112 protein-coding genes and 1 pseudogene (2 of these 113 only partly in view) are annotated in these 110,161 nt (G+C 61.6%); 51 read left to right on the plus strand and 62 right to left on the minus strand.

Annotated features, from left to right (window positions below):
- Positions 1-244, minus strand: the start of a protein-coding gene (locus tag KQ933_RS09310; protein WP_216758500.1) for a YdcF family protein. The gene continues 542 nt to the left of window position 1, outside the view; the window shows 244 of its 786 coding nt (coding positions 1-244); the start codon lies at positions 242-244; its stop codon lies off the left edge, out of view.
- A 292-nt stretch (positions 245-536) separates the two neighbouring features.
- Between KQ933_RS09310 and KQ933_RS09315 the strand changes: the two genes are divergently transcribed.
- From KQ933_RS09315 to KQ933_RS09325, 3 genes are read left to right on the plus strand one after another with little or no spacing between them, the layout of a single operon-like run.
- Positions 537-1,472 carry a glycine betaine ABC transporter substrate-binding protein gene (locus KQ933_RS09315; RefSeq protein WP_216758862.1) on the plus strand — a complete coding sequence of 312 codons (936 nt, stop codon included), beginning with the start codon at positions 537-539 and terminating at the stop codon, positions 1,470-1,472.
- Positions 1,469-2,128 carry a L,D-transpeptidase gene (locus tag KQ933_RS09320; RefSeq protein WP_216758501.1) on the plus strand — a complete coding sequence of 220 codons (660 nt, stop codon included), beginning with the start codon at positions 1,469-1,471 and terminating at the stop codon, positions 2,126-2,128. The genes KQ933_RS09315 and KQ933_RS09320 overlap by 4 nt, the downstream gene beginning before the upstream one ends.
- Positions 2,129-2,148: 20 nt before the next feature.
- Positions 2,149-2,457, plus strand: a complete 309-nt coding sequence (locus tag KQ933_RS09325) for a hypothetical protein (protein WP_367882514.1) — start codon at positions 2,149-2,151, stop codon at positions 2,455-2,457.
- 110 nt (positions 2,458-2,567) lie between these two features.
- Here the strand turns inward: KQ933_RS09325 and KQ933_RS09330 are convergent, their stop codons facing one another.
- A complete protein-coding gene (locus KQ933_RS09330) occupies positions 2,568-3,731 on the minus strand; it encodes a M20 aminoacylase family protein (protein ID WP_216758503.1) in 1,164 nt (387 codons plus the stop codon).
- Between the two features lie 340 nt (positions 3,732-4,071).
- Between KQ933_RS09330 and KQ933_RS09335 the strand changes: the two genes are divergently transcribed.
- Complete coding sequence (locus KQ933_RS09335; RefSeq protein ID WP_253958299.1) at positions 4,072-4,419, plus strand: hypothetical protein; 348 nt, start codon at positions 4,072-4,074, stop codon at positions 4,417-4,419.
- A 96-nt stretch (positions 4,420-4,515) separates the two neighbouring features.
- On the opposite strand, the gene KQ933_RS09340 is transcribed toward KQ933_RS09335, so the two are convergent.
- On the minus strand, positions 4,516-5,091 hold the full coding sequence (locus KQ933_RS09340) for a DUF308 domain-containing protein (protein ID WP_216758505.1): 576 nt from the start codon (positions 5,089-5,091) through the stop codon (positions 4,516-4,518).
- A gap of 158 nt (positions 5,092-5,249) precedes the next feature.
- Between KQ933_RS09340 and KQ933_RS09345 the strand changes: the two genes are divergently transcribed.
- The gene (locus KQ933_RS09345; protein WP_216758506.1) at positions 5,250-5,822 is read left to right on the plus strand and encodes a TetR/AcrR family transcriptional regulator; all 573 of its coding nucleotides are present in this window, start codon (positions 5,250-5,252) and stop codon (positions 5,820-5,822) included.
- A gap of 50 nt (positions 5,823-5,872) precedes the next feature.
- Here KQ933_RS09345 and KQ933_RS09350 read toward each other — a convergent pair whose 3' ends face one another.
- The gene (locus tag KQ933_RS09350) at positions 5,873-8,257 is read right to left on the minus strand and encodes an arylsulfatase (RefSeq protein WP_216758507.1); all 2,385 of its coding nucleotides are present in this window, start codon (positions 8,255-8,257) and stop codon (positions 5,873-5,875) included.
- Positions 8,258-8,675: 418 nt separating this feature from the next.
- A complete protein-coding gene (locus tag KQ933_RS09355) occupies positions 8,676-10,436 on the minus strand; it encodes an adenylate/guanylate cyclase domain-containing protein (protein WP_216758508.1) in 1,761 nt (586 codons plus the stop codon).
- A gap of 224 nt (positions 10,437-10,660) precedes the next feature.
- Here KQ933_RS09355 and KQ933_RS09360 point away from each other — a divergent pair, with 224 nt between their 5' ends.
- The gene (locus tag KQ933_RS09360; protein WP_216758509.1) at positions 10,661-11,071 is read left to right on the plus strand and encodes a hypothetical protein; all 411 of its coding nucleotides are present in this window, start codon (positions 10,661-10,663) and stop codon (positions 11,069-11,071) included.
- A gap of 287 nt (positions 11,072-11,358) precedes the next feature.
- Positions 11,359-13,179 carry a heavy metal translocating P-type ATPase gene (locus KQ933_RS09365; RefSeq protein WP_253958324.1) on the plus strand — a complete coding sequence of 607 codons (1,821 nt, stop codon included), beginning with the start codon at positions 11,359-11,361 and terminating at the stop codon, positions 13,177-13,179.
- A 10-nt stretch (positions 13,180-13,189) separates the two neighbouring features.
- On the opposite strand, the gene KQ933_RS09370 is transcribed toward KQ933_RS09365, so the two are convergent.
- Together KQ933_RS09370 and KQ933_RS09375 are read right to left on the minus strand one after the other, a co-directional pair.
- Positions 13,190-13,663, minus strand: a complete 474-nt coding sequence (locus KQ933_RS09370; protein WP_216758511.1) for a nucleoside deaminase — start codon at positions 13,661-13,663, stop codon at positions 13,190-13,192.
- A 188-nt stretch (positions 13,664-13,851) separates the two neighbouring features.
- Positions 13,852-14,685 (minus strand): universal stress protein, encoded by an 834-nt coding sequence (locus tag KQ933_RS09375; protein ID WP_216758512.1) that lies wholly within the window; start codon positions 14,683-14,685, stop codon positions 13,852-13,854.
- A gap of 398 nt (positions 14,686-15,083) precedes the next feature.
- On the opposite strand from KQ933_RS09375, the gene KQ933_RS09380 reads away from it, so the two are divergent.
- The 4 genes from KQ933_RS09380 to fabI are packed head-to-tail and all read left to right on the plus strand — an operon-like array spanning position 15,084 to position 20,300.
- Positions 15,084-17,282 (plus strand): DUF3141 domain-containing protein, encoded by a 2,199-nt coding sequence (locus KQ933_RS09380; protein ID WP_253958325.1) that lies wholly within the window; start codon positions 15,084-15,086, stop codon positions 17,280-17,282.
- A gap of 57 nt (positions 17,283-17,339) precedes the next feature.
- A complete protein-coding gene (locus tag KQ933_RS09385) occupies positions 17,340-18,305 on the plus strand; it encodes a phosphate acetyltransferase (protein ID WP_216758513.1) in 966 nt (321 codons plus the stop codon).
- 4 nt (positions 18,306-18,309) lie between these two features.
- Positions 18,310-19,482, plus strand: coding sequence for an acetate/propionate family kinase (locus tag KQ933_RS09390; RefSeq protein ID WP_216758514.1), 1,173 nt, complete (start codon positions 18,310-18,312; stop codon positions 19,480-19,482).
- Positions 19,483-19,517: 35 nt separating this feature from the next.
- Positions 19,518-20,300, plus strand: coding sequence for an enoyl-ACP reductase FabI (gene fabI, locus KQ933_RS09395; protein ID WP_216758864.1), 783 nt, complete (start codon positions 19,518-19,520; stop codon positions 20,298-20,300).
- Positions 20,301-20,336: 36 nt separating this feature from the next.
- On the opposite strand, the gene KQ933_RS09400 is transcribed toward fabI, so the two are convergent.
- Both KQ933_RS09400 and KQ933_RS09405 read right to left on the minus strand, forming a co-directional pair.
- Entirely contained in the window at positions 20,337-20,792 is a 456-nt protein-coding gene (locus KQ933_RS09400) for a hypothetical protein (protein ID WP_216758515.1), read from the minus strand.
- A gap of 29 nt (positions 20,793-20,821) precedes the next feature.
- A complete protein-coding gene (locus tag KQ933_RS09405; protein ID WP_253958300.1) occupies positions 20,822-21,658 on the minus strand; it encodes an AraC family transcriptional regulator in 837 nt (278 codons plus the stop codon).
- Between the two features lie 347 nt (positions 21,659-22,005).
- On the opposite strand from KQ933_RS09405, the gene KQ933_RS09410 reads away from it, so the two are divergent.
- Entirely contained in the window at positions 22,006-24,453 is a 2,448-nt protein-coding gene (locus KQ933_RS09410) for an autotransporter domain-containing protein (protein ID WP_216758517.1), read from the plus strand.
- Between the two features lie 40 nt (positions 24,454-24,493).
- Here KQ933_RS09410 and KQ933_RS09415 read toward each other — a convergent pair whose 3' ends face one another.
- Both KQ933_RS09415 and KQ933_RS09420 read right to left on the minus strand, forming a co-directional pair.
- The gene (locus KQ933_RS09415; RefSeq protein ID WP_216758518.1) at positions 24,494-24,682 is read right to left on the minus strand and encodes a hypothetical protein; all 189 of its coding nucleotides are present in this window, start codon (positions 24,680-24,682) and stop codon (positions 24,494-24,496) included.
- 153 nt (positions 24,683-24,835) lie between these two features.
- Entirely contained in the window at positions 24,836-26,839 is a 2,004-nt protein-coding gene (locus KQ933_RS09420; RefSeq protein WP_216758519.1) for an ABC transporter ATP-binding protein/permease, read from the minus strand.
- Between the two features lie 12 nt (positions 26,840-26,851).
- Here KQ933_RS09420 and KQ933_RS09425 point away from each other — a divergent pair.
- Positions 26,852-26,977 (plus strand): annotated as a pseudogene (locus tag KQ933_RS09425) (DUF2200 family protein); the annotation flags it as partial.
- 111 nt (positions 26,978-27,088) lie between these two features.
- Here the strand turns inward: KQ933_RS09425 and KQ933_RS09430 are convergent.
- Complete coding sequence (locus tag KQ933_RS09430; RefSeq protein ID WP_216758520.1) at positions 27,089-27,694, minus strand: TetR/AcrR family transcriptional regulator; 606 nt, start codon at positions 27,692-27,694, stop codon at positions 27,089-27,091.
- A 61-nt stretch (positions 27,695-27,755) separates the two neighbouring features.
- Between KQ933_RS09430 and KQ933_RS09435 the strand changes: the two genes are divergently transcribed.
- Complete coding sequence (locus KQ933_RS09435; RefSeq protein WP_216758521.1) at positions 27,756-28,625, plus strand: DMT family transporter; 870 nt, start codon at positions 27,756-27,758, stop codon at positions 28,623-28,625.
- Between the two features lie 98 nt (positions 28,626-28,723).
- Here the strand turns inward: KQ933_RS09435 and KQ933_RS33810 are convergent, their stop codons facing one another.
- On the minus strand, positions 28,724-28,885 hold the full coding sequence (locus KQ933_RS33810) for a transposase (RefSeq protein ID WP_216758522.1): 162 nt from the start codon (positions 28,883-28,885) through the stop codon (positions 28,724-28,726).
- A gap of 394 nt (positions 28,886-29,279) precedes the next feature.
- On the opposite strand from KQ933_RS33810, the gene KQ933_RS09445 reads away from it, so the two are divergent.
- From KQ933_RS09445 to KQ933_RS09460, 4 genes are all read left to right on the plus strand, one after another.
- Entirely contained in the window at positions 29,280-30,035 is a 756-nt protein-coding gene (locus KQ933_RS09445) for an SDR family oxidoreductase (protein ID WP_216758523.1), read from the plus strand.
- A 69-nt stretch (positions 30,036-30,104) separates the two neighbouring features.
- The gene (locus KQ933_RS09450) at positions 30,105-30,506 is read left to right on the plus strand and encodes a cupin domain-containing protein (RefSeq protein WP_183804214.1); all 402 of its coding nucleotides are present in this window, start codon (positions 30,105-30,107) and stop codon (positions 30,504-30,506) included.
- 170 nt (positions 30,507-30,676) lie between these two features.
- Positions 30,677-31,261, plus strand: coding sequence for a TetR/AcrR family transcriptional regulator (locus KQ933_RS09455; RefSeq protein WP_216758524.1), 585 nt, complete (start codon positions 30,677-30,679; stop codon positions 31,259-31,261).
- 26 nt (positions 31,262-31,287) lie between these two features.
- Positions 31,288-32,322, plus strand: a complete 1,035-nt coding sequence (locus KQ933_RS09460; RefSeq protein WP_216758525.1) for an NAD(P)-dependent oxidoreductase — start codon at positions 31,288-31,290, stop codon at positions 32,320-32,322.
- Between the two features lie 52 nt (positions 32,323-32,374).
- Here KQ933_RS09460 and KQ933_RS09465 read toward each other — a convergent pair whose 3' ends face one another.
- On the minus strand, positions 32,375-32,992 hold the full coding sequence (locus tag KQ933_RS09465; protein WP_216758526.1) for a TetR/AcrR family transcriptional regulator: 618 nt from the start codon (positions 32,990-32,992) through the stop codon (positions 32,375-32,377).
- 103 nt (positions 32,993-33,095) lie between these two features.
- Here KQ933_RS09465 and KQ933_RS09470 point away from each other — a divergent pair, with 103 nt between their 5' ends.
- Genes KQ933_RS09470 through KQ933_RS09480 form a run of 3 tightly spaced genes read left to right on the plus strand, consistent with a single transcriptional unit; the run spans position 33,096 to position 38,293 of the window.
- Positions 33,096-34,172 carry an efflux RND transporter periplasmic adaptor subunit gene (locus tag KQ933_RS09470; protein ID WP_216758527.1) on the plus strand — a complete coding sequence of 359 codons (1,077 nt, stop codon included), beginning with the start codon at positions 33,096-33,098 and terminating at the stop codon, positions 34,170-34,172.
- Complete coding sequence (locus KQ933_RS09475; protein WP_216758528.1) at positions 34,169-35,239, plus strand: efflux RND transporter periplasmic adaptor subunit; 1,071 nt, start codon at positions 34,169-34,171, stop codon at positions 35,237-35,239. Before KQ933_RS09470 ends, KQ933_RS09475 begins: the two co-directional genes overlap by 4 nt.
- Before the next feature lie 12 nt (positions 35,240-35,251).
- Positions 35,252-38,293: an efflux RND transporter permease subunit gene (locus tag KQ933_RS09480; RefSeq protein WP_216758529.1), complete on the plus strand. Its 3,042-nt coding sequence runs from the start codon at positions 35,252-35,254 to the stop codon at positions 38,291-38,293.
- Positions 38,294-38,370: 77 nt separating this feature from the next.
- Here the strand turns inward: KQ933_RS09480 and KQ933_RS09485 are convergent, their stop codons facing one another.
- Genes KQ933_RS09485 through KQ933_RS09495 form a run of 3 tightly spaced genes read right to left on the minus strand, consistent with a single transcriptional unit; the run spans position 38,371 to position 40,560 of the window.
- A complete protein-coding gene (locus KQ933_RS09485; protein ID WP_216758530.1) occupies positions 38,371-39,273 on the minus strand; it encodes a dihydrodipicolinate synthase family protein in 903 nt (300 codons plus the stop codon).
- A gap of 13 nt (positions 39,274-39,286) precedes the next feature.
- A complete protein-coding gene (locus KQ933_RS09490) occupies positions 39,287-39,922 on the minus strand; it encodes a LysE family translocator (RefSeq protein WP_216758531.1) in 636 nt (211 codons plus the stop codon).
- A gap of 29 nt (positions 39,923-39,951) precedes the next feature.
- Positions 39,952-40,560 carry a LysE/ArgO family amino acid transporter gene (locus KQ933_RS09495; RefSeq protein ID WP_216758532.1) on the minus strand — a complete coding sequence of 203 codons (609 nt, stop codon included), beginning with the start codon at positions 40,558-40,560 and terminating at the stop codon, positions 39,952-39,954.
- A gap of 100 nt (positions 40,561-40,660) precedes the next feature.
- On the opposite strand from KQ933_RS09495, the gene KQ933_RS09500 reads away from it, so the two are divergent.
- From KQ933_RS09500 to KQ933_RS09515, 4 genes are all read left to right on the plus strand, one after another.
- Positions 40,661-41,557 carry a LysR family transcriptional regulator ArgP gene (locus tag KQ933_RS09500; protein ID WP_216758533.1) on the plus strand — a complete coding sequence of 299 codons (897 nt, stop codon included), beginning with the start codon at positions 40,661-40,663 and terminating at the stop codon, positions 41,555-41,557.
- Between the two features lie 191 nt (positions 41,558-41,748).
- Positions 41,749-43,569: an adenylate/guanylate cyclase domain-containing protein gene (locus KQ933_RS09505; RefSeq protein WP_253958301.1), complete on the plus strand. Its 1,821-nt coding sequence runs from the start codon at positions 41,749-41,751 to the stop codon at positions 43,567-43,569.
- Between the two features lie 285 nt (positions 43,570-43,854).
- Positions 43,855-44,271 carry an Imm8 family immunity protein gene (locus KQ933_RS09510; RefSeq protein WP_216758534.1) on the plus strand — a complete coding sequence of 139 codons (417 nt, stop codon included), beginning with the start codon at positions 43,855-43,857 and terminating at the stop codon, positions 44,269-44,271.
- 204 nt (positions 44,272-44,475) lie between these two features.
- Positions 44,476-45,282 carry a metallophosphoesterase gene (locus KQ933_RS09515; RefSeq protein ID WP_216758535.1) on the plus strand — a complete coding sequence of 269 codons (807 nt, stop codon included), beginning with the start codon at positions 44,476-44,478 and terminating at the stop codon, positions 45,280-45,282.
- A 130-nt stretch (positions 45,283-45,412) separates the two neighbouring features.
- Here KQ933_RS09515 and KQ933_RS09520 read toward each other — a convergent pair whose 3' ends face one another.
- The 4 genes from KQ933_RS09520 to KQ933_RS09535 form a co-directional block, all read right to left on the minus strand.
- Positions 45,413-47,122, minus strand: coding sequence for an arylsulfatase (locus KQ933_RS09520; RefSeq protein WP_216758536.1), 1,710 nt, complete (start codon positions 47,120-47,122; stop codon positions 45,413-45,415).
- A 374-nt stretch (positions 47,123-47,496) separates the two neighbouring features.
- A complete protein-coding gene (locus KQ933_RS09525) occupies positions 47,497-48,402 on the minus strand; it encodes a helix-turn-helix domain-containing protein (protein ID WP_216758537.1) in 906 nt (301 codons plus the stop codon).
- A gap of 60 nt (positions 48,403-48,462) precedes the next feature.
- Entirely contained in the window at positions 48,463-48,858 is a 396-nt protein-coding gene (locus KQ933_RS09530) for a hypothetical protein (protein ID WP_216758538.1), read from the minus strand.
- A gap of 253 nt (positions 48,859-49,111) precedes the next feature.
- A complete protein-coding gene (locus KQ933_RS09535; RefSeq protein ID WP_253958302.1) occupies positions 49,112-49,993 on the minus strand; it encodes an alpha/beta fold hydrolase in 882 nt (293 codons plus the stop codon).
- Between the two features lie 89 nt (positions 49,994-50,082).
- On the opposite strand from KQ933_RS09535, the gene KQ933_RS09540 reads away from it, so the two are divergent.
- Positions 50,083-50,679, plus strand: coding sequence for a TetR/AcrR family transcriptional regulator (locus KQ933_RS09540; protein ID WP_216758540.1), 597 nt, complete (start codon positions 50,083-50,085; stop codon positions 50,677-50,679).
- A gap of 12 nt (positions 50,680-50,691) precedes the next feature.
- Here KQ933_RS09540 and KQ933_RS09545 read toward each other — a convergent pair whose 3' ends face one another.
- Together KQ933_RS09545 and KQ933_RS09550 are read right to left on the minus strand one after the other, a co-directional pair.
- On the minus strand, positions 50,692-50,859 hold the full coding sequence (locus KQ933_RS09545; protein ID WP_216758541.1) for a hypothetical protein: 168 nt from the start codon (positions 50,857-50,859) through the stop codon (positions 50,692-50,694).
- 58 nt (positions 50,860-50,917) lie between these two features.
- Positions 50,918-52,156, minus strand: a complete 1,239-nt coding sequence (locus tag KQ933_RS09550; protein WP_216758542.1) for an alpha-D-ribose 1-methylphosphonate 5-triphosphate diphosphatase — start codon at positions 52,154-52,156, stop codon at positions 50,918-50,920.
- 198 nt (positions 52,157-52,354) lie between these two features.
- Here KQ933_RS09550 and KQ933_RS09555 point away from each other — a divergent pair, with 198 nt between their 5' ends.
- A complete protein-coding gene (locus KQ933_RS09555; protein ID WP_216758543.1) occupies positions 52,355-53,521 on the plus strand; it encodes an MFS transporter in 1,167 nt (388 codons plus the stop codon).
- A 301-nt stretch (positions 53,522-53,822) separates the two neighbouring features.
- Here KQ933_RS09555 and KQ933_RS09560 read toward each other — a convergent pair whose 3' ends face one another.
- The 4 genes from KQ933_RS09560 to KQ933_RS09575 form a co-directional block, all read right to left on the minus strand.
- The gene (locus KQ933_RS09560; RefSeq protein WP_216758544.1) at positions 53,823-55,466 is read right to left on the minus strand and encodes a DUF262 domain-containing protein; all 1,644 of its coding nucleotides are present in this window, start codon (positions 55,464-55,466) and stop codon (positions 53,823-53,825) included.
- Positions 55,467-55,608: 142 nt separating this feature from the next.
- On the minus strand, positions 55,609-57,375 hold the full coding sequence (arsA, locus tag KQ933_RS09565) for an arsenical pump-driving ATPase (protein WP_216758545.1): 1,767 nt from the start codon (positions 57,373-57,375) through the stop codon (positions 55,609-55,611).
- Between the two features lie 335 nt (positions 57,376-57,710).
- A complete protein-coding gene (locus KQ933_RS09570) occupies positions 57,711-58,241 on the minus strand; it encodes an AAA family ATPase (RefSeq protein WP_216758546.1) in 531 nt (176 codons plus the stop codon).
- 51 nt (positions 58,242-58,292) lie between these two features.
- Entirely contained in the window at positions 58,293-58,535 is a 243-nt protein-coding gene (locus KQ933_RS09575; protein WP_216758547.1) for an AbrB/MazE/SpoVT family DNA-binding domain-containing protein, read from the minus strand.
- A 413-nt stretch (positions 58,536-58,948) separates the two neighbouring features.
- Between KQ933_RS09575 and KQ933_RS09580 the strand changes: the two genes are divergently transcribed.
- Positions 58,949-61,552, plus strand: a complete 2,604-nt coding sequence (locus tag KQ933_RS09580; RefSeq protein WP_253958303.1) for an autotransporter outer membrane beta-barrel domain-containing protein — start codon at positions 58,949-58,951, stop codon at positions 61,550-61,552.
- A 78-nt stretch (positions 61,553-61,630) separates the two neighbouring features.
- Here the strand turns inward: KQ933_RS09580 and arsK are convergent, their stop codons facing one another.
- The 7 genes from arsK to KQ933_RS09615 are packed head-to-tail and all read right to left on the minus strand — an operon-like array spanning position 61,631 to position 65,958.
- Positions 61,631-62,806 (minus strand): arsenite efflux MFS transporter ArsK, encoded by a 1,176-nt coding sequence (gene arsK, locus KQ933_RS09585; RefSeq protein ID WP_216758548.1) that lies wholly within the window; start codon positions 62,804-62,806, stop codon positions 61,631-61,633.
- Entirely contained in the window at positions 62,803-63,528 is a 726-nt protein-coding gene (arsH, locus tag KQ933_RS09590; RefSeq protein ID WP_216758549.1) for an arsenical resistance protein ArsH, read from the minus strand. Before arsH ends, arsK begins: the two co-directional genes overlap by 4 nt.
- Positions 63,503-63,931: an arsenate reductase (glutaredoxin) gene (arsC, locus tag KQ933_RS09595; RefSeq protein WP_216758550.1), complete on the minus strand. Its 429-nt coding sequence runs from the start codon at positions 63,929-63,931 to the stop codon at positions 63,503-63,505. The genes arsH and arsC overlap by 26 nt, the downstream gene beginning before the upstream one ends.
- Positions 63,928-64,635: an MIP/aquaporin family protein gene (locus KQ933_RS09600; RefSeq protein ID WP_216758551.1), complete on the minus strand. Its 708-nt coding sequence runs from the start codon at positions 64,633-64,635 to the stop codon at positions 63,928-63,930. The genes arsC and KQ933_RS09600 overlap by 4 nt, the downstream gene beginning before the upstream one ends.
- Positions 64,632-65,075, minus strand: a complete 444-nt coding sequence (gene arsN2, locus KQ933_RS09605) for an arsenic resistance N-acetyltransferase ArsN2 (protein ID WP_216758552.1) — start codon at positions 65,073-65,075, stop codon at positions 64,632-64,634. The genes KQ933_RS09600 and arsN2 overlap by 4 nt, the downstream gene beginning before the upstream one ends.
- Positions 65,075-65,605, minus strand: coding sequence for an arsenate reductase ArsC (locus tag KQ933_RS09610; protein WP_216758553.1), 531 nt, complete (start codon positions 65,603-65,605; stop codon positions 65,075-65,077). Before KQ933_RS09610 ends, arsN2 begins: the two co-directional genes overlap by 1 nt.
- Positions 65,602-65,958, minus strand: a complete 357-nt coding sequence (locus tag KQ933_RS09615) for a helix-turn-helix transcriptional regulator (protein ID WP_216758554.1) — start codon at positions 65,956-65,958, stop codon at positions 65,602-65,604. Before KQ933_RS09615 ends, KQ933_RS09610 begins: the two co-directional genes overlap by 4 nt.
- A gap of 42 nt (positions 65,959-66,000) precedes the next feature.
- On the opposite strand from KQ933_RS09615, the gene KQ933_RS09620 reads away from it, so the two are divergent.
- Complete coding sequence (locus tag KQ933_RS09620) at positions 66,001-66,525, plus strand: DUF6428 family protein (RefSeq protein WP_216758555.1); 525 nt, start codon at positions 66,001-66,003, stop codon at positions 66,523-66,525.
- 195 nt (positions 66,526-66,720) lie between these two features.
- Here the strand turns inward: KQ933_RS09620 and KQ933_RS09625 are convergent, their stop codons facing one another.
- The 3 genes from KQ933_RS09625 to KQ933_RS09635 form a co-directional block, all read right to left on the minus strand.
- Positions 66,721-67,116: a type II toxin-antitoxin system VapC family toxin gene (locus tag KQ933_RS09625; RefSeq protein ID WP_216758556.1), complete on the minus strand. Its 396-nt coding sequence runs from the start codon at positions 67,114-67,116 to the stop codon at positions 66,721-66,723.
- A complete protein-coding gene (locus tag KQ933_RS09630; RefSeq protein ID WP_216758557.1) occupies positions 67,113-67,367 on the minus strand; it encodes a type II toxin-antitoxin system VapB family antitoxin in 255 nt (84 codons plus the stop codon). Before KQ933_RS09630 ends, KQ933_RS09625 begins: the two co-directional genes overlap by 4 nt.
- A 200-nt stretch (positions 67,368-67,567) precedes the next feature.
- Positions 67,568-69,067 carry a PLP-dependent aminotransferase family protein gene (locus KQ933_RS09635; protein ID WP_216758558.1) on the minus strand — a complete coding sequence of 500 codons (1,500 nt, stop codon included), beginning with the start codon at positions 69,065-69,067 and terminating at the stop codon, positions 67,568-67,570.
- 133 nt (positions 69,068-69,200) lie between these two features.
- Here KQ933_RS09635 and KQ933_RS09640 point away from each other — a divergent pair, with 133 nt between their 5' ends.
- Both KQ933_RS09640 and KQ933_RS09645 read left to right on the plus strand, forming a co-directional pair.
- Entirely contained in the window at positions 69,201-69,821 is a 621-nt protein-coding gene (locus tag KQ933_RS09640; protein ID WP_216758559.1) for a C39 family peptidase, read from the plus strand.
- 16 nt (positions 69,822-69,837) lie between these two features.
- The gene (locus KQ933_RS09645) at positions 69,838-70,905 is read left to right on the plus strand and encodes a D-alanine--D-alanine ligase family protein (protein WP_216758560.1); all 1,068 of its coding nucleotides are present in this window, start codon (positions 69,838-69,840) and stop codon (positions 70,903-70,905) included.
- 126 nt (positions 70,906-71,031) lie between these two features.
- Here KQ933_RS09645 and KQ933_RS09655 read toward each other — a convergent pair whose 3' ends face one another.
- Positions 71,032-71,241, minus strand: a complete 210-nt coding sequence (locus KQ933_RS09655; protein ID WP_216758562.1) for a hypothetical protein — start codon at positions 71,239-71,241, stop codon at positions 71,032-71,034.
- Positions 71,242-71,435: 194 nt separating this feature from the next.
- Between KQ933_RS09655 and KQ933_RS09660 the strand changes: the two genes are divergently transcribed.
- Positions 71,436-71,819, plus strand: a complete 384-nt coding sequence (locus KQ933_RS09660; RefSeq protein WP_216758563.1) for a VOC family protein — start codon at positions 71,436-71,438, stop codon at positions 71,817-71,819.
- A 15-nt stretch (positions 71,820-71,834) separates the two neighbouring features.
- Here the strand turns inward: KQ933_RS09660 and KQ933_RS09665 are convergent, their stop codons facing one another.
- From KQ933_RS09665 to KQ933_RS09685, 5 genes are all read right to left on the minus strand, one after another.
- On the minus strand, positions 71,835-73,670 hold the full coding sequence (locus KQ933_RS09665) for a methyl-accepting chemotaxis protein (RefSeq protein WP_216758564.1): 1,836 nt from the start codon (positions 73,668-73,670) through the stop codon (positions 71,835-71,837).
- Between the two features lie 271 nt (positions 73,671-73,941).
- Positions 73,942-75,171, minus strand: a complete 1,230-nt coding sequence (locus KQ933_RS09670; protein ID WP_216758565.1) for an MFS transporter — start codon at positions 75,169-75,171, stop codon at positions 73,942-73,944.
- A gap of 152 nt (positions 75,172-75,323) precedes the next feature.
- On the minus strand, positions 75,324-76,082 hold the full coding sequence (locus KQ933_RS09675; protein WP_253958304.1) for an alpha/beta hydrolase: 759 nt from the start codon (positions 76,080-76,082) through the stop codon (positions 75,324-75,326).
- A gap of 18 nt (positions 76,083-76,100) precedes the next feature.
- Positions 76,101-76,397 (minus strand): putative quinol monooxygenase, encoded by a 297-nt coding sequence (locus KQ933_RS09680; RefSeq protein WP_216758566.1) that lies wholly within the window; start codon positions 76,395-76,397, stop codon positions 76,101-76,103.
- An 89-nt stretch (positions 76,398-76,486) separates the two neighbouring features.
- A complete protein-coding gene (locus KQ933_RS09685) occupies positions 76,487-77,161 on the minus strand; it encodes a type 1 glutamine amidotransferase domain-containing protein (RefSeq protein WP_216758567.1) in 675 nt (224 codons plus the stop codon).
- A gap of 569 nt (positions 77,162-77,730) precedes the next feature.
- Between KQ933_RS09685 and KQ933_RS09690 the strand changes: the two genes are divergently transcribed.
- On the plus strand, positions 77,731-80,592 hold the full coding sequence (locus KQ933_RS09690) for a winged helix-turn-helix domain-containing protein (protein WP_216758568.1): 2,862 nt from the start codon (positions 77,731-77,733) through the stop codon (positions 80,590-80,592).
- A 27-nt stretch (positions 80,593-80,619) separates the two neighbouring features.
- Here KQ933_RS09690 and KQ933_RS09695 read toward each other — a convergent pair whose 3' ends face one another.
- Positions 80,620-80,964, minus strand: a complete 345-nt coding sequence (locus tag KQ933_RS09695) for a helix-turn-helix domain-containing protein (RefSeq protein WP_216758569.1) — start codon at positions 80,962-80,964, stop codon at positions 80,620-80,622.
- A 106-nt stretch (positions 80,965-81,070) separates the two neighbouring features.
- On the opposite strand from KQ933_RS09695, the gene KQ933_RS09700 reads away from it, so the two are divergent.
- Positions 81,071-81,817: a glucose 1-dehydrogenase gene (locus KQ933_RS09700; protein ID WP_216758570.1), complete on the plus strand. Its 747-nt coding sequence runs from the start codon at positions 81,071-81,073 to the stop codon at positions 81,815-81,817.
- Between the two features lie 287 nt (positions 81,818-82,104).
- Here the strand turns inward: KQ933_RS09700 and KQ933_RS09705 are convergent, their stop codons facing one another.
- From KQ933_RS09705 to KQ933_RS09715, 3 genes are all read right to left on the minus strand, one after another.
- The gene (locus tag KQ933_RS09705; protein ID WP_216758571.1) at positions 82,105-82,596 is read right to left on the minus strand and encodes an SRPBCC family protein; all 492 of its coding nucleotides are present in this window, start codon (positions 82,594-82,596) and stop codon (positions 82,105-82,107) included.
- Positions 82,586-82,939, minus strand: a complete 354-nt coding sequence (locus tag KQ933_RS09710) for a helix-turn-helix transcriptional regulator (protein WP_216758572.1) — start codon at positions 82,937-82,939, stop codon at positions 82,586-82,588. Before KQ933_RS09710 ends, KQ933_RS09705 begins: the two co-directional genes overlap by 11 nt.
- A gap of 64 nt (positions 82,940-83,003) precedes the next feature.
- Positions 83,004-83,561 (minus strand): NUDIX hydrolase, encoded by a 558-nt coding sequence (locus KQ933_RS09715; protein ID WP_216758573.1) that lies wholly within the window; start codon positions 83,559-83,561, stop codon positions 83,004-83,006.
- Between the two features lie 148 nt (positions 83,562-83,709).
- On the opposite strand from KQ933_RS09715, the gene KQ933_RS09720 reads away from it, so the two are divergent.
- On the plus strand, positions 83,710-84,474 hold the full coding sequence (locus KQ933_RS09720; protein WP_216758574.1) for a S9 family peptidase: 765 nt from the start codon (positions 83,710-83,712) through the stop codon (positions 84,472-84,474).
- A gap of 208 nt (positions 84,475-84,682) precedes the next feature.
- Here the strand turns inward: KQ933_RS09720 and KQ933_RS09725 are convergent, their stop codons facing one another.
- A complete protein-coding gene (locus KQ933_RS09725; RefSeq protein WP_216758575.1) occupies positions 84,683-85,156 on the minus strand; it encodes a DUF4168 domain-containing protein in 474 nt (157 codons plus the stop codon).
- A gap of 748 nt (positions 85,157-85,904) precedes the next feature.
- On the opposite strand from KQ933_RS09725, the gene KQ933_RS09730 reads away from it, so the two are divergent.
- Positions 85,905-86,105, plus strand: a complete 201-nt coding sequence (locus KQ933_RS09730) for a hypothetical protein (protein ID WP_216758576.1) — start codon at positions 85,905-85,907, stop codon at positions 86,103-86,105.
- Between the two features lie 139 nt (positions 86,106-86,244).
- Here KQ933_RS09730 and KQ933_RS09735 read toward each other — a convergent pair whose 3' ends face one another.
- The gene (locus KQ933_RS09735) at positions 86,245-86,721 is read right to left on the minus strand and encodes an Lrp/AsnC family transcriptional regulator (RefSeq protein WP_216758577.1); all 477 of its coding nucleotides are present in this window, start codon (positions 86,719-86,721) and stop codon (positions 86,245-86,247) included.
- A 103-nt stretch (positions 86,722-86,824) separates the two neighbouring features.
- Between KQ933_RS09735 and KQ933_RS09740 the strand changes: the two genes are divergently transcribed.
- Both KQ933_RS09740 and KQ933_RS09745 read left to right on the plus strand, forming a co-directional pair.
- A complete protein-coding gene (locus tag KQ933_RS09740) occupies positions 86,825-87,358 on the plus strand; it encodes an alpha/beta hydrolase (RefSeq protein ID WP_216758578.1) in 534 nt (177 codons plus the stop codon).
- 76 nt (positions 87,359-87,434) lie between these two features.
- Positions 87,435-88,295 (plus strand): transglutaminase-like domain-containing protein, encoded by an 861-nt coding sequence (locus KQ933_RS09745; protein ID WP_216758579.1) that lies wholly within the window; start codon positions 87,435-87,437, stop codon positions 88,293-88,295.
- Between the two features lie 144 nt (positions 88,296-88,439).
- On the opposite strand, the gene KQ933_RS09750 is transcribed toward KQ933_RS09745, so the two are convergent.
- Positions 88,440-89,411, minus strand: a complete 972-nt coding sequence (locus KQ933_RS09750; RefSeq protein ID WP_216758580.1) for a quinone oxidoreductase — start codon at positions 89,409-89,411, stop codon at positions 88,440-88,442.
- An 85-nt stretch (positions 89,412-89,496) separates the two neighbouring features.
- Here KQ933_RS09750 and KQ933_RS09755 point away from each other — a divergent pair, with 85 nt between their 5' ends.
- Complete coding sequence (locus KQ933_RS09755; RefSeq protein WP_216758581.1) at positions 89,497-90,351, plus strand: LysR family transcriptional regulator; 855 nt, start codon at positions 89,497-89,499, stop codon at positions 90,349-90,351.
- Positions 90,352-90,473: 122 nt separating this feature from the next.
- On the opposite strand, the gene KQ933_RS09760 is transcribed toward KQ933_RS09755, so the two are convergent.
- Positions 90,474-92,048 (minus strand): carboxylesterase/lipase family protein, encoded by a 1,575-nt coding sequence (locus KQ933_RS09760; protein WP_216758582.1) that lies wholly within the window; start codon positions 92,046-92,048, stop codon positions 90,474-90,476.
- A 173-nt stretch (positions 92,049-92,221) separates the two neighbouring features.
- Entirely contained in the window at positions 92,222-92,563 is a 342-nt protein-coding gene (locus KQ933_RS09765; RefSeq protein ID WP_216758583.1) for a hypothetical protein, read from the minus strand.
- A 236-nt stretch (positions 92,564-92,799) separates the two neighbouring features.
- On the opposite strand from KQ933_RS09765, the gene KQ933_RS09770 reads away from it, so the two are divergent.
- The 3 genes from KQ933_RS09770 (at position 92,800) to KQ933_RS09780 (ending at position 94,937) form a co-directional block, all read left to right on the plus strand.
- The gene (locus KQ933_RS09770) at positions 92,800-92,997 is read left to right on the plus strand and encodes a hypothetical protein (protein ID WP_216758584.1); all 198 of its coding nucleotides are present in this window, start codon (positions 92,800-92,802) and stop codon (positions 92,995-92,997) included.
- A gap of 247 nt (positions 92,998-93,244) precedes the next feature.
- The gene (locus tag KQ933_RS09775) at positions 93,245-94,048 is read left to right on the plus strand and encodes an RDD family protein (protein WP_216758585.1); all 804 of its coding nucleotides are present in this window, start codon (positions 93,245-93,247) and stop codon (positions 94,046-94,048) included.
- A 232-nt stretch (positions 94,049-94,280) separates the two neighbouring features.
- Positions 94,281-94,937: a glutathione S-transferase family protein gene (locus KQ933_RS09780; protein ID WP_216758586.1), complete on the plus strand. Its 657-nt coding sequence runs from the start codon at positions 94,281-94,283 to the stop codon at positions 94,935-94,937.
- 85 nt (positions 94,938-95,022) lie between these two features.
- Here the strand turns inward: KQ933_RS09780 and KQ933_RS09785 are convergent, their stop codons facing one another.
- Positions 95,023-95,496 carry a hypothetical protein gene (locus KQ933_RS09785; RefSeq protein WP_216758587.1) on the minus strand — a complete coding sequence of 158 codons (474 nt, stop codon included), beginning with the start codon at positions 95,494-95,496 and terminating at the stop codon, positions 95,023-95,025.
- A gap of 357 nt (positions 95,497-95,853) precedes the next feature.
- Between KQ933_RS09785 and gltS the strand changes: the two genes are divergently transcribed.
- Complete coding sequence (gltS, locus tag KQ933_RS09790) at positions 95,854-97,059, plus strand: sodium/glutamate symporter (protein ID WP_216758588.1); 1,206 nt, start codon at positions 95,854-95,856, stop codon at positions 97,057-97,059.
- 122 nt (positions 97,060-97,181) lie between these two features.
- Here the strand turns inward: gltS and KQ933_RS09795 are convergent, their stop codons facing one another.
- Positions 97,182-97,910, minus strand: coding sequence for an SDR family oxidoreductase (locus tag KQ933_RS09795; RefSeq protein ID WP_216758589.1), 729 nt, complete (start codon positions 97,908-97,910; stop codon positions 97,182-97,184).
- Positions 97,911-97,999: 89 nt separating this feature from the next.
- Between KQ933_RS09795 and KQ933_RS09800 the strand changes: the two genes are divergently transcribed.
- Positions 98,000-98,383, plus strand: a complete 384-nt coding sequence (locus KQ933_RS09800; RefSeq protein WP_216758590.1) for a helix-turn-helix domain-containing protein — start codon at positions 98,000-98,002, stop codon at positions 98,381-98,383.
- 36 nt (positions 98,384-98,419) lie between these two features.
- On the opposite strand, the gene KQ933_RS09805 is transcribed toward KQ933_RS09800, so the two are convergent.
- Positions 98,420-99,313 carry a LysR family transcriptional regulator gene (locus KQ933_RS09805; RefSeq protein WP_216758591.1) on the minus strand — a complete coding sequence of 298 codons (894 nt, stop codon included), beginning with the start codon at positions 99,311-99,313 and terminating at the stop codon, positions 98,420-98,422.
- A gap of 175 nt (positions 99,314-99,488) precedes the next feature.
- Here KQ933_RS09805 and KQ933_RS09810 point away from each other — a divergent pair, with 175 nt between their 5' ends.
- Positions 99,489-100,136 carry a hydrolase gene (locus KQ933_RS09810; RefSeq protein ID WP_216758592.1) on the plus strand — a complete coding sequence of 216 codons (648 nt, stop codon included), beginning with the start codon at positions 99,489-99,491 and terminating at the stop codon, positions 100,134-100,136.
- A gap of 176 nt (positions 100,137-100,312) precedes the next feature.
- Here KQ933_RS09810 and KQ933_RS09815 read toward each other — a convergent pair whose 3' ends face one another.
- A complete protein-coding gene (locus tag KQ933_RS09815) occupies positions 100,313-100,768 on the minus strand; it encodes a helix-turn-helix domain-containing protein (protein WP_216758593.1) in 456 nt (151 codons plus the stop codon).
- A 111-nt stretch (positions 100,769-100,879) separates the two neighbouring features.
- Here KQ933_RS09815 and KQ933_RS09820 point away from each other — a divergent pair, with 111 nt between their 5' ends.
- On the plus strand, positions 100,880-101,602 hold the full coding sequence (locus KQ933_RS09820; protein ID WP_216758594.1) for a hypothetical protein: 723 nt from the start codon (positions 100,880-100,882) through the stop codon (positions 101,600-101,602).
- A gap of 13 nt (positions 101,603-101,615) precedes the next feature.
- Here KQ933_RS09820 and KQ933_RS09825 read toward each other — a convergent pair whose 3' ends face one another.
- Together KQ933_RS09825 and KQ933_RS09830 are read right to left on the minus strand one after the other, a co-directional pair.
- Positions 101,616-103,388 (minus strand): PAS domain S-box protein, encoded by a 1,773-nt coding sequence (locus KQ933_RS09825; protein ID WP_216758595.1) that lies wholly within the window; start codon positions 103,386-103,388, stop codon positions 101,616-101,618.
- A gap of 368 nt (positions 103,389-103,756) precedes the next feature.
- On the minus strand, positions 103,757-104,161 hold the full coding sequence (locus tag KQ933_RS09830) for a PAS domain-containing protein (protein ID WP_216758596.1): 405 nt from the start codon (positions 104,159-104,161) through the stop codon (positions 103,757-103,759).
- 270 nt (positions 104,162-104,431) lie between these two features.
- Between KQ933_RS09830 and KQ933_RS09835 the strand changes: the two genes are divergently transcribed.
- Complete coding sequence (locus KQ933_RS09835) at positions 104,432-104,812, plus strand: pentapeptide repeat-containing protein (RefSeq protein ID WP_216758597.1); 381 nt, start codon at positions 104,432-104,434, stop codon at positions 104,810-104,812.
- 57 nt (positions 104,813-104,869) lie between these two features.
- Here KQ933_RS09835 and KQ933_RS09840 read toward each other — a convergent pair whose 3' ends face one another.
- Positions 104,870-105,454, minus strand: coding sequence for a glutathione binding-like protein (locus tag KQ933_RS09840; protein WP_216758598.1), 585 nt, complete (start codon positions 105,452-105,454; stop codon positions 104,870-104,872).
- Between the two features lie 115 nt (positions 105,455-105,569).
- Here KQ933_RS09840 and KQ933_RS09845 point away from each other — a divergent pair, with 115 nt between their 5' ends.
- Positions 105,570-105,938 carry a helix-turn-helix domain-containing protein gene (locus KQ933_RS09845; RefSeq protein WP_216758599.1) on the plus strand — a complete coding sequence of 123 codons (369 nt, stop codon included), beginning with the start codon at positions 105,570-105,572 and terminating at the stop codon, positions 105,936-105,938.
- A 94-nt stretch (positions 105,939-106,032) separates the two neighbouring features.
- Positions 106,033-106,917, plus strand: coding sequence for a GyrI-like domain-containing protein (locus KQ933_RS09850; protein ID WP_216758600.1), 885 nt, complete (start codon positions 106,033-106,035; stop codon positions 106,915-106,917).
- An 87-nt stretch (positions 106,918-107,004) separates the two neighbouring features.
- Here the strand turns inward: KQ933_RS09850 and KQ933_RS09855 are convergent, their stop codons facing one another.
- Positions 107,005-108,207, minus strand: a complete 1,203-nt coding sequence (locus KQ933_RS09855) for an MFS transporter (RefSeq protein ID WP_216758601.1) — start codon at positions 108,205-108,207, stop codon at positions 107,005-107,007.
- Positions 108,208-108,400: 193 nt separating this feature from the next.
- On the opposite strand from KQ933_RS09855, the gene KQ933_RS09860 reads away from it, so the two are divergent.
- Positions 108,401-108,592 carry a DUF6494 family protein gene (locus KQ933_RS09860; RefSeq protein ID WP_183824247.1) on the plus strand — a complete coding sequence of 64 codons (192 nt, stop codon included), beginning with the start codon at positions 108,401-108,403 and terminating at the stop codon, positions 108,590-108,592.
- Between the two features lie 51 nt (positions 108,593-108,643).
- Here KQ933_RS09860 and KQ933_RS09865 read toward each other — a convergent pair whose 3' ends face one another.
- Entirely contained in the window at positions 108,644-109,141 is a 498-nt protein-coding gene (locus KQ933_RS09865; protein WP_216758602.1) for a BA14K family protein, read from the minus strand.
- Between the two features lie 161 nt (positions 109,142-109,302).
- Positions 109,303-109,764 (minus strand): EF-hand domain-containing protein, encoded by a 462-nt coding sequence (locus KQ933_RS09870; protein ID WP_216758603.1) that lies wholly within the window; start codon positions 109,762-109,764, stop codon positions 109,303-109,305.
- Between the two features lie 258 nt (positions 109,765-110,022).
- On the opposite strand from KQ933_RS09870, the gene KQ933_RS09875 reads away from it, so the two are divergent.
- Positions 110,023-110,161, plus strand: partial view of a class I SAM-dependent methyltransferase gene (locus KQ933_RS09875; protein WP_216758868.1) — the beginning only. 923 nt of this gene lie beyond the right edge of the window; the window shows 139 of its 1,062 coding nt (coding positions 1-139); its start codon is at positions 110,023-110,025; the stop codon falls past the right edge of the window.

Raw genomic sequence — 110,161 nt, forward strand, 5'->3', positions numbered from 1 at the left:
CGATGACACAGGCGGCATCGGCGGGTGCAGCCGGCCGCGGAAAGCGGTCTTCGAGCTCCTGCACGATCAGCGCGCCCGATGTGGTGTAGAAGCTCACGAAAACGAGCGCGAGCGAAACCAGCCCGGCGGCGATGGCGAGCCGGCGGAAGGAGAAGAGCATCAGGAGCACGCTGAGCGCCATCAGAAGGAAGCAGATCGTCACCGGCTGGGAAACGATCCAGAAAATCTTTGCGAAGAAAAACATGGGCGTGCTGGGGTCCTGCTGAAATGCGGCCACGAAACCTTATTCGCGGATTCGGGGCAAGTCGCAACTTGGGGCGAGACGCGAGTAGCGGAGGGTGTGCCACGGCGAAGCGCCAGCCGGCACACTCCCATTACACCTCGCCCTACGAATTTACGCCGGAGTTTACGGTAACGTACTTCCCCGCCATGCGCGTGATGTGCTTAGCACTTCAACCAGCTGGGGAGCGGGAGGAGTTTCTGTGAGACATCGTCAGGAAGAGAATCCGCAGCGACATCGGCTTCATGCCGCGGCCATGCTTGCCGCGATGACCTTTATCCTGTCGGGCGCCGCACATGGCGTCCAGGCCGCCGATCTTGTCATCGCCGTACCGAACTGGCCGTCCGGCCAGGCAACCGCCAATATCCTCAAGGTCGCGATCGGCAAGACATTCGGCCTCGAGGCCGATCTGCGCGAAATGGGAGAACTCAATGCCTTCGCCGCGCTCGAAACCGGCGAACTCGATATCCATCCGGAGGTCTGGCGGCCGAACCTCGATGCGGCGATCGAAAAATATGTCGATGCGAAGAAGGCGGTGGTGCTGGCAAAACGCGCCGTTCCCGCCTGGCAGGGCCTGTGTGCCACCGAAGACGCGGAAAAGGCCGGCATCAAAAGCATCAAGGACCTGTCCGACCCGCAAAAAGGCGCACTGCTCGACACCGATGGCGATGGCCGCGGCGAGCTCTGGATCGGCGCTGCCACCTGGACCTCGGCGAGCATCGAGCGCATCCGCGCCTTGAGCTATGGCTACTCCAAAAATCTGGCCCTCGTGGAGACGGAAGAGGATGTCGGCATGGCCGCCGTCGATGCGGCCGTCGCCACCAGCCGGCCGATGGTCTTTGCCTGCTACGCGCCGCACAATGTCTTCGAACTGCACAAGGTGACGCGCCTGGAGGAGCCGGCCTACGATCCCGCACAATGGAAGATCGCGCCCGGCAGCGATCCCCTCTGGATCGAGCATTCGAAGGCGGATACCGCCTGGCCGCCCTCCGAATTCCACATCGGCTGGTCGGCCTCCTTCGGTCAGAAACATGCTGACGTCGCCGCCTTTCTGGAGAAGGTCGACCTGACGCCCGAGGAAGTGACCATGATGACCTACGCGCTGCAGGTGGAGCGCCAGCCGCCGGCAGACTATGCGGAAAAATGGGTGGCCGAGAATGCCGCCCGCGTTAAGGGGTGGGCAAAGCCATGAGCCGGACCTTGCAGAAAGCTGCGCTGGCCACGCTGGCGCTTACCCTCGCCGCCTATGTCGCCCTTGCGGCCGGCACGCAGATCTACGATCCGAAGACCAGGAAGTGGGTCGATTACGACAAGAACACGGCGCGTAAATATTTCGCCCGCAACAAGCAGGTTCCGGATGCCTTCCGCCGGCAGGTCGTGACCTTCCGCACGGCGGAAGAGCCGGGCACGATCATCATCGACGGCAACCAGCATTTCCTCTATCTGGTGCAGCCTGGCGGCCAGGCGATCCGCTACGGTATCGGGGTCGGGCGCGAAGGTTTCGGCTGGGCCGGCATCGTGCGCGTGGGGCGCACGGCCGAATGGCCGACCTGGACACCGCCCGCCGAGATGGTGGCCCGCGACCCGAATGCCGCCAAATGGGCGGCCGGACAGCCCGGCGGCCCCGACAACCCGCTCGGCGCCCGCGCGCTCTATCTCTATGCCGGCGATGCCGACACGATCTACCGCATCCATGGCACGCCGGAATCCTGGTCGATCGGCCTCGACGTGTCGTCGGGCTGCATTCGCATGAACAACGACGACATCATCGATCTGCACTCGCGCATAAAGGTCGGCGCGAAGGTCATTGTCCTGATGCAGGGCGCGGCCCTCTATAAGGGCGTCTGAAACGGGGGAAAGATATGCACATGTCCTTGAAGAGCCGGCCGCATCCGGCCCTGCTCCTTTGCTCGATCGCGGCACTCGCGGCCTGCCAGTCGGCTCCGCCGCCCGACCAGATGTCGCGCACGGCGGTCGAGACAGCCCCCGCCGACCTGCAGCTGCTCTGCGCCGATGCCGCCGCCAAACAGGCCGGCCTCGACAGGGCGAAAATCCTGCCGACAGGCTCCCGCCCGGTCGAAGCCGGCGGCTTCAGCGTCGATCTCGATGCCTCCGGCCGCAAGTTCGCCTGCGTCATCGACAGGACCGGCGTGGTGAAGAGCGTTCAGGCGGTGTGAATGCTGCAGTCTGCTCGCCCGTGTGGCACTCCCTCTTTCCCCAACCCTCCTCGCAAGGGGGAGGGGTTTGGGGCGCCGTCTTTCATCAGGACCGAACCAGCCGCAATCCCCTACCGTCCTCCAAGCTCCTGCCCGACCAGCGACAGCCAATAGCGCACCCCATGCGCAATCGCCTTGTCGTTGAAATCATAGGCCGGATGGTGCAGACCCGCGCTGTCCCCATTGCCGATCAGGATCATCGCGCCGGGGCGCTTTTCCAGCATGTAGGAGAAATCCTCCGCCCCCATCGACGGCTCGTAAGCCGCGTCCACCCGCCCCTCGCCCACAACCTTTGCAGCCGCCGCAACGATCGCCGACGTCCTGCCGGCATCGTTGACCGTGACCGGATAGCCCGGCCGCCAGTCGATCTCGGCTTCCGTCTCGAAGAGCTTCGCCGTGCCATGCACGATCTCGCGGAACCGCTGCTCGACGGCCTTCCGCGTTTCCGGCTGCATGGTGCGGATCGTTCCGCCGAGGCGCACGGAGGCGGGGATGACGTTCAGCGCCTTGTCGTTGCCGGCTTCCGAGAAGGTGACGGAGACGACGACCGGGTCGAAGGGATCGGTAAATCGCGAGGCGATCGATTGCAGCGCCGTGACCATATGGGCGCTGACGAGAAGCGGATCGCGCGTCATGTTCGGCGAGGCCGCATGCCCGCCCTTGCCGTTGATGGTGATGACGAAACGGTCGGCACCCGCCATGAAGGGGCCTGCGCGCGTGGCAAAGGAGCCGATCGCAAGGCCCGGCTCGTTATGCATGCCATAGACCTCGTCGATGCCGAAACGCTCCAGCAGCCCCTCCTCGATCATCACCCGCGCGCCGCCGCCGCCCTCCTCCGCCGGCTGGAAGATCAGCACGACCTTGCCGGAAAAATCCCTGTCTTCGACGAGGCACCTGGCGGTGGCAAGCAGCATGGCGGTGTGTCCGTCATGGCCGCAGGCATGCATGCGGTTGGCATTTTTCGAGGCATAGGGAAGATTGGTCTGCTCCGACATCGGCAGCGCATCCATGTCGCAGCGAAGCGCGATCGTCTTGCCGGGGCCTTTCTTGCCCTCGATGACGGCAACGACACCGGTCTTTGCAAGCCCTGTCGTGATGTCATCGCAGCCGAACTCGGCAAGCTTGCCCGCCACGAAAGCCGCCGTTTCCGGCAGGTCGAAGAGCAGCTCCGGATTCTGGTGGATATGACGGCGCCAGCCCTTGGCCTCCTCGGCGACGGCTTCGATAGTGCTCATGATGGTATCCTCGTGACGGTGCGGCCGCGGCGCGGGAAATGGCGGCCGAAGGTGGGGTGGTGTGAGACTAAGCGCAGAGGGCGGGTTTTGCCACCCCGGAAAGAAGCAGTTGCGATGACGGCCTCCGTCACCACCGGTTGATTGTGACCGATTCTGATTTCATAGTGCCGGCATGAAATCTGCAAAGATATTTTACAGCCATGAATTTCCCGAAACGCCGATCAGTGGATGGGCGGGCGCGCGATGGAATGGATGGGTGCGGGAAAACACACCGAGCGGACAGCCGATGAACCCCCGCCGTGTAGTCCACCCTTTCCTTTCGCAACGGAAAATCTGGTACTTGCTCGACGTGCATTTCAACGGGGTCGATCTGCTGTTCGCGACGCCTCTGGAACTGGATCAGTTCATCGCAGTCATGTCCCAGAAGATCCTGCCTTCGGGATGGGCTCTCGTGCCCGGTCGTCCTCTCGGTCGACCGAGCAATCATTGGCTGTCACGTCTGCCGAAGGAAGCCAAAAGCTGGAAATTCCGGCAGGCGATCTGCAAGTTCCTTCAGGAAGCAGACACCGTGAAGCGGTTCAGAAATCGCTATGCAAGCCAACCGGTGAAACTCCACTTCGATGGCGTCTACAACAACTATTACAATGCTCGCAGCTGGCCTGCCGACCGCCGGCTGAACGGCGGGTGAAATCAGGGCGCCGCCCGCGTCCGGATCGGAGGTAGGCATCCACCCGCTCGACAGCAGCCGCCTTCATGAGGAATGATCCCGCACGGCCGGCGCTTCTCACCCCTGCACAGCCGCTTTCCGATAGGCCGCAACCGTCATCCACACGGCCGACAGCAGGAAATAGAACGCGCCGAATCCCGCATAGGGCGCAATGTCGAGAATGCTGGGCGGCGTGGTTGCGAATGACTTGCCGATCATGAAGCCGCCGGCGAGCGTCGATTGCGCGCCGCTGAGGATCATCACCCATTGCGCGCCGTAGACGCGCCAGCGCCGCACCGCCGCCGAAAGCTGCAGCAGGCCGGAGAAGATCGCCCAGATGCCAAAGACCGCGAGAACGGCATAGGTGCTGTTGAGGACGGCAATGATGACGGCGAACGTGGTGATGGTGCTAACGGCGACGTTGAACGTCTGGGCCGGGTTCGCCTTCAGGCCACCATTCGAGCGGGCATCCACGAGGTTCGCCACCGCATCCCAGGCCGGATAGATGACGAGCAGCACCGAGGCGACCGCCGATTGGCTGCCGGACACCGTGGCCGACAGAACGGCAGCAATGATCCAGCCGATTGAGAACAGCGCACGGACGAAATAGTAGGATCGCAACCAGCTCGATTGCGGGGAAGATTGGTTCTGCATGACAAGCTCCTTGTTCTGTCTTCCTACTAGTAGGTAGGCAAACTTGGAGAGTCAACTGTTCAAACGCGCCTTCCCCTGCAGGGCGGAACACATGCTCGTGAGCGAGCCCTCGGCACCCGGACTTGACAGCCTCCCTACCAACAGGTAGGCCAAGCAGCATGGAACAGACGACCTCGGAAAGAATACTGGACGTGGCGCAGTCTCTCGTCGTGGCGGGAGGCTATAACGGCTTCAGCTATGCCGATATTTCCGATGCGATCGGCATCCGCAAGGCGAGCATCCACCACCATTTCCCCACCAAGGCCGAACTGGTGCAGGTGCTGGTCGATCGCTATACGCAGCGCGCCGAATCCGGGCTTAACTCGCTGCGCGAACACGTCCCCGGTCCTGCCGAGCAGCTGCAGGCCTATCTGAACTACTGGCAGAAATGCATTCTCGATGCATCAGAGCCTTTCTGCGTCTGCGCCATGCTCGCCTGCGAAATGCAGATGCTGCCAGACACTGTGGCGTCGCATGTGCGACGGCATTTCGAGAACCTGGCCGCCTGGCTGGCATCGGTGCTGAAAGCCGGCGCGGAGCAGAAGCTCTTCCGCCTGAATGGATCCCCCGAGGAGGAAGCCCAGATCCTGATGGCGTCAGTTCACGGCGCCATGCTGTCCGCCCGCGCGCTCAGCCAGCCCAGCCTGTTTGCCGCGATCGTCGGCCCGCAGATCGCCAGACTCAAGGCGTAGAAGCACTCAAGGCATAGAAGCGGCGGCTGTCCTGGCGGCTCGTATCCGCATCAGTTCAATTGCACCGTCAGCTTATCGATCGTCCCGGTAAAGGCGAACGGCGCCTGATAGTCCTTGTCTTCAACCGGGGTGCGCGTATCGCTGCCGACGTCGAAGGTCTCGTCCCACGGCATCAGGAACGGAATGGTGTGCGGCACCTGCCGCGTGGCGACCTGGTTCCCGTCCACGGTCAGCACGCCGGTTCCGCCCTTGCCCATGCCGGGTCCGTCAGACTTGAAATCAAAGACGATCGTGTGCTTGCCGGGCTTGAGCGCATCGGGGCCCTCCCAGCGGAAACGGTCCAGTCCAAGCAGGTTGTAGACGAATACCGGCTTGTCCTTCAGTACATACAGTCCGTACCCACCGAACCGTCCCCCTTCGGTGACCAGCATCCCATCCGCGCCCGATTGCAGGATCTCGATATCGGCAGTGATCGTGTACGACTTGTTCACGATGCTTGGCGCATTGCCGGTCGGCAGGCCGGAGATAGCGCCGGTATAGATGAATGTCGTCCGGCCCGCAGTGGTGCTCGGCCGCGGCGTAACGGTACGCCCCAGCACGTCATTGTCCAGTGGGAAGACGTTGTATTTGGCCGCCTCCGCGAGGAACATATCCTGCATTTCGCGCAGCTTGTCGGGGCTGGTCGCTGCCAGGTCGTTGGCCTGCGAGTAATCGTCGTTGAGATTGTACAACTCCCATTTGTAGCCGTTCACCACATCCGGCATCTTGCCGAGCCCCATCAGCCACGGTGCGGCCGGCGGCGTCGTCGAGGCGATCCAGCCGTCATGGTAGATGGCGCGGTTGCCGAACATCTCGAAATACTGCGTGTGGCGCGTCGAGGGCGCGTCGGCATTCGCCTTGTCCCAACTATAGGCCATGCTGACGCCTTCGATCGGCTTCTGCGCCACACCATTGACCATCGCGGGTGCCGCGATCCGCGTCGCCTCGAGTATGGTCGGGACGATGTCGATCATGTGATGGAACTGGGTGCGGATGCCGCCCGCATCCTTGATGCGGGCCGGCCATGCCATGGCCATGCCCTGACGCGTGCCGCCGAAATGCGAGGCGACCTGCTTGGTCCATTTGAATGGCGTATCGAACGCCCAGGACCAGGCAACGGACATGTGGGGATAGGTCCTGTCCGATCCCCATGCATCATAGAACTTGAGCTGGTCCGCGACCGGAACGTTGATGCCCTGGATGGATAGGAGCTCGCTGGGCGTGCCGAGAGTGGACCCCTCGGCACTCGTTCCGTTGTCGCCTTCGATATAGATGACGAGCGTGTTGTCGAGTTTGCCGAGGTCGTCGACCGCTTGAATGACACGGCCGATCTCATTGTCTGAATAGGCGACGTAAGCGGCGAAGACTTCGGCCTGGCGCGCAAACAGCCTCTTGCTGTCGGCATCCAGCGTATCCCATTTCGGCAGGTCGTCCGGCCATGCCGTCAGCTGCGCGTTCTGCGGAATGACCCCGAGGCGCTTCTGGTTGGCAAAGATCTGGTCGCGCATGGCGTTCCAGCCCATGTCGAACTTGCCCTTGAACTTGTCGATCCATTCCAGGGTCGGGTGATGCGGCGCATGCGTTGCGCCCGGCGCGTAATAGACGAAGAACGGCTTGTCCGGCGCAGCCGCATCGAGCTGCCGGATGTGATCGATCGCCTTGTCGGCCTCGTCGGTAATCAGATTGTATTTGGGGTTGCCGACCCAGGGAAAGACCTGGGTGTGATCCTCGAACAGATAGGGCTGCCACTGGTTGGTGTCGCCGCCCATGAAACCATAGAAATAATCGAAACCCATGCCGGAGGGCCACTGATCGAACGGGCCGGCCGAGCTGTACTGGAAGGTCGGCGTATTGTGTTCCTTGCCGAACCAGGACGTGGCGTAGCCGTTCTGCTTCAGGATTTCGGCAACCGTGGCGTTGTCGATGCCGATGATGGAATCGTATCCCGGATAGCCGGTCGCCTGCTCGGAAACCACGCCGTAGCCAACCGAGTGATGATTGCGCCCGGTGATCAGCGCCGCCCGCGTCGGCGAACAGAGTGCGGTCGAGTGAAACTGCGTGTAACGCAGACCCGCCTGCGCCACGCGGTCGAGAGCGGGCGTGGGAATGACGCCTCCAAACGTGCCCGCGACACCGTAGCCCGCGTCATCGGTGATGATCAGCAGGATATTCGGTGCGCCCTTCGGGGGCACCACCTGCGGCGGCCAATACGGTTTGGAATCTCTTGCGCTCAGGCCGATCTCGCCGCCAAACGGCGCCGGCGGATTGGGAAGATATCGCCCGTCGAGGGTCGTCGTGGCATCCGGCGCACCCGGTGTGCCGGTGATCTGTTGCGCGTTCGCGTAGGAGACCGCAAGGGTCAGAAGGCTCGATGTTACCGCAAGCAATAGCTTCATTTTGGTTCCCCCTGGTTTTGCCGCGCTGGTGGAATCGCAGACGATCGCGATGTCACCCGCGATGCCGAAGCCGCCCGAATGATGATTGCATTCCGCGATCCGCGCAGCGCGCGTCGGCGAACTGAGCGATGTCGAGGTGAAATACGAAATCAGGCCGAGGAGACTGCCTTTCGCGCAAGATCGGCCGCGCCGATGCCGGCACTGAGCCGATGGCGATAAAATGCATACATGCAGGCAGACTGCGAACGATCGTCATCTCGGCAGCTCCCCCTCACGCAACCGAATAGCCGTCGTATTAGGCATATCTAAATTAACACTGGAGAGAACGCCAGTCGAGCATCGAATATTCGCCGCCAGTGCCCGCAACAAATCTCTTGAAGACGCCCCCGGCAGTCGAGCCGATGCTCTGGCCGGATCATCATCTCAGCGAGAGTGATTTCTTCCGGGCTGCGGCCTTGCGCGGCGTCAACGGCAGGCCGGCATCGCAATTGCGCATGACCAGCGTTTCGGTGACGGATTCGTCCGCATAGGTCTCCTGCATTCGGATATAGACCGCCGACAGGCTCGGATCGAGGGAAAGTGCCTGCCGAACCAAGAGTTCCGCCTTTCCGGCGTCACCGCAAGCCATGCTGGCGGCAACCTGATAGAGCGACTTGCGCCTGGTCTGAAAGGGCAGCGTCAGGGCGACGCGCATCATGTTTTCGAAACGGCCGAGCGCGTAGAGGGCCGCCACCCGCTCTTCGGTGATCCAGACCGGCAGGAAGGGATCGAGCGTTTCCGCACGATCGAGCATGTCGAGGGCATGCTCAGCCTCCCCCGCATAAACATAGAAGGCCGCGCTGCGGCCAAGAATATAGGCGTCGTTCGGCGCGAGCTCGTGGGCACGAATGTGATGGTAACGCGCCGAAACGAAGTCGCCCGATTTCATCTTGATCGCGCCCATGATGCGATGGGCTTCCGGGTCGGACGGGTCGAGGGCGAGTGCATGTGCCACCTGCTGTTCGGCCCTACTCATGTCAAAGCTTGGCAGGTTGCTCCATGAGCAGACATGCATGGCGAAGGGACGGCCGAAACCCGGGTCGGCCGCCATTGCCCGCTCGAACCAGGCCATGGCCTCGTGTATGTGAATATCCGACACGCCGATCAGGCGGTGATGGTCGAGACCCCGCAGATAATACTCATAGGCCGTCATATTCTCCGGGCGCTTCAGCCGTACTGCCGCAAGTTCCGACTGCTCGATCCGTCCGGACACCGTTGCTGCAACACGCGCGATGATCTCGTCCAGCACATCGAGCAATTCGCCAAACGGACGCTTGATGCGATCCGACCAGATGACGAGCCCCTCGCAGGTCTCGGTCAGCGCGATATTGACCCTCAGGTCGTCGCCCACCTGCCGGATCGAGCCGCTGATGACGTAGCCGACACCGAGAAGGCGGCCGATCTCGACCGGGTCCTTCGTCGTCAGCGCGGTCGCCGCCGAGCGCGAACTGACGAACAGCCCCCTCAGGCGGCTGAGTTCGAGCGTCAGGTCGTCGGTAATGCCTTCCGCCAGGAAACATTGATCTGCGACAGCGCCCGGCGCCACGTCGAATCGCGCCACTGCGATCGAATTGGTTCGGGGAGATTGCGCGGCACCGGGGGCGGATCGCGTCGGGGCGAACTGAAAGACGTGACGGTCCACCAGTTCGGTGACCCGGTAAATCCGGATCGGCTCGACAATTCCCTTCAGCCGCCGTTCGCCGATATCTTCGAATCCGCAGGGCGAGACCCGCCGGACCTGGTCGTAAAGCAGGCCTGAAACCTCGATTGCGCCAGGTGGCGCAGACGCCTCGATGCGCGCGGCGATATTCACCCCGTCACCGCGCAGGTCCGAGCCTACGACGACGACATCAGCGAGATGCAGGCCGAACCGCATGTCGCCGCCGCTCGATCCGGGAAGGGCAGCGATCTCGGCGCGCGCCTCGATGGCGGACCTCAACGCATTGACAGGGCTGGCGAATTCGGCAAGCAAGGCATCGCCCGCCGCGCCGAAGACACGGCCGTCATGGCGCTGGACGACCGTGCGAACGGTCTCGAGAACAGAGTCGATCCGGCTGATCGCCCCTTCCTCGTCCGTTTCCATCGCGGGGGTGGAGCCAACGAAATCCCCGACCATGATCGTGGCCAGCTTGCGCTGCATTCTCGATCCCTCCTCGCAACAGAAGCACGTGATGAGCAATGTAGCACATTCGCGGGGCTGGATGTTTTGCGATCGGCGATGCTGGCGAGGCGGAGGCAGGCGGGCGATGCCCCGGTCGTCGTCGGCCCGCATGTCAGGGGAATTCGGCATGTCAGGGGAATTTGACCTGGAGCAATGACGACGGCGGAGATGGTGCGACGATATCTCCATTTGGAGGTACAGACATGACGATCGCTTCATCGCTACAGCAATGCTCCGCCAGCATCATCAGCGGATTTCACACGCTGACGGAAAGGCACCGCCGTCGGAGCGAATTATGGGCATTACCGCCGGCAGAACGCCAGCGTGTCGCCGACGAACTCCGTCTGACGACAAGCCAGTTGGAAAGGCTGGTTGCAGCCGGCCCGAAGGCATCCGTTGAAATGGAGAGGCTGATGGCCGCCCTCGGCATCGAAACTTTGAAGGTCGAGGCTGACTTCCCCTACCTGATGAACGACTTTCAAGCGACCTGCGCGCAATGCAATGCGAAAAGGGCTTGCCGCCAGGCGCTCGCCGACGGCAATGCGCCGGAGCGGATACAAGCCTTCTGTCCGAATGCCGACGAATTGTTCGCTCTCGCCGAGCGTCTGGCGTAGATCTCGAAACAATGCGGATCTGCCGAGAGTTCACCGCCGCGCGTCAGTGAACCGAAGCACCAGAACACCCTACCCCGCTCCTGAAGAGCCGGCCCGGCTTCGAAGAGCTCTAGGAGAAATCCAGTGACTGTGCCAAATTCCCGCACGCATAACGGGCGCCGGGCGACGAGTTCGAACGTCGGCGCTTGCGCACCCGAATGGAAAATGGGAGGCGTGCGGCCATGAGTGTTCTGGAAGAGCCGAAGGTTGAGCCTCCAATTCGCGGTTTCGGCGAATTGCGCGCATGGATGCCAGGCATCGGCCTGCGGTCGACGATCATGGCGGCGGCAGCGGTGCTGGGTCTGGTGGGCGCCTTCGTCCTCTTCCTGCTGGACTTCGGTGAAGCAAGCCGGCTGGCCCTTGCGGCAAGCACCGCTGCCGCCCTTGCCTTCCTGCTGATCGACATCGTTGCCAAGCTTAGAAACGGCGATTTCGGTCTCGACCTGATCGCCGCCCTCGCCATGGGCTCGACTCTCTGGTTCGGCGAATATCTGGCCGGAGCGATCGTTGCCCTCATGTATGCCGGCGGCCAGTTTCTGGAAGCCTATGCGCATCGGCGTGCCGACGAAGGCATGTCGGCCCTCCTGGCACAGGTGCCGCGAACCGCACTTCGCCTGCGCGAAGACGGCCTGGAGGAAGTCCCCATTCCCGACATTGCGGTCGGCGATATCCTGATGATCCGCAGGGGCGATGTCATCCCGGCGGACGGCACGCTGATATCGGACATTGCATCGATCGATCAATCCGTCCTGACGGGCGAAGCCTTCCCGGTTCGCCTCTCGAGCGGCGAGCGGATCGAAAGCGGCGCCACCAATGCCGGGGACGCGATCGAGATCAGGGTGGAACGCCGTGCCGAGGACAGCACCTATTCCGCCATCGTCAAACTGGTCGAGGCATCCCGGCGTTCCAAGGCGCGGATAGCGCGGCTCGCCGATCGGTATTCGATCGGCTTTCTTCTTCTGACGCTGGCAATCGCGCTCGGCGCCACCATCCTGTCCGGTGACATGGCGCGGATCGTCGCGGTTCTCGTCGTCGCAACCCCCTGCCCGCTGATCCTCGCCGTTCCCGTGGCGCTAGCGGCCGGAACCTCGAAGGCTGCAAAGGCGGGCGTGCTGGTGAAGGGTGCAGGTCCGCTGGAGATCCTGGCGGACGCCTCTGTCGCGGTCTTCGACAAGACCGGCACGCTGACCGCTGGCGATCCCGAGGTCGTCTCGATCGACGGCCCTGAAAGCCCTGACAGAGTCTTGCACCTCGCCGCCTCGCTCGACCAGGCATCGTCGCATGTCGTCGGCCGGGCGATCGTCAAGGAGGCCCAGAGACGTCGGCTGGTGCTGTCACGCCCGACTGACGTATCGGAGCGTCCCGGCGCCGGCATTTCCGGGCTTGTCGACGGTATCAGGGTGAGCGTCGGCGGCGACAATTACTTCACGCCGGATGGCAAGCCATCGCGCCCCACGGAGGGGAAAGGCAGGATGCAGGCAAAGGTCTTCATCGATGGCCGGATTGCAGGTGAAATCGGCTTCGAGGATCGCCTGCGCGGCGATGCCGTCGACCTCGTCAAAAAGCTTCGCAAACTGGGTTTCGGCCGGATCGTGCTTGCGACCGGCGACGAGCGCAGCGTCGCGACCGCCATTGCCGGCTCCCTGTCGCTGGATGCCGTCGAGGCCCGGCTCTCTCCCGCCGAGAAGGTCGAGGTCATCACCAGGGAACGCATGGCCGGTAAACGCATGGGGGGAAAGGTTCTGATGGTCGGCGACGGCGTCAACGATGCTCCCGCACTCGCAGCCGCCGATGTCGGCATTGCCGTCGGCGCCACCAATCTTGCGGCAGCAGCCGAAGCCGCCGACATCGTCCTCATCCGCAACGATCTGAACAGGATCGCTTCGGCCATCGAAATAGCAAGACGCTCCCGCGCCATCGCCGTCCAGAGCATTTTCGCCGGCATCGGCCTCTCGCTCGTCGCCATGATCTTCGCCGGCGCGGGCTTCCTGCCGCCGGTCACGGGCGCCATGCTGCAGGAAGTGATCGATGTGGCCGTGATCCTGAATGCGCTGCGGGCGCTGCGCTAGGCAACGAGCCTCAGGCTTTGCCCAGATGCTTCGGCCAGAATTCCTGATGGACTGCGGCAGCTTCCTCTTCGAGGTTCGTCGGTCCCTCAACGGTGACAATGCGCGCGCCGGTCTGCAGCACCGCCCGGCTCGGCACATTCAACCCGATCCCGGCAATCTCGCCAAGCCGCACCTCCGAGCACGCAAACACCATCCGCCCGATGCCCGACCAGTAGATCGCCCCGGAGCACATCGCGCACGGCTCCGTGCTGGTGTAGAGCGTGCAGTCGGCAAGATAGGCAGTGTTGTAGTGCTTTGCCGCAAGCTTAATGAGGTTCATCTCGGCATGGTTCGTCATGTCGTGGCCGGTGAAGACGCTGTTTTCGGCGCGCAGGACGATCTCGCCGTCCTTCACCAACACCGACCCAAACGGCTCGTCGCCGTTTTCCATCGCAGATTTCGAGAGCGCGATCGCCTCGCGTAAAAACGGCTCGTGTTTTTCCATCAGAGTCTCCCCAAGCTCACAGCTGGAGCGAACTGATTTTGTCTTGAATCGGAGCGATTTCCAAGGGCTGCAGATCAGATTCAAGATCAGCGATCCGTATCGCCGCAGGTAGAAGCGAACGACGTCGCCGTCACCTGTGTCCCATCGGGATCGCAGATGGCGGCGACGATATCTAGTCGGCCTCTCGTTCAGTGGACGAGGAACAGCGGCAGCTTGCAATCCTCGATCATCCTGCGGGTCACGCCGCCGAACAGGCTCTGCTGCCATCTCGGGTGGTTGTAGGCCCCCATGGCGATCAAGTTCGCGCCCATGTCCACCGCATGCCGGGTAATGATCTCGTCGGCGTTCTTGCCCTCGCTCGAAAGGCGATCGATCTGGACTTTGACGCCATGGCGGGCAAGGAAGGCTGCGATATCGGCGCCCGGCTCTTCGCCGTTCACGCCCATGCGGGCCAAAGGGTCGACCATCGTCACATGAACGATTTCGGCTCTCTCCAGGAAATCGAGCGACTGGCGGGCGGCCCGCGCTGCCTCGTTGCTGGAATCCCATGCCAGCACCACGGCTCTGGGCGACGTAGTGATTGCGTGCCGTCCGCGGTTGATCAGGATCGGCGTCGGCGCCTGGAAAAGCGCGCCATCGAAGATCCGCTTTCTGAGGTCGGCATCCTCAGCCACATCAGATCCCAAGAGCACGATGTCGGCATAAAGCGCACGCTGGGCGACATCCTGGTCGGCCCATGCAAATTCCGTATAGAGATCCTGGACCTCGAACGAGAGGCCGCTGGTTGAAAGCGTCTCCTTGATTTTCGCAGCCGTCGAGGCGAGCTCGTCGATTTCCCGCTGCCTCTCATCCAGCCAGGCGGTCGAGATCGCATTATATTCCCCGAACGACGGGGTCGCCCCGATGGAGACGGCAAGCGCGGTCAGATGTGCCCCATAGGTGGCGCAAAAGCTCGTCGCACTTTTCAGATCCTGCTCGTATTTGTTGCCCTTGAGGATGCTCAGAACTGTCGTAATGGCCATGATGGCTGCCTCCGTGAATGCATGTCACGAAGCTAACAATCCGGCCCGGTGCGGTCTTTGACATTAGTCAACACGGTCCCGCAGCAGGCTCGGCGAATGGCGCCTGCTGCCGATATGGATGACGGTCGAAGGGCGAGCCGAAGACGGCCCGTAAACTACCGTAAAATACGTTGCACCGGGAGGCACTCCAACTATGCTGCAGGTGCTAACAAGACTCCCGTGGCCGGCAGCGTCGCCTGAGCACGGAATGCGCACGAGGATCGAGATTATTATCTTCCAGCATTAGGTCTTTGAACTCCCGCCGAGAGCGGTCAGCCAGGAGGTTTGACATGTTTGGCATGTGGTATCCTTCCAATCTCTCGAAGTTTGACCTTGCGACCCAGTTCGGCCCGGCCGGCATGGCCTTCGATTATGTCCGAGACGCCACCCAGCGCAGTATTCTCTACTGGGACGTGATGCGACAGCGCGGCAATCAATATCGGCTCAGTTCCGAAGCCACGGCACCCCATGTGCTGAGCTTCACGCCCGAAGTGCTGATTGACGGACGTATGCTGGAGCGGCCCGTCAACTACGCGCTGGTGCGTATCGTCCCGCCCGAGGGCGTCGAGATCGACGAGACCCGCCGGCCCTTCGTGGTGGTCGATCCGCGCGCCGGCCACGGGCCTGGCATCGGCGGTTTCAAGGCCGACAGCGAAATCGGCGTGGCGCTGGCCGCCGGCCACCCCTGCTATTTCATCGGCTTCCTTCCGGAGCCGGTCAAAGGCCAGACGATTGAGGACATCGCGCTTGCCGAAGCGATCTTTCTGGAAAAGGTCATTGCCTTGCATCCGGACGCCGATGCAAAGCCCTGCGTGATCGGCAACTGCCAGGCCGGCTGGGCCGTGATGATGCTGGCCGCCCTGCGGCCCGAGCTTTTCGGTTCGATCATCATCGCCGGCTCCCCTCTGTCCTACTGGGCCGGAAAGCGCGGCGAATATCCGATGCGCTATACGGGCGGGCTTCTTGGAGGCACATGGCTGACGGCCCTTGCCGGCGATCTCGGCCATGGGAAGTTCGACGGCGCCTGGCTGGTGCAGAATTTCGAGAACCAGAACCCCGCCAATACGCTCTGGACCAAGCAATACAACCTCTACTCCAAGATCGACACCGAGGCGCCGCGCTATCTCGGCTTCGAACAATGGTGGGGCAACCACGTCAACCTGAACGCAGAGGAAATCCAGTTCATCGTCGACGAACTCTTCGTCGGCAACAATCTCGCCGCCGGTCGTATAGAGACCTCGAAGGGAGAAGCCATCGATCTCAGGAACATCCGCGCGCCTGTTGTCGTCTTCTGCTCCAAGGGCGACAACATCACCCCGCCCGCCCAGGCGCTCGGCTGGATCACCGACCTCTATGACAGCGTCAACGAAATCCGCTCGCACGGACAGACGATCGTCTACACCGTGCATGAGAAGGTCGGCCATCTCGGCATCTTCGTTTCCGCCGGCGTCGCCCGCAAGGAACACGGGGAATTCTCCAGCAATATCGACCTGATCGACGCGCTGCCGCCCGGCCTCTACGAGGCGATCTTCGAAGCCAAGACCGATGCGACCGTTGGCGGCGATCTCGTCGAGGGCGACTGGATCATGCGCTGCGAGGAACGCACGCTCGACGATATCCGCGCCCTCGGCTGCAACAATGCCGCCGATGACAGGCGCTTTGCGACGGCAGCCAAGGTCTCGGAAATCAACCTGTCGCTCTACCGCACCTTCGTGCAGCCCTGGCTGCGCGCGATGGTGCCGGAACAGGCAGCCGAAGAAATGCGTAGGCTCCACCCGCTGCGGCTGCAATACGAGCTGTTTTCCGACCTCAATCCTCTGATGGCGCCGATTGCCGACCTCGCCGTCGAAGTGGCGGAGGAGCGCCATCCCGCGGCCGAAAACAATCCGTTCGTTGCATTGGAGCAGATCGCCTCGCGCCAGATCGTGGCCAGCCTCGACGCATGGCGCGATGCAATCGAGGCCATGAGCGAGGCGACCTTCCTCGCTGTCTACGGATCGCCGTTCCTGCAGGCCGCCGTCGGCATCGATCCGGCGAGCGACAAGCCGCACCGGCGCGCAAGCAAGACCGCATTGCATGCGCAGGCGCTGAAAGCCAGGATCGAGGAGCTGAGGGCCGCGATGAACGAAGGCGGCCTGCACGAAGGCATGGCCCGCAGCCTGCTCTATGTCGCCATGGCCAGTGGCGCAGCCGATGAGCGCGGCTTTGCCGCCATCCGCCGCATGCGCCGCTCCGAAGACGGCATGCCGAAAGTGACGCTTGCCGAATTCAAGGCGTTGATCCGCGTCCAGTTCCTCATGCTCGTCATCGATGAACAGGCGGCTGTCGATGCGATCCCGCATCTCCTGCCGGCAGATGAGGAAGAGCGCCGTCGTGCGCTGTCGGCGCTGCGAGGGGTGGTGAGCGCCCGCGGCGCCCTTTCCGGCAAGGCTGAGGAACGCTGGCAGAAGATCGTCGACCTCTTCAACGTCTCCGAAGCGCCGCTCACAGAACCGGTAGCGCCGGGAAGCCCAAGCGCCAGTGCCAGGCAGATCAGGACCATCAGACGCGTGAAATAGCCTGCCATATCGCCTGATGCGGAGCATTGGAGCGCATCGTTCAGAGGGAGAAAGCACATGCCGGATTCGGAAAACCCTGGCGAGGCCAGGCGGCACGAGAAATATGACCGGCTGATTGCCAAGGCGAGGCAAGCGCCGCAGATGACAACTGTCGTCGCCCATCCCTGCGACGAATCCTCGCTGCGCGGAGCGGTCGAAGCCGCCGAAGACGGGCTCATGCGTCCGGTCCTCGTAGGCCCGGCGGAGAAGGTCAGAACGGTGGCAAAAACGCATGCCATCGATATCTCGCCCTTCGAGCTGATCGATGCGCCGCATAGCGACGCGGCGGCTGCCAAGGCCGTCGAACTCGTCCGCGAAGGCCGTGCAGAACTGCTGATGAAGGGCAGCCTGCACACGGATGAACTGATGCGGGCAGTAACGTCATCGACGACGGGACTGCGGACAGCGCGTCGCATCAGCCATGTCTTCGTCATGGACGTGCCGCACCATGCCGAAACACTCTTCATCACCGACGCGGCCATCAACATCGCCCCTGATCTCGATGCCAAGCGCGACATCATCCAAAACGCCATCGATCTCTACACGGCGATCGGCCTCGGCACGCCGCGCGTGGCGATCCTTTCGGCGGTCGAGACCGTCACGTTGAAGATCCCCTCGACCATCGATGCGGCCGCGCTCTGCAAGATGGCTGAGCGCGGACAGATAACAGGCGGCATCCTCGATGGGCCGCTCGCCTTCGATAATGCGATCGATCCCGAAGCGGCACGAATCAAGGGCATCAAGTCCGAGGTCGCCGGCCGGGCGCAGATCCTCGTCGTTCCCAATCTGGAGGCCGGCAACATGCTGGCGAAGAACCTGACCTTCCTGGCGCGAGCGGATGCGGCGGGCCTCGTGCTGGGCGCGCGGGTGCCGATTATCCTGACGTCGCGCGCCGACAGCGTGCGGGCGCGCCTCGCCTCCTGCGCCGTCGGCGTGCTCTTTGCCGAAGCGCGCCTGCGTGCGGCGCCGATACAGGGCGCTTGATGCCATGGACACGCTTCTCGTCGTCAATGCCGGTTCTTCCAGCCTCAAATTCGAGGTCTTCGCCGCGGCGGGCTCGCTTGCCCGGCAGGTAAAGGGAAAGATGGAGGGCATCGGCACCGCACCCCGCCTGACCATCAGGAACGCCGGCGGCGAAAAGCTCGCCGACGCGGACTATCCCGGCGATGCCGTCCCGGATCTGCCGGCGGCCATGCGCCTGGTCGGGCAATGGCTGCGGGAACGGCACGAGGGGCGGCTGGTCGCCGTCGGTCACCGGATCGTCCACGGAGGTCCCGACCACAGGCACCCGGTGCGTATCGACGAGAATCTGCTGCGCGATCTGGAGCGCTACACGCCGCTTGCACCGCTGCATCAGCCGAACAACCTGGCACCCATTCGGGTATTGCTGGACAGCCAGCCCCAGCTCGCCCAGGTCGCCTGTTTCGACACGGCCTTTCACCGCGGCCGTGATCCGATGACCGAGCACTACGCCATTCCCGCCCATTACTTCGCCGAGGGCGTGCGGCGCTATGGCTTTCACGGCCTGTCCTACGAATATGTTGCCGGCAGGCTCGCCGAGATCGCACCTGTTATCGGCCGCGGCCGGCTCATCGTCGCCCATCTTGGAAGCGGCGCCTCGCTCTGCGCGATCCATGAGGGCAAAAGTGTCGAGAGCACATTAGGTTTCACCGCCCTCGACGGCCTGCCCATGGGCACGCGATGCGGGCAGATTGATCCCGGCGTGCTTCTCTATCTGCTCCAGGAAGGCGGCATGAGCCCGATGCAATTGCAGGATCTGCTCTACAAGGAGTCCGGTCTCAAGGGCCTGTCAGGCATCAGCAACGATGTGCGCGATCTGCTGTCGAGCGACGAGCCCGCAGCCGGTCTCGCACTCGATCATTTCGTCCATCGCATCGGCCTCAATGCCGGCATGCTTGCTGCGGCCCTCGGCGGTGTCGACGCCTTCGTCTTCACCGCAGGCGTCGGTGAAAACTCGCCGATCATGCGCGAGCGCATAGTCCGCAAGCTTGGCTGGCTGGGTGCGACGCTTCATGCGGGGGCCAACGATGCCGGCGAGCTGCTCATATCCGCCGACGACAGCAGGATCGCCCTCTACGTCGTGCCGACGGACGAGGAACTGATGATCGCACGTCATACTTTTGCACTTGTTGCCGCCTGACCGGCAGACCTTTCAACCAACGAGAGGGGCAGATGATGATCCCGGACGTGAAGGCCAAACTTCTCGAGGGCAAGCGTGGCCTCGTAGTGGGCATCGCCAACGACCAGTCGATCGCCTGGGGCTGCGCAAAGGCATTCCGCGCGTTTGGCGCCGAACTCGCGGTAACCTACCTCAACGACAAGGCGAAGCCCCATGTCGAGCCGCTGGCGGACGCATTGGAAGCGCCGATTTTCCTGCCGCTCGATGTGTCGGTGCCTGGGCAGCTGGAGGCGGTGTTCGACAATATCAGCGCATATTGGGGCGAGCTGGACTTCGTTGTCCATTCCATCGCCTTCTCGCCGAAAGATGCGCTGCACGGCCGCGTCGTCGATGTGCCGCGCGAGGGTTTCCTGAAGACGATGGACATATCCTGCTGGTCTTTCATCCGGATGGCCCATCTTGCCGAACCGCTGATGAAACGCGGCGGCACGCTTTTCACCATGACCTATTACGGCAGCCAGATGGTGGTGAAGAACTATAATGTGATGGGCCTCGCAAAGGCCGCACTCGAAAGCGCCGTGCGCTACATCGCCGCCGAACTCGGGCCGAAGGGCATCCGGGTCCACGCCATCTCCCCCGGCCCGCTGGCGACACGCGCGGCATCCGGCATTCCCGAATTCGACGAGCTCCTGAACAAGGCCGAGGAAACGGCCCCCACGCGCAGCCTCGTCTCGATCGACGATGTCGGCATGGCGACCGCCTTCCTGGCGCATGACGCGGCACGGCTGATGACAGGCGATACGATCTATATCGACGGCGGTTATCACATCATCGATTAGGTCACCCCGACGGGCGGCGACCTTGCCGGTGGTAATCTAGCAGCTCGGGCGCACCTGCGCGGACGTATCCGCTCCAGGAAGGCCCGCCGACGCGCCGGTGCCCGTCATGCCGTTGCAGTCAGGTGTTCCCCTGCCCATCCCATTGCCGGTGCCGGACGGGCCGCGCACTGCCGGATTCGTCGTATCGGGATTGGGCACGGTGCTGTTGGTATTGGTGTTGTCAATGCCGTTTGCGTTCGGCAACAACGTATTTCCGGTGCCCGTGCCTGTCCCGACGCTGCCGGAGGAGCCGGAGCCGGTCATACCGCCTCCGGAAGCGCCACCCACGCCACCTGTACTGCCGCCTACCCCGCCTGCGCCACCGCCGACGCCCGAAGACTGCGCCATCGCAGAGGTGGCCAGCCCGATGGAAAGGATGGATACCGTGATGAGCTTCTGAAGCATGAAAACCTCCATGGTGCTTGATGGGTCATCAGGCACAACTTGCGGCATGCCGCGAGGTTCCGCTCATCACGGAAGTTTCAGCCCGCCAGGGGAAGGACGATGTCGAGATTCTGTATCCGACCGGCATGGTCCCATGGCGGCGAATTGTAGAATTCATATCCGCCATTGCCGTCGGGCAGGAACATTTCGCCGGATGCTGCGAGCCAATCGACGCTGACGAATTCGTAAGCCCGGAATATGTCGGCGTAGGCGCCTGTATGGTTCATCGAAACATAGCGGCCCGCCCGAAACTGCAGCGGCGAAAGAGCGGCATCGTCGATGCGAAAGCCCTGATCCACGACAGCACAGTCGTAGCGGACGAGTTCTCCCGGCGTGATCAGCGGCGTGTCGAGGATGATGCCGACCGGCCGCGCTTCTTCAAGCGGAAAGCCGATCCGCTCCAGATAGCCGGCAAACTTCCGCCAGTTTTCCTCGAACGAGGCGTAGGATCCGTAGAACCGCATGGCCAGAAGCCTGATTTCCGGACGCTGGCCGACTTTCACGCACGCCAGGTCCGCCTTCTCCGGTCTCGGCCGGGCCGGCAGCACCTTCTGGGCCGCGACGCGGTAATCCGAAGGCGTCAATCCGAATTGCCTTTGGAACGCGCGGATGAAGGCCTCATGGCTGGCATAGCCGGCATTGAACGCGATGTGCGTGATCGGCTGGCCGCTCATTTGCAGGTTCATCGCCGCGCGGTCGAGCCGTGTGCGGCGCATGTAGGCGCTCGGCGATTCCCCCATGACCTCCTGGAACTGCCGCTGGAAATGAAAGGGGCTGAGCCCGAGATGAGCCGCGATGTCCTGCAAGGTCGTCGACGCGGCGGGAGTACGCTCGATCATGCGCACGGCGCGCGCAATCCGCGGGTGGTCGAGCATTCGCGGAGGCGGAGCCTTCCGCAACGAGGACGCATTGTAACCCGCCGGGGGCGGATCGTAAGCCGGCTCCCGATCGGCATTTTCGAAATCATCGTTCATTGAAAACAGCAAAGACTACAGTTGGATAAGGGACTTCAACTTAGCCTCACCGCAAGTTTTATCAAGTCAGCGGACGCGCCTTCCGTGTAGAGAAGCGCATTCCTGTGCGATATTTTTAAACCGCTGCGAGTTTTTTCATGACATTCTCCCTGTCCGGCCGTCCGACCCCAACCTTTCGACGGCTGTCTGAGACGCCGGAAAGCAGCGGGAGCAACCCGCATGATCGGACGTTTCCGGGCAGGCCATTCATGCGGCAGCTCGTCTTCGGCCCGCTTTCCCTGATTCTTCTTACGATGATGGTGCTGCTTGGCGCGGCAACGTCTTCCGCCCAATCCGCCCCCGTCGTTACCTCCGTTTCGGTCCCTGCGAATGGAAATTATAAGAACGGGGACAGTCTGACCTTTGTCGTGCAATTCAGCGAGACCGTAATCGTCAGCGGCACGCCATATGTTTCAGTGATCGTCGGCAGCCAGTCGCGGCAGGCAAGCTACCTCTCAGGAAGCGGAACGAGTTCGCTTGTGTTCCGATACGCGCTCCAATCCGGAGACATGGACATGGACGGCGTGGTGCTCGGCGCGATGAGCCTGAACGGCGGCACCATCGAGAACGCCGGAGGGGAAGCGGCCGACACCACCCTCAACAATGTCGGTTCGACTGCCGGCGTCCTGGTCGACACGCTGGGACCGACCGCCGTAACTGCTGTCGTCGGCACGCCGCCGTCGCACGCCACGCAGGTCGCATTCCAGATCGTGTTTTCCGAACCCGTGACCGGCTTCTCGATCGCAGACATGGTCCTGGCCACGACCGGAACTGCCACCGCTACGCTGGCCAACCTTTCGACGTCCGACAACACCACCTACACGGTACAGGCGCAGAACATTTCCGGCACGGGCACGTTGCGTTTGAATATTGCACCGGGCGCTGTCATCGATGTTGCCGGCAATACCAACCCGGCGGCAACAGGAACGCCATGGACCGTCGGCGCCTCGTCCAATGCCGATCTGTCGCAGTTGCAGCCCAGCCAAGGCAGTCTCAGCCCGGCCTTCAATGCCAATACGCTGACCTATTCGATCTCGGTGGCCAACAATGTCGCGGCGATCGCGCTGACACCTGTTGTCGCCGAGCCGAACGCGACGGTCACGGTCAATGGTTCTCCGGTCACCTCCGGAAGCGCCAGCAGTTCCGTCAGCCTTGCTGTGGGCGCCACGACGATCGCTGTCGTCGTCACCGCGCAGGACGCAACGGCGAAGACCTACAATGTCACCGTGACGCGTGCCGCCTCCGCGGGGCCGACAGCCGCGTCCCGCACCATCAACGTGATGGCGGGAACCACTGTCGCTATCGACCTTACGGCGGGCGCGACCGGGGCGCCCTTCACCGCAGCGGCGCTTACCTTCCTGCCAAGCCTGGAAGCGGGAAGCGTCTCGCTCGACGCAGCGCAGAAGCGGCTCACCTTCGCGGCGAGCCCTTCATTCGCAGGCTCGGCTGCGGTTGGCTATACGCTGTCGAATGCGTCAGGCACATCGGCCCCGGCAACGATCACATTTGCCGTTGCCGCCCGTCCCGATCCGACTGACGATCCCGATGTGGTGGGCCTTCTCAATGCGCAGGTGGATGCCGCCAGGCACTTTGCCCAATATCAGACGCGCAACTTCAACAGCCGCCTGGAGCAGCTGCACGATGAGGGCGAGCGCCAGCGCCGCTCACTCGATATTCGCCTTGGGCTTCGCCGCTCCGACAATGGCAATGGTGGGGTCGTCAATACCGAGCGCCAGTACGGCTGGGCAGGCGGCAGCGAGCCTGACCTCACCGGTCCCTCCGTATCCGGCCGGCAAGGCAACGGCGCGACCCCGCAGATCCAGGGGCCGGATCTCGGACCGTTTGCGGTCTGGTCCGGAGGTTTCGTCGATTTCGCCGATACCGGCAACGGCGACCTGGACATAGGATCGACCACGGTCGGCGTGAGCGCAGGCGTGGATTACCGCTTCTCCGATCGCTTCGTCGGCGGCTTCGGCCTGGGCTATGGCCACGACAAGAGCGATGTCGGGGATGATGGCACGGAAAGCCGCGGCGCGGCTTACAGCGCTGCGATCTACGGCTCCTTCAAGGCTGCCGAAAACCTGTTCCTCGACGGCCTCATCGGCGCAAGCCGGCTCGATTTCGATTCAAGCCGTTACGTCGCCTCATCAGGGGATCTCGCCTCGGGAAACAGGGATGGGCGGCAGATGTTCGGCTCGCTCACCGCGGCCTACGAATTCCGGAACAGGACATGGCTTGTCTCCCCATACGGCCGGTTCGAATTGTCCAGGTCATGGCTCGACGGGTTCACCGAGAACGGCGGGGGCATCTACGGCCTGACCTATGGCGATCAGACGGTCGATACGGCCGCGGGCGTTATCGGCCTTCGCCTCAGCTATACCATGCTGATGGACTGGGGAGCGCTGACACCAGGCATGCGGGCGGAATATACCCATGATTTGGCCAGCTCCAGCCGGCTGCGGCTCGGATATGCCGACATCGGCACGCTTCCGTACCAGTTCGAAGCGGAAGAATCGGGGGATGACTATTCCACACTCGGACTCTCGCTCGATGCTGCGCTGCTGAACAACTGGGCGGTCGGCGTGGAATACCGGGCGGCTGTCGGCAGCGGAAGACAGGACCACGCCGTCGGCATCAGGGTCAGGAGCGAATTCTAGCGTAATCCGGTTTCGCGAACACATCGCGAAATCCGTCGGCTCAATGGCAGAGCGCCGCCGGGCGCCCGCACCCGTCGATGTCATGGGCGCGACGATGTTCGACTGAGAGAATATCGATCAGGTCGACGAGTTTGAACTGGTGCTCGACTCCGCCGACATCAATATGAATCTCACCGCCGCTGATGTTTAAAGCGACGGCAACGAAGTTTCTCTCTTCGCCCTCATCCAATACCGATACGATAAACAGAGGCCCCTCCCTCTTTCGTTCATCCCTATTGATAGAGCAAATCGGTGAATGCTTTATTATTAGCATTTAATAATAATTACATTCAATACATTGCTATGGATCAATGTGTGGACGGCGGAAATGCGCCATCCGCGGTCAGCGCCGATCGAGCGTCGGATCGCTGTTCAAATGGCCGGAACGCGTGCTGCCCTTCGTCCGCGTGTCCAAAAGGCGCGACAGCACGGTCCGTTTCCTCCTGCGCGGGATGAGATCGATGTCGCTGACCAGCTTTGCGCCGCCCTCGCGCCGCTCAAGGGTGATCTTGCGGCTGTGGAAGGCTTCGAGCTCGGCGCGGTGCGCGACACTGACGATGGTGACGACGGGCAGTTCCTGGATCACCATTTCCATCATCCTGTCCTGGCTCTTCTCGTCGAGCGCCGAGGTTGCTTCATCGAGCACGATAATATCGGGATTGTGCAGCAGCAGGCGCGCGAAGGCGAGCCGCTGCTTTTCGCCGCCCGACAGGATCTGGTCCCATGGCGCCTCTTCCTCGAGCTTCTCATTGAGATAAGCGAGCCCCACCTTGTCGAGTGCCGCCCTGATCTCATCCAGCGGCCAGCCGTCGGCGGCCTTGGGATAGGCGACGGCGCGGCGCAGCGTGCCCGAGGGGATATAGGGCCGTTGCGGCAGCATGAACAACCGTCTGTCGGCATGGAAATCGACGCTGCCGTGACCCCACGGCCAGAGGCCTGAAATGGCGCGCACCAGCGTGCTCTTGCCCGAACCGGATTCGCCGGCCACCAGCACCCGCTCACCCGCTTCGATCTCGACCCGGGCTTCCTTGACCACGGCAGTGCCGTCATCGAGCGACACGGCGAGATCGTTGAGGCTCAACATCGCCTCGCCTTTCGTTTCGCCATGCTGGATGCGTCCGAGCGCATCGCTCTGTTCGGCGCGCTCCAACCCGTCGAGCGACATCATCAGCGAGGCGACGCGCCGGGCGCAGGCGTTCCAGTCGGCAAGGCGCGGGTAGTTATCGACCAGCCAACCGAAGGCGGTCTGGACGATGGCGAAGGCTGACGCAGCCTGCATCACCTCACCCAGCGTCATGCTGCCTTCGAGGAACTTCGGCGCGCAGAGCAGCACCGGCACGACGGGCGCAACCAGCATCGACCCATGCGACACGAAGGTCGTGCGCATATACTGGCGGGACAGCCGCGCCCATTGGCGCAGCACATTGGTAAACGTCTTGTCGAGGTCGCTGCGCTCCTCCGCTTCACCGCCGAGAAGCGCGATGCTCTCGCCGTTTTCGCGCACATGCGTCAGCGTATAGCGAAACTCGGCTTCCACCTGGTTCTTGACCTCGGAGACCTTGACGAAATGCCGGCCGATCACAGCGATCGTCGTCGAGGTGATCGCAGCGTAGAGCACGGCCGTCACGACCAGAAAGCCGGGAATGGTGATGGTCGTTCCACCGATCGGCAGGGTCAGAGCGCCGCCGATCGTCCAGAGAACCACGATGAAGGTCGAGGCAGACAGAAAGGCCGAGATGACGCCGGCGATGAAATCGACGGGTGATTCCGTCGCGATCCGCAGATCCTCGGAAATGCGCGCCTCGGGGTTCTTGTGGTCGCCGCCGATGAGGTTCAGCTGATAGTAGCGGCCGTTGGCCAGCCAGCGGGCAATCAGCGCGGTCGTCAGCCACCGGCGCCAGTGCCGCTGGATCATCATGCGGACATAGACCTGCGACGTGACGAGAACGACACTGCCGGCCACGAGCGGCAGGAAGACGGCGCTCAGATAATAGACGGTGGCGGCATCGTGCCGCTCGATCGCGTCGAATATGCCGCGGTTCCACCTGTTGATCCCATACTGGAAGCCGACATTCATGCAGATCATGATCAGCAGCCCGATGGAGCACGGCCAGGCGAAGCCGTCGCCGCTGCGCCCCCAGTAGCCGCGCGCGCTGATCCAGAAACGCTTCAGCAAATATCTCTTGCGCGCCTGCTCCGCCTCCTCGGGCGTCAGGTCCGGATCAGGTTCGATGACGTCGGGCGGCGGCGTGACCTCGACGGTCGATGCCTTCCCCTGGTGCGTCTCCTCGGCACCATCGGGCTTGGCGCCGTCGACCGATTTCGGCTTCCGTTTTGCGTCGGTCATGCCAGCGAAAACGGATTACAAATCGAAAGGTTTCATGAGGAGATCGAGGAGCCGACCATGCGGGAGATCCGCTATCTGGACAAGCTGGTCGACGAGCTTGCCAAGGGAAAGGCGATGGAGAAGATCCTGCGGGCATAGGCGGCGGCCCCGGCCCGCGGCTTCAGTCGACCGCTCCGCATTCTGAAGGATACCAAGCGCGGTGGCCCGTTCCGAAAGCTACCGCTGCACATTGACGGCAACAAAACGCCACTAGCGGACATCGTGTGTTGCGGACGAAATCAAACGTCTGAGCCCGATTTCGCGAAATCGAGTGAATGCCGATACGCCCTCTTTTGCCTTTGCGCGAATAAGCGCCCCCTCATACCCCTCAACGATACTGGCGGTAAGATCGCCGATGTTCTCTTCGGTGCCGATATCACCATCTTGCTGCGCGATGATCAGCAGCCCCTGGATACTTTTCTCCCAGCGCTCAAATGACGTGGCAAGTGCGTCTAGCACAACTGCGCTTCTGCCTGCAGCAGTTTGGGCAATCATACCGTAAAGGCACCCGGCATATGGGGCTTCCGTCCTGTACTCGTTTTCAAGATATGCGAAGTAGGCATCGAGCCGATCCAGCGGGCGGAGCGACGTGTCGGTGAAGAATTTCTCCCTCAGATGCAGATACTTTTCCTCGTACGCTTCGATGACCGCTACAACGAAGTCATCCTTGCTCTGAAAGAAATAATAGAAGGACCCTTTCGGTACATCGACCGCTTTCAGAATCGGCCCGATCCCGACGCCTTCGTAGCCATGCGCCAGCAATTGCCGCATGCCTTCGGAAACAAGGCGATCTCGTGTCGTAAATTGACCATCCATCACTAGACCAATCGTCTACACATCTGCTTACACACATTTATCTCCGTAGAGCGAGCTTTGGATGAGCATAGCACGCAGCAGGATTATCGGCATCTATCTCGTGGTTGCTTCGGCTGTTCTATGGAGCACGGCCGGGCTCTTCGTCCGGATCGCCGACATGGATGTCTGGTCCATGGTCGCTTGGCGCTCAGCCTTCTCGTTCATCACCCTTGGTGCTGTCGTGTTGATCCAACGGATATCGACGAAGAAAAGTGCTGAAAGGACTTTCGGCATACCGGGCGTGGCTGCATGTGCCGTCTCCACGGTGGCGGCGATAACCTACATCGCGTCTCTGCAGTGGACGACTGTTGCGAATGTCATGACGGTTTACGCCACGCTGCCGTTTGTTACGACCGGAATCGCCTTTCTATGGCTGCGGGATCGGGTGACCTATCGATTTCTCCTGGCCGGCTTTTTCGCCTTCTCGGGAGTTGCTATTTCGGTCGGGGCCGCGATGTCGGCAAAAGACCTCCTAGGCATCCTTGCTGCCTTTGTCATGACTGCCGGATGCGCCACACAGATTGTCATCGCCAAGCGGTTTCCAAGCATGGATTCGACGATGATGACGGTCTTTGCCGCGTTGGCATGTTTCTGTATCGCCCTTCCGCTTATGCAATATTCGATACCGACATCGACACAACTGCTCGCATCTGCGTTCTATGGGATTTTCACGACAGGGATTGGTTATGTGCTGCTGTTGCTTGGTTCTCGCCGGATCGCTTCCGGGGAAGCCGGGCTACTATCCATGCTTGATGTCATCCTTGGTCCGGTATGGGTCTGGGTTTTCCTTGGCGAGGATATCGTGCCGCCAGTCCTTGTGGGCGGCGCAGTCGTTTTGATTTCGGTCATTTGGTATCTTCTGCCCAGCCGTAAGGCCGCCGCCTTCACTTGAGCAATGTCCGTTTTGGGCCGACTGCCGCCTTCCGCTTCGCGCCGATTGCGGCCTTGCACGCTTATTCTTCGTATCTGCTCGCGACAGCAAGCATTTTGTCAACGTTGCTCAAAGAAGCCGTGCCGCTCTGCGACCTCATTCACCAACGCTCCTGGTCGAAGGCTTTCTGAAACGATCTGCGCCTTAACCTCATCTGTCCAATGCCGATGCGTCTCACGCCCAGACTTCCTGGTCGTGAGAACCTCCAATGTACTCTCCATGGAGAAACTCCCGTTGCTCGTCCATCGATACGCGATCACAGATCAGGGCGACGAGGACAACGTGGGAGCGGAACACCGGTTACGGTGAAAAGAGTCATCGCCATCTGCGAATTGCGGACGTCGACGTCAAAAACTCCCGACTCGACCGGAATTCGATGCTGATATTCAATCTTCGCGCCTCTCGCCATTTGGGCCGGGCCGCCTAAGTTCATCGAGGAAGATTGTGCCCGCTATCGCGATTTCAGGCTCGCTCTCGCCTGACCTCACCCATGGCAACGATAGACGACGCGACTTCGACTTGCCCAAGCCTCAAATCCATTCGCGGCTCATTGCGGCTTGCGCAATCCAGACTTGAGACATCCGCCCGGGAGGGGCGTCAACAGGGAGGCTCGTCATGAAAATCGTTCTTATCGGCGGCACAGGGCTCATCGGGTCCAAGACCGCAGCGCGTCTGCGCAGCAAGGGCCATGAGGTGCTGGCCGTCTCGCCGAGCACCGGCGTCAACACAATATCAGGGGAAGGCCTGACGAACGCGCTTGATGGCGCCGACGTCGTCGTCGATCTTGCAAACTCTCCGTCGTGGGAAGACAAGGCGGTCCTCGACTTCTTCGAAACCTCGGGCCGCAATCTGCTCGCCGCCGAAGCCAAGGCCGGCGTAAAGCACCATGTCGCGCTCTCGATCGTTGGAACGGAGCGACTGCCCGAGAACGGCTACTTCAGGGCCAAGCTCGCCCAGGAAAAACTCATCAAGGCATCGTCTATTCCGTACACGATCGTCCATTCCACCCAGTTCTTCGAATTCCTGAAGGGCATCGCCGACGAAGCCACCGTCGGCACCGTCGCGCGTCTTTCTCCTGCGGCTTTCCAGCCTATCGCATCGGATGACGTTGCCGATGCGGTGGCGGATGCAGCACTTGCAAAGCCGCAGAACGCCACGATCGAGATTGCCGGTCCCGAGCGCGGTCCGATGTACGAGATCGTCGCCCGCTATCTGAAAGCGGCCAATGATCCGAGGACGGTCGAGCCAGACGTTCATGCGCGCTATTTCGGCTCCGAACTGGACGATCGCTCGCTCGTGCCCGGCGAGGGCGCGAGGATAGGCAGGATCGGCTTCGAGGATTGGTTTCGACAGTCCCAAAGGCCGACGTAAATCCCTGCAGCCGAAATTGATCCAAGCATCAACCCAGATCCGCATTCAACGAGCAGAAGGATTACGACAATGAATTCAGCTTTGTTATCGCTATGCCTGTCGGCTTCGATTTGCCTCGGCGCTTTGCCGGCCGCCGCCGCCGAAGCGGCAACCGTCACCCCGATCATGAAAAAGGACCTTCCGGATTATCCCGGCAAGGAAGGGCTGATGATATCGGTCGAGTATGAGCCGGGAGGGTCCACGCCCATTCACAAGCATGAGGCAGATGCATTCGTCTACGTTATCGAGGGCTCGATCGTGATGCAGCTCAAGGGCAAAGAAGAAGTCACCGTCTCGCCGGGAGAGACATTTTACGAAAGTCCCACCGACATTCACCTAGTCAGCCGCAATGCGAGCAAGACCAAACCGGCGAAATTCATCGTCGTGCTGCTGAAGAAGAAGGACGCACCGGTTCTCATGCCGGTGGAATGACATCAGGCACGGTGGCGGCGAAGCCGGGTGTCCCTGACACCCGGCGCCCTTGGCGCTCCCTGGTTTGTTGACCAAGCCGGCCAACCCCTCGTTCGTCATCGCCAAGGCTTGACAAGGCCGGTCGCCCATTATTTATATCCATCCGGATGGAAATAAATCAGGATTGGGCAATGGGCAGGAAACGTGTCATCGATCAACAGGCCGTGCTTGACGCCGCCGAGCGTGTTGTCGGGCGCGATGGCGCCGCAAACCTCACGGTCGATGCCGTCGCCAGGGAAGCAGGCGTCAACAAGGCGAGCGTGCTTTACGACCACAAGTCCAAGCAGGCGCTGGTCGAGGCCGTCGTCGATCGTGCCTTCCGGCGCGACAATGCGCATCACGCCCATATCGAGGAACAGCTCGCCGACCCAAGCAATCGCGCCGTCAAGGGACGCATCGCCGCTGCTGCCGAGCCGCCGCCCGAGGAATTCCGGGCCGTTGCCCTGAACCTGAGTGCGGCCCTGACACTCGATGCCGGGCTACGCGAAAAGATGCAGGCGAACCAGGCCGCGACGATATCAAGGATCATCGAGACATCCTCCTCCCCGCGCGGGGCGCTGCTCGCCTATCTCGCGCTCGAAGGTCTGAAATTCCTCGAATATCTCGACTTCCATCACTTCGCCCGCGAGGACCGCGACAGGCTCATCCGCGAAATCAACTGGCTGGTGACGACAGAACCCCAGGAGATCGACCTTCCGGCCATCAGGACGAACTGATCTCCCAACCTTTCAGGCAGGACGACATGACCGATACGAGCATTGGCGCAGCCGCCGCGGCCACGGATGAACGCGCGCCCTTCCGGCGCATCTTTCTGACCGGAGGAAGCGGCTTCGTCGGCCGCAACCTGATCCGCCACTTCATTGCCCGCGGAATCGAGGTCACCGCGCTCGCCCGCAGCGGCAGGTCCGCAGAGATCGTCCGGGCACTTGGCGCCACTCCCTGCCGGGGCGATATCCTCGACGATGGTCTGGCATCCGGCATATCGGGCCATGACGCCCTCATCCACGCGGCTGCGGATACCGGCCATGGCCCGCCGACCGCCGGGCAGCGGCACGTGAACGAGGATGGCACTCGTCTCGTCATCGAGGCCGCCCGTGCCGCGGGCGTCCGCAAAGTGATCCATCTCAGCACGGAGTCGGTTCTGGCGACCGGCAAGCCACTGGTTGATGTCGATGAGACCGCGCCCTTGCCCCGTCGGCCCGCCGGCGGCTATTCGCGCAGCAAGGCGGCAGCCGAGCGCATCGCGCTGGCAAACAGCACTCCGGGCTTTCCCGTCACCGTGCTGCGCCCGCGCTTCGTCTGGGGCCGCGACGACACGACGGCCCTTCCCGCACTGATGCAAGCCGTCCGATCCGGAAAATTCGCCTGGATCAGCGGCGGCCAATATCTGACATCGACCACCCATATCGCCAATCTCTGCACAGCCGTCGAGCTTGCGCTTGCGCATGGGCGCGGCGGCGAAATCTATTTCATCGCCGATGGCGACCCGGTGCCCTTCCGGGCTTTCGTGTCGGCCCTGCTGGAGACGCAAGGGCTGACCGCGCCGAAAAACTCCATTCCGCGCCCGCTCGTCAGAGCGATCGCCGCCATCGGCGATATGCTCGCGGCCATCTCCCGCGGCAGGATCGTTCCGCCGCTGACGCTTCAATCCTATGCCACATCAGCAGTCGAGGTATCCCTCGACATCGGCAAGGCGCGGCGTGAGCTGTCATACGTACCGGTAGTTTCCCACGAACAGGGTCTGGAAGAGCTTCGGTCCTGGCAAACAGGTCAGTGATCAACGTTTGATGTAGCCCCAACCATCAAAGCGCATTTCATCGCCTTGCCGATCAGGCCAACAACCCGTGCAGGACGAGATCGATATGCGCTTTCACGTACGCATCCTTGTCCAGAACTCGCCGCTCGTCGAAGAGCAGCTTGAAGAACAGGAAGGTGATGGCGGGCGCCACGACGGCATCGGCGAACGCGGCCGGCGCCGAGCGGAATTCGCCAAGCCTTACGCCGTCATCGATGAGAGACTGCATTTGCCAGTCAAGAGGATCGATGAATGCCTCGTGATGCCTGTCGACGATCTGGGGGAAGCGCAAGCCTTCGGCGATGATGAACCGCATCAGCTCGCGCAATCTGCGATCCCTGGTCACGAGATCGTAGATCAGCTCGATCGTTTTCTGGAGCCGCTCCGTGGCGGTCCCCTTCAACTCATTTGCGCTCGCCAGAAGACCTTCCAGGGGCACTGAAATGTGCCTGATCATCGCTTCGAATAGCTGCTCCTTGGTCTCGAAGTAAACATAGATCGTTCCCTTCGTGACCCCGACCCTGGCGGCAATATCCTCAACGCGTGTCGCGATATAGCCGCGCTCGACGAACTCTTCGAATGCCGCCTCCAGGATCTCTATGGGCCGGCGGGCCTTCTGCTCGGCGCGTGTCAGTTTCTTCGTATCGGGCATTCCTCACCTTGAGCTTTTTTTGTCGCTGGGCGTCAAGAAATTTTCATTGACTGATGGGTTAGTCAATATTATTCCTCTGCCGAACTGATACAAGGGGTAAATCATGAAAACTGTCCTTGTTGCCGTCTGGCTGGGCGTCAGCGCAATCGCGCTCGCCTCATGCGAAGAGCAAAAAGCGACTGAGGCAAAGCCGAAAAATGTAGAAGCCGTCGTGGCCAAGGTCACGCCGACAGTCGAAACCAACGCCATAACAGGCGAGGTCAGCGCCCGCGTCGAAAGCGACCTGTCCTTCAGGGTCAGCGGACGCATCGTCGAGCGTTTCGTCGATGTCGGCTCGTCGGTGAAGGCCGGACAGGTGCTCGCGCGCATGGACGCCGAGGAACAGAGGGCCGATCTCGGCGTCGCCACGGCAAACCTGCAGTCGGCCATTGCCCAGCAGACGCAGGCGCAGCTCGCCTTCGACCGGCAGCAGAACCTCTTCAGGACGCAGGTTGCGACCCGCGCCGCACTCGATCAGGCCCAGGAAACGCTGCTGACCGCTCAGGGCAGCGTGAAACTGGCGCAGGCGCAATTGGATACGGCGCAGGATGCCCTTTCCTACACCGAACTGCGCGCCGATGCCGACGGCGTCATCACCGCCAGAAACGCCGAAGTCGGCCAGGTCGCCCAGGCGGCGCAGCTCATCTTCACGCTTGCGCATGACGGGCCGCGTGACGCCGTCTTCAACGTCTTCGAGTCGCTTTATCTCGGCCGCAACCTCGAAAACACGGTCGCCGTCAGCCCCCTTTCGGCGCCATCGCACAAAACGGAAGCTTCCGTGCGCGAAATCTCGCCGACGATCGATCCGTCGACCGGAACGATCAGGGTCAAGGTGGGTCTCGAAGCAACGCCGGACATGCAGCTCGGCGCTCCCGTCGTCGGCTCCTTCCGCACCAAAGCGCAGGACGCGATCGAGCTGCCGTGGTCGGCCATGGCCTCCAAGAGCGGCCAACCGGCCGTCTGGATCATCGAACCCGCCTCGTCGAGCGTGTCGCTGCACCCGGTCGATGTCTCCGATTATGAAACCGGCCGTTTTGCGGTGCGCGCGGGTGTTTCCCCCGGAGACATCGTCGTCGTCGACGGCACGAAGTTCCTGCGACCGGGCGAGGTCGTCACCTATGACAAGGAAGCCGCAGAATGAATATCCGTATCACAGCCGGCCTTGCGATCCTCGGATCATTGCTGCTGACCTCCTGCCAGAAGCAGGCGGAAGCCCATAACGAGCCGCCGCGTCCCGTCCTTTCCGCCGTCGTCAAATCGACCGCCGCCTCCGCGCTGACCCTGCCGGGCACGGTCGAGGCGAGGATCGAGACGCAGCTTGCCTTCCGCGTCCTCGGACGGGTCATCGCGCGCAAGGTCAGCGTCGGCGATGTCGTCAAGAAGGGCGATGTCGTTGCCGCCATCGATCCGCTGGCGCTGGAGCTTGCAGTCAAGAGTTCGCAGTCCGAACTTTCGAACGCCCAGGCGCAGCTGACGAATGCCGCCTCCACCGAAGAACGTCAGCGATCCCTGCTCGAGAGCCGGTCGGGAACCGAAGCGGCCTACGAGGAGGCCGAGCTCGGGCGCAAGAGCGCCGTCGCCGCGGTCGCCAAGGCCCAGGCCAATCTCGACAAGGCCGAAGAGCAGCTCGGATATGCCCAGCTCCGGGCGGAATTCGACGGCGTCGTGACGGCAACCTCGGCCGAAGTCGGCCAGGTCGTGGCCGCCGGTCAGAGCATCGTTACCATCGCCCGCCCGGAACAGAGCGATGCGGTGATCGACATACCCGTCGCAAGCTTCGACGGCCTCAAGGTGGGCTCGCCCTTCGAGATCGCCCTGCAGCTCGACCCGACCATCCGCACGAGCGGTACGGTGAGGGAAATCGCGCCCGAAGCCGAGGCGACGACCCGCACGCGGCGCACGAAGATAGCGCTCATCGATCCGCCTGCCGCCTTTCGCCTGGGCTCGGTCGTCACGGCAACCGCAACCGTGGACGCCCAACCGACGATCCTGCTCCCCTCCTCCTCCATCCTGACGAAGGACGGAAAGCCCAATGTCTGGGTGGTCGACACCGCCGCCGCCAAGGTTTCCATCCGCCCGATCAGGATCGACGGAGACATCCCCGAGGGAGGCTCCGTTCGCATCGCCGAAGGCGTCAGCCCGGGTGATCGGATCGTCGTTGCCGGTGTTCACAAACTCGTCGATGGCCAGGCCGTCAGAATAGACTGAGGAATAGTCTCCGTGAAAAAATTCAACCTGTCCGACTGGGCGCTCGAACATCGTTCGCTCGTCTGGTACTTCATGATCGTCTTCATTCTGGCCGGCGCCTTTTCCTATATCAGCCTCGGCCGCGAGGAAGATCCCAATTTCACCATCAAGACCATGATCATCCAGGTGCAATGGCCTGGCGCCTCGGCCGAGGAAGTGACGAAACAGGTCACCGACCGTGTCGAAAAGAAACTCGAAGAGCTTGAATCGCTCGATTACACGAAGAGCGAGACGGTTGCCGGGCAGACGACGATCTTCGTCGAACTGCTGCCGACGACCAAGGCTAGGGATGTGAATGCCATCTGGATGCGCGTGCGCAACATGATCGGCGACATCAAGGGAGATTTCCCGAGCGGCGTCGTCGGGCCGTTCTTCAACGATCGCTTTGGCGATGTCTTCGGCAATATCTACGCCTTCACCAGTGACGGGCTGACGCAGCGCCAACTCCGCGATCTGGTCGAGGACGCGCGCGCAAAAGTGCTGACGGTTCCAAATGTCGGCAAGGTGGACATAATCGGCGCACAGGACGAAGCGATCTATCTTGAAATTTCGACGCGCAAGGTTGCCGCCCTCGGCCTCAACCAGCAGTCCGTGATCGAGACGCTGCAGGCGCAGAATGCCGTCACACAATCCGGCTTCGTCGATGCCGGTCCCGAGCGCATCGCCTTGCGGGTGAGCGGCCAGTTCACTTCCGAGGAAAGCCTGAAATCGATCAATCTTCGCGTCAACGACCGCTTCTTTCCGCTGACCGATGTCGCCACGATCAAGCGCGGTTACGTCGATCCGCCCTCCGCGCTGTTCCGCTATAACGGCCAGCCGGCGATCGGGCTTGCGATCGGCATGAAGACGGGCGCAAACCTGCTGGAATTCGGCGAAGCGCTCGACAAGGAGATCGAGCAGGTCACCGCAGACCTTCCTGTTGGCGTCGACGTCGAGCGCGTCTCCGATCAGCCCGCCGTCGTGGATGAGGCCGTGTCGGGCTTCACGCGCGCGCTGTTCGAGGCGATCGTCATCGTGCTGGCGATCAGCTTCATCAGCCTCGGCGTGCGCGCAGGGCTCGTGGTTGCCATCTCCATTCCGTTGGTGCTGGCGATCACCTTCCTCGTCATGGCCTATACCGGCATTTCGATGCAGCGTATCTCGTTGGGCGCACTGATCATCGCCCTTGGCCTCCTGGTCGATGACGCGATGATTGCCGTGGAAATGATGGTGGCCCGCCTGGAGGTCGGCGACGATCTCAGGAAGGCCGCGACATACGTCTATACCTCGACCGCCTTCCCGATGCTGACGGGTACGCTGGTAACGGTCGCGGGCTTCATCCCCGTCGGACTGAACTCCAGCGCCGCCGGCGAGTTCACCTTCACCCTTTTCGTGGTCATTGCCGTCTCGCTCGTGGTGTCATGGGTGGTGGCGGTGCTGTTCACGCCGCTGCTCGGCGTGTCCATCCTGCCAAAGACCATGAAATCGCATCACGAGCAGAAGGGTCGCTTCGCGCGGATCTTCGCCTGGCTGCTCGGCCTGGCCCTGCGCTGGCGCTGGATAACCATCGGCGCGACGGTGGCGGTGTTTGCCGTCTCCATCGGCGGCATGAGCCTTGTGCAGCAGCAGTTCTTCCCCTCCTCCGACCGGCCGGAACTGATCGTCGACTGGAACCTGCCGCAGAACAGCTCGATTTCGGAGACGAACAAGCAGATGGCGAAGTTCGAAAGCGAGATGCTGGCCAATAACAAGGATATCGACCACTGGACGAGCTATGTCGGCCAGGGGGCGCCCCGCTTCATCCTGTCCTTCGACGTGCAGACGCCCGATGTCTCCTTCGGCCAGACCGTGATCGTCACCAAGGGGCTCGACGTCCGCGACAAGGTCAAGGAGGAGCTGCAGGCCTATCTGACGAAGACCTTCCCCGGCACCGACGCCTTCGTAAAGCTTCTCGACATCGGCCCGCCGGTCGGCAAGCCCGTGCAATATCGCGTCAGCGGGCCTGACATCCAGAAGGTCCGTGATCTCTCCCACCAGCTTGCCGGCATCGTCGGCCAGCATCCGCTGCTCTCCAACATGACCTACGACTGGAACGAACCGTCCCGCGTGGTCAAGGTCGATGTTCTCCAGGACAAGGCACGCCAGCTCGGCGTCTCCTCGCAGGATATCGCAACGGCGCTCAACAGCATCGTCGAGGGATCGGCGGCCACGCAGATCCGCGACGACATCTATCTCGTCGAAGTGATCGGCCGGGCCGAGACCTCCGAGCGAGGCTCGATCGAGACGGTGCAGAACCTTCAGCTTGCCGGCTCCAACGGCAACTCGGTTCCTCTGTCGGCGGTTGCGAACTTCCACTACGAACTGGAGCAGCCGACGATCTGGCGGCGCACCCGCATACCGACCGTCACCCTCAAGGCGGCGGTGGTGGGACCGACACAGCCGGCGACGATCGTCACCGAACTGGCGCCGAAAGTCGACGAGTTCCGCAAGGGCCTTCCGAGCGGCTACCGCATCGTCGACGGCGGCTCGATCGAGGAAAGCGCCAAGGCGCAGGGACCGATCGTGGCAGTCGCGCCGCTGATGCTGTTTACCATGGCGACGATCCTGATGATCCAGCTGCAGAGTTTCAGCAGGCTCTTCCTGGTCTTCGCCGTCGCCCCCACCGCGCTGATCGGCGTTGTCGCGGCACTGCTCTTCAGCAATTCACCCATGGGCTTCGTCGCAATCCTCGGCATCCTGGCGCTGATTGGCATCCTGATCCGCAACTCGGTGATCCTCATCGTGCAGATCGAGCACCTTCGAAGCGAGGGCGTGCCACCCTGGCAGGCCGTCATCGAAGCGACGGAGCACCGAATGCGCCCGATCATGCTGACGGCTGCCGCAGCGACACTCGCGCTGATCCCGATCTCCAGGGAAATCTTCTGGGGACCCATGGCCTACGCGATGATGGGCGGCATTGTCGTCGGCACGGTCCTGACGCTGCTCTTCCTGCCGGCTCTCTATGTTGCCTGGTTTCGAATACCCCGCGAGGCCTGACAACATCGGGCCCGCCCGGATCATTCCGGGCGGGCCGCGCCCCACTGACTGGAGCAATTCCAGTAGGACGGAATGCCCTAGCAGCCGACAGCCGCGCCCAAACTCTCAAGCGCCTCACGCACCCGCCCACGTGCTGCCTCCGGAAGACCGAGCACCGGGCGCGGCGGCGCAAACCGGCCGAGGCCGATGAGATCGGCAATGGTGTACATGACGCGGAAACTGCCGAATTCCTTGAACAGCGCCCAGAGCGGCGCGAAGGCATCGTTGATGCGTCCCACGTCCTTGGTGTCACCCGCCTGCGCCGCCCTCGTCAGCTTCAGCGCCTCGGCGGGCAGCAGGCCCGCAACCACGCTGTACCAGCCATCGGCGCCTGCCAGGAGCGCATCCGCAGCACCCCAGTCGCCGCTGTAGCCGACCGCAAAACCGTCAGGCGTCACCGAGCGGAGACTTCCGATCTCCTCTGCGAAATCGCCATTGGCGGGCAACGGCATCTTCACCGCTTTCACCGTACCGAGCTTCGCAAGCCGGGCGATCAGCTCGACGCTGAAGGTGAATTTCGTCGTGCCCGGATTGTTGTAGATGCAGAGCGGCAGCTGCCCGGCATCGGCGACGGCTGCAAAATGCTCATAGACCTCGTCGTCTGTGAGCGGCGTATAGGAAACCGGCGCCAGCAGAAGGCCGTTCGCCCCGAGTTCCCGCGCATTCCTGGCAAGCGCCTGCGCCTCATCCGTCCTGAGCGCGCCGACGCCGACGATGACAGGGATCTTGCCGCCGACAGCAGACATCGCCGTTTCCACCGCCCGGCGGCGCTCTCCGCGCGACAGGAAAGCGTAAGCGCCGGTGCTGCCGAGTAAGCCAATGGAATCCGCGCCAGCGGCCTGAATGCGGGCAAGCAGCGTGGCGAGCGCGCCGGTATCGACGTTGCCGGAGGCGTCGGTCGGCGTGATCGGAAAGGCGGAAAGGCCATGAAAAAGCGGCATCGGGAATTTCCTTCTATGCACGTGACAGCAGGAGCTTCATGCCCGCCGCCCCGAAGACGAGGGCCAGCGTGCCCTCGATCCAGCGCCGCGCATGGCGATACATGCGGATCATCGGCGCGGTGGAGAAGACCAGCGCATAGCCGCAGAAGATGGTGATGCTCAGAATAGCGCAGCCCGCAAGGATGACGGCGACTGTCGCCGGCGTCGCGCCCGGACCGAGGCCGAGCGTCATGGTCGCGATCCAGCCGAGCAGCGCCTTCGGGTTCGTCAGATGCATGAGCAACCCGCGCCGATAGAGGCTGAAGCCCGAGGCCGGCCTGATGGCATCGATCGCCCTGCCCTGCTTCTCGTCGGAGGTCATGGCGGATTTGCCGGCCTTGTAGGCCAGGAACATGAGGTATAGACCGCCTGCTATCTTCAGAACGATGAGCGCCTGGGCATATTGCGCCAGAATGGCGGAAACGCCGGTCGCCGCCATCGAGCCCCAGAAGAGCGAGCCGCTGACGACACCGGCCGCAATCATCAGCGCCGACTGGCGACCCTGATGCATGGCGACGCCCATGATGCGCATATTGCTGGGACCGGGGCTGGCTGCAGCGATGATATAGGCGGTGAAGACGAGGGCAAGGTGATGCGTATCGAATGACATTCCGATTTCCCTAGAAGCGTGCGCAGACCTCACATGCCGTTCAGGAGCCTGAACGAGATCAGCCACATGACACAGGCGATGATGGTTTCGAGAATGCGCCAGGACGCCGGCCGTGAAAAGATGGGGCGGAGCCAGGCCGCACCATATCCCAATGAAAAAAAGAACAGGAAGGAACCGGTCGCAGCGCCTGCGGCAAACGCCGCCTGATGGCCGGCAAAACGCGTCGAGATCGTGCCGAGCAGGATGACCGTGTCGAGATAGACATGCGGGTTGAGCCAGGTGAGCGCCAGGCACATGGCCATCGTCTTGCCGAAGCTCGCCCCCGCCCCGTTGGCAACCTGCAGCGCGCCTGACGACCGCACCGCCGAATAGAGGCTTTTCACCCCATACCAGATGAGGAATGCCGCTCCACCATAGCGCATGACCGGATCGAGCCAGGGCATGAGGTTTACCACCTGCTGCAGGCTGGTGACACCGACGACGATCAGGATCGCATCCGAGAGAGCACAGGCCAGGCAGACGGCAAACACATATTCCTTGCGCAACCCCTGCCGCAGGATGAAAGCATTCTGCGCACCGATCGCGACGATCAGGCTGAGCCCGGCGGCCAAGCCGGTGAAGTAGGTCGTAAAGTCCATGATATCAGAGGTTTCCATCGCGTTGTTGAGACGCTCCGTAGACGGATCGGGCGGATTAGGATAGTTAATCTTCCTAACGTCAATTAAGCATAACTTACCCATGATCGATTATCCCGCCCTCCGCGTGCTGCTTGCCGTGGTCCAGACCGGCAGCTTCGAAAAGGCCGCCGCCATCCTGAACGTCACGCCATCGGCCGTCTCGCAGCGCATCAAGCAGTTGGAAGAGCGCCTGGGCACCGCCCTCGTCGTGCGTGGCACGCCGTGCACGGCTACGGAAAAGGGCGACTGGCTCTGCCGGCACATGGAAAATGTCGGCATGCTGGAAAGCGAATTGCTGGAGCACCTGCCTGATCTCAGCGACCGCGACAGTCCCGAACAGCACGTCACGCTGCGGATCGCCACCAGCGCCGACAGCCTCGGCACCTGGTTTCTGGAGGCGATGGCGGATTTCTCGAAAACCTCCAACTATCTCCTGAACATTTCCGTCGACGATCAGGACCACACGGCCGAATGGCTGGAGCGCGGCCGCGTCATCGCCGCCGTCACGAGCATGGAAAGGCCGGTCGCCGGCTGCCGCCGCTACTCGCTCGGCGCGCTGCGCTACCACGCGACCGCAAGCCCCGAATTCGTCCGCCGCTATTTTCCCGATGGCGTCACCCCGCAAGCGCTTGCCCGCGCCCCGTCCATCACCTTCAATCAGAAGGACCGCCTGCAGGCAGACTGGATCCGCCGCACGTTTGCGACAGATGTCAACGCACCGACGCACTGGCTGCCGGCCACACAGGGCTTTCTCGATGCCGCCCTGCTCGGCATGGGCTGGGGCATGAACCCGATCCACCTGACCGAGCACCACATCAAGGCCGGCCGCCTCGTCGAGCTGATATCGGGCACGCCTCTCGATGTCGTGCTCTACTGGCAGATCAGCCGCCTTGCCGCCGACCGGCTTGTGGGCCTGACGCAAAAGGTGATCGAGGTGGCGAGGCGGTCGCTGGTGTGAGGGTGATCTGGGTTCGAAGTCCCGAAAACGGACCCTCCTTCTGATGGCGCCCTCCTTCCATTGGAGCGCGACAAACCTTTGCAGTGACCGCTTCGCGGATTCCATTCCTGTTGAAGGCGGCACTCTCGTGAAGCGTCGCCACATGACCGTCTCAGTGGTATCATGAACCAGCACGGTCCGGTGTCGGGCGGATGATGCATATCGCGTCAATCGCTGGGGTTTCATCCGGCGGATCTCCTGAGGGAGAGACAGCCATGGCAACTGCAAGAGCGGAGCGGCGGCTGGCCGCGATTCTGGCCGCCGATGTCGTCGGCTATTCCCGCCTCGTCGAACATGACGAGGCTGGGACTTTGTCGGCCCTGAAGGTTCTGCGCCGGGAGGTGATCGATCCGCTGCTGGCCGAGTATCAGGGCCGTATTGTCAAGCTGATGGGCGACGGTGCGCTCGTGGAGTTCGGCTCGGTCGTCGATGCCGTCGCGTGCGCGGTCGCCGTCCAGAAGGGCGTTGCCGAGCACCAGGCCGATATCCCGACGGAGCAACGCATCATCTTCCGGATCGGCGTCAATCTCGGCGATGTGATCCACGAGGTAGATGGGGATCTCTACGGCGATGGCGTCAATATCGCTGCCCGCCTCCAGACCTTGGCGGATCCAGGCGGCATTTGCATTTCCGGCACGGCATACGATCACCTCCAGGGCAAGCTTGACTGCGACTACGAGTACCTCGGCGAACGCGCGCTCAAGAACATGGAGCGGCCGGTGCGACTGTACCGCCTCCTTCTGGAAGGGACGACCGCACGAACGGTATCGCCCAGGCCCGCACTTCCGGACCGACCATCCATTGCCGTGCTGCCGTTCAACGCCATGAGCGCCGACCCGGAGCAGGACTTCTTCAGCGATGGGCTCACCGAAGACATCACCACCGCGCTGTCCAAGCTCAGGGGCTTCTTCGTGATCGCCCGCAACACGATGTTCACCTACAAGGGAAAGCCCGTGGATGTGCGCGCCATCGGGCGCGAACTCGGGATCCGCTATGTTCTCGAGGGCAGTGTCCGCAAGTCCGGCAACCACGTGAGGGTGACCGCGCAGCTCATCGATGCGGCCTCCGAAGCCCATCTCTGGGCCGAGAGGTACGACGGCGACCTCGGCGACATCTTCGTCATTCAGGACGAAATCACCGCAAGCGTCGTCGGCCGCATCGGGCCGGAACTCCTGGCGGCAGAGCATGCCCGCGAAAGCCCCAAGCCGCATCATGGCCTTGATGCCTGGGAATGTGTCGTGCGGGCAGTGTTCCTGTGTTCCCAACTATCTGAGGAGAGCAGCCGGAAGATGCTCCCCCTGCTTGATCGGGCAATCGGACTGGCTCCCGATTATGCCCAGGCGCTCGCCATGAAAGGTTGGATTATGATGTGGCGCGCGTTCCAGGGATGGGAGGACATGGGATACGCCGTGGCCCTTGCCAGGGATATCGTCCAAAAAGCCATTGCCGCCGACGATAAGGAACCGTGGGCTTACCTTGCGCAGGCGATGATAGCCTTTGCGACGCGCGACAATGTCCTGGCGATGGCAGCGATCAGCCAGGCTGTCGCGATCAACCCCAACTCCGCGTTCGCACACGGCCAGTTGGGACTTGCGCATGCCAACGCGGGCCGCGCGGCGGACGCCATTCCTTGCATCGACTACGCCCTCAGACTGAGCCCGCGCGAGGCTTTTCTCGGCGACTTTCAGTTCTACTACGCCATGGCTTACTTCCAGGGCGCGAATTATGAGCTTGGATTGCGTTATGCACGGGAGGCGCATCGCCTGCGGTCCGGCCATGCGCTTCCGCTGATCATCGGCACCGCCTGTGCCGGACTTCTGGACAACCAGGAGGCTGCCACGGACTTGCTCGGACGACTCAAGTCGCTCGTTCCTGACATCTCACGGGGCGCGGTCGCAGCAACATCGTCTTTCATCCGCGCCGAGGATCGGGAGCGCCTGATCGAGGGACTTGCCCGTGCCGGCCTGAATTGACGGGCTGGATTGACCTCGAGAACCGATCGCTTACTGGTGAAGAGCGTTCCTGGCAATATGTCGCGCCCATCTCGCGGCCACCGCAACAAAGCTACCAACACGAAGATCGCTTCAGCTATCGCCGAAACGCTCCCGTGATTGGCTCATCGCGAGTAAGGGCGTCCAGACGCTGGAAGGCGTGGCTCAAGTCCGGTGGCGTTTGTTTTTGAGCCAATGGAGGTATTGCGGTCGCTCACAGGGCTATTATCATCTGCAGATGCGCGGACAGTAATCGGAGTTTTCGGCGTGTGCATTGCAAAGAAAAGTCTGCAACTCGCCATTTCCGGCGTTACGTCCGCCGATCTCCCCGATGACTATTGGGTCATCGATCTCGACAGTCCAGATGGGTACGAAGCACAAAACCGGCATGATGTCATTTTCCAGGTTTCCTTCGACGTTGGACCGGTAAGTTCACTCGGCCGTGACTTGTTTGAATGTGTAGTTTTAACGCCGAACCATCTGCATCGATTTGCACACCCACGCCATGGCCTAATCGTTCTTGAGGAATACACTTACGGTGCATTCAGAGACCGCCTGAAGGGTGTTATTAGAGCGTGCGAGGCTCCCTCTTGGTATGAATGCCTGAAAAACTTGCGGAGGCATTTTCGCTGGGAGTACGAAGGTATGTATTCCGAAGCAGAGTTGGAGGCATTGAACTCTTGAGGGGACGGCATGAGATCGGCCGTTGAAAGCCTTCGTGATATCAGGGAGAGCTGGAGAAGACTCTCTCGGTGAACGGTTGAATTCACATGGATCAGCCGAAACCTCGTGAATGCCCGGGCGAACTCCGGGGGAGCTTGCTTCCCGATCTACCGCTTGGCGCAGCGCATAAACAATGCCATACCGAGGGCCACAACGGAGCCATCGATGACCGGGAACGCTTCTCTGCACACATTCGCCATCGGCGATGTCCACGGGCGCGCCGACCTGCTGGAGGCGCTGCTGTCAGGCATTGACGGCAAGGCGCGTAACGAGACGATCGACTACCGGATCGTCTTCCTCGGCGACATCATGGACCGTGGGCCGCAGAGCAGGAAGGCGATGGATCTCGTCATTCGCACGCTGCGCGACAGACCGGGCTCGAAACTGATACGCGGCAACCATGACGCCATCCCTCTTCTGATCCTCGACGAGACGGAGCCTGCCGATCGGGCAGATCTTGTCAACCACTGGCGAGACCTCGGAGGCAGCGAGACGATGCTCTCCTACGGCCTGCCCCTTGAGGCAGCCATTACCGCAAACGAGATCCGCCGCAGGTTTGGAGACGAGCACCTGCAATGCCTGCGCGCTGCCGAGCGCTATGTCGAACTCGACCACCACATCCTCGTCCATGCCGGCCTGAAACCCGGCATTCCCCTGGCCGAGCAGGATGCTGAGACGCTGATGTGGATTCGCGGCGAGTTCCTGAATTCCAGCGCCTCGTTCGGCAAGATCGTCGTCCATGGGCACACGATCACCGCAAGCGAACGCGTCGAGATCTTCCCGAACCGGATTGCCATCGATACCGGCGCCTTCGCGACGAATATCCTGTCGGCGCTTCACATCAGCCCGTCAGGCGATGTCGCGGTGCTGCAGGCAACGGCAGCCGGCCCCGGTCCGTGCCGTTTCCTGGAAGGCCGGCCCCTCAAACGGTCTCATGACGATGCGGCCATGCTTTTCTACGATTGGGGGTAAACCGCAGGTCGGTCTCGTCGACCATCGCCTCGGCCGGCCGCTCCAGCCGGCGATCAGCAGGCATCGGCAGATGGATCGGCTCGAGCGGCGCTGTCACGATCGGAAGCAAACAGCACCGCCCCTTGCCGGTTCAGTTGCCGGTCGGCATCGGGATACTGAATCCCTCTTTGCTCAGCTCATCCCGCAGCCACTGGAACTGCTGATATCTCGAAATCTCGAGCGGACCGGTGTAGGTCGCACTCTGAAGTTTGCGCGGCGGATACTGGACGTAGGCCTTCATCAATTCCTCGATAGAGGCGCTGATCGTCACCATCGTCCACGTGCGCTCGGTGTAGTTGTTCATGAAGATGTCGTAGCGCTCCTGCGGGTCCTGCCAGAGGTCAAAAACTTGAGGGACCGTTGCGACATACTTATTCGGACCCTTCCAGCCCAGATTGCTGTCGACCGCCAGGCCGCCGGTCGGCTGTCCATCGTCACCACGCAGATTGAACACAGCCTTGTAGTTGCCGACGCGTGCAGCGCCCGGAGAGAGTTCGTTCTCGGTGAAATAGAACCATGAGGTCCGCTCCGACTTGCCGGTTCCGAGAAGGATTGGCGACATGTCGAAGCTATCGAAGATGGTCGGCTGTCCTTCGCGGTCCTTGTCGGGGAGCGCAACGCCCGCGACCGACGCAAATGTCGCCATCAGATCGAGGCCGCCAACGACATCATGACTCCTTGAGCCGGGCTTGATCTTGCCCGGCCAGACGGCGATGGCGGGAACGCGGTTGCCGCCCTCGCGGACCGTGCCCTTGGTGCCCCGAAATGGCGTATAGCCGGCGTCGGGATAGACATCCTGCCAGGCGCCATTGTCGGTCGTGTAGAAGACGAGCGTATTCTTGTCGAGGCCGGTCTCGCGAAGCTTGTCCATGATGCGGCCGATGCGGGTATCCAGCTCGACGATGCTGTCGGCGTATTTCGACTTGGACATCGACTTATGCTCGAATTCCGGTGCCGGCATGTTCGGCTGGTGCACCTTCATGAAGTTGACATCGATGAAGAACGGCTTGTCGGATTTTGCCGCGTCATCAAGAAACTCCAGTGCCGCCTTTTCGACATAACTGTCAAAGAAGGGAATGCCGACGACCCCTGCCGTACCATTCACAGTGGGCGTATCAACGTACTGACCATTGATCTTGAAGTCCTCGACTGCCTTTTCGCCCGCCTTGCCCGACAGCGAGCCCTTTGTGACCTTCTGGAACATCGCCCGGAGCTTCGGGTCCATGTCCGGGAACCATGTCGGATCGGCGTAGGTGTAGGCATTGAGGTGGTAGAGACCGCAATATTTCATCACGTCGAACCCGTGCGCATTCGGCAACGCATAGTCCGCTTCGCCAAGATGCCATTTGCCCGTGAAATAGGTTTGGTAACCACCAAGTTTTAAAACGGAAGCCAGCGTCCACTCGGCCGCGGGAAGACCGCCACCTTCGCCCTGGAATGCGACCGTCGTCATGCCGCTCCGATTGGGAATACGCCCCGTGATCATGGCGGCGCGCCCCGGCGTACAGCTTGGCTGGGCGTAGAAATCGTAGAACAGCATTCCCTGATCGGCCATTTTGTCGATATTGGGCGTCGGCATCCCCCGTCCTTCGCCGCCGCCATAGGGGCCGAGATCGCCATAGCCGGTGTCGTCGGACACGATGAGAAGGATATTCGGCTTTGCCGGCGTCTGCTGTGCACTTGCCGGGACTGCGAGCGCTGCGGCAAAGCTCAATGCCGCAAAGCACGACCCCAGAAGTTTCCTTGGAAAAGCCTTCGACACGGTGCGTGACGAATTTGATCGATCGGCATTCTCTGTCATTTTCAGGTTCCTTCCTGCGACGAGCCGTCGCGCAAAAGATTGATCTGAGAAGAAGCGCGAGCCTGCATTGAGAGCGGACGCGTAATGCCATGCCGGATTATCCGGCTGCCAAAAAAGGCAAAGTCCAAACAGGAGGTTGAAGCGTTAAGCCCTGCCAGCTGCACGGGAAACCTGCGCTGCGGGACAGGGCAAGGCAAGTACGTTACGGTAAATGCCCACCGTAAACGCGTTGCAAGATCGGTGACGCACCGACTGCTTTGGGCCGGCAGGGGCCGATTATGATCCTGTCTGCCCACCCGGAAAGGGTACGCCTATCGACAAGGCAAATCAGGCGGCGGATCGTCAAGAGAGCCGGGAAAAGCAGGTGAGCGAGGTCAATTCGGTTCTCGCCTGAACGGCACCAGATTGGACGCCGAACCCTTCGCATGATCAGGGCCATCAGCGCCCGGCTCCGCACGCCAATCCGCCGTGATCTCCAGCCTGTGCGGGCTTGCCAGAATCTGGTCGCTGAAATAGCGCGTCGGCGTCGTTCCGAGCATGCGGCGGAACATGGCGATGAAGGCGCTGACGCTCTCATAGCCGAGATCGCCGGCAATGACGGTGACGAGCTGCCCCGCAGCCAGCCGCTGCAGCGCCACGCCGATATGCAGCTGCTGTCGCCAGCGCACGAAGGACATGCCCGTCTCCCGCTGGAACAGGCGGCTGAGCGTGCGGTTGCTCGCGCCGACCCGCGCACCCCATTCGTCTATGGTGAAGCGCAGGCCGGGTTCGGCGACCATCGCCTCGGTGAGCCGCTGCAGCCTGCGATCACTGGGCATCGGCAGGTGGATCGGCTCAAGGGGGGCGGCGCTGAGCTCATCCAAGAGCACGCCGACCAGACGGTGAAGCCGTTCGGGCGCCATGTCAGGACTGTCATGACGCGGCTCCAGACGGAAAATCAGCTCGCGCAGGAAGGGCTGGACGAAGAGAATGCCGCATTCGTCCGTCAGGCCACCGGTCAGTTTCGCGTCGATATAGAGATTGCCGATCTTGATATGGCCGGCCACGCGACCGCTATGGGGAACACCGCCCGGAATCCACAGCGCGCAATTCGGCGGCACCGTCCAGACACCGCCGGCCGCCCTCATCGTCAGCACGCCGCTCATCACGTAAAGCAGCTGCGCCTTGCCATGGCGATGCGGTTCGGACTCGCCGACGAATGTCGTCTCCGTGATGAAACTGAAAGCCGGGCGCGACACCTCGTCGATCACGGAGGGGTCAAATCTATCCTGAATGTTCATTGCCGATCCTCGCAGCCAAACTCAACCGACGGCATATTGCTCTATCACAGAAGCCGGAGGTCAGAGTAACCACGCATCGTCCCTGCTGCCGATGAGGCTCCGCCCCTTTCGCTCCGCCTCCTCCTCATCTGCCGCAAATACGATCGCGAAGCCAAACGCCTTTCCGACCGCGACAGCCGCGAGCTTGGCCGCGGGCGACATCGGCCTGCCGCCGTCGATGACGATCATGCCCCGGCAATAGGCCCTCATCCGATCCCTGATCTTCTTGAAAAACAGCGCCCGCTCCTTGCGCTCCTCCTGCGTCTCGTCCCCGTGACCGTCAGGCGCGTGATCGGTAACCAGCACGAACGGTCGCCGCTCCTCCAGCAGCGCCTCGATCTGGTCGTTGATGGAGGTCTCTTCATCGGCATCGGTGCGGATGAAGACGACGGGGAGACGGGAACGATCCAGAAGCATGGCAGCGGCCTTTCGAAATGGAAGCAAGCGGAGCGAGACTAGCATTCCGGGCGGAAGGCGAATTTCGCGAAGCTGCCAACAAATGCCGGGGATCGGCCAAGTTTTGCGGGTATTGCGGCTGGCGACGACATCGCTCATGAGACAGCAGCGGAGACTGCAACCTCCCTGTTCCAGCGGTCAGCACCACCACCTCTCTCACCAAGTCAGTTCATGTGGAAAGGGAGCGAGCACCCTGCCCGCCCCTTTTCCAGTTTCATTTGCCTGATACCGCGTCCCTGAACTCTGCCAGGTCGCCGTTGAAGCGCGGCGCTTCTTCCAGGAATGGCGCGTGCCCCGACTTCGCATAGATCTTCGTCTGAATTGCCGGATTGAGCGCCCGAGCGCGCGCAATGCTCGGCTCGACTTTCACCAGATCGTCCCTGCCGCCATAAAGAAGCAGAACCGGCACACGCGCCCTAGGCAATCCCTGAACGGCGGAAACGGTCATCGACGGGACGGTCCGCGTCATGATCCACGAGGCCATTGCGGCATTGGACAGCAAGCGTTCGAAGGTTGCCGTGTCGGGCTTCCTCTCAAAACATAGAGCCAGGAAGGTTTTCACCGCGTCGAGATGCGCCCGCAGGTCATCCGAGGCCAAGCCCGCATAGACTTGGGGATGCGAGGTGATCTGCCCGGCATTGAGTTCGATGACGCCGTCGACATAGACGATCCCGCCAATGCCGTCGTCTCCATAGGCTGCAAGATAGTTTGATAGAACGACGCCGCCGAGTGACCAGCCGACCAGAACGGGATTTTTCGCGCCTGTCGCCTTGAGGACCGCCGAGAGATCGTCGGCCCAGCGGCGCCCGTCATGATAGGCTTCGGCATCATCAGGCTTGCCGGACAGACCGTGGCCGCGCAGGTCATAGCTGATCAGACGATAGTGCTGCAGTCTTGGGCTGCTGACCTGCCTGTCCCAGTTCAGATGGCTGCCGAGCAGGCCATGGATGAAAACGATCGCCGGCCCGCCGGGATCGCCCGATTCCTGCACCGCGATGTCGACGCCATCAGGCGCCTTCACCGTATAGTTCTTCTCTGCGGCCATCGCCGCGAAAGACAGGCCCATCAGCAGGATCAACGCCCAAATTCCACGCATTATTCTTATCATGCCAAAATCCTTATATTTAGCGGTCACTACAAACTATCGGCTTGCCTTTTACTGTCAAGCAGTCTTTAGTGATCGCTATGGATAAGGTTGTGAAAACACGCCGCGGCGGTCCGCGAACCTTCGACAGGGATCAGGCGGTGGACATCGCCATGCGGCTCTTCTGGAGGCATGGATATGAAGGCGTCTCGCTGAACGATCTGACGGCAGCGATCGGTGTTGCGCCCCCGAGCCTCTACGCGGCTTTCGGCAGCAAGGCTGGCCTGTACCGCGAGGCACTCGATCGCTATTTCGGGCTGCCGCGGGCGTTGCAGAACATCAAAGCCACCGCGACCGTTCAGGAGGCGGTCGAAGCCATGCTTCACAAGGCGATCGATGCGGTTACCGACCCCGCGGCGGAGCGCGGCTGCATGATATCAAGCGGCATGATCCAGTGCGGGCCGGATCATACGGAGCTGGCGCGCGAACTGGCGGAACGCCGAAACCAGATGCGTGACATGATTGCTGAGACGCTCGGGCGCTGGCTCGATCGCGAACGCGCCGTCTCGCTCGCCCGCTATCTCGTCGCAGTCCTGCAGGGCCTCTCCATCCAGGCACGCGACGGCGCTTCTCGGCAAGAATTGCGGCAGGTCTCGAACGAAGTCATCGCCGGCGTGAAGGCCAGAGGCTTCAGCTAGGCGCCAGCGGCCTCATCCCTTCTTCGCATCCTTGCCGCCATCAGACGTTTTCGCCTTTCCAGGCGAGCGCAGATTGTCGAAGCTCATATAGTGGTCGGCGTCGGATGTGTTCCATTTGCCACCCAGATAGATGATGGCGATGGCTACGGCGAAGATGAGCAATACATAAAGCGTATCCATATCCCGGATGTAGCGCGCAACAATCGGTTGGACAGCTCTCGGCGATATGTCCCGGCCATCAGGCGATCGCCAACTCGCCGGCGGGTGCGGCGCGATAGGCCTCGCGGCCGCCGACCCAGGTGCGGCGGACGGCGGGTGCAGCACCTTCAGGCCAATCGACCAGCACGAGATCCGCCCGTTTGCCGATTTCGATCACGCCGCGATCGGAAAGTCCCGAGGCGCGCGCCGGATTGCCCGAGACGAGCGGCCAGAGCGCATGCAGCGGTGCCACGCCGTCGGCCTTCAGCCTTGCAAGACCGAGCAGCATAGCCGGGTAATAATAGTCAGAAGCGAGAATATCGCAGAGCCCTTCTCGGATCATGTCGGCCGCACCGATCGAGGCGAGATGGCTGCCGCCGCGCGTGGCGTTCGGTGCGCCGAAGACGATGAAGTCGCCGGCATCGCGGGCAGCCCGCGCCACCCGCCGGTTCATCGGGAATTCGCAGATCCGCGCGCCGCGCTGGCGGAAGAAATCGCGCGTTTCGATCTGGCTGTCGTCATGCGAGAGCATCGGCGCGCCCGAGGCCTTTCCGAGCGCTGCCACCTCTTCGATCGCATCGGGCACCTGCGGACGGCGTGCCCACATGCTGCGCACCAGCGCCACCATGTCCGCCACCGGGATTTTCGCCCGCTTGGCGCGTTCCGTCATCTTCTCGGCGAAGGCCGGCGTTTCGGGATCGACGACAGGGAAAGCCGGATCGAGGTCGAAGGGCCGCTCCTGCAGCGGCGTCGAGGGATGCAGCATCGCCATCGACGTGTGATCGTTGAAGGCAATCGACGGCAGGCGCGGACCGGCAAGCGCCTCGCGAATGAGGTCGACCGCCTCGAAGCAGAAGGTCTCCCAGCGCAACTGCACGCGATTATCCACCGTCAGCCGGGGCGTGAGCGCATCGAGCGCCCGCACGATGGCGTAACCGGTTTCGACCGAGCGCAGCCCGGGCTCCCAGCTCAGCGTCAGCGCATGATAGGCCGTCGCGATGCCGTTGGCGGCAAGCTGGCGGTCGGTTTCGAGCAGCGCGGCAGGAACAGGCAACATCGTGCCCGGCCGCGGCATGACCTGCCGCTCGAAGGCATCGCCATGAATATCCACGAAAGCGGGGCCGAGCAGGTGGCCGCGCCCATCGACGATGTCCGCCCCGTCGCGCTGGCCGTCGATATCGGTGATCCGGCCGTCCTCCATACGCACCGAGGCGCGCTCCAGACGATCGCCGAATACAACGGTGGCGCCCTCGATGATGACTGCCGGATTGTTCTGCATGGGTCTCATTCCAGGAAAAAAGGAGGCGCGGCAGTCGAGTCACCCGACAAGGTGCGCGCCATCAGCAGCTTCTAGCCAGCGTATATGACAGATTTGCCAACGTCGCTGATAAAACACCTCAAAAAGATCAAACATTTGAATAGCAGACATCAACAGGACGCAATTGGTCGCGGGATCGGGCTCTGCTACCAAGAGCCGATGACCACACGCCCGAAAACCTCACTCCTGTTCATCCTGATCGCCAGCGGAACCGTTCTCGGTATTGCCGGGACCGATCTGGTGCTGCCGGCTGTCCCGAGCCTGCCGGGGCAGCTTGGAGGAAGCATCGAGGTCGCCCAGCTCGTGCTGGCGGCTTACGCCTTCGGCACGCTGGTCGGGCTGCTCACCTTCGGCGAACTGGGCGCGCGGTTCGATCCGCGCAAGCTGTTGATCTGGTCGCTTGCCCTGTTCGGGATTGCCTCGCTCGCATCAGCGGAATCTCCTTCGATCGAATGGCTGATTGCCCTGCGCTTCGCCCAGGGTGCATTCGGCTCCGGTCCCGCCGTTTTTGCGCCCGGTTTCATCCACGGCCTCTATCCGCACGACAAGGCCGCGGCCGCCATGGGACGGCTCGGTTCCGTCGAGTCCCTGGCGCCGGCGCTGGCCCCGATTGCCGGAGCCTGGCTCTTGGAATTCGGAGGCTGGGAGATTTCCTTCGTGCTGCTGGCGGTGCTTTCGGCGCTGATATCGGCAGCCGTTTTCTGGCAGCGCGCCCATTTCCCGCGCCGGCAGGAAAAGGAAGATCATCACAGCTACCTCGCCATTCTGAAGAATCTGGAATTTCTGAGCTACGCGTCGAGCCAGGCTCTGTCGCTCGGCGCGCTCCTGGTTTTCGTCTTCGGCCTGCCGGCCGTCCTGACCGGCCCGCTCGACAAGGGCATCGAGGATTTCGTCATCCTGCAGGTCTGCGGCATCGCCAACTTCATTCTGGCCGCGAATTCTTCCGCGTGGCTGGCGGCAAAATTCGGCACCCTGAGGACGATCCGCGTGGGTACGGCGATCATGCCCTGCGCCTTTCTGGCAATCCTCGCCTACACGCTCACAGGCGCAAGCAGCCTTTACGCTCTCGTCCCGCTCTGGGCGATCTTGAATTTCGGCTTCGGCATCCGCGGACCGATCGGCTTTCATCGGGCCATATCGGCTGCCCGCGGCGATCATTCGCGCGCGGCTGCCATCGTCATCGCAGCGATCCTCGGCATAGCGGCACTCGGAACGACCGCCGTCGCCCCCTACATCTCCGTCGGCCTCTGGCCGCTGGCAATCACCGGCGCCGTGATCTCGACCGTCGCGCTGCTGTCGCTGGTGCCGCTGCGAAGCTTCGATTGAAGCCGCCTGCCAGAGGGGCCAGAAGCGGATATAGGCTTTGTTTGGAGAAATGGCCGATTTGGGGCCGAATGCATGCTGACAGCTTTTGGCGCCAGACAGCGAAAAGCAGCCGTTAGCAAGAGCCGTTTCCATTGACTGCTCGAACTCTCCCTTTACCGACAAGGAACAGCACAATTTCATAATTGTATTCCCGAGGGTCTGCCCTAACAGCGACCCCAAGCACGTCGAGACGGATCGAACTGTCCGCTACCCAGCAATGTCAGAGATAACACAGAGAACGCTCGCGACTTATCGATCTAAGTCACTTCTCACTTTGGAAAACCGGGTGGATTCGCTCGTCAATCTTTGTCCAAAGCTTCAAGGCACGGGCTGACAGGAAAGCTCCGTAGTCGTCCTCATCGATGCCCATGCCGTGCCTGTCAATCAGGTGGGTTGCAAGGCTGCCACTCATCGTGCGGTTCGATGCCTCGAATCTCGGAATATAGACCTTTGGTGGTTTGGCGTTGATCTGGCGCTTGTTGAGATCAGCGCCGATCAGCGTAATGTTGACGACGGAGTTTTCGTTGCCGACCCCACTCGTACGAAGATGATCCTTTGGAAAGAAATGATGGAAGTTCTTCGACGAGGCGATTTTGAGATAGCTGTTGTCCAGAAGGACGGTTCCATCGTTGTGGAAGTTTCGCGGCTGCTCGAAGGCGAGCAGGCATAGTATAGCCTTGCAGAGCGAGTTTCCCGTCGCGAAGTTGGTCCCGATCAGGCCCTCAGCGCCAGTAATGCTGACCGGGATATCCCAGGCGCCCTCGCCGCCGGCTATGATGTCGTCGATGGCTCGCTTGTCTGCGGCTAGTTTAGATTCGACCGCTGAAGAGTATCGGTAGCCCAGCGACGAACGCCAGAAGAACCTTCTCATTTGTAGATGATCGTTACCCGCGGGCTCGTAGCGCTTGATGAAAAACCAATACGCGAATGGAACAATGAGCGAGTCATAAGGTAGCAGTGCGGAAACCGGAATACGGTAGGCGGTACGGAAATGGTCCACCGCACTCTTGATCGCGCCGACCGCCTTCGGCCAGGTCTCGATCACCTTGACCTTATCAAGGCCGAGGATTGTCGAACGCTTGGCTTCGCCTGCCAGCACGAGGGCAAGCAACTGCATCACGGTGGAGGGCGAAACACCGTCGTACCCTACTTCCTCAAGCTCCGTTTGGACCTTGCTCCACTCAACCTGCATGTCGAATTTTCTGCTTTCGTCATACGTCTTGGCGACCATGATCTCGAATAGGGTGAGCACCGAACCGCCAGTATTGATGCGCGTGAAAACTTCGATAGCGCTGTCGATGTCCTCGCGCGTCAGCGTTACCAGGCTGAAGTCGTATGTCGCAAAAGCCTGTTTGAACTTGTCCGCGACATCGAGGTCGTCATCGGTGAGGCCGAGTTCCGCGACCAGACGCTTTTCCACGTCGCGGTTCAGCGCGAGAACATCCTTTAGCGAAACACACTTGCTGGCATTTTCGGGTAGTTCATGAACGACGATCTGAGCATCATCTGGCAGCGTCGGGTCGAGGTTAACGTAGATCTCGGCGAAATCGGTGATTTTTTTCGAGCCGCTGCGAGGGATTTTTGCTCCTCGATAGGCAGCGAACAGCGAAGTCATGCGCTGCTGTCCGTCAAGAACATACTCAACCTGTCGGTCATCCGGTGTAGGCGGAAGGGAAATGCTGCCCACTTCCTTAACGTCCGCCATACGCTGGTTAGTTTTCCAAAGGATGAAGGTGCCGATCGGATAACCCTTCACGATACTGTCGAGCAGCGCTGCGGTCTTCTCGATCGGCCACACGAATTCACGCTGGAATTTCGGGATCTTTATGACGCCCTTTTCGATATCCGAAATGAGGTCCTGATATTTACGGCTGTCGGGCTTTGGCTGCGGGCGGGGTGTGGTCATCGATCGTCTGAACCTCGAAATATTAAAGAGCTTTAACCGCGTCTACGCCAGCCGTCCATGCTTCCGGTGCGAAATGGCTCTGCCAAGCGTCAGAATGGGGCCGTGAGGGGACAGTCCGAATTCGAGCTTTGCGCTCGTCGTCTCACTCCCGCCCGGACAGCCGTTTCAAAGCGTCGATGCCAACCGGGGGAACAGCCTGGAACGGCAGAATATAGGCTCGTTTCGCCAATTTGCGTGTGATCCGGTCGATCTGCACCCGTTCTCCCGCAAAACGCGACTGCAAAAGCGGGTCATGCGTGCCACTCGCCGCCATGGTCCTGTTGACCACCCAACCGTAAGGCTCGATCTTTGCTCGCCGCAGGTCTTCCTGCAGCATTGCCGCTTCGGAGACCGGCGTCGTTTCGGGAAGGGAAACGAGGATGACGCGCGTATATTCCGGGTCCTGAAGGCGCATCAGTGGCGTCACGATCCGGCCAGGGCCGACCGTCTCCATCTGTCGCGTCATCTGGCGATGATAAGCGCCCGTCGCATCCAGCAGGAGAAGCGTGTGCCCCGTCGGAGCGGTGTCGATGACCACAAAGGCGTCGCGGGCCTCTGCCACAATCCGTGAGAAGGCGTGGAAGACAGCGACTTCCTCCGTGCAGGGAGATTCGAGGTCTTCCCGGAGAAGCGCCTTGTCGTCCTCGTCGAGATCGCGTCCGCGCGACGACATGATCTTCTCGATGTAGCGTTTGGTTTCGGCGGCGGGATCAATCCTGTCGACCGTCAGACCGCGCATATTTCCCTCAACGACAAACGACAGGTGAGCCGCCGGATCAGTAGTCGTCAAATGCACGGCATGGCCGCGTTCGACCAGGCCGACGGCAAGGGCAGCAGCGACCGTCGTCTTTCCGACGCCGCCCTTTCCCATCACCATCACCAGGCCCTTGCGGCCACCGGCGATCTCGTCAATCAATTTCGCAAGCGACGGCAGGGTGGTATGGGCGGCTGCCACTGGTTCCTGGACGGTCGACGCCTGCGACTGAGGTGCGAACAAGGCCCGAAGTGCATCAAGACCCACCATGTCGAAGGGAAGCATCGGAAACTCGTCGCTCGGCAGCCGGGACAGTTCAACCGGCATCGTCGAGAGCGCGGCTTCCTGTGATCGCTCAATCCCGACTGCAATCGGATCGTCGCGCTTAGTCGCACGAAACCGCCCATTGATCGCGAGCAGTTGGTTCTTTAGCCCGAGGGCCGCCAGTTCGCCCGACGTGCGTGAAGCCTCGCGAAGAGCACTCGAGTCCGGACGGACGACCAGGACGATCCGTGTGCGCTTCTCATCTCCCAGGCATGCAAGCGCCTTCTGGAACCGCCCCTCCTGCATCTTCAGGCCCGAGTGCGGACCCAGGCACGATGCGCCCCTGTCATTACCCTCAAGAAAACCGGTCCATGCCTTTGGAAGACTGAGAAGCCGCAATGTGTGACCCGTGGGTGCGGTGTCGAAAATGATATGGTCGAACGGCGACATGTCGTCTGCAAGGAGTCCGACAAAGGCATCGAACGCCGCAATCTCTGTCGTGCAGGCTCCGGAAAGCTGTTCCCGAACCGTGTTCCGTTCGCTCTCGGAAGCGTTGGCTGCCATCTGTGCCAATACACGTTCGCGATAGTCTTCGGCGGCCGCTTCCGGATTGATGTTCATGGCGTAGAGGCCGGGTACGGATGGGATTGGGGTGGGGGTATCCCGGAGCAGCGTCGCCAGCATTTCGTCCAGATTGGATGCGGGGTCAGTGCTGACCAGCAGCACCTGCTTTCCGCCGTCGCAAAGCGTGATCGCGCTTGCACAGCTTAGGGACGTCTTGCCGACCCCGCCCTTCCCCGTGAAGAACAGGTAGCGCGTCGGGTTGGTCAACATCTGCTGCGTAACGGCCATGACGATCTCACTTTCACAAAGGCTTAGATGATCGAGACCGAGCCATCCTTGATCGACCTCAATCAATATCGAATGAGGCGTAGCTTTTCTGCGCAGCATTCCGTACGCGAGGGAATGCGAGCGCGTTCACAACATGCTTGACCGCTGATGGGGCACCGGCGACGCGGCGCCCCCACGGAGCTATGTCCGCACTCTGGCCTGCGCGATGACGACGTTTCCGACCGAATTGGAGGCGCGAAGCAGTCTTTCAGTGATCGAACCTTCTATGTCCGCTTCGGGCCGAAAGCAGCAAAGCTCTGCCGCCGCGATCGAACCATATTCCGGCCCACCTCCCCTCAGCCGGCCGCTCCGCATTTCGACAGGATATCGTCGACAACGGAGGCGAGCGGCCGCGTGGCGTCAATGCTCGTCGCGTCCTTGGGAGTGTCTTCTTTCGTTGCATACACCCATAAGACCAGGTCTCGTTCGTCCGGTTTTCCGCCGAACTCGTCTTCAGCCCTGCCGGCAAGCCGCCTCTTCAGCGTCTCCGGATCGACGTCGAGAACGAAGACCCCGTCGAACAGATCGATGAAGCGATGGAAATTCCGCGAGCCGCCGCAGAAGAAGGAGATCGGGTGGCTTTTATCGGCCACGAGCGATTTGACCTTGTCGAGATGCCAAATGTGGTGCCTGTGCCGAAAATTTATATCCAGACTATTCTGGCCATGCTGAGAGCTGACAAGCGCCTCGCCCGTCCGGGGGTCGCCCTGATAAGCCAGTTCACGGTCGCCATGGACGACGTGGTAACCGCGCCGCTGCAGTTCGGTGGCGACCGACGTCTTGCCGGTCCCGGAAACGCCTTCGATCAGATAGTTCCTGATGCCCATTTCGCTCTCGTTCAATGAACTGCACGCTTTTCAATCATCAAGCTGGAGATATCAACTTGACGGCCCATCACCGCGGGTGAGCGCCATGATCGCATCCGTGGTGATGCCCTTCCCGGCATGTCCGCGAAGCTGCTCGAAGCGGCCCGCCGGCTTTTTCCTGTGGGCGCGCGTCAGCATCACGCTGCCATCTGCCGCCCTGTGAAAGTCGACCCTGCTTCCAGGCGTGATCCCCAGGAGCTCGCGAACCGCTTTCGGGATCGTCACCTGCGCTTTTGCCGTCACCGTCGTGCTCATGATCGCAATCCCGTAATACCGCCTCACAATCAGGTGTTACTTTTGCCTTCGGTTTCAAATTCGGCTCATCCGCGTGAAGCGGTAGACGATTATCAATGACAACCGCTACGCCTGATTGTCTTATTTTCGCCGGAGTGGATATTTTGATCTTCCCGAACGCAGCTCTCTTATACCCGCCTAACACTATCAGGCGATTGCCGGCCGGAATGGATAAGAGTTTAAAATATTGATTTTTATAAGTTTCACAAACCAGCTCTAGGGTAACGATCAGCATACTCTCACTTCCAACCCGCCAAAAATTGCTATTTGTCAAATTCAGCAAGTACGGTACGGGAACGCAGAAAAGCAACCTTTCCTTGTGAATTCCTGATTCCACGCGGCGTTTTATTCTATCAGTTTAAAGGGGGCGAGACATGAGCGGCAGCGTCGTCGACAGGAACGCAAAACTCTTTGCGGGCGCAAGTCTCGCGGCGCTGGCCCTGCAATGCTGTCTCTCCTTCCCCGCGTCGGCTGGTGATTACACGGCCGGCGACGCTACCGACTTCTTTAACAAGGTCACAGCCGCCAATGCCGACGGCGATGCCAGCGCGACGATTACGCTTACTGGCGACATCACGGGACCAATCACCACCCTTCCCGCTATCACGAAGCCGATCAGCATCGACACCAATGGCTTCACGATGACCAGCTTCCAGACCACGACGACCAACGGTCAGACATTGACCTTTTCCGGTACGCTCGTCGGAAATACAGCCCAACGCGGTTTCTGGTTCAATAACACCCTGATCCCCTCCTCGCTCGTTAACAACGGCTCGATCACCGGCGGGGCTGACGGAAGCTCGACCTCCAGTTCAGGCGTCGCATTTGCCGGAGCCGGGACCTTCGTGAATAACGGAACGGTGACCGGCGGCGCCAGCACGGGTGCTGCCGCCGGCGGCCAGGGCATCAATGCCCTCCGGGGTCTCGCCATCACCAATAACGGGCTGATCCAGGGCGGAAGCAGCGCCGGGGGGCCTGGTGGCGCGGGAGTAAGCCTCGGAACATTTGCCACTGCCGCGAGTCCGGCCTCCCTGATCAACAACGGCACGATCCGTGGCGGCGATGGCGCCACCGGTTCGGGCGAAGGCGTCCATCTTTCCGTCGGCGCCTTGCTGCTCGAAAACAACGGGACGATCGTCGGCGGCAGCAATGAGGCTGCGATCACCGTCCAGTTGCCGAATGCGCTGATCGTCAACAACGGCACCCTTCAGGCCGGAGCCGGCGGCGCCGATGCCATCATCATGAGCACGGCTGCAGGCGCCATGACCCTGGAACTCCATTCGGGTTCGGTCATTATCGGCAACGCCGTCGGCAGCACCACGCGCACCGACACGTTGCGCCTCGGCGGTACAGGAACCGGCAGTTTCGACGTGTCATCGATCGGTGCCGCCGGGCAATACCAGAACTTCGACACATTCGAAAAAACCGGCGCCGGAACATGGCTTCTGACCGGCAACGGGACGGTGACGACTGACTGGACGATCTATGACGGCACGCTGCTCGTCGGCGACCACAGCGCGGCCTCAAGCGTCACCGGCGATATCACCAATTTCGGCAGGCTCGGCGGCAGCGGAACCATCATCGGCGACGTGAGCAGTTCCGGCACCGTCGCCCCCGGCAACTCGATCGGCACGCTGACGATATCGGGCAACTATACCGGCAATGGCGGCACGCTCGATATCGAGACCGTGCTCGGCGGCGATGCCTCACCGACCGACCGTCTCGTCACCACAGGCAATACCGCAGGCACGACCGATGTTCGCGTCACCAATCTCGGCGGTGGGGGCGCAGAGACCGTCGAGGGCATCAAGATCGTCGATGTCGGCGGCAGCTCGGCCGGCAGCTTCTCGCTGCTCGGCGACTACGTCTTTCAGGGGGATCAGGCCGTCATCGGCGGCGCCTACGCCTATCGGCTCTACCAGAACGGCATCTCGACCCCCAGCGACGGCGACTGGTATCTTCGCTCGACGCTCATCGATCCCTCCGGGGCGGTGATCGGCCCCATCTATCAGCCGGGGGTTCCGCTCTACGAAGCCTATCCGCAACTGTTGCTCGCCCTGAACGGTTTGCCGACGTTGCAGCAGCGCCTTGGCGACCGCTACTGGCAGGAGGACGCCGCCGCAGCAGCGGCCAAGGGGCTCGACAATGTCTGGCTGCGCACCGAAGGCATGCATGCAAGCATCGAGCCGGACAAAAGCACGACTGTCGGCAGCTACGATTACAACCTGTTCAAGCTGGAGGGCGGTCTGGATGGCGAGCTCTATCAGGACAAGGGCGGCCGGCTGATCGGCGGCCTGACCGTCAATTACGGCACGGTTTCTGGCAATATCGACTCCCGCTACGGCAATGGCGATATCGATACGACCGGTCTCGGCCTCGGCGCGACCCTCACATGGTATGGCGACAACGGCCTCTATGTCGACGCGCAGAGCCAGGTCACCTGGTATGACAGCGACCTCAAATCCGATCTCGTCGACGGCGCCGTGGAAAGCGGCAACAACGGCTTCGGTTATGCGCTGAGCTTCGAGGCCGGCAAGCGCTTTGCAGCCTCCGGGCCATGGTCGATCACGCCGCAGGCCCAGCTCGTCTATTCCTCCGTCGACTTCGACACGTTCAACGACCGCTTCGGCGCGCGGGTCTCGCTCGATGACGGCGACAGCCTGATCGGCCGGCTCGGCGTGGCGCTCGACCGCGAGGAAAGCGTCCAGCGGGCTGACGGCCAGACGGCACTGGCGAAGGTCTATGGCATCGCCAACCTCTACGGCGAGTTCCTGGATGGCGTGGCGGTCGATGTCTCCAGCACCGGTTTCGAAACCAGGAACGACCCCGTCTGGGCCGGCCTGACGCTCGGCGGCTCCTACACCTGGAACGACGAACGCTACTCGCTCTATGGCGAAGTCGCCGCAAAATCCTCGCTGAAGGATTTCGGCGACAGTTACGCCATCAGCGGAACCGCTGGCCTACGCGTGAAGTGGTAAATACGGAAGCGTGGACGTGTCGCAGCACGCCTCGGTGCCTCAAAGCGTCTTGCCGCAGCACTTCCGGCGGGGCTGCGGTCATTGCAACAGCGCGAGAGAAGACAAAGCGATGATGGAAAGCCCGCCGAGCGCGGCCACGATGCCGAGCGACGTGGCGATGCCCAGATTCTCCATCGCGAAGGCCAGCACGAACGGCGCCAGGGCGGACAGGATCAGCCGCGCCGCCATCATCTTGCCCTGCAGCCTGCCGTAGCCCTCGCTGCCGAAAAGATGGAGCGGCAAGGTGCCGGTGACGATGCTGAGCAGGCCGTTGCCCATGCCGAAAATGATGGCGAAAGCCATGGCGCCCGGCACGGACGGGGCCGAGAACAGCAGAACCAGCACGCCGCCCGGAATGAGCATCGCCGCGATGACGGCCAGATGGAGCGGCGGCAGGTTCTTGCCGAAGATCATGTTGATCAGCCGGCTGCCGACCTGCGACGGCCCGAACAGCGTACCGACAAGGGCGGCCGTTGCGCCAAGCCCAAGACCCGAGAGCAGCGGCACCAGATGCACCAGCATGGCAGAGCTCGACAGCGACATCAGCGAGAAACCCGTGACCATGATGGCAAAGCCGAGCCGGCGGCGTCGCGGCGGCAAACGCCCCGCCACCTGCGGGGCGGCCGCCGATGCAACGGCCCTGCGCGCGGTTCCGCTGCGCGACAGCCACGCGTGAACAGGCAGGCAGATGGCAAGGTTGAGGACGGCGAAGACAAGATAGACGTTCTGCCAGCTGAGATGTGCATGCAGCGCCGTGGTGATCGGCCAGAAGATCGTCGAGGCGAAGCCGGCAATCAGCGTCAGATAGGTGATGCTGCGGGAAGCGACCTGCGGCCGGATCTGCACGAGCAGCGCAAAGGCAGCGCCATATTGAACGAGATTGGCGGAGACCTCGATGGCGATTAGCGCGGCAACATAGGCTGCCTTGTTGGGGGCAAGAGCGCAGGCGGTCAGCGCGACAGCCGCCGCAAGGGAGCCCGATGCCATCACCCTGCCCGCGCCGATCCTGTCGAACAGCACGCCCAGCCATGGCGCCGTGAGGCCGCCGACGAGAAGAGCTGCCGAAAGCGCGCCGAAGACCCATTCGCTCGACCACGAAAACTGCGTGGCCATGTCGGGAGCGAGGATGCTGAAGCTGTAATAAAGCGTGCCGTAGCCGATGATCTGTGTGACGCCGAGCGCGGCGACGGCAGCAAGCGGAACGCGTTCACTCATATGGATTTCAGGCTCACGCGTTGCTCCAGTTTCTGAGCTTCTTCCTTCCGCTCGCTGTAGCGATCGGTGAGGTAGCCGGACGCGTCGCGCGTCAGCCATGTGAACTTCACCAGCTCTTCGCAGACATCGACGACGCGATCGTAATAGGATGAGGGTTTCATGCGGCCGTCGGCGTCGAATTCCTGGAATGCCTTCGCCACTGACGACTGGTTCGGGATGGTGATCATCCGCATCCAGCGGCCGAGGATGCGCAACTGCCCAACCGCATTGAAAGACTGCGAACCGCCGGAGACCTGCATGACGGCGAGCGTCTTGCCCTGCGTCGGCCTGACGGAACCGACCGACAGCGGAATCCAGTCGATCTGCGCCTTCATGATACCGGTCATTGCGCCGTGGCGCTCGGGGCTCACCCAGACCTGACCTTCGGACCATTGCGACAGGTCGCGCAACTCCTGCACCTTGGGATGCGACACGGGCGCATCGTCCGGCAGCGGCAGGCCTTGCGGATCGTATATGCGGACCTCGCAGCCGAAATGTTCGAGCAGCCGCCCCGCCTCATGCGCAAGCAAGCGGCTATAGGAGACGGCGCGAAGCGAGCCATAGAGGATCAGGATGCGCGGCTTGTGCGTCGAGAATGGAGGCCGCAGCGCCCCGAAATCGACCTGACGCAGATGTGTCGGCGAAGCGGCTGGCAGATCAGACAATGCGCTTGCCCTCGGCATCGAGCACCTTCTCGCCGTCTTCCTTGGCGAAAGCGCCCTTGTGGGTATCCGGCAGGATATCCAGAACCACCTCCGAAGGACGCGCGAGGCGCGTGCCGGAAGGCGTGATGACGAAGGGCCGGTTGATCAGGATAGGGTCTTTCAGCATGGCGTCGAGCAATTGCTCGTCCGTCAGGGATGGATTGTCGAGGCCGAGTTCCGCATAGGGCGTGCCCTTTTCGCGGATCGCCTGCCGCACAGTCAGGCCGGCATCGGCAATCATCTTCACCAGCTCTTCGCGCGACGGCGGGTTTTTCAGATATTCGATCACGGTCGGCTCGATGCCGGCGTTCCGGATCATCGCCAGCGTGTTGCGCGACGTGCCGCAGTCGGGGTTGTGGTAGATCGTGACGTCTGTTGTCATGGGGTGGGTTCCGTCTCTGTGAGGGTGTCGGGATTGCGGGCGTCCATCAGCAGCCAGCCGGCGAGCATCATCGCCAGCAACGCGCCGACGACTTCCGCGACGATGAAGCCCGGCAGATCGATCGGGCGGATGCCGGAGAATGTGTGCGTCAGCGATCGGGCAATCGCGACGGCCGGATTGGCAAAGGACGTGGATGCCGTGAACCAGTAGGCGGCGGTGATATAGAGGCCGACCAGCCATGCCACGGCATCGACGCGGAAGCGGACGCCTGAGAGGATGACGAAGACGAGGCCAAAGGTCGCCGTCACCTCCGCCAGCCATTGCGCGCCGCCTGACCGCATCGTGCCCGAAGCCTGCAGCAAAGGCAGGGCGAACATGCCATGCGCAAGCATCGTGCCGGCAATGCCGCCAAGGATCTGCGCAGCGATATAGGCCGGAACCGAAGCGGGCGGCAATTCGCGGCGCAGCGCAAAGACCAGCGAGACGACCGGATTGAAATGCGCGCCCGATATCGGACCGAGAACAGTGATCAGCACGACGAGGATCGCACCGGTCGCCAGCGTATTGGCAAGCAGCGCCAGCGCCGTATCGTCAGTCAAACCGTCGGCCATGATGCCCGAGCCGACGACGGTCGCCACGAGAAGAGCCGTGCCGATGGCTTCGGCGGCCAATCGCCGTGACAGCGGAAATGTCTGCGCGCTCATGCCGGCAGGCTCCGGACCATCAGGGCGGCGGATGCCGGGCACAGGCTTGCAGCCTGCCGCGTCGTCAGGATGGCCGCAGGCGCGTCTTCGCGGGCGATGGAACGAAAACCGAGCGATTGAAAGAAGGAGGCGGCCGTTTCCGTCAGCAGATAGGCAGCGGTCGCGCCGTTCCTGTGGGCCTGATCGAGCAAGCCGAGGGTGATTGCATGGCCGAAGCCGAAGCCCCGCTGATCGGGCAGCACGACAATGGAACGCAGGAGTGCGACCTCGCCATGGAGTTCCAGCGCGCCGAAGCCGACAGTCTCGCCGTCACGCGAAAACCGGTAGAAGCTTCGGCCGGCATCCGTCAGATCATCGACCGGAAGCCCGGCGCCCGAAAGTGCGGCGCGAAGGCCGCCGTCATGGCCTTCCAGGGCCTGCTGATTGAGATCGGAACCCATCAGCTTGCCTTGGGCTGTTTGATGCTGGCGCCTTCCATCGTGCCGATCTGGCGCAGGTGCGTTTCCAGCGCGAGCTTGTCGATCGAGGCGAGCGGCAGGCTGACGAAGGCCATGATGCGGTTCTTCAGGAAGCGGGCGGCCTGGGCGAAGGCGCGGCCAATCTCCACTTCGCTGCCTTCCACGGCGGCCGGATCCTCCACGCCCCAGTGAGCAGTCATCGGATGACCGATCCAGACGGGGCAGGCCTCGCCGGCAGCGCTGTCGCAGACTGTGAAGATGAAATCCATCTCAGGCGCACCCGGTTCTGCAAATTCATCCCAGCTTTTCGAGCGAAAGCCCGTTGTCGGATAGCCCAGCGCCTCAAGCTCCTTCAGGGCATGCGGATTGACCTCGCCCTTCGGCTGGCTGCCGGCCGAATAGGCCTTGAAGCGGCCTTTGCCTTCCGCATTCAGGATGGATTCCGCCAGGATCGAACGAGCCGAATTGCCCGTGCAGAGGAAGAGCACATTGTAAACGCGGTCAGTGGTCATTGCAGTTTCTCCTCCATTTTAGGGGTGCAGCAGGCCGCGACCTCAGCGGCTGGCGCACAGATTTCCGGGTGACCGGAGCAGCAGTCTTCCATCAGGAAGCGAACAAGGCCTCCGAGCGCTTCATAGTTCGCCGTGTAGATGATCGAGCGGGATTCGCGCTGTTGCGCGATCAAGCCGGAGCGTTCGAGTTCCTTCAGATGAAAGGACACATTCGATGGCGAAACCTCGAGCCTCTCCGCAATCGCGCCGGCCGCCATGCCGTCAGGGCCGGTGACGACAAGCATGCGAATGATGTGCAGTCGCGTTTCCTGGGACAATGCGCCGAATGCGATGAGGGCTTGACGTTGATCCATATTTCAACAATCCTTGAATCATTGAAACGAGGATTAGCGCAAATGAACGCCATCGACAACAGCAAAATGCAGAAGGACGATATCTGCCTCGGCGATCTCATGGGAGTGCTATCGGCAGCCAGGGATTGCCCGCTGATTTTCTATTACGACGGACGGCCGGTGAAGCCGGGCTATCACGTCACCGAGGTCAAGGCAGGCCAGTTCTCGGCGCTCGACTGCGGCGCCAACCCCGAGGCCTGGACGGAGATTTTTATTCAGCTCTGGGACATCGACGAGGATGACCGCACGCACATGCCTGCCGGCAAGTTCTACGCCATCATCCGCAAGGTTACCGAGCACGTCAAACTCGACGATACCGCCAGGCTGACCTTCGAAGTCAGCGACGGCGTGCAGCCGATGCAGCTCTATTGCGCGGCGATGCCGACGCTCCACGCCGGCGCAGTGCATGTGGAGCTCTCGCCGCGACCCGCGAGCTGCAAGCCTCGTGACCGATGGCTCGCCGAGCAGGCGCAGGCCGCCGCCTGCTGCGGATCGGCGACCGCTGCCAAATGCTGCGGCCAGCCCTGACGACCGCTTCGGGCCGCCCCGAAGACATCGTGTATTCGGCTTGTCCGAGGCGGCATGCTCGCGCCGGAGAACTGCGGCTGATCTGGTTCGCACCCGAGGAGGTCTTTCGAAAATGCGACCGCACTCAATCTTACCCCGGCGCGTCGAGCTGCGCAGAGGCGGTCTGATCTCGCGTTGGGACGCGGGCTTAGCCGATCAGCGCCATTGCTCGATATCCGTGTGTACGAAGTCGTCGCCCTTGAAGAGCAGAGGAGCCGACAGGCTCTTGGCGAGAGCGTAGGCGGCGCAGTCCGCAAGATTAAGCCGAGCTTTGGAGTGAATGCCCTTGCCGAACCGCCCGAAGGTTTCGGAGGCTCTCCGCGCCTGATCCTCATCGAAATGTGCGACGGTTATCTCGTTGGCGGCAAGGAAAGCCCACAGCGTTACCTCACCCTCCGGGCCTCTGCGACTACGCAAGACAACGGCGGTTTCATGTGCGTTGACGGCCGAGATCACGAGACTATCTGCCTCGCGGATCGCGCGAGCGTAAAGGGTGGCGTCGCTTTCCTTTTCTAGGATTGCGAGGATTGCCGACGAGTCGACTACGATCATGGTTCGTTGAGATCGTCAGCGATCTCTTGTGGAGAGCGCGGATCGAGCAGCGGCAGGGCCGTGATCTTTTCGCCGACAGCAAGCATTTGTTCCACGGTCATCCGGCGGCGCCTGGGCTGCGGCTCCTCGGAGACACCGAGCGCCTTGGCCTCGCGTTCGAGCGCAGCGCGGATCAGGTCTTCAGGCTTGCGGCCGACACGCGCTGCAAGCCTGCGGGCGAGCTGTTCCGTATCGTGGGTAAGGTGCAGCATGATCTTTCTCTAAAAACTCGACGTTGGATATCATATTCCGAGAGATGCAAACAAGCGACTGTATTGAGATCGGAGGGCCGACACGGCTGCGCGCAGCATGCACCGATGGGATTTCTTCGCGCAGCATTCGCGGAAGCCAGGGACGCGATATGATCACCGAGCCAGCGCGAGCCGCCGCCGGTTATCCTCCTAACTCGGCCCTACCCTCCAGCAAACTCTCCGCCCGCGAACACCTCCGCAAGCCCCCGCGTCCCCATATCCGCCTCCTCCTCCGAAAGCCCGGAAAACCCGAGAAGCAGCCGCAACCGATCCGTCGAGACCACATTCATGCGCGACAGCGGCATCACCACCACGCCCTTCTTCAGCGCCGCAGCGGAAACCGCGGTGTCGTCGTCCCAACTGCCCGTGCTCCGAACCGTGAGATTGATGCCCTGATCCGGCAGCAGCACCGCCACATGCTCCGCCAGCCGCTCCGCCAGAAACCCCGCCAGCATGTCGCGCGAGGCCCGCAGCCGCTCCCTGAGCCGCCGCAGATGGGCCGGAAAATAGCCCTCCTCCAGGAAATCGGCGATCACCCGCTGCTGGAAGATCGGCGGGCAGCGGTCGACGGCGGGGCGCACGGCGCGGAAGGCGGGCACGAGATCGGCGGGGACGACGAGGTAGCCGATGCGCAGGCTCGGCAGCAGCGCCTTGCTGAAGGTGCCGGTGTAGAGAACGCGGTTTGCCTTGTCGAGGCCGTGCAGCGAGGCGATCGGGTGGCCCTGATAGCGGAATTCGCTGTCGTAATCGTCCTCGATGATCCAGCAATCGTTCTCCTCGGCATAGGAAAGCAGCCCGAGCCGCCGCGAGAGCGAGAGAACGGAGCCGACCGGATACTGGTTGGAGGGCGTGACGTAGAAGGCGGCGGGCGGCGGCTGCGTTCCGTCCAGCAGACGGGAAATATCGACGCCGTCAGCGTCGACCGGCAGTCCGACGACCTCGATGCCGTTCAGGACGAGGCATTGCCGCGCCGGCGGATAGCACGGATCTTCGACGACGGCTCTATCGCCCGGCGTCATCAGCACGCGAAAGGCAAGGTCGAGCGCCTGCTGCGTGCCCGCCGTGATGAAGATCTGCTCGCGCGCGCAGCGCACCCCGCGCGAGACGACGAGATGCGCACTGATCGCCGCCCTGAGCCGCAAGTCGCCCTGGATGTCGCCATAGCCTTCGAAAGCATAGTTCATATGCCTGACGGCGATGCGGTTCAAAAGCCGCGCCGTACGCTCGTCATGAGCGATACGGCCGGTGACGAATGGCAGCGCCTGCTGCGGCTCCAGGCTCGGCCCGCGTGTCAGGATATTGGTGGCAGCGACTGAGACGCTGCGCCGGATCGGTTGCGCGCTGGCGGCATCCGCGGGATCGATCCGCGTCGCACCCTCGGGAATGGACGAGGCGATATAGGTGCCGGAGCCATGGCGCGCCACGGCAAACCCCTCTGCGATCAGGATCTCATAGGCCTCGGCGATGACGCCGCGCGAGATCGCCCATTCCGCCGAGGCGAGCCGCGTCGAGGGCAGCCGCTGCCCGCCCGTCAGTCGCCGCTCAGTGACGGCGTTTCGCAGCGAGAGGTAGAGCTGCCGCGGCAGCGGCGCTGATGACGACGGATCGATATCAGGCCGGAAAGAAGCCGAAGGCGCTTCGCGTCTTCTCGTCAGCGTCATGAAGGCTCCCCAATATCAGGTTCAAGTGGCCCACGCGCGATAAGCAAAGTGGATCTTCAAAGTCACGTCAAAATGCATTTAGATCGAGCCACTTTCAAGCGGGATTCGCATCGCGATGCCCAGTGGAGACGACATGAACCAGCCAAAGCTCACCGTGCCCTATTTCAGCCAGTGGGAGTCACCCGAAATGACCCTGCCCGTGCTGGCCGAAGGTGCGAGCGCCCTGCACCGCGATGTCAACTGGAAGAATTCCGGCGCCGAGACTGTGGAGGAATATGCGCGCTGGGCGGTGAATGTCTGCGGCATGGCCTGCCTGAAGATGATCCTGGCCGCCCGCGGCGAGGCGCATTCGATCCTGTCCCTCGCAAGGGCCTGCACCACCTATGGCGGCTATGTCGTCAATGAGGCCGACGCCTCGATCAAGGGGCTGATCTATGCGCCCTTCGTCACCTTCGTGCGCGAGCGCTTCGGGCTTTCGGCGGATGTGAAGACACAGGTGCCGGCGGAAACCATTGCCGAAATCCTCTCCTCCCATCGCTTCTTCATCGCCTCGGTCAGCAGCGCGATCCGCTGGCCGGAGCGCGAGCCGCCGGGCAAGGGCGGCCATCTTGTTCTGGTGACGGCGGCCGATGAAGACAGCGTGCGCTTCCACAACCCGTCCGGCCACGAGCGCGCCACCCAGGCCGATGTCACCCTGCCGCTTGCCGCCTTCGACCGCTTCTTCGCCAACAGAGGCATTGCGGTCAGCTTCTGAAATTAGGAGAATTCCGATGAGCCCTTCCCAGACCAGGCTGCGCATCGCCGTGCTTTTCGGCGGCCGTTCCAGCGAACACGACGTCTCCGTCATGTCGGCCACCAATGTCATGCGCGCCCTCGATCCGGAGAGATACGACGCCCTGCCTGTTTTCGTCACGAAGGACGGGCGATGGCTGCAGAGCCGCTTCATCGATGGCGAACTCGAAAAGCCCTCCTCCGGCACCGAACTCTGCCTCGTGCCCGGCGGCCATGGCCGTCTGCTGGCGATCGGCCCCGATGGCAAGGCCACTGAGGCCGGCAGGATCGACATCGTCTTCCCGGTCCTGCATGGGTTGCATGGGGAGGACGGCGCCGTTCAGGGGCTCTGCCAGGTGGCGCGTGTGCCGCTTGCCGGCTGCGGCATCCTCGGCTCGGCAACGGCGCTCGACAAGGATATCGCCAAGCAGCTCCTGAAAGCCGCCGGCCTGCCGGTGGCCCGCTCGGTCACGATCGATCAGGAAAGCCCGCCTGCGCTGGAAACGCTGGAAGGCGCGCTCGGCCTGCCGCTCTTCATCAAGCCCGCCCGCCAGGGCTCCTCCGTCGGCGTGCGAAAAGTCTCGGGCAGCCAGGAATTCGCCCCCGCCCTGGCGGAAGCCTTCAGCCATGACCGCAAGCTCATCGCCGAGGAATTCATTGCCGGGCGCGAGATCGAATGCAGCGTGCTCGAAGACACGAAGGGCGACCTCTTCGTCTCCCGCCCCGGCGAGATCGCGCCCGCCGAAAGCCATGGCTTCTACAGCTACACCGCCAAATATCTCGATGAGAATGGCGCCGCCCTGAAAGTGCCGGCCGAGCTTCCCGCCGAGGTCGAAAGCAAGCTCCGCGACATGGCCGCCCGCGCCTTCCGGGCGCTCGGCTGCGACGGCATGGCCCGCGTCGATTTCTTCCTGATGGAAGACATGCGCTTCGTCGTCAACGAGGTGAACACCATTCCGGGCTTCACCGATATCAGCATGTATTCCAAGGCGATGGCCGCCAGCGGCGTGGCCTATGCCGAGGTCATCAACCGGCTGGTGGAGCATGGGCTGGCGCGCGGGGCGTGAGCTCTGGCCTTGAGAAAAAGACCCCTCCCCACAGGTGGGGAGGGGTTGGGGCGCCCCACGATGCGATAGGTGTTGCCGCCAACGTCGAAGATAACCTTCTTGCCAGCGACGAAATCTGCTCGCCCCCTACTTCCACGCGGGCTCGGTTTTCTTCTCATAGTCGCCAAATGCCTTCTTCAGCCCGCCCAGCACCTCGGCTGCGGTCTCGAACATGGCTTTGAGCTGCGGCTCATCGACATCAACGATGTCCTCTCGCAAATGGTCCATCATCTCCTGAAGGCGCACCTGCATTTTCTGCGTATGGTGACGCGGATCTCGATCGGCTGCATTGACCATCGGTATTCTCCCATGGCTCGGGTTTCGATGAACCGCCAGTCGGTCTGGCGGCTGCAGGCCGAACGCCTGCCCTCCGGTCTGGTTCCCGATATCCCTCACGCAGCTACAAGATCTCGACCCGAACGCCATATATCCGATGCTGCGCGCCCCAGCTTCTCCGCCAGCGCCCAGCCGTGTCCGAAGGAGGAATTGATATGGCTACTGTCAGCGTTCGTTATATCGTCGACGATGTCGATGCCGCGATTGCCTTCTATACGCAATCGCTTGGCTTTACGCTCACAATGCATCCGGCTCCAGGCTTCGCCATGCTCACCAGAGGCGATCTTCGCCTGCTCGTGAACGCAACGACCGGGCCAGGCGGCGCGTCTCAGCCCATGCCGGATGGACGCCGGCCCGAGCCCGGCGGATGGAACCGCATTCAGCTGGAAGTCGACAATATCGAAGACGAGGTCGCACGCCTGCAGAGATCAGGCGCCAGGTTTCGCAACGAGATCGTCGCCGGAATGGGCGGCAAGCAGATCCTCGTCGACGATCCCGCCGGCAATCCCGTCGAATTGTTCGAGCCACCCAGGAAGTAGCTGAAGCAATTCGGCTCAGGCGGCGCGGCTTGCCGTAACACTATCTCGTGCAGCCACGATCCGAAAGCGCGAAACGATCTCTTCCAGCGCCAGGACCTGCTCGTTGAGCCCCTTGCAGGCCGAATTGGTTTGCGCCGCCATGGCGGAATTTCGCTGGGTCACTTCGTCCATCGCGTGAACCGAGCTGTTGATGTCGCCGATCGCCGAGGACTGCTCGCTCAAGGAAGCGACCACCGCATCGATCAGCTGGCCGACATGCTGGACCCTGGTCTCGATGTGGGAGAGCGCTTCGCCGGTGCGGTTGACGAGCGTCACGCCCGAGCCGACCTGGTCCGAAGAGGTCGAGACCAGAACCTTGATCTCCTTGGCGGCATTGGCCGAGCGGGAGGCAAGTTCGCGCACTTCCTGTGCCACGACGGCAAAACCCTTGCCGGCTTCGCCCGCGCGGGCCGCCTCGACACCGGCATTGAGCGCCAGAAGGTTGGTCTGGAAGGCGATGTCGTCGATGACGTTGATGATCGAGCCGATCTGGTCCGACGAACCCTCGATCCGCTGCATCGCCGCGATTGCCTCGCGCATCAGTTCGGTGCATTGCAGCGCGGCCTTGCTGGTCTCATCAGTCATCCGGCTTGCCTCGGCCGATTGAGACGAGGAATTGCCGACGGCCGACGTGATTTCGGCGAGCGCGGCCGATGTCTCTTCGATGGTCGCCGCCTGCTGCTCGGTCCGCTTCGACAGCGCCTCCATGGCGCCGGCAATATCATGCGAAGAATGACGCAGCGTGCTGGTCGCGCCGGAGACGGAATCGATCGAGCTGGACAGCGTATCGACACTGGAATTGAAGGCAGCGCGCAGTTCTTCGTAAGCGGCTGAGAACCTGGTATCGATGCGGAAGCCGAGATTGCCGCGCGACAGTTCATCGAGCGCCCGGGTGAGCGACTGGATCACCTCGTCACGCGCGGCTTCCTCGGAAGCGCGCTCCAGGGCCAACTGGCGTTCGCGGGTCACTTCGGCTTCCTTGGCCCCCGCCTCGCGCAGGTGCGCTTCGCGGCGCTCGAGCGAATTGTTGCGGAAGACGACGACAGCCTGCGCCATCTGGCCGATCTCGTCGCTGCGCTCGGCAAAGGGCACGTCCTGCGAGAAATCGCCATTGGCAAGGCCGCTCATATAGCGCTTCATGCCGTCGATCGGCACGATGGCGCGGCGACGGAAGAAATACAGCCCGGCGAGCAGCAGCAGGAAGGACGCGAGCGAAGCCGCTGCGGCGGCCGAGGTCCATGTCATGATCTCGTCGGCAGCATTCTTCTCCTGCCCCTTGAGATAGGTGTCGGAATTGACCACGAGCTTTTCGACCGCATCCTGATGGTCATGGAAGGCGGTCCTCAGCTTGACCATCGGCTCGGCCGCAGCACCGCCTTTCCCGGTCTTGAGTGCCGGCCCGGTCTTCAGCGCCGGAATGACGTCCTCATCCATCACCTTCCAGAAGATGTCGCCCTTGGCCAGCACTTGCCTGTTGAGCTCGTCCTTGAGCGGTTGCGGCAGGCCTGTCGTCTGCCAATAGGCGCGGCGATCGTCATAGGCTGCCTTCAGCGTCGCGATCTTGGCGAGGTTGGCATCGACAAGATCGGGAAAATCGTTGGCCTCATGCGACAGCATGTAGGATTCGACCACGAAGAGCGGCGGCGGAAGGATGTCGGCGATCAGGTCCTTGCCATAGACGATCTGCTCGTAGATCGGCCCGTTGACCTTCAGCCGTTCGAGCGCGGCTTGCTGCAGCCCGAAGGAAGCGAACATGCCGACGGAAACGGCAATGCCCACGACGGCGAGATTTCTGGCAATGGTGAACTTCATGATTGATCCCCGAAGATGCGGCAAGCCGCCGCTTACGCGCTCGATCCACCTCCTGAGCGAGAACGCTCTCGGAACTTAATATTGCATGGTAAATAAATAGTATCGAATTCGCCTTTATCTTAGACAGAGACAAGGCCGGAAATATTATTTGTCAATTCCAGCGCCGATATCGCTAAAGAACCGGCTTTCTTTCTTCATCGACGGGATCTCATACTTGATACCATCGCCACGCTTCGATCTCCATCGATATGCTAAACGGTACGCTATCGCCTCAGGCAGCAGCGAGTTGAGGCGCGCGCGGCAGCGTGATTGCAAAGACGACCAGGCCAAGAAGCGTCAGGAGGAACCCAGCCCAGACCGCCGAGAGAAGACCGAATCCGGCCGCGATCGCCGCTCCGCCGGCCCAGGCGCCGATGGCGTTGGCGACGTTGAGGGCTGCCAGGTTCATGGCGCCCATCAAAGTCGGTGCTTCCGGCGCAAAGCTTGTCAACCTGACTTGGATCGTAGGGATGGCAATCATCATCGTCGTGCCGACACCGAAGAGGCCGATCATCAGCAGCGCGACATTTCCTCCTGATGATGCGAGGACTGCCAGTACGATGAGTGCGCCGCCGAAGCCAACGACGAGCCCCCGCGAAGGGTGGCTGTCGGCGATCCGTCCGCCGATAAGGTTCCCCGCCGTCATGCCGATACCGAAGAGGGCCAGCGCCACCGGGATCCATGCCCTGTCGATGACTGCGACATCGGTCACGAACGGTCCGATGAACGTATAGACCGCGAAGATGCTCGCCACGCCGAGGGCGGCGACAAGCATCATGATCCAGACGGCGCCTCGGCGGAGCGAACTCAGTTCCTGTGCGATCGGCCCGCCGTCCAGCGCCTCGGTCCGCGGCACCCATGCCCAAAGAGCCAGCAGCGCCAGCACACCCGCGCCGGCAACGGCGAAATAGGTGTTCCGCCAGCCGAGGTTCTGGCCAAGAAAGGTAGCGAGCGGCGAACCTATGATGGTCGCAACCGTCAACCCCGTCATGACGAGGGCAAAGGCCTTGCCGCCATGTCCGGGCCCGACGATATAGGAGGCGACGACGGCGCCGGCACCGAAATAAGCGCCTTGGGGCATACCGCTGATGAAGCGGGCGAGCGCGAACATGCCGAGATTGGCGGCAAGCGCCGAGAGCACATTGCCGACGATGAAAAGGCCGAGCAATGCCAGAAGCAGGCTCTTCCGGTTAAATCGGGCGGCAGCGAGCGTGACGAGAGGGGCGCCGATCACCACCCCGAACGCATAGGCGGTGATCGCATTTGTCGCCACCGGTATGCTGATATCGAGGCTTTCGGCAAAGAGCTGTAGAACGCCCATGCTGGCGAATTCGGACGTCCCGATGCAGAAGCTTCCAAGCGCCAGCGCAAACAGCGTCAAACCGCGACGCCGGTGTTGCGCCGCATCTGTGCAATGGGTTGCCACCGCCCTGCATTGCGGTTCGAAGGCCTTTTGGAACATGTTCAAACTCCTGTGCTGCACAGTTCGGCGGCGGGGCGCAGTGACTTAAAGCGCGTCGCGCGATCTTTCAGATCCGCTTGCTGCGCTTTAAGGCTTTGATTTTACGCATGTCGCTGCCGCAAAAACCGCTGCACACTTTTGCGCGACATGCTTTAGTTCGTCGGCGCGGCCGCGCTGGTGATAAAGTCCGCCACGTCCTGCGGATGCGAAAGCATCACGGCGTGGCTGGAGTCGATTTCGATGACCTTGGCGCCGGCACGCGCTGCCATGGAACGCTGTTGGCTGGGCGGGATCATGTGGTCGTTCTTCGTTACCATGAAGTAGGTGGGCTTTTCCTTCCACGCCGGCGCGGTGATTTTGGTCTGCACAGCGCCGAGGCCCCAGGGAACCTGAGACTCGGCCATGAACCTCGTCTTGGCGGGATCGACGTCGGCTGCGAAGGATGTCGGGAACTTCGCGAAGTCTACCAACAGGAATCCGTCGCTTGGCGGAAGCAGCGGCGCCTTGTCTTCGCCCGGCGTCGGCGCCGTACCGATGTCGTAGACCGATTCGCCTGCTTGAAGTGCGTATGCGGCGAGGTAAACCAGGCTCTTGACCTTGGGCAGGTTGCCGGCCTCGGTAATCACCGCCCCGCCATAGGAATGGCCGACAAGGACGACCGGTTTGCTGGCTCGGGCGATGACCTGCCGGGTGGCATCGACGTCACCCTGCAGGGTAATCGTGGGATTCTGGACGGCCAGCACCTCGTAGCCGTCGGCAGAAAGAATGTCGTAGACCTGCTGCCAGCCCGAAGCATCGACGAACGCGCCGTGCACCAGCACGATGGACACAGGTTTGTCGGCTGCATGGCCGACCATGGCGGAAGCGGTTGTGATCATGACAGCGAGCAATCCTGTTATCACGCTTTTCATGGCATTCCCTCCCCTGGGTTAATCGACCTCCACTGGGTCGAGAGTGATCGGTGTTCGCTCGGCGAGATCGCCGATGCCAGCGGCATAATTCTTGAAGTGCGGACTATCGCGATGGGCGGCGACGGCCGCTTCGTCGACATAAAGCTCATCGAGCACGAAGCGGTCGGAATTGGCCTTGTCTCGCCAGATATCCCACCGCAGATTTCCGGGCTCGGCCCGGCTGTGCACCCGCATTGCCGAGAGAAACGCTCCGAGTTCGGGGGCCTTGCCGGGACGCGCGGTCAGGATACCCACAATCTTCATGCGAGTGGACATGGTTCATTCCTATCTGAGGCGCGAGCCGCGCAATGTCGGCTCCTGCCGGCAAGAGGGCCGGTCGCTACGACATGCCCCGGTGCAGAGACTTATGCCCGCTCCTTCAGAGCGGCGAGCAGCTGTTGTGCGAGCGGCCCCGCCGATGCGGGATTCTGGCCGGTGATGAGGCGGCCATCGACGACGACGTGAGGTTCCCAGTTGGACGCAGACGAGTACTCGGCGCCTTCCGCCCTCAATGCGTCCTCGAGTTCATAGGGCACGTCCTCCCGTGCATAGTCATATTCCTCTTTTTTCGAGAAGGAGGTGAGCTTCTTGCCGCGCACGAACGGCGTACCGTCACCGAGGTTCACGCCGAGCAATGAGCACGGGCCGTGACAAACAGCACTCACGAGCTTGTCCGTGCTCCAGGCGCGCACGACAGCCCTCTGGACGTCCGGGTTGCGTTGGATATCCACCATCGGCCCGAGGCCGCCGGGGATCAGGATGGCGTCGTAGTCAGCGGCGTCCACCTCGGCTAACTTGCGGCTGTGATTGAGGCGACGAAACGCCTTGCTCTCGATAAATCCCTTCTGCGCAGGGTCCTTCTCGTCATACGCGTCATACGGCGTCCATCCGCCTGCGGGTGAGGCAAACTCGATTGCGATCCCGGCCTTGTCGAGCACATCGTAGGGATGAGCGACCTCGGCGAAAAAGAAGCCGGTCTTGCGACTGTGCGGGCCAATCACGGATGCGTTGGTGACGATGAACAAGACGTGTTTTGTCATGGTTCCCCCCGTTTTAATGACGATGCTGCCATAGATTCCGGATAGGGGCGGCGCTCGCAGTCCCTATCGCAGTCCCACGAAAGCGACCTCGCCAGAGGTCTCTGCTTGCGTGGGCTCATGGTGCCGCGACGAGTGACATGGCCTGGCGGCAATCAGGTCTCGATCCGCCGTCTCATCACCGCCGCTTGGCTCTGCAGGACACTTGGTCCGTGCCCCCTGATCGCGTTCAATGCTATATTGACAGCCGGCGGGAGCTTGGCATCTTAGACAAAGCCAAAGACATCCGTGCCGTCGGATTGTATCACTGACATTTTGAATAGTTGGCCGCCTGGGCGACCGCCGTGTTTCCACCGTGCAGTCAGGGCCACGCCCTTTACGCAAGACTATCAATGCTCGGGGGCATCGGATTTATGCTTACGCAGCCAATCTACATGTGCATGCCATCTGCCGCCCGTTAATTTTGGTAAAATTTGGTCATGAGCTCTGCTGCTCCGACCTATGCCAGCTTCGACGATGCGGACGGCGAGACTTTTCTCTGATCTCGTGACCTTCATCGAAGGAAAAAGATTGTGACGAGCGACCTTGCCGAACGGCCTTCCCGATCCTTCTCCTTTGGGCCTTTCGTGCTCATTCCCGAGCGCCAGCTGCTCTTGCAAGGCGATGTCCCGGTTCGGATTGGAGGCCGCGCGCTTGACATCCTGACGGTCATGGTCGAGCGCCCGGGCGAACTCGTGGACAAACGCGAATTGATCGCACGCGTTTGGCCAGACGTTTTCGTCGATGATGGAAACCTCAAGGTCAACATGGCTGCCTTGAGACGAGCCCTCGGCGATGGCATTGGAGCGGCGCAGTACATTGCCACCGTTACGGGCCGGGGCTACCGGTTCATCGCGCCAGTCGCGGTCAATGGATTGTCTGGCTTCGCGCCATCTTCAACCGCCGCGGCAATTCGCAGACACAATTTGCCGATCGCGACCACGAGAGTCTTCGGGCGGGCTGATGCGATTGATGACGTCATACGCGATCTGGAGGCATCCCGGCTGGTCTCGATCGTCGGTGCCGGCGGCATCGGAAAGACGACGGTTGCGCTGGCCGTCGCCGAGCAGAAGATCGGGTCGTTCGGAGACGGCGTTTGGCTGATCGATCTGGCGCCGTTGAAGGATCCCCCGCTTGTGCCCTTTGCCATTGCGAGTGCAATCGGTCTGGCAACGCATTCTGCGAACATGCTCGCTGCATTGGGCAGCTACCTCCGCGATTGCGAAATGCTCCTTGTCCTCGATAATTGCGAACACATCATTGAATCCGCTGCCTTCTGTGCGGATCGAATCCTGGCCGAAGCTCCAGGCATAAGGATTCTCGCCACGAGCCGGGAGCCGCTCGGTGTGAGAGGCGAACGCGTCCGCAGGCTGTCGGGCCTGGGCGCGCCGCCCGCTTCCTCCGACCTGAAAGCTGTGGAAGCGCTCAACTATCCCGCCATCCAACTCTTCGCAGATCGCGCGACCGACCGGCTTGAATCGTTCCAGCTCAGCGACACCAACGCGCCGACAGTCTCGGAAATTTGCCGGCGGCTCGATGGTCTTGCCTTGGCGATCGAGCTTGCGGCGACGCGTGTGGATTCCTTCGGCACGGACGGATTACTCGCGCATCTGGACGATCGATTTCGGCTGCTGAGCAGGCATCGCGCCAGTCCCGAGCGCCATCGCACGCTGACGGCGGTGATCGACTGGAGCTACGATATTCTCTCTGAGAGCGAATGCGTGGTCATTCGCCGGCTGTCGGTCTTTTCCGGTCCATTCAGTCTCGATGCGGCCTGCGCCGTCGCCGGTGACGGCCTCGAACGGGTGCGGGTCATCGACGACGTGGCCAACCTGGTCGCAAAATCCTTGCTTTCAGTGGATGTCGTTGCCGACACGGTTGCCTATCGCCTGCTGGAGACGACGCGCGGATACTGTCTCGAACGGCTGCAGCTGAGCGGCGAGGAAGAGGCCGTCCGCCATCGGCACGCGGCGCATATTTGTGCGGTTCTGGAGCACGCGGCGAGCGAATGGGCCGAGATGCCGGCCCCGGATTGGGCACAGGCCTATGGAGGCACGCTCGACGACTTGCGCTCGGCGCTGGACTGGACCGGAGGGGCTGCCGCGGATAGGGCGCTGCACATCCGGCTCTGTGTCGCGGGATGCCTGCTCTGGAACCACTTCTCTCTGACCGAAGAATGCCGCATTCGCGTCGCGCGGGCGCTCGAGGAACTGGATGCAGTCGGACTTGTCGGAACGGCGGTCGAGATGCAGCTTCAGGTGTCGTTTGCAGGCGCGACGATGTTCATGCGCGGCGCCATACCCGAGGCAATGGACGCCATGCGACGGGCGCTGGAAATCGCCGTTCGGATCGGCGATGTCGACCACCAACTCCGTTGCCTGCGGATGATCGGTGCGTATCAGTTGTTCGGCGGCGAACACGATGCCGGGATCGCAACGCTTGAAACCTTCGGCACAGTCGCCGCCGCGGCGGATCCTTCCGCTTTGCCGGCCGGCGAGACGCATCTGGCCGTAGCCGACCTGTTCATAGGCCGGTTTGAAGGCGCCCGGCAACGGATTGAACGTTTCTACGGCAACGATTTGAAAGATTCCAACGACCCGCGGTTCGCACGTTTCCTGTATGACAGAAATGTCGACGTCGGGAACATCCTGTCGCACATACAGTGGCTTACGGGTTTCACCGACACGGCCGTGCAGACGACGGAAGTGACGATCGCGCTCGCGCGAAAGACCGGGCATGAGCTTTCGCTGAGCAATGCGCTCGCATGGGCGAGCCTGACCTTCCTTATTAGCCGGCGTTACCAGGACTGCGGCCGTATTGCCGCGATGCTCGACGAGCAGATCGTGCGGCATGGCATCGTCATCTGGCGACCGGTTGCAATCTTCTGTCGCGGTGCCGTGGCATGCGCTCAGGACGATATGGCGGTCGAAGGGCTGGGCCTGCTCGACGAAGCTGTCGGGGAGTTCCGCGCCATCCGGCATCTGGCGCGGTTCCCCTTCTATCTCGGCGGCTTTGCGGACGATTTGGCCAGGTGCGGCCGCCTGGCGGAGGCCGCCGCCGCCATCCAGGAAGCGCTCGATTGCGCCCATGCGCAGAACGAGCAGTGGTGCGTTCCCGAGCTCCTGCGCATCCGGGCTTCCATTCTCATGGCCGAGGTCCGGCCTGACGAGGCGGAGACGCTTCTCATCGAGTCGATCGCACTGGCCCAGGAAATCGGCGCCTTGTCGTGGCGATTGCGATCGGCCTGCGATCTCGCAAGGCTCTGGCATGTCTCGTCGCGAGCGCATGATGCACGCAAGATGCTGCAATCTGCTTATAACGAATTCACCGAAGGGTTCGAAACGCACGACCTTGCCGCCGCAGCCCACCTGCTCGCCTCACTCGCACGGCCTTAAAACTTTCCGCTGAAGGGCTGAAAGCGGTCAGCCTGCATTCGCTACTTCCGGCGGCCGTCCGTAAGCGCTCAGGATGGCCGCGATCAGACCGGGGAATCGGGCGTCAACTTCCTGGCAGCGCGAATGGTTGCGCATCTCCACGCCATGACGCTCGCCCCGGATGAGGCCGGCCTCGCGCAGCACTTTCATATGCTGCGACAGCGATGATTTCGGGATGACGCGCCCGCCGAGATTGGCAAGCGCAGTACACGTGCCGCTGGAGCCGACGCCCGCGATCTGCGCAAAGATCGCCACACGCTCGGGATCGGAGAGCGCATACAGGATCGCCTCCGGCTTCAGGTCCTCGATGGCTGGATGAAAGAGCGGTCTCATGAATTTTATATAGGGTCACTTGAAATCGAGATCAACAGTTCCGAATTTCCGAACTACGGAACGAAGCCGCCACAACCGGCGGCACTCCGGGTCGAAAGGAACTGATATGTCTAAGCTTGCTGGAAAAGTCGCCGTCGTGACAGGTGCCTCCAAGGGAATCGGCGCTGCGATTGCCAGGGCGCTCGCCGCAGAGGGTGCAAAAGTGGTGGTGAACTACGCCTCGAGCAAGGCGGGTGCAGACGCCGTCGTCGAAGCGATCGCTGCCGCCGGCGGCAAGGCCATCGCGGTCCAGGGCGATGTTTCGAAGGCCGAGCAGGCACAGGGATTGATCGACGCCGCGATCAAGGAATTCGGCCGTCTCGACGTACTGGTCAACAATTCCGGCGTCTACGAATTCGCCGCGATCGACGAGATCACCGAGGAACACTATCACCGCCAGTTCAACGTCAACGTTCTCGGCCTCCTGCTGACCACCCAGGCCGCCGTCAAACACATTGGCGAGGGCGGCAGCGTGATCAACATCTCGTCCGTGGTAACGAGCCTCACTCCGCCCGCCTCCGCCGTCTATACCGGCACCAAGGGGGCCGTGGACGCCATCACCGGCGTGCTCGCAAAGGAGCTCGGCCCGCGCAAGATCCGCGTCAACGCCATCCTCCCCGGCATGGTCGAGACCGAAGGCACGCATAGTGCAGGCTTCGTCGGCTCCGATTTCGAGCACAACGCTGTGGCCCAGACCCCGCTTGGGCGCATCGGTCAGCCCGACGACATCGCCAGGGTCGCGACCTTCCTCGCGTCTGACGATGCAGGCTGGCTGACCGGCGAGCGAGTGACTGCCGCCGGCGGTTTTCGCTGATCGTCTATTGATGGGTGCGTGCTCTTCAGGGGGGCACGCACCCTGCCCCGGTTCGCCGTGGCAGGCGATGGCTCCCGACTCGGGATCAGTCCGCAAACTCTTCCCAGACTTCGGCATAGGCCTTGAAACCGATGCGCTCGTAAGTGGCCTTGGCTTTCGGATGATCCCAGGTGTCGGTCTGGAGCCACACGCGGTCAGGCAGATGGGTCCATATCTCCTTGAACGACCAATCCAGGAGATAGGCTCAGAGACGACGGCCCAGGACCTCGGGAATCAAGCCAAAGTCCTCACGCCTTTCTCGCGCCGAGCGTGACGAGAAGCTCGTCCAGCTGCTCGAACTGCTCGGGCAGCATCCCGTCCTCCATGGCCTCAAGAGCTTCCTTCGAGGGATAGAGTTCGTGGAAGATCAGCAGCGTCTTGCCGTCTTTTTCCTCGAAGGTGACCGTGGTCACGGCGCCGTCCTCTTCTTCTTCATTGGTCCAGACGAGCCGCGCGGCCGGTATCACCTCGAGATACTTGCCGAAGAAGGCCCAGGAGTTCGAGGCATCCTGGCCGAACACGAGACGGTATGTGCCGCCGGTGCGAACATCCATTTCGCAGGACAGCAGCGGAACGCCCATCGACTTCGGCGCCCACCACCGCATGAACAGCTCGGGCGTAGTCCATGCCTTGAACACGATGCGCGCGGGGGCATTGAAGGTTCGCGTAACGACCAGCTCACGCTCGGACTTGCGCTCCACCGTCGTGGGGTTCTTCGTCAGGCCAGGCTTACTCTCCATCGTCCCTCTCCTTCCGTTTCATTTCCTCGACAAGATTGTCCAATGCGTCGAAGCGCGCGTCCCAGAGCCGCCGGTAGCTCTCGATCCAGGCCGCCTCCTCCTCCAGCCGGCGCAGGCCGAGCCTGCAGGTCCGCACGCGCCCGACCTTCTGAGTGGTGACGAACCCTGCCTGCTCCAGGATGCCGACATGCTTCTTCATGCCCGTAAGGGTCATGTGAAACTTTTCGGCAAGGTCCGTGATCGAAGCGTCCGCACGTCCGAGCTGCTCCAGAACGCCGCGCCGGGTGGCGTCCGAAAGCGCGGCGAACGAGGTATCAAGACGAGCTGTCGAATGCTGAACCATCTGGTTCAGTTTATAGCCCAGGAATGAGCGGCACGCAAGAGAACCGGCCGGCGTGCCCGGCTTATCATCTCAGCCGTCCGGCAACCTGGAGCGCCAGAAGAATGGACGAGACATGAAGGGCCTGCCCGATCAGGCCGGTCTGCAATCCGTCCAGCACCTCCGCAATGGGAAGGGCATGAACGGTCAGGCCCTCCTCGCCGGCATCGAGCCGTTGCTGATATCGGGGCTCGGCACCGGTTGCGAGAAAGGTGTGAAGACGGTTCGTGTGCGAGGCCGGGTTCGGGTAGAGCGTGCTGACCAATTGCCAGTTCTCGGCAATGTAGCCGGTCTCCTCCTCCAGCTCGCGGCGGGCTGCCTTTTCACTGTCGACGTCCCGCTCGTCGAGGCCGCCTCCCGGTATTTCCAGGAAGAACCTGCCCGCCGCATGCCGATACTGGCGAACGAGCAGGAGGCGATCATCAGTGGTGATCGCGACGATATTGATCCAGTCGGGATAGGACAGCACGTAATAGGGGGAAATCCTCACGCCGCTTGACGTCAGGCAGTCGTCGGCGCGCAAATTCAGCCACCGATCCCGAAGGATCGTCGTGGATTTGATCACCGTCCAGCCGTCGTCCTCCATTCGAAAATCCTCCCGTTTCGAACTCGCCGATTTCCGAAGATTAGTCCGATGCGCGCCCGTCGGCCATGGTACCGCCTTGCGAAATTCATTTGCAGTTTTCCGATGGCCTGTGGGAATTTGCGTCAGCGGAAATCGGACGCGAATCCAGATGGCGGCAAGTCTCACCAGGCTTGAGAAATATTTCATACCCTCCCGCGAGCCGAATGCCCGACTGGAAATTGTTGCGGCAAGGCCCCGGCACGAAGGACCATATCCGACCATCGTCTTCAACCATGGCTCGACCGGGCGGGGCCACAACAGGTCCTTCTATACGAGAACCGCGAGCCCGGCTGTCGTGGCAAACCATTTCGTCGAACGGGGCTGGATGATCCTCTTTCCGCAGCGCCGGGGCAGAGGCAAATCGGGCGGAGCCTATGGCGAGGGACTTGCTCCAGACGGTTCCGGCTATTCCTGCAATGTCGACATCGCGATTGCCGGCTTCGAGCGCGCCGTCGAGGATATGGATGCAGTCGTGCGCCATCTGCGCGAGCGGCCCGATGTGGATGAGAGCCGCCTTGTCATCGCCGGCGTCTCGCGCGGAGGCATCCTGTCGATCGCCTATGCGGGCATGCGCCCGGCGACCTTCCGGGGGGCCGTCAATTTCAACGGCGGCTGGCTCGGCCGAGGATGCGCCAACCACGAAATCGTCAACCCGCGCCTCTTCGAACGCGGAGCGCCGGCCGGGATTTCGACCCTCTGGCTGCACGGCACGCATGACCAGTATTATCGGATCGAACACTGCCGGGGAAATTTCGAAAGGTTCCGCGCGGCGGGCGGACAGGGCAAATTCATTGCGGCGACCGCAGGCCATGCCCTGATGTTCAAGCCGGCATTGTGGTCGAGCCATCTCGATCAATACATGGATAGTCTGTAACCACTGTTCTTAGGCCGCAAGCAGGGTCGTAACCCCTCCCTTTGTCGACGCGATGTGGGCCGCGGATCGTGACAACCAAAGAAGCAAAACGCGATACTCAGCAGCGATGGGGGAGCCGGGCCAGCACGGTGCTGATCCTGACCCGGTGATCGAGGTGAACTCCTCGTCGTAATCCTCTGCGATTTAAGGATTATCCTGAATCGCAGCCTTATTGCTGCTGCTGCGCCGGCGGCGGGGTGCCGATCTTTTCCAGAACCTTCTTCGCGAGAGCCGGGTCGCTCTGTGCGGCCGTCAGGATCGACGAGTATTCCTCGACAGAGATGTCCTTGGAGGCCTCGACGGTGTCGACCATCTGCTTCTTGGCTTCTTCCTGCAGCTTTTGTTTCGCAGCCTCGTCCTTCGTCGCGCCGATTTTGGCCGAATATTCCTTCCTGACCCTGTCGACCTGCAGATAGGCGACGGCAAAGGCCTCGATTTTCTGATCGCTGACGGGGGCGGCTGCACCATCGTCGCCGCTCTGCCCCTGCATCGGCGTCTGCCCCTGCATCGGCGCCTGGCCCTGCGCCGGCGGCTGCTGTTGCGCCTGGGCCATATCCTCGGCGGATGCCGGGCTGAAAGCAAGCAGGCAGAAGACCGCAGCGCTCATCGTTGCGACGGGTGTGTAACGAGTGATCATGGTCATTCCTTTTCACGTGCATGATTTGATCGGCAGCAGGACCGCCTCGGTCGATCGCTTAGCCGCTTGAGGCTGGCGAGGTCGCAACGATGGACCTTTAAGAGGGCACGGTGCGGCGGTGGCGGGGCAATTTGCTGACGATTGAGCGGCGGCTTTGTGACCTGGATCGCGATCGACGGTGCTTTCGTCCGTCATGCCTGCGTTCAACCTCTCATACCGTCTCATACTCCTTTTGGAGCAGAAATGGACGGAACGATAATTTTCCGTACGCGAAGATAAGGACAATTGCGTCCCATGGCTGTATTTAAATAGCCACGGTCAATTCCTGAACGAAGACGGAAGAGACCAGAATATTTTCACCTGCCAGCGCCGCGAAGAGACGGAGCAATTCCAGGTGAAACGGCGTTAATTCAAGAAGAAACAGAGAATACGAGGAGGACGGCCATGAACTGTCCGGGAAACATCCGTGTGTGTTCTGCATAGGCTTCGGCCTATTGTGGAGCCTCTTCGCCACACAACCCGCAGCCGCTAAAAGAATACTTATAACCGGCTGCACAGGCCTCCTCGATCTCTCAGCTGGGGGGAGGATTGAGGCGCTCGATGGCAAGGCCATGTGTGACGAAGCGAGGGGTTGCGCGCAAGTTCAGGCGCTTGAGTCGATGCGTAGGAGCCTGATGCTGACGCGCAACCCCATTCTATCGAAACTGGAGAATTCTGATGCGAGCTGCCCTCTCATGGGCAAACGGAGGCTAAGATGATTACGACCGAAGACCAGAACCACATCGAATTGAGAGAGACTGCGAACTGCAGAAGGGACGTCGAAATCGCAATGATGGGAATGCTCACCAATCTGCAGAAACATGGATGGTCAGCAGCGGAATTGGCGCTCGCGCTTGCCGATGCCTCGGAAGAGCTCGTGATGCTGATCGCCAGCAAGACGGTGAGATCGAACTAAAGCATGTCGCGCAAAAGTGTGTCGCGGTTTTGCGGCAACGACATGCGTAAAAACTGACGAAAGCGGCGAGTTCGTCGTATCGCGCTGCGATACGACGCCGCTGTTTGAGCCTGGCAGACACGTCTATCGCGCTGCGAAATCAACCCTTCATTATGAGCGCGCGCCCGATAGGTTTGGGAGGCTCGCTGCGTAAAACGATCGCAGTGTTGACCGAACCGTAGCGGGCAATGGCATCGACGATGCTTTCAAGCTCCGCCGGTGATGGCACGATGACTTTCAGGTGGAAGCAATCTTCTCCCGTCAGCCTGAAAACCTCGATGACCTCGGGCATTTCCGAAAACTGCTTCAGGCAGGTCTTGATATATTCGTGCGTGGTGCGCAGGCGGATGATCGCCATCATTCCGAGCCCGACCGAAGCAGGATCGATGACAGCCCTGTAGCCGCTGATGATGCCGCGTTCTTCAAGCCGCTTCAGCCGTTCTGAGGCCGCCGGCTGAGAGAGGCCGACCCTTCTTCCAAGTTCGGAAACGCTGATGCGCCCGTCGCCCTGCAAGGTTTCGATCATGGCAATGTCGGTCGGATCGAGTTCGGCACGACTATCGAAAGTTTTTGCCATCGACCTTGAATCCATCGGTTTACGGTGAACTTTTCCGATGAATGCCAATTTATCCTGTCGGAGTAAACGGTCATGTTGACGCCGTAACCACGAGAGGCGAAGCATGACCCAGATCATTCACCTGCCGGGCATCGGCAATTCCGGCGCGCTCCATTGGCAAAGCCGTTGGGAGAGCGCCGATCCCTCCATCCGCCGTTTCGACCCTGCGAGCTGGGACGAGCCGAATCTTTCCGACTGGATCGCGGCACTGGAGCAGGCCGTGCGTGCGGCGCGAACACCGCCCGTTCTGGTGGCCCACAGCCTCGCCTGCCTGCTCGTTGCCCATTGGCATGAGGTTTCCGATCTGCCGATCAAGGGGGCAATTCTGGTCGCCGTGCCGGATCCGGCGTCTCCGGCTTTTCCCGCGCAGGCGGCAAGCTTCGCAGAGGCACCCCGGACGCGCTTTCGATTTCCCTCTCTCATCGTGGCAAGTGCCGATGATCCCTATGGTTCGCTGCCCTATGCCGAGATGCGGGCAGAGCAATGGGGAAGCGCGTTGACGGTGATCGGTGCGGCAGGCCACATCAACGGCCAAAGCGAACTTGGCGATTGGCCGGAAGGCCTGGCGCTCGTGAGAAACTTCGCGGGCCGCCTGTAGCCCGCGTCGCTCGATTGACAATTTTTGAAAATTTGCCCTTCTTGTCGTGTCTCAATCTCAACTGAAAGAGACACCAATGCACAAATCCTTCTATGCTTCCCAAAGCGTCTACTCGGAACCTGGCCGCTATCGCGAAACCTTGATGCGCGGTGGCGTCGAGCCTCAGTCAATTGCCCGGTGGATCAGCTCGTTCATGCAGCATCCTCGCGGCGCCAAGTCCGAAGAACGAGGCTTCAAACCTGAACAGGCCGCCGATCTGGAGCTTCGTTCGGTGGCGGAGATTCTGGCTGTCGCCGTAAAACGCAATTTGCTTGACGGCGTTTCCGCACAGCACAAGGTCGGCGGCGTATGCCGGGATTTCGCGATACTGGCGGTTAGTCGATTTCGTGAGCGCGGCACCCCGGCTCGCCTCCGTGTCGGGTTTGCCGATTATCTGGCGCCTGGGCATTGGGAAGATCATTGGCTTTGCGAATGGCATGACGGCACGCGTTGGAAACGGCTCGATGTGGAGTTTGCAGCGATCGGGGGAGTTTCCTTCGATACGCTGGACGTGCCGCGCGAGCGGTTCCTGACGGCAACCGAGGCATGGTTTCGGATCAAGGACGAGCCGGAGATCGCCTCCCGATTTGGCGTGTCGAGCCTCGGCCTTAGCGGGGAGTGGTTCGTCGCGGGAAGCCTGCTTCGAGAAATGGCAGCCTTGCGTAAGCTGGAACTGAAACCGTGGGATTACTGGGGTCCATCAAAGGACCTCTCCCCAGTTTCACCCGAGTTGTCGCATCAGGCGCGGACAACGTTCGACCAACTCGCTTCACGGCTCAGGACCGTCAGTGTCGATGGGGAGGACGAGCCGGAGGCTTTAGCGGACTGGCCTTTACCAGAGGAGGTTATCAGCTTTCCACAAGGCGAGGCTGTAGCTGTCGTATTGCGCAGTTTATAATACTCGCCACGTTGCAGGTTTCGGGGGTTTCGCGACATCGGCAGCTATACGGGACGGAACTGCCGTTGATTGCGGTTCTCTGAACGTCGTTCGCGCAATCACCAAAATACGGCAATTGGCTGCGGCAGGTCTTGCTTATCCTCATCACGGCAGCAGCAGGAGGCTCCCCGCCGACCGGCCCGTCTCCATCACCTCATGCGCCTTCGCAACCTCCGCCAAGCCGTATTCGGCTGATATCTCGCAGACGATGCCCCTTTCCATCGCGGCGATGGCCGCTTCGGCCGCCTCGCGGTAGCGGCCGGTATCGGCGCACCAGGCCATGATGCTCGGATGCGAGAGCGATTTGCCCGGCCGAAGCTCTTCGACGGCAACGGGCGGGATGGGGCCGGCGGCCTGGCCGATGGTGACGGCGGTGCCGAAGGGGCGCACGGCGCGGATGCTCTTCAAGAGCATGTCGCCGCCGATACCGTCACAGGCGACATCGACGCCGTTTCCGCCCGTCAGCCGCTTCACTTCGGCGACGATATCGGCCCCTCGCCCGACGATCAGGTGATCGGCGCCATAGGATGTGGCAAGGGCCGCCTTCTGGGGCGAACTGACCGTGCCGATGACAGTGGCATCAAGCGACTTCGCCAGGCGCACGAGAATGCTGCCAAGCCCGCCGGCGGCCGCATGGATCAGCACGGTGCTGCCGTCGGCGACATGGGTGACCTTCTTCATGAGCATGTAGGCGGTCATGCCCTTGAGCAGCGAGCCTGCGGCCACTTTCACCGAGACCGCATCGGGAAGCGCAATCACCCTCTCGGCTGGCATGATCCTGGTGGAGGCATAGGCGCCGACCGGCGGGCCGGCATAGGCAACGCGGTCACCCGGCGAAAACGCCGTGACATCGGGGCCGACCTCTTCCACGACGCCCGCCGCCTCCACGCCGATGACGGCGGGATAGGAGGGCAGCGCGTAGAGCCCCTTGCGGTGATAGACATCGAGGAAATTGGTGCCGATGGCCTGATGACGGACCTTGATCTCGCCTGCAGCGGGGGATTGCGGCGGCTGATCCTGCAGCCGGAACTGGGTGATGTCGCCGGGGCCATTCAGCAGGACCATCTGGTCGGTCATCGTTCGATTTCCTTTGTGGGAGCTCCGTTACAGGAAGACAAACTAGCCGGTGGCCTTATGCGTGAAAATTCCCTATTGTCGCACAATGATTGGGAAGAAATTCACACATATAGACTGGGACGACATCAGGCATTTCCTGGCGCTGGCGCAGGCCGGAACCCTCCTCGGGGCGGCACGGCAGATCGGCGTCGAGCACGCGACGGTCAGCCGGCGCGTCAGCGCGCTCGAAAAGAACCTCGGCCGCAAGCTCGTCGACCGCCGCGGGCGGCGCATCGTCCTGACCGCCGATGGCGAAGAGGTCGCGAGGCACGCGGCCCTCGTCGCGCAGCAGACGGCTGTTATCGAGCAGCTTGGCCGCACGAGCGCCACCGACATGCGCGGCCATGTGCGGATCAGCGCCCCGCCGGCGCTGTCGAGCGTGCTTCTCGCAGAACCTGTCGTCGCCATCCGGCGGGCGCATCCAGGCATCGAGATCACGCTCGTGGGCGAAAAACGGCTCGCCTCGCTGAACCGCCGGGAGGCGGATATCGCGGTGCGGCTGTCGCGGCCGGAAGATGGCGACTATGCCATCACCAAAGTCGGGCAGATGGCCTTCCATCTCTATGCATCGAAGGCCTATCTCGAAACCGTGCCGGAGGCGCAATGGACCTTCATCGGCTATGACGAGGGCATGAACGCCTCGCCGCAGCAACTGCGCCTCTTCGAACGCGCCGCCGGCCGGCCGATCGCGATCCGCTCATCGGTTCTGGAGTTTCAGGCCGCCGCCGCAAGGCTCGGCGGCGGCGTCGTCATGCTGCCGGATTTCGCGGTGCCGGACGGCCTGCAGCGTATCGACGATGAAAATCCTCTGACGCGGGACGTGTGGCTGGTGGTCCACGCCGAGATCAGGGACGTGCCGGCTGTTCGGGTGGTGATGGAGGCGCTGAAGAGCGCCTTTTGAGACGAGCGTTCCAGTTGCTCATGCTTCCTCGCGAGCCGCGGCAAGGCGGACTGCCGCCACAGCTCCCGCCGCTGACGGTGGCACAGCCGAAAGCCGTGGGCTGCGGCGCAAATGCGCTTTCGTTATTTGTTTTCCTCCCAATATTTCTCCCAGAGATCGAGCCTGGGCTTGAGCGGATCGGCGCCAACCTCTGTGCCGTCATTGGTGAAGTCGATGATCTGATCGACGGTCGGATCATGGCGCGGCCATGTCGGTCGTGAGCCTCCATTCGGATTACCCGTCTTTGCAAATTCGACCCAATAGGCACTGGCCAATGCGGCCATAGCCCTGTCAGAGGGCGTAACCTTGTCTTTGACCAGTGCCGCTGGAATGTCGAACGTGTACGGAATTTCGAAGCCGTGCAGAGTGCCTTTCCATTTCGGATCGTTGCGCAAAGCCTCGGCGACATATGAGAAGCGATACCACCATGTCGGCTGCCCGGTGCGGGCCATCTCGTCGGCGAGATGGCGAGATGGTTCGACTAGCGTCTTATCGGCGAGAACCTGCTGCCTCAGTTCATCCAGCGTTTCGCTTCCGGTCGGATCGTAGAGGGTGCGGGCATCGGCTGCGTGGTCTGCGAATAGTCCGAAGAGATCGTCTTTCGTCGCCGCCTCGCCGATACCGAGATCACGATTGTTCGCGCCGACAATGACGGGGACCAGCGCCTGCCGCCCGGCCGCGAATGCGGCTTCCGGCGTTTCGGTCATGAATTTTCCGTCGATGATCGAACCCGAGACGCCGATCACGGGCTTCCCACTCGACATTCCAGCCAGCACCTCGGCAGCCGATGCACCTTCAATCAGCCTTTCGGCCGGCAGGGCGCGAAGCGCCTCGAGTGCTCTGGCGTCGTCGCCATCAATCCCGAGAGATGTCGCATAGTCCACAGCTTGTTCCTCTGCCTCTTTCAAGGCCGTCAACGGCAACACGTGGGAGCGGGCTGTGGGCACACCCGGAGACTGCAGGATAGCGCTTCGGAAAAGCCCCCGTGAAAGTGGCGATATCATATGTGCCATGACGGAGCCGCCGCCGGCCGATTCCCCGAAAATCGTCACCTTCCCGGCATCGCCCCCGAACGCGTCAATGTTCCGCTGTACCCATTGCAGGGCGGCAAGCTGATCCATGTAACCATAATTGCCGACGGGCTCGCCGGGTGTTTCCCTGACCAGCGCGGGATGGGCAAAAAAGCCCAGCCGCCCCATGCGGTAGTTCATGCTGACCACCACAACGCCCTGGGCCGCCAGCGCATCGCCTGGATATTGCAGCGTGTTTCCGTGTGCCAGAGCGCCCCCATAAATCCAGACCATCACCGGTAGCCGGGTTTTGGATCGCTCGGATGGCGTCCAGACGTTCAGGGCGAGACAATCTTCGGATTTCGGCAGGTCATCAGTCTGCATGCAGGACGGACCAAAATCGCGCGCGCTCCTGACACCTTTCCATTCTTGCGCCGGCCGGGGATTGCGCCATCTCAGCTGACCAAGGGGCGGTGCGGCATAAGGGATACCTTTGAAACTGGTAACCACGCCTGATGTTGCGCCCCTCAGCCTCCCGGTTTCGACCTTGACGATGTCGTCGGCCGGAGCTGGTCGAGGCGCGAGCGCGACCGGACAAATTGCCAATGCCAGGAAAAGGAGAAGCTTGCGACTGTGATCGACAAACATTGTATCCTCCACGCGCTGCGGGGCCAGACAGTAGCGAGGCAGGATACTCTCTTGCGGCTGGAGCGAAAGGGTCCGTTCGTCCGTGCCGGGATCAGGCATGTTCCCGCCGTGCGCGTGGTCATGGAGGCGCTGAAGGGCTGACGATCTCGGGGCCAATCCGGTCGGATACTCGATCAGCCGGCAGACTTCGCCGGGTCTTTGCCTGTCCAGTAGTGGGTGGATATGTTGCGGCCATTGTCGAGGAGACGCGCGGCGATCTCGGGATTCCCGCCCTCGAAAGTATCGGGATCGGCGCCGCATAACATCAGGAACAGTTTCTGATGCATCACGGCGGCAAAATAGTCATAGGCCGGCAGCATCTCCCGAGATCCGACAGCCTGCAGCTCTTCGCCGGCCCGGTTCCTGGCGTCCTCGATGGCCTTGCGCACCGTCGCAAACATGGCCTGTTCGGTTCGTCTCAGGATCTCGTTGACCTGCCGTTCGGCAGGGGTGAGGACGGGGCAGCTCTCATCCATGGGGCATATCTCTGCTTCGATCGGTTGATAGGTTTGCCCGGACACCAGTGTTGGGCGGTTTCCCGGCGGCGAAAACAATGCTTCCTAGCAATCTACGCTGCAAGAAGCGCCGTGGAAGAGGCTGGACCGATGAAACCGCCCCTGCCTTGTTTTTGCCACCACCCTGACATGCATTCTTTACAAAGATCGCCTACCATAGGTAAAGCCATGAAGGAAAGGCGATGGGAGGACAGGCGATGAATGAGATGACTGCATCGGAGATGCTGAGGGATCCGCTGATCCGCCAAGTGCTGCGCGCCGACAGGATCAGCCTTGCCTCCTTCGCCACGCTGCTCGATACCGCCAGCCGGCGGCAGGCGCGTGGCCACGAAACCGCTGGTCCGCAGCCTGCGGCTCCGCAGGCCCGGAGCGGCGAGGCTCTTTCCACCGTTTGACGTTCCCCTGCCCGACCAGGGCAACCTTCGGCTCGCCCTAGCCAGGCGGGCTTTTTTCGCCATGCCCTCCAGAGCCAGGCAGCCCGGTGGCGATCGAGGCGACATTGACCATATGCGTGACCGATGTCGGAAATGACTTAGGAATCTCTCGCACGCCAAGATTTACACGCCTAAGCAGAAAGAATACGACGTCCAATGGGAACGCGACTGTCTTCTTCAGTCGGATCGCATTGGGGGCAGAGTAAGCGTGGACATCAACATCACACAGGCTTCTCAGAGAACGTTGCAGCCGCGACTCTTTTGGCGGCGTGCAATCGCCTATCTGATCGACATGACGATTTTTGAAATAGTGCTTGGGGCGGTCATGCTCATCGTTCCATTGAACTTCGAGATACCCCTCTTTCAGAGCACGCAGTGTGAGGTAGTAAGTTCTGGTCCATTGGTGGAAAAAGTCGAGCGCGAATGGCCGCTGAAGTCAGCAGAGACGAGAGTAAACCAAATCTGCCTGACCCGCGAAATTTTGGGCGTGGAGAGGCGGTTCTTCCGGACGACGGTCATCACTGACAATGCCGACGGCGGTTCTGCTTCTTGGCGCTCGGTATCGGTGGCGCTGGATCAAAACGGTGACCCGGTCGAAGGGATAGGGGATATTCTGGGACCGCTGGTCGGCGTTTTCCTTGTATCGCTTGCTTTTTCTTCCTTGAGTTCGAACGGTCGAAGAACGCTAGGCAAAAAGATCCTGGCGATACGGGTGGTCACTGTCGAGGGTACCCCACCGCATTTTCGCAGATCTTTGAAAAGAGAACTCTTGAAGTTTTCACCGTGGATCGCCTTTGTGGGCGTTGACTCAATCGTTGCCGCATCTACCTCGCAAAGCTTTGATACGATGATCCGTTCTGTACCCGACGGCGACGCAACTATCACTATTCAAATAGTGGTGGCTGTAGTCCTGAGCGTGCTCGCGCTGGTGTGGTGGCTCATGCCGCTCATCAGATGGCGAGGCCAGATGTTCTATGATCAACTAACCGGCTGCGCGGTACGCCGTACCTGAGACAAAGTGCGGTCCTGCCCGGACCGGCGAGGCTCTTTCAACCGTTTGATATCCCCTGCTCGACCAGGGCAGAAACCTTCGGTTCGCCCTAGCCAGGCGGGCTTTTTTCAAGCCACCCGCTGGCTCCCGCGCAGCCGGGGCGATGGCTGAAGCGCAAGGATATTCGGACATCGCCTGTCGGATTCCCGCCCGGCCGCTCGTCTTCCAAACGTACAGATCATGGAGAACGATGATGACGATCACCATTACCGCCTTCGAACGCTCGCCCGATCGCGGCAGGGGTCTTGCGCGCGACATGCGCGTTCGCTGGGCGCTCGAAGAAGTCGGCCAGCCCTATGAGGTCCGCCTCGTCTCGTTCAAGGCGATGAGAGAGCCCGCCCATCTGGCGCTTCAGCCTTTCGGGCAGATCCCGACCTATGAGGACGGCGCTCTCGCCCTCTTCGAATCCGGCGCGATCATCCTGCACATCGCCGAGCGCCATCCGGGCCTGCTGCCCGACGATGAAAACGCCCGCGCCCGCGCCATCGCCTGGATCTTCGCCGCCGTCTCGACGATGGAACCCGTCATCGTCGAGCGCGAAACCGCCAGATTCCAGGAGGGCAAGGAGCCCTGGTACGAGGAGCGCCTGGCCTACGTCCACGAGCGCATCCGCAAACGGCTCGGCGAACTCTCAACCCGGCTCGGCGCTGCCGACTGGCTGGACGGCGATTTCAGCGCCGGCGACCTGCAGATGATCTCGGTGCTCTTGAGGCTGGAGGGATCGCCCCTGCTGGATGAATATCCAAACCTCTGCGCCTATATCGCGCGCGGGCAGTCGCGCCCTGCATATAAGCGTGCTTTCGAGGCGCAGAAGGCGGTGTTCCTGGCCATATCGGCTGGCGGGCAATAGTCCTGATAGGGCCAGTGGGCGGCAAAAGGCATGGCCGTTTTGCGTTATGAGCCGCTCGCGTTGCGATATCCGCGAGCGCGGCGCCCTAAAAGAAGAATCGCCCCTCGGCTTCATAGCCTTCTGGTTTTGGATCAGGAATGGCATGAAGCTTTTCCTTCATGTCAGCCCGAAGATAGGTGTCGAATACATAGCGTCTTCCGCGCCCCATAAGGTGCCTGCCCGTTTTCCGCTCGAGCCAGGCGCTGGCGGTCGCGCCGACGAATCTCCGGTACTGGACTCTGTTGGCTAACGGCTTGCTGAGACAGAATGTCTCGCGTTGGTTCCCTGAGGCTTCGGCCTGAGGGTGTTTCGAATGGTCATAGTTCCACCAGACCGAAACACGCAACTCGCCGTAGCTGATGCTCTCCCAGAGCACCACGGACGGATATCCGGCAATACCGGCAAACAGGTGACAATCCTCGTCGGTTGGACCGTTATCGGGCGGGGCAGCAAGGGATATTCCGCCCTGCTTGATCGCCTCGTTCATTCCCAAGACCAGCAATTTCCGGTAGCTGTCCATGAGCCTCTCTCCTGATTAACTGGCAATACCAGTGCATAATTTTGGTTGAGGTGGTGGCAAACGAACGGCCGATCTGGAGGCGCAAAACCGTTCTGAAAGATCAAAAATATGCTGAATCTAAAATCGGGCGGCGCATCCGGCGGATCAACCGGCGTGGCTTTGAAGCAGCCAGCGTGAGCAAACCAAACCTGCCGCCTGCCATCTGCAGGGACAACACCTTCGTCCGCCAAGCGTAAGAACTACCCGAGTGGATCTGGGAGCAGCGAGCCGACAAATCAATATTTTCACTGGTTCAGTCAAAGCGCGTGTGTCAGTGTTTTGCAACCGACAAGGCGCGTCTGGCGGTGAAGGTGGCACATGTCGACAATCGAGGTCCCGGGACTGCTGTCGTTCACCATAGCGATCCTCGTGTTCTTCGCCGGCGCGAATCTCAATCGGCTCATCCCTGCCCTCACCCGCTGGAGCATCCCGGAGGCGGTCACGGGCGGGCTCCTGGCAGCCTTCGTGACGCTCGTCGCCTATGAGTTCTTCGACATCGAGATCAGCTTCGCGCTTGGCGCACGCGACATGCTGCTGCTTTACTTTTTTACCGGCGTCGGCCTGAACGCGCGGGTCTCCGATCTCCTTGCCGGCGGCAAGCCGTTTCTCATCCTGCTGGCCCTCACGCTTGCGTTTCTCGTGATCCAGAACCTCATCTCCATGGGAGCCGGCGCGATGCTCGGTCTTCCGCCGGGCATGGCGATCCTTCTCGGCTCGACCTCGCTGATCGGCGGACACGGCACGACGATTGCCTGGGCTCCGATCGTGTCGAGCCGTTTCGGTCTCACCAATGCTCTCGAAATCGGCATAGCCAGCGCAACGTTCGGCCTGGTCATCGCCAGCCTCATCGGCGGGCCGATCGCACAATATCTGATTACCCGGAATGGCCTGAGCGGCCCCAAGGACGAAGAGTTGACGATCGGCGTGCCGCGGGATGCCGTTGCCGGCCAGGAAGACGATGTCAGTTACATCAGCCTGTTGCGCACGTTGCTGGTCACCAATATTGCAATCATCATCGGCTACGCCCTGCACGAGATCATCCTGGAAGCCGGCATCAATCTGCCGCTCTTCGTCGTCTGTCTGCTGGTCGCCATCGCGATGACGAACAGCATTCCGATCCTGGCGCCGCGCCTGCCCTGGCCGACGCACACCCGCGGTCTGGCGCTCATATCCGATCTCTCGCTGAACGTGTTCCTGGCGATGTCCTTGATGAGCATGCAGTTGTGGGGCCTGAGCGGGCTCGGCCTTTCGCTGGCGATCGTGCTGGCGGTGCAGACGCTTGCTGCCGTCGTCTACATCATCTTCGTCGTGTTTCCGGCCATGGGGCGCAACTACAATGCGGCGGTCATTTCCGCCGGCTTTAGCGGGATTTCGCTCGGCGCTACTCCCACGGCAATCGCCAACATGACGGCGGTCACCAAAATCCACGGAGCAGCGACCGTCGCATTCATCATCCTGCCGCTTGTCTCCGCATTCTTCATCGATCTTGCAAACGCAGCCGTGCTTGGGTTCCTTGTCCGGTGATTGGTCCTGCGCGCTTTGTGCCGTGATGTGAGGAGATCGCAACGGCGGGCTATGCGTAGAACAAAGCTCATCTTGAGCGGGGCCAGCGATGTTGCCGCTGGCACCTTATGATGGCCTGTTGATCAATGCGGGTAGCGACTGGCTGGCAGGATCGACTCGACACGAGACCGGTCGGCGGCCATCGACCAGATTTCCTCGGCAAGTACGTCGGGATCGATTGTCGTCAAGCGCGGATCATCGAGCGGCATGCCACTTGCCGCCGCGACTCGAAGGCCGGTGGAGTTGTCGATCATGGCACCGATGTGGAGCATCCCGGCGAACACGCCGCGCGCCTTGATCTCTTCGTGGAGGCCGAGGATGTAATTGCGCGTGGCGGCAAAGGCCGGGCCTGGGCCGCTCAATCCGGGCATTGGCGTTACCGCCGAAAGACCGTCCGCGACGATGATCGCCCCATTGCCGCGAGCAAGCATACCCGGCAATACCGCACGGACGACTTCGATTGGAGCCAAGGTCAGGATATTGACGAGTTCCTTGAGCAAGGCGGTCGTCAGATCGACAGCCGGAAGCATACGAAAGCTGCCGACAGGCGCGAAAACGGCGGTGTGAATTGGACCCGACTTACCCTCGATCTTTTCCACCAGAGCCGCGATTGCGTCGATCTCATCGAGATCGCCGGGAAAGGCAGTTGCGTCTATGCCCTGCGCCGACAGCTCGGACACCCTCTGGTCAAGAGACTGCGCGTTGCGGGCGACGAGGGCGACGCGGAATCCGGCCTTTCCATAGCGCCTTGCGACGGAAGCACCCAACCCTGTGCCGGCACCAAAAATCGCGATTGTTTTCTGGTCAGTCATGACATCTCCTGTGGTAGTATGTTTTGCTGACTAGATATGTCTGCCAGACTGCATCGGCACAAGAACGCATAAATTTAGGGCCTGGTCACATGGATTTACCTACCCCGCCGCCGCAACCGGGAACGAGCATGGACTGTCGTTCAATCAGCCAGATGCTTGGCCGCATTGGTGACAAGTGGACGATCATGACGATCACGATGCTGCTGGATGGTCCAAGGAGATTTAACGAACTGCGCCGCCTTATCGGGGGCATCAGCCAGCAGATGCTGACACGGACTTTGCGCGCCCTTGAAAACGATGGTCTCGTTTCCAGAAAAGTCTATCCGACAATCCCGCCTCAGGTGGAATATAGTCTTACCACCCTCGGCAGGTCCCTTGCCGAGCCTTTAACGCAGCTGACGCGCTGGGTTCTGTCGAATATGAATGAAATTGAGCGCAATCGCCTGGAAGCGACCACAGATACCGACAGATGAGAGCGCCGGGCAACCGGACCTCCGGCCATCATTGCCTCAGCGCCCCCCGCCCAAAGGCGGCGGAGCCTCCACGAAACAATCGATCAGCATCTCCGTGAGGACGCGGATCTTCCGTGCGGGATGCGGCCCCGCCGGGCGGACGAGATAGATGCCCGCCGGCGGTGGCGGATAGCGGGTCATGACCGGCACCAGCGCGCCGGAAGCGATATACTCATGCGTTACGCCTTCGGGGATCCAGGCTATGCCGAGCCCCGCCAGGGCGGCGGCCGCAAGAGCGAGCGCGTTGTCGGCCTTGAAGCGTCCCCGCGGATGAACCGTGACGATCTCGTCTCCGTCGAGGAATTGCCAGGGTTCCGTTCCCTGCATGAGGGCCTCATGGCCGGCGAGATCCTCCGGCGTCTCGGGGGCGCCATGCCTCCTGATATAGTCCGGACTTGCGACCAGCTTTCCGTAGAGCGGGCCGATGCGTCTTGCGACCATGTTGGAATCCGGCAGATAGCCGACCCGGATCGCGCAATCGAAACCCTCGGCGATGAGATCGACGAAGCGATCGCTGTAGGAGGCATGGATATGCAGTTCAGGATGGCGTTGCGCCATCTGCGCCAGCACGTGTGCGAAGTGGCTGGGGCCGAAGGACAGCGGCACGGCAACACGCAGCCTGCCGCGCAGGTCACCGGAAGGCAGGATCGTTTCCCTGGCCGCGTCGATCTCCGCACCGATCCTTGCCGCATGGTCCCGAAAGGTGATCCCCGCTTCCGTGAGCGCCGCGCCGCGTGTCGTCCGTGCCAGAAGCTGGACGCCGAGTTCGGCTTCGAGCCGGATGAGCCGCCGGCTGACCATCGACTTGGAGATGCCGAGCCGCCGCGCGGCGGGCGAAACACCCCCGGCATCGGCAACTTCCACGAATGTCCTGAGATCTTCGATTTCCAATTCAGCGTTCCCCATTTTGCGACACAGCTTGGCACCGTTGCAGGCTACCGTATCGAAAGCGGCAATGACAGTGTGCGTTTCGCAGGCGGCGCCGCTGTCAGCGCATGTCTGCCCTGGTTTCGAGACATCGATCCAAACCGAACTCACACACAAAACGGCAGCAGAGGATCTATTCATGACCTTTCGTAATGGCCTTGCCTCGCTTCTTCGTCCCGAAGATTCCGTCCTCGTTCTGATCGACCACCAGCCCTACCAGCTCGCAAACCTGAACAGCCACGATCCGCAAGCTGTGGTCAACAATACGACCGCGCTGGCGAAGCTGGCAAAAGCCTTCAATGTTCCGACCATTCTCACCAGCGTGATCGCGGCGCGCGGTGGACTTCTCTTCAAGCAGATCACCGACGTATTTCCGGACCAGGATGTCATCGATCGCACCTGGGTGAACACCTGGCAGGACGAGAATGTGGTAAACGTCGTCAAGGCGACCGGCCGCAAGCAGCTGATTATCGCCGGCCTGTGGACCGAGGTCTGCGTCGCAATGCCGGTCATCCAGGCCGCCGGCGAAGGCTGGGACGTGACCGTGATCACCGACGCGTCGGGCGGAGTTTCGAAGGAGTCTCACGAAGTCGCCGTCCAGCGAATGATCGCGGCCGGCGCGAACCCGATGACCGTGATGGCGCTCGCTGGCGAATGGCAACGCGATTGGGCGCGCACCGAGCATGTCGAGGAGCTGACCGAGATTCTCATCCAGCACTTCGCCGGCAGCGGCATCGCCTATCTCTGGGAACAGCAGCTCCTCAATACGCCGGTGCCTGCCGCATAATTCCTTAAATCGGAATCGATTTAAGGACAAAATTATGCAGAAACTCAAAGTGTTACAGCGTCCTTTGCGCGACGCGCGGCGCTGTAATAACGCAGGCTGATGTGAGCGGGGATGACGGGAACCCGAATGAAGCGATACGAAAACGTTCGTCGCTTATCCGAGGCTCGTCATCCCCATCAGTTGGACGGGAGCGCTTCAATACGAAACTGCCGGGGTCCCAGGGGTCGGCCATCCCCGGCCGCAAGCTGAAGCTTCTGCAAGGGTTGCCCGTTCAGGCTGTCCACGATTGCATAGTTCAGTTCACCCTCCGCAAAGCAATGCTCCTCCCCCCATTGCCAGAGAGCAACGAGGACCACACTCAGCTCGTAGCCTTTCGGCGTCAGAAGATAGAGATGGCTGAGTGCGGAGTCGGGGTCCGGCTCCACGGTAAATATCCCCTCCTCCACGAGCTTTCGCAGGCGAACCGACAGGATGTTCTTTGCGAGCCCGAGGCTCTTCTGGAATTCGGAAAACCGTCGAAGCCCCTTGAAAGCCTCCCTGATGATGAGGAGCGACCACCAATCTCCGACCGCTTGCAGAGACCGAGCGATCCCGCACTGGGCGTTCCCCATGTCAGTTCGCCTGCCCTTCATTGTCTCGCCTTTCATCCAAATAATGGTTGCAAAGTTAAACCAATTGGAGATAGATGTCGATAGGTTTCAAAATTAAACCTTTATGATCATCACGAACAGGAGGGTCTTGGATTGACCGACCTATTGGATCTCGCAATCGAAGCGCATGGCGGCCTGCAACGCTGGCAGCAGATCGAGCAATTGCATGCGCATATCAAAGTTGGCGGCGCGGTCTGGCATGTGAAGGGCTGGCCGGATGTCTATGCCGACATCCACACGTCCATCTCCACCCGTCGTCCGCACACCGAATTCACGCCCTTCCTGGAGAAAGGGCAGCATTGCGTCTGGGAGCCGGAGCGAACGGCTGTCGTTGCGGACAGCGGCGACGTCATCGAGCAACGCCTCGCGCCGCGCTCCTTCTTCGAAGGGCATACGATCACCACGCCCTGGGACCGGCAGCATCTGATCTATTTCACCGGCTATGCCATGTGGACCTATCTGACGACGCCGTTCCTCTTCACGCTTCCCGGTTTCAGGACGGAGGAGATCGAGCCGTGGCAGGAAGAGGATGAAATCTGGCGCCGGCTGCAGGTAACCTTCCCGTCAACCATCCCCAGCCATTCCACCGTGCAGACCTTCTATTTCAATGCGGACGGTCTGCTGCGGCGCCATGACTACAGCGTCGACATCATGGGCGGCACCAGGAGCGCCAACTATGCAAGCGACGTCAGGAGTTTCGCCGGTCTGATGATCCCGACGAAGCGCAGGGTTTACGCAACCGGTCCGGACAACCGGCCCATCCTCGATCGGGTCGCTGTCTCGATCGACCTGCTCGACGTCGGCATCGAGCCGTAGCGGCCGGCTGAGCTCAGGAATTCGCTGCGTTGAATGAAGAATCTGCGGAAATCTCGCAGACGACGCCATCCGCGTTATAGGAAATGACCGACTGGCCATTCAGTTCGGAGGCGAGCAGGCGCTCGATCAAAAGCGAACCGAAGCCCTTCCTGGCGGGAGGGCGCACCGTCGGTCCGCCTCTTTCCATCCAGCGGAACCTCAGCCCGGAGTCATCCTGCTCCCACGCGATCGAAACCCGTCCGTCCGGCACGGAAAGAGCGCCATACTTCGCGGCATTTGTCGCAAGCTCGTGAAGCGCCAGTGAAAAAGCCACGACTGCCTTGGCGGGCAGCAGGACGGAACCTCCCGTCACCTCGAATTTCTCGGACGCGAAGGGCGAAAGCGCCTGCTCGACCACCGAGCGTAAATCCGCTTGCTGCCACCCGCCGTGGGTCAGCAGATCATGGGCGCGGCCGAGAGATGCCAGGCGCGCGCCGAAGGTCTCGACGTCGGCCTGGTTCGCCTCGCTCCGCCCGAACGTCTGCCGCGCTATCGCACTGACGGTTGCGAGCACATTCTTGACCCTGTGGTTAAGCTCGCCGACGAGCATCGCCTGAAGGCGCTCCGCCTCCTTGCGAGCCGAAATGTCATGTGCCATTTTCGAGGCGCCGACGGCGCGTCCCGCACTGTCGAAAATGGGCGAAACGCTGAGGAGAACATCCACCAGCCCCCCGTCCTTCCGCACTCTGACCGTCTCATAGGGCTCAACGATCAGGCCGGCAGCGATCCGCCCGAGAATGGCAGGCTCCTCATGCTTGCGGTCATCGGGGACCAGCATAAGCACGGATTGCCCGATCGCCTCGGCTTCGTCATAGCCGTAGAGCTTCTTTGCTGCCGCATTCCAACTCGTGATCTTCATGTCGAGATCGATGCCCATGATCGCATCGTTCGAAGACGCGATCATCGATGCCAGATGGGCTTCCACCTCGCGCACCCGTCTGCGCTCGGTTATGTCGACGATGATCGCGGCAGCCTGCTTGATCCGGCCCGTTTCGTCCCGGATGGGAAAGACCGAGTTTGCCACCCAGAGGAGTTCGCCATCCTTCCGGACATAACGCTTTTCGATATCGAAGCTCTCGCCGGTCTCGACCATGTGCTGGTAGCGCCGCAGATTTTCGGCGCGGTCGTCCTCGAACGTGATGTCCTTTATTGTCATACCCACGAGCTCTTCGGCGGAATAACCGATAAGCTCGCATAAACGCTGGTTCACGCTGAGAATCCGCCCGCTTAGATCGGCCTGTGCGATGCCGGCAGCCGACTGGGTATAAATCGCTCGCAGGCGTTGCTCGCTCTCGCGCAACGCAGCTTCGCTGCGGACTCTGTCGGTCGTCTCGTTGACGATGCAGAGAACGCCTCGAATCTGCCCCTGCTCGTCACGGACCGGCGAATAGGAAATGTCGAAATAGACGGTTTCCGGAACGCCATATCGCTCCAGGTAGAAGGGGCGGTCCTTGGCGACGACAGTTTCTCCGCCATCGAGAACACGGCTCAGAAGAGGCTCGAGATCGTCCCAAAGCTCGCTCCAGTTTTCCCGCGCCGGCCGGCCGAAGGCCCGTGGATGCTTGTCGCCGATCGTCGGCGCATAGGCATCGTTATAGAGCGCCACGAAATCCCTGCCCCAGAACAGGACGATCTCGGCCTGCGCGGGAAGCATGATATCGACGGCAGATTTCAGGCAGTTCGGCCATTGGTCCATCGGACCGAGACTGGTCTGCGACCAGTCCGTCGCGGACAACAACCCAGCCATTTCTCTGCCCATCATCGATCCTTTGCCCCCCGGCATCTTGCCAGCGTGATTTCCTGAGCAATTCAGGGCCTACGCCAGCCCCATCAATCGGCCGAAGCAAAAACTTAGTGCACAACCAATGATGCGCAAGGGCGCATATACGACATGGGGTCTGGAGCTCGAAAAAAAACGCCCAGAAACGGAAAATGGCTAATGAGCGCTCGACGGTTGCCAGCACCCCAGAGTTTCAGAATAACCATGGCGGCGCAATGCCGACCTGTCGGAGCCTAGCGCATCGCATTCCGCGTCGGGATCAGTCTGCCGATGTAGCCCCGTGGATGACGATCTGCATGGGGACGGGGTGAATGTCGCCCCGCGGCTGGAGCATCCTAATGCGCGAACGGCCCCACGTCCTCCTGCTCTGCCACCGGCACGACGATGCCGGAATAGAGGATGGGCGATCCGCCGTGATCGCGAAAGGCCCGGCCGAAGGCGGCGACCATCCGGTACCGCCCGTCCCTGCCCTCTACGCGATAGGTGCTCTGTTGTGCGATATCGGCAACGAGCACTTCCGAGATCTTCTTTGCCAGTTGCGGCCGGTCATCGGGATGGACACGCGCAAGATAGTCCTCCAGCGGCAGGCCGCGCACCGTGGCGGCAGGGTCGAGGCCGAAAAGCTCGGCGAGCGCGCTGTCTGCGAAGACGAGGTTCCTGACAATGTCCCAAGTATAGATTCCCGCATCGCAGGCTGCTTCTTCGAATATCTCGAACGAATGAACGGATTTCCCAGTCATTGCCTGAATGTTCCCGCGATTATTATCGTATAAACTAAAGGTTTGCCGGATAACTTCAAGCTGGGATTGACCACAATGCGGCGCAGGTCGCCGGCACATTCAGTCCGCGACCTCAAGATGATGCCGTGTTTTCGCGACCGACTTTTGTGACTTGCGACGAACGGCGGCCAGAATTGGCGTAGGCTCGTTTCTATTTCAGATTCGACGGTCGCAAATGATGGCGCAATCTGGCATTCTCCAGGTCACAATCATCAACCGGAGGGTACAGCAATGAGCGATTGCCAGGAACACAACCATTTTGATGGCCCTCAGATGCAGGGAGCGCATTACGAGCGCGCCGATATGTCAGGCGCCAATTTCGATGGCGTAAACCTCGCGGACGCACGGTTTTACGCTGTTTTGACCAAGGCAAGATTCACCGACACCAATTTAAGCGAAGCGGTTTTTGACGATATCACCCTTGCAGACGCGCGCTTCAATAACGTCAATCTGTCTGGAGCGGCCATCACGAATGCAAACCTGTCGCGACTGACCATAAGCGGCGTCACGTTGGCAGATTCGGACATCAAGGATGCCGATTTGACTGGAATGCGGATCAACGGCGTTCTCGTGACCGATCTGTTCATGGCCTATGAACAGGCGAAAGCCTGAAAGCCATTGACTCCCGCGCCAGGGAACGTGCGCGGTCAGTTTACCCCGGCCATCCGATCAGCCCAGCCCCTCCTCTGCCAATGCCCTGATCACGCAGGGCCGCGCCCGCATGTGCTCGAAGAACCTGCGCAGTGCCTCCGGCAGGTCGACGCCGCTCCTGGGTGCGGCCATCAGCACCCAGAACAGGTAGCAATCGGCAATCGTCATCTCGTCGCTGACGAGGAATTTCTTATCGCCCATCTGGTCGGCAAGGATTGCAAAGGCCTGCGCGAGCCTTTCGCGGGCACGCTCCTTCTCGGGCTCCGGGAAATTCCTGAAGAAGGGCTGGTACCGCGAATGGATCTCGGACGACATGAAGGCGAGCGCCTCGAGCGCCCGCCAGCGAACGATGCCGTCTTTGGCCAAGAGCTTGCCGCTCGTCTCGGCGATATAGGTCAGGATGACCTGGTTCTCCGTCAGGATCGTTCCGTCCTCCAGTTCGAGCGTCGGAATGTAGCCCTTGGGATTGATCGACAGGAAATCGCGGCCGTCCTCCGTCTTCTTGCCATGGTCGATGCTGATGAGACGATAGGAAAGCCCGGTCTCGATGAGCGCGATATGATCGGCCAGACTGCAGGCGCCCGGATAGTAGATGAGGTTCATGTTGGTCTCCTGGTGGCAGACCCATCTCTTCGAAGACAAGGTCTGGAATGTTGACCACGGCCATTTATGGGACCTAGAATTATCCGTCAAAAGCATATCTTTGGGAGCTGGTCAGATGGATGTGACCGCCAGGCCGACAGCGGCAGACTGCAAGGGCGTCAGCGAGATCCTGAGCCGCGTCGGCGACAAGTGGACGATCCAGGTCGTCGTCGCGCTTCGGCTGGGTGCGCTGCGCTTCAATGGCCTCAAGCGGCAGGTCGCCGGCATTTCGCAGCAGATGTTGACGCGGACGCTGAAGACGCTGGAGAGAGACGGCATGATCGCAAGAACCGTTCACCCCAGCACGCCGCCGCAGGTCGAATACACACTGACCCCGCTCGGGCTCTCCCTGTCGGAAACCGTGCGCCACCTCGCCGACTGGGCGGCTGCGCATACGGAAAACATCAGGGATAACCGCCTGCGCTACGACACCGATCACGCATGAAACGATCCCCTGCCCCCTGACAAAAGAGCAAGATCGGTCGAGCGCGTCATGTCTGCCCGCGTTTAGTTGGTGCCGCCACGGAGGACAGGAAACGATGAAGGCGGCGCTTCGAAACTACCACGCCCGGATGCAGCGGGTGCTGGATCACATAGACCGGCATCTGGACGACGATCTGGACCTCGACGCGCTGAGCAGCATCGCAGCCTTCTCGAAGTTCCACTTTCACCGGCAGTTCTCGGCAACCTTCGGCTTGTCGGTACATCGCTATGTCCAGCTTGCCCGTTTGAAGCGCGCTTCGCACCGGCTGGCCGCAGAGGACGACCGGAGCGTCACCGAGATCGCGATGGATGCCGGTTACGATGCACCCGATGCCTTCGCCCGCGCCTTTCGGCAACGGTTCGGGCAATCGCCTTCGTCGTTCCGGAAGTCTCCCGACTGGGTTCCGTGGCTTGCGGCCTTCAGGCCTCTCGAAAACGCAAGGAGCAAGCTGATGCAGATAATCTATGAAGAAGACGACGTGACGATCCGCGATGTGCCGCTGACACCGGTGGCGATCCTGGAACATCGGGGCGACCGGGCGATGCTCGGCGCCACCATCGAGCGGTTCATCGCCTGGCGCAAGGCCGCCGGCCTGTCACCCGAGACGAGCCCAACCTTCAACATCTTCCGTTCCCCGAGGATGCCTGCGAACCCCGCCGATTACAGCATGGACCTGTGTGTCGGGACGGATCGGCCGATCGATGCCGATGACGAGGCGATGAAATCAGGCGTGATCCCCGGCGGGCGCTGCGCGGTCATCCGCGTTACCAACGATACCCACAATCTGGAGCCCGCAGCCCTCTACCTCTATCGGGACTGGCTGCCGGCCAGCGGCGAGGAAGCGCGCGATTTCCCGATCTATTGCCAGCGGCATTTTTCCTTCTCCCCTGATGTGCCGGTCCATGAGGTCGTTGTGGAATTGTTCCTGCCGCTGAAATAGCGCCCGGACGGCGGCCTGCCCTTTCCGGTATCAGGGAAACGGACAGGCCGCTCACCACCCGATCCCTGCCTCACGGATTGACGACCCTTACGAGGTCACGGCCGCTTCGCTCATCGGGCGACGGCTTCTGAGCAAAAGCAGGACGAGGATGGCGCTGCAGGAGCAAAGCAGGCACAGCATCAGTACCGCCCTGCTGCCGAGACTGGTCATCAGGGAGATCAGGACCGGAGGAGAGATCGCCGAGATCCAGTTCAATGGCAGGGCGATCCGCGAGAGCGCCTTTGCGAACTCTCCCTTGTCATAGAAGACAAGCGGAATGGTTGACCTTGCGACGGCAAGCGCCCCGCTGCTGACGCCATAGAGAACCAGGAAGATGGCGATGGCCGTCGCCGAGCCCTGGGCGACCTGGAGAATGATCAGCGATAGGCACAGGATTGCCGATGAGGCGACACCGATCGTCACGCCGTCCCACCGTTTTTCTCCGACGATATTCAGCCCCCGGGCGAAGATCTGCACGATGCCGAGGGCGGAGCCGTAAGCGAGCGCCTGCGCCGGGTTCAGGCCCTCGGCCTTCAGGAGCTCGATCATAATGGAGCTGAAGCCGAATGTGATGAACGCGTTGAGCGCGATGGCCGCGACGATGAGATAAAAGGTCCGGTCATGGGCTTTTGCCGAACGCCGATATGTCGCCGCCGTGATCTCCACCGCGGCCTTGTTCCTGCGCGGCAGGCCGAAGACGTAGAGCGGCAGGCAGACCACGATCATGACCGCCGCATAGGCTTGGCACGTGCCGCGCCAGCCGATGTCCTGCGACAGGAAGGACGTCAGAGGCCAGAATACCGTGCCGAACAGGCCCGAAACCAGTGCCAGGCCCCCAATCGCGCGTGCGGCTTTCCGCCCGGCGATCTCGTTGAGAAGGATATGCGCCGGCGTGGTTAGGCTGGCGCTTCCTGCAGCACCCAGAACCAGCCAGCCCAGGAAATAGCTGATGGGCGAATGCGACAGTGACACCAGCGTCAGGCCGAAGGCCGACATGATCGTTCCGGCGATCATCACAGGGCGCGCCCCGATGCTGGTAAAAAGCCGCGAGAGGAACGGCGCGCAGGCACCCATCGTAACGTAGAAAACGGTGGTCCCCGCAAAGACCGTCGATATATCGATTTTGAGATCCGCCGCCATGTCCCGGCTGACGACCGCCGGGAAACTGACCGCGCCCCACCCGATCAGCTGGGCGATCGAGAGGACGATCAGGGGCAGCAATATCACCCTTTCCGATCCGGACTTGTTCATAAATGCGTTCCTGATTTGCAATTGCAAATCACTAGCAATTAAACTCCTTCAGTTTTATGACAGCGAGTCCTGCATTACAGCAAAACCAGCCGATTTCGCGGCTCGGGCCGATTCCTGGCACCCGCGCTCCATCCGGCTTTCCTGACCGCACGCCTTCACCTACAATCCCCTCTGGAGACAGGGGGATTCCACCATGAGCGAAGACGCTTTCAACATGTCGATCCGCAAGTTCCTGAAGGAAGTCGGCGTGACCTCGCAGCGCAAGATCGAGGAAACGGTGCGCGACGGGCAGATCGGCGGCAAAAGGCTGAAGGTTCGCATGACGCTGACGGCGGAAGGCGCTGCCCTTCACCACGTGGTGGAGGGCGAAATCGAACTTCCGTAAGGCGCGACAAGCCAAGGCGATGGGGTGGCGCCAGCGACTCCATACGGGCCATCAATAGTAAGGCGAGACGCACGCCCGTCGTGGACCATGATAGGGCTGGAACGTGTCGTCGTAAGCCCTGTAGGACCGGTAACGCGCATAGCACCAGCGCGTATGTGCGTCGCCGCCGTAGTAGGCTCGGCCGTAATAGCGTGGCGCGTAGTAGCGTGGCGCGTAATATCGCGTCGAGCCGTAGTAGTACGGACCATAATAGGTCGAGCCGTAATAGCCCCGATCGTAATAGCCGGAGCCATAATATCCGGGCTGCGCCAGCATTCCGCCGATGATCGCGCCTGCGGCGAGGCCCCCGAGCGCCCAACCCCAGCCGTTACCGCCATTGTGGTGATGGTATCCACCGCGATAGCCGCCGTGATAACCGCCACGGTAACGCACCGGCTGCACCTGCAGCGCCTCGACATCAGGGGCGACAATGGTGGGAAACGCCACGGCCGGCGGAGCGCTTGTCAGCGCCGTCGCCAGGGACAGGGTAATGATTGCGAGCCTCTTCATTGGCTTCACCTCCGTCCATATTGCAGCCGAACATTATACCGCGGAAAGGGCGGCGTGGCACTCAATTTCCGGGCCGGCGACGCTGTTCCGGCCGCTGAAACAGCACCCGGCCGCAGCGGCCGGAAGACCGCTGCGGGATTGCAGTCGCAGCGACGCGGCGGTCAGGGCGCCATGAAACCCTGAACCTCTTCCGGCGTGACCTTGCCGTCCTTGTTGGCATCGACGATATCGAAAATCCGCTTGTGGACGGACATCACTTCATCGAAGGAAAGGCCGCCGTCACCGTTCGTGTCGGCAACGGCGAACATGACCTTCATCATCCGCCCGCGCATGGCCATCGGCATGCCGCCCATATAGCCGGCGCAGACGCCCCGGCCCATCATCTGCTGTCCCATCATGTCCGAGTCCTGCCCCATCATGCCGGGCCACATCATGCCGGGTCCGCCACCCTGGCCCATCATGCGTCCCATCATGCCCGGCCACATCGTGCCCCACTGGCCCGGCTGCCCCTGTGAGCCCTCGCCTCCGGCAGGCGGCGTCGTTTGCGCGGCGGCGCCGGCAGTCGTGGCGATCGTAACAAGAGCGGCGAGCGCGGCCGGACGCAGAAATGAAGTCATCGTCATGGAATGCTCCTCCCGTCAGGGTTTCGGGGCGCCCTTCGAACCCGCCGAGGGCTGCCCGCTGATCCAAACATGGTAGAGCAAGCACCGTGCGAAGGATTTGAGCAGGATCAATGATCGGCGCATTCGAGCCGTCACCTAACCCGAATGCAGCATTGACTGGCAGCCCCTCCTGCATAGAATCTCGGGCAGGTCATCGGACCGGGGCGGGCGCATCTTGAGGAGGGTGCCATGCAGAAATCCGAAAAGCAGAAATCCGATATGAACCAACCTGACATGCAGAAAGTCGATGCACTCGTCGGTCGCCTGGTCGGCGATCTCGGCGCCGGCGTATCGGGCGTTCTCGTCGTGCTCGGCGATCATCTCGGCCTGTTCAGGGCGATGATGGACGGGCGGCCGC

The organism is Rhizobium sp. WYJ-E13, assembly GCF_018987265.1.
GTDB lineage: Bacteria > Pseudomonadota > Alphaproteobacteria > Rhizobiales > Rhizobiaceae > Rhizobium.

What these genes read in the sequence shown, in the direction of transcription:
- KQ933_RS09345 (WP_216758506.1), top strand. Translation starts at nt 5,250, where the DNA reads ATGGAACAGACGACCTCGGAAAGAATACTGGACGTGGCGCAGTCTCTC.
- KQ933_RS09860 (WP_183824247.1), top strand. Translation starts at nt 108,401, where the DNA reads ATGAGCGAAGACGCTTTCAACATGTCGATCCGCAAGTTCCTGAAGGAA.
- KQ933_RS09615 (WP_216758554.1), bottom strand. Translation starts at nt 65,958, where the DNA reads ATGGATCAACGTCAAGCCCTCATCGCATTCGGCGCATTGTCCCAGGAA.
- gltS (WP_216758588.1), top strand. Translation starts at nt 95,854, where the DNA reads ATGTCGACAATCGAGGTCCCGGGACTGCTGTCGTTCACCATAGCGATC.
- KQ933_RS09360 (WP_216758509.1), top strand. Translation starts at nt 10,661, where the DNA reads ATGACGATCGCTTCATCGCTACAGCAATGCTCCGCCAGCATCATCAGC.
- KQ933_RS09830 (WP_216758596.1), bottom strand. Translation starts at nt 104,161, where the DNA reads ATGACTGGGAAATCCGTTCATTCGTTCGAGATATTCGAAGAAGCAGCC.
- KQ933_RS09495 (WP_216758532.1), bottom strand. Translation starts at nt 40,560, where the DNA reads ATGGACTTTACGACCTACTTCACCGGCTTGGCCGCCGGGCTCAGCCTG.
- KQ933_RS09560 (WP_216758544.1), bottom strand. Translation starts at nt 55,466, where the DNA reads ATGACCACACCCCGCCCGCAGCCAAAGCCCGACAGCCGTAAATATCAG.
- KQ933_RS09745 (WP_216758579.1), top strand. Translation starts at nt 87,435, where the DNA reads ATGCACAAATCCTTCTATGCTTCCCAAAGCGTCTACTCGGAACCTGGC.
- KQ933_RS09725 (WP_216758575.1), bottom strand. Translation starts at nt 85,156, where the DNA reads ATGACCATGATCACTCGTTACACACCCGTCGCAACGATGAGCGCTGCG.
- KQ933_RS09870 (WP_216758603.1), bottom strand. Translation starts at nt 109,764, where the DNA reads ATGACGATGACTTCATTTCTGCGTCCGGCCGCGCTCGCCGCTCTTGTT.
- KQ933_RS09500 (WP_216758533.1), top strand. Translation starts at nt 40,661, where the DNA reads ATGATCGATTATCCCGCCCTCCGCGTGCTGCTTGCCGTGGTCCAGACC.
- KQ933_RS09330 (WP_216758503.1), bottom strand. Translation starts at nt 3,731, where the DNA reads ATGAGCACTATCGAAGCCGTCGCCGAGGAGGCCAAGGGCTGGCGCCGT.
- KQ933_RS09665 (WP_216758564.1), bottom strand. Translation starts at nt 73,670, where the DNA reads ATGAAGTTCACCATTGCCAGAAATCTCGCCGTCGTGGGCATTGCCGTT.
- KQ933_RS09620 (WP_216758555.1), top strand. Translation starts at nt 66,001, where the DNA reads ATGAACGCCATCGACAACAGCAAAATGCAGAAGGACGATATCTGCCTC.
- KQ933_RS09555 (WP_216758543.1), top strand. Translation starts at nt 52,355, where the DNA reads ATGACCACACGCCCGAAAACCTCACTCCTGTTCATCCTGATCGCCAGC.
- KQ933_RS09655 (WP_216758562.1), bottom strand. Translation starts at nt 71,241, where the DNA reads ATGGTCAATGCAGCCGATCGAGATCCGCGTCACCATACGCAGAAAATG.
- KQ933_RS09600 (WP_216758551.1), bottom strand. Translation starts at nt 64,635, where the DNA reads ATGAGCGCGCAGACATTTCCGCTGTCACGGCGATTGGCCGCCGAAGCC.
- KQ933_RS09630 (WP_216758557.1), bottom strand. Translation starts at nt 67,367, where the DNA reads ATGCTGCACCTTACCCACGATACGGAACAGCTCGCCCGCAGGCTTGCA.
- KQ933_RS09410 (WP_216758517.1), top strand. Translation starts at nt 22,006, where the DNA reads ATGCGGCAGCTCGTCTTCGGCCCGCTTTCCCTGATTCTTCTTACGATG.
- KQ933_RS09535 (WP_253958302.1), bottom strand. Translation starts at nt 49,993, where the DNA reads ATGCGTGGAATTTGGGCGTTGATCCTGCTGATGGGCCTGTCTTTCGCG.
- KQ933_RS09515 (WP_216758535.1), top strand. Translation starts at nt 44,476, where the DNA reads ATGACCGGGAACGCTTCTCTGCACACATTCGCCATCGGCGATGTCCAC.
- KQ933_RS09810 (WP_216758592.1), top strand. Translation starts at nt 99,489, where the DNA reads ATGACCTTTCGTAATGGCCTTGCCTCGCTTCTTCGTCCCGAAGATTCC.
- arsK (WP_216758548.1), bottom strand. Translation starts at nt 62,806, where the DNA reads ATGAGTGAACGCGTTCCGCTTGCTGCCGTCGCCGCGCTCGGCGTCACA.
- KQ933_RS09625 (WP_216758556.1), bottom strand. Translation starts at nt 67,116, where the DNA reads ATGATCGTAGTCGACTCGTCGGCAATCCTCGCAATCCTAGAAAAGGAA.
- KQ933_RS09695 (WP_216758569.1), bottom strand. Translation starts at nt 80,964, where the DNA reads ATGAGACCGCTCTTTCATCCAGCCATCGAGGACCTGAAGCCGGAGGCG.
- KQ933_RS09325 (WP_367882514.1), top strand. Translation starts at nt 2,149, where the DNA reads ATGTCCTTGAAGAGCCGGCCGCATCCGGCCCTGCTCCTTTGCTCGATC.
- KQ933_RS09370 (WP_216758511.1), bottom strand. Translation starts at nt 13,663, where the DNA reads ATGGAAAAACACGAGCCGTTTTTACGCGAGGCGATCGCGCTCTCGAAA.
- KQ933_RS09550 (WP_216758542.1), bottom strand. Translation starts at nt 52,156, where the DNA reads ATGCAGAACAATCCGGCAGTCATCATCGAGGGCGCCACCGTTGTATTC.
- KQ933_RS09400 (WP_216758515.1), bottom strand. Translation starts at nt 20,792, where the DNA reads ATGCCGCAAGTTGTGCCTGATGACCCATCAAGCACCATGGAGGTTTTC.
- KQ933_RS09350 (WP_216758507.1), bottom strand. Translation starts at nt 8,257, where the DNA reads ATGAAGCTATTGCTTGCGGTAACATCGAGCCTTCTGACCCTTGCGGTC.
- KQ933_RS09375 (WP_216758512.1), bottom strand. Translation starts at nt 14,685, where the DNA reads ATGGCCATTACGACAGTTCTGAGCATCCTCAAGGGCAACAAATACGAG.
- KQ933_RS09320 (WP_216758501.1), top strand. Translation starts at nt 1,469, where the DNA reads ATGAGCCGGACCTTGCAGAAAGCTGCGCTGGCCACGCTGGCGCTTACC.
- KQ933_RS09850 (WP_216758600.1), top strand. Translation starts at nt 106,033, where the DNA reads ATGAAGGCGGCGCTTCGAAACTACCACGCCCGGATGCAGCGGGTGCTG.
- arsH (WP_216758549.1), bottom strand. Translation starts at nt 63,528, where the DNA reads ATGCCGAGGGCAAGCGCATTGTCTGATCTGCCAGCCGCTTCGCCGACA.
- KQ933_RS09455 (WP_216758524.1), top strand. Translation starts at nt 30,677, where the DNA reads ATGGGCAGGAAACGTGTCATCGATCAACAGGCCGTGCTTGACGCCGCC.
- KQ933_RS09355 (WP_216758508.1), bottom strand. Translation starts at nt 10,436, where the DNA reads ATGCAGCGCAAGCTGGCCACGATCATGGTCGGGGATTTCGTTGGCTCC.
- KQ933_RS33810 (WP_216758522.1), bottom strand. Translation starts at nt 28,885, where the DNA reads ATGGAGAGTACATTGGAGGTTCTCACGACCAGGAAGTCTGGGCGTGAG.
- KQ933_RS09385 (WP_216758513.1), top strand. Translation starts at nt 17,340, where the DNA reads ATGCCGGATTCGGAAAACCCTGGCGAGGCCAGGCGGCACGAGAAATAT.
- KQ933_RS09570 (WP_216758546.1), bottom strand. Translation starts at nt 58,241, where the DNA reads ATGGGCATCAGGAACTATCTGATCGAAGGCGTTTCCGGGACCGGCAAG.
- KQ933_RS09490 (WP_216758531.1), bottom strand. Translation starts at nt 39,922, where the DNA reads ATGTCATTCGATACGCATCACCTTGCCCTCGTCTTCACCGCCTATATC.
- KQ933_RS09450 (WP_183804214.1), top strand. Translation starts at nt 30,105, where the DNA reads ATGAATTCAGCTTTGTTATCGCTATGCCTGTCGGCTTCGATTTGCCTC.
- KQ933_RS09680 (WP_216758566.1), bottom strand. Translation starts at nt 76,397, where the DNA reads ATGTCCACTCGCATGAAGATTGTGGGTATCCTGACCGCGCGTCCCGGC.
- KQ933_RS09505 (WP_253958301.1), top strand. Translation starts at nt 41,749, where the DNA reads ATGATGCATATCGCGTCAATCGCTGGGGTTTCATCCGGCGGATCTCCT.
- KQ933_RS09365 (WP_253958324.1), top strand. Translation starts at nt 11,359, where the DNA reads ATGCCAGGCATCGGCCTGCGGTCGACGATCATGGCGGCGGCAGCGGTG.
- KQ933_RS09520 (WP_216758536.1), bottom strand. Translation starts at nt 47,122, where the DNA reads ATGACAGAGAATGCCGATCGATCAAATTCGTCACGCACCGTGTCGAAG.
- KQ933_RS09685 (WP_216758567.1), bottom strand. Translation starts at nt 77,161, where the DNA reads ATGACAAAACACGTCTTGTTCATCGTCACCAACGCATCCGTGATTGGC.
- KQ933_RS09660 (WP_216758563.1), top strand. Translation starts at nt 71,436, where the DNA reads ATGGCTACTGTCAGCGTTCGTTATATCGTCGACGATGTCGATGCCGCG.
- KQ933_RS09730 (WP_216758576.1), top strand. Translation starts at nt 85,905, where the DNA reads ATGATTACGACCGAAGACCAGAACCACATCGAATTGAGAGAGACTGCG.
- KQ933_RS09855 (WP_216758601.1), bottom strand. Translation starts at nt 108,207, where the DNA reads ATGAACAAGTCCGGATCGGAAAGGGTGATATTGCTGCCCCTGATCGTC.
- KQ933_RS09405 (WP_253958300.1), bottom strand. Translation starts at nt 21,658, where the DNA reads ATGCTCGACCACCCGCGGATTGCGCGCGCCGTGCGCATGATCGAGCGT.
- KQ933_RS09380 (WP_253958325.1), top strand. Translation starts at nt 15,084, where the DNA reads ATGGCCTTCGATTATGTCCGAGACGCCACCCAGCGCAGTATTCTCTAC.
- KQ933_RS09825 (WP_216758595.1), bottom strand. Translation starts at nt 103,388, where the DNA reads ATGGCTGGGTTGTTGTCCGCGACGGACTGGTCGCAGACCAGTCTCGGT.
- KQ933_RS09845 (WP_216758599.1), top strand. Translation starts at nt 105,570, where the DNA reads ATGGATGTGACCGCCAGGCCGACAGCGGCAGACTGCAAGGGCGTCAGC.
- KQ933_RS09340 (WP_216758505.1), bottom strand. Translation starts at nt 5,091, where the DNA reads ATGCAGAACCAATCTTCCCCGCAATCGAGCTGGTTGCGATCCTACTAT.
- KQ933_RS09645 (WP_216758560.1), top strand. Translation starts at nt 69,838, where the DNA reads ATGAGCCCTTCCCAGACCAGGCTGCGCATCGCCGTGCTTTTCGGCGGC.
- KQ933_RS09530 (WP_216758538.1), bottom strand. Translation starts at nt 48,858, where the DNA reads ATGCTTCTGGATCGTTCCCGTCTCCCCGTCGTCTTCATCCGCACCGAT.
- KQ933_RS09445 (WP_216758523.1), top strand. Translation starts at nt 29,280, where the DNA reads ATGAAAATCGTTCTTATCGGCGGCACAGGGCTCATCGGGTCCAAGACC.
- KQ933_RS09710 (WP_216758572.1), bottom strand. Translation starts at nt 82,939, where the DNA reads ATGGTTCAGCATTCGACAGCTCGTCTTGATACCTCGTTCGCCGCGCTT.
- KQ933_RS09545 (WP_216758541.1), bottom strand. Translation starts at nt 50,859, where the DNA reads ATGGATACGCTTTATGTATTGCTCATCTTCGCCGTAGCCATCGCCATC.
- KQ933_RS09465 (WP_216758526.1), bottom strand. Translation starts at nt 32,992, where the DNA reads ATGCCCGATACGAAGAAACTGACACGCGCCGAGCAGAAGGCCCGCCGG.
- KQ933_RS09430 (WP_216758520.1), bottom strand. Translation starts at nt 27,694, where the DNA reads ATGGATGGTCAATTTACGACACGAGATCGCCTTGTTTCCGAAGGCATG.
- KQ933_RS09865 (WP_216758602.1), bottom strand. Translation starts at nt 109,141, where the DNA reads ATGAAGAGGCTCGCAATCATTACCCTGTCCCTGGCGACGGCGCTGACA.
- KQ933_RS09315 (WP_216758862.1), top strand. Translation starts at nt 537, where the DNA reads ATGCTTGCCGCGATGACCTTTATCCTGTCGGGCGCCGCACATGGCGTC.
- KQ933_RS09740 (WP_216758578.1), top strand. Translation starts at nt 86,825, where the DNA reads ATGACCCAGATCATTCACCTGCCGGGCATCGGCAATTCCGGCGCGCTC.
- KQ933_RS09675 (WP_253958304.1), bottom strand. Translation starts at nt 76,082, where the DNA reads ATGAAAAGCGTGATAACAGGATTGCTCGCTGTCATGATCACAACCGCT.
- KQ933_RS09785 (WP_216758587.1), bottom strand. Translation starts at nt 95,496, where the DNA reads ATGGACAGCTACCGGAAATTGCTGGTCTTGGGAATGAACGAGGCGATC.
- KQ933_RS09700 (WP_216758570.1), top strand. Translation starts at nt 81,071, where the DNA reads ATGTCTAAGCTTGCTGGAAAAGTCGCCGTCGTGACAGGTGCCTCCAAG.
- KQ933_RS09485 (WP_216758530.1), bottom strand. Translation starts at nt 39,273, where the DNA reads ATGCCGCTTTTTCATGGCCTTTCCGCCTTTCCGATCACGCCGACCGAC.
- KQ933_RS09610 (WP_216758553.1), bottom strand. Translation starts at nt 65,605, where the DNA reads ATGACCACTGACCGCGTTTACAATGTGCTCTTCCTCTGCACGGGCAAT.
- KQ933_RS09705 (WP_216758571.1), bottom strand. Translation starts at nt 82,596, where the DNA reads ATGGAGAGTAAGCCTGGCCTGACGAAGAACCCCACGACGGTGGAGCGC.
- KQ933_RS09735 (WP_216758577.1), bottom strand. Translation starts at nt 86,721, where the DNA reads ATGGCAAAAACTTTCGATAGTCGTGCCGAACTCGATCCGACCGACATT.
- arsN2 (WP_216758552.1), bottom strand. Translation starts at nt 65,075, where the DNA reads ATGGGTTCCGATCTCAATCAGCAGGCCCTGGAAGGCCATGACGGCGGC.
- KQ933_RS09525 (WP_216758537.1), bottom strand. Translation starts at nt 48,402, where the DNA reads ATGAACATTCAGGATAGATTTGACCCCTCCGTGATCGACGAGGTGTCG.
- KQ933_RS09435 (WP_216758521.1), top strand. Translation starts at nt 27,756, where the DNA reads ATGAGCATAGCACGCAGCAGGATTATCGGCATCTATCTCGTGGTTGCT.
- KQ933_RS09800 (WP_216758590.1), top strand. Translation starts at nt 98,000, where the DNA reads ATGGATTTACCTACCCCGCCGCCGCAACCGGGAACGAGCATGGACTGT.
- KQ933_RS09795 (WP_216758589.1), bottom strand. Translation starts at nt 97,910, where the DNA reads ATGACTGACCAGAAAACAATCGCGATTTTTGGTGCCGGCACAGGGTTG.
- KQ933_RS09635 (WP_216758558.1), bottom strand. Translation starts at nt 69,067, where the DNA reads ATGACGCTGACGAGAAGACGCGAAGCGCCTTCGGCTTCTTTCCGGCCT.
- KQ933_RS09715 (WP_216758573.1), bottom strand. Translation starts at nt 83,561, where the DNA reads ATGGAGGACGACGGCTGGACGGTGATCAAATCCACGACGATCCTTCGG.
- KQ933_RS09750 (WP_216758580.1), bottom strand. Translation starts at nt 89,411, where the DNA reads ATGACCGACCAGATGGTCCTGCTGAATGGCCCCGGCGACATCACCCAG.
- KQ933_RS09475 (WP_216758528.1), top strand. Translation starts at nt 34,169, where the DNA reads ATGAATATCCGTATCACAGCCGGCCTTGCGATCCTCGGATCATTGCTG.
- KQ933_RS09640 (WP_216758559.1), top strand. Translation starts at nt 69,201, where the DNA reads ATGAACCAGCCAAAGCTCACCGTGCCCTATTTCAGCCAGTGGGAGTCA.
- arsC (WP_216758550.1), bottom strand. Translation starts at nt 63,931, where the DNA reads ATGACAACAGACGTCACGATCTACCACAACCCCGACTGCGGCACGTCG.
- KQ933_RS09765 (WP_216758583.1), bottom strand. Translation starts at nt 92,563, where the DNA reads ATGGATGAGAGCTGCCCCGTCCTCACCCCTGCCGAACGGCAGGTCAAC.
- KQ933_RS09835 (WP_216758597.1), top strand. Translation starts at nt 104,432, where the DNA reads ATGAGCGATTGCCAGGAACACAACCATTTTGATGGCCCTCAGATGCAG.
- KQ933_RS09760 (WP_216758582.1), bottom strand. Translation starts at nt 92,048, where the DNA reads ATGTTTGTCGATCACAGTCGCAAGCTTCTCCTTTTCCTGGCATTGGCA.
- KQ933_RS09460 (WP_216758525.1), top strand. Translation starts at nt 31,288, where the DNA reads ATGACCGATACGAGCATTGGCGCAGCCGCCGCGGCCACGGATGAACGC.
- KQ933_RS09420 (WP_216758519.1), bottom strand. Translation starts at nt 26,839, where the DNA reads ATGACCGACGCAAAACGGAAGCCGAAATCGGTCGACGGCGCCAAGCCC.
- KQ933_RS09840 (WP_216758598.1), bottom strand. Translation starts at nt 105,454, where the DNA reads ATGAACCTCATCTACTATCCGGGCGCCTGCAGTCTGGCCGATCATATC.
- KQ933_RS09670 (WP_216758565.1), bottom strand. Translation starts at nt 75,171, where the DNA reads ATGTTCCAAAAGGCCTTCGAACCGCAATGCAGGGCGGTGGCAACCCAT.
- KQ933_RS09720 (WP_216758574.1), top strand. Translation starts at nt 83,710, where the DNA reads ATGGCGGCAAGTCTCACCAGGCTTGAGAAATATTTCATACCCTCCCGC.
- KQ933_RS09580 (WP_253958303.1), top strand. Translation starts at nt 58,949, where the DNA reads ATGAGCGGCAGCGTCGTCGACAGGAACGCAAAACTCTTTGCGGGCGCA.
- KQ933_RS09780 (WP_216758586.1), top strand. Translation starts at nt 94,281, where the DNA reads ATGACGATCACCATTACCGCCTTCGAACGCTCGCCCGATCGCGGCAGG.
- KQ933_RS09470 (WP_216758527.1), top strand. Translation starts at nt 33,096, where the DNA reads ATGAAAACTGTCCTTGTTGCCGTCTGGCTGGGCGTCAGCGCAATCGCG.
- arsA (WP_216758545.1), bottom strand. Translation starts at nt 57,375, where the DNA reads ATGGCCGTTACGCAGCAGATGTTGACCAACCCGACGCGCTACCTGTTC.
- fabI (WP_216758864.1), top strand. Translation starts at nt 19,518, where the DNA reads ATGATCCCGGACGTGAAGGCCAAACTTCTCGAGGGCAAGCGTGGCCTC.
- KQ933_RS09575 (WP_216758547.1), bottom strand. Translation starts at nt 58,535, where the DNA reads ATGAGCACGACGGTGACGGCAAAAGCGCAGGTGACGATCCCGAAAGCG.
- KQ933_RS09540 (WP_216758540.1), top strand. Translation starts at nt 50,083, where the DNA reads ATGGATAAGGTTGTGAAAACACGCCGCGGCGGTCCGCGAACCTTCGAC.
- KQ933_RS09770 (WP_216758584.1), top strand. Translation starts at nt 92,800, where the DNA reads ATGAATGAGATGACTGCATCGGAGATGCTGAGGGATCCGCTGATCCGC.
- KQ933_RS09390 (WP_216758514.1), top strand. Translation starts at nt 18,310, where the DNA reads ATGGACACGCTTCTCGTCGTCAATGCCGGTTCTTCCAGCCTCAAATTC.
- KQ933_RS09755 (WP_216758581.1), top strand. Translation starts at nt 89,497, where the DNA reads ATGATTGGGAAGAAATTCACACATATAGACTGGGACGACATCAGGCAT.
- KQ933_RS09815 (WP_216758593.1), bottom strand. Translation starts at nt 100,768, where the DNA reads ATGAAGGGCAGGCGAACTGACATGGGGAACGCCCAGTGCGGGATCGCT.